General features: G+C 72.1%; 112 protein-coding genes and 1 pseudogene (2 of these 113 running past the window's edge). 20 read left to right on the top strand and 93 right to left on the bottom strand.

Annotated elements, in window-relative coordinates; all coding sequences use genetic code 11:
• The 14 genes from ACFY3L_RS08820 to rimP form a co-directional block, all read right to left on the bottom strand.
• Positions 1-254 carry the beginning of a bifunctional riboflavin kinase/FAD synthetase gene (locus ACFY3L_RS08820; RefSeq protein ID WP_389320355.1) on the bottom strand. 688 nt of this gene lie to the left of the window's left edge, so only the first 254 of its 942 coding nucleotides appear in the window; its start codon is at positions 252-254; its stop codon lies beyond the left edge, outside the window.
• Between the two features lie 134 nt (positions 255-388).
• The gene (gene truB / locus ACFY3L_RS08815; RefSeq protein ID WP_389320352.1) at positions 389-1,279 is read right to left on the bottom strand and encodes a tRNA pseudouridine(55) synthase TruB; all 891 of its coding nucleotides are present in this window, start codon (positions 1,277-1,279) and stop codon (positions 389-391) included.
• A gap of 11 nt (positions 1,280-1,290) precedes the next feature.
• Positions 1,291-2,157 carry a DUF3626 domain-containing protein gene (locus ACFY3L_RS08810; RefSeq protein WP_389320350.1) on the bottom strand — a complete coding sequence of 289 codons (867 nt, stop codon included), beginning with the start codon at positions 2,155-2,157 and terminating at the stop codon, positions 1,291-1,293.
• A gap of 49 nt (positions 2,158-2,206) precedes the next feature.
• Positions 2,207-3,493, bottom strand: a complete 1,287-nt coding sequence (locus ACFY3L_RS08805; protein ID WP_389321140.1) for an MATE family efflux transporter — start codon at positions 3,491-3,493, stop codon at positions 2,207-2,209.
• Positions 3,494-4,021: 528 nt separating this feature from the next.
• Complete coding sequence (locus tag ACFY3L_RS08800; protein WP_389320347.1) at positions 4,022-4,240, bottom strand: DUF6186 family protein; 219 nt, start codon at positions 4,238-4,240, stop codon at positions 4,022-4,024.
• A 25-nt stretch (positions 4,241-4,265) separates the two neighbouring features.
• Complete coding sequence (locus ACFY3L_RS08795; RefSeq protein WP_389320344.1) at positions 4,266-4,667, bottom strand: hypothetical protein; 402 nt, start codon at positions 4,665-4,667, stop codon at positions 4,266-4,268.
• Positions 4,668-4,720: 53 nt separating this feature from the next.
• Positions 4,721-5,755: a bifunctional oligoribonuclease/PAP phosphatase NrnA gene (locus ACFY3L_RS08790; protein ID WP_389320341.1), complete on the bottom strand. Its 1,035-nt coding sequence runs from the start codon at positions 5,753-5,755 to the stop codon at positions 4,721-4,723.
• The gene (rbfA, locus tag ACFY3L_RS08785; protein ID WP_389320338.1) at positions 5,752-6,225 is read right to left on the bottom strand and encodes a 30S ribosome-binding factor RbfA; all 474 of its coding nucleotides are present in this window, start codon (positions 6,223-6,225) and stop codon (positions 5,752-5,754) included. The genes ACFY3L_RS08790 and rbfA overlap by 4 nt, the downstream gene beginning before the upstream one ends.
• Before the next feature lie 99 nt (positions 6,226-6,324).
• Positions 6,325-6,621, bottom strand: coding sequence for a DUF503 domain-containing protein (locus ACFY3L_RS08780; RefSeq protein ID WP_389320335.1), 297 nt, complete (start codon positions 6,619-6,621; stop codon positions 6,325-6,327).
• Positions 6,622-6,641: 20 nt separating this feature from the next.
• A complete protein-coding gene (locus tag ACFY3L_RS08775; RefSeq protein WP_389320332.1) occupies positions 6,642-7,016 on the bottom strand; it encodes a hypothetical protein in 375 nt (124 codons plus the stop codon).
• An 83-nt stretch (positions 7,017-7,099) separates the two neighbouring features.
• Entirely contained in the window at positions 7,100-10,159 is a 3,060-nt protein-coding gene (infB, locus tag ACFY3L_RS08770) for a translation initiation factor IF-2 (protein ID WP_389320329.1), read from the bottom strand.
• 159 nt (positions 10,160-10,318) lie between these two features.
• The gene (locus tag ACFY3L_RS08765; RefSeq protein ID WP_389320326.1) at positions 10,319-10,615 is read right to left on the bottom strand and encodes a YlxR family protein; all 297 of its coding nucleotides are present in this window, start codon (positions 10,613-10,615) and stop codon (positions 10,319-10,321) included.
• A 5-nt stretch (positions 10,616-10,620) separates the two neighbouring features.
• The gene (gene nusA, locus ACFY3L_RS08760; protein WP_389320323.1) at positions 10,621-11,679 is read right to left on the bottom strand and encodes a transcription termination factor NusA; all 1,059 of its coding nucleotides are present in this window, start codon (positions 11,677-11,679) and stop codon (positions 10,621-10,623) included.
• The gene (rimP, locus tag ACFY3L_RS08755) at positions 11,676-12,272 is read right to left on the bottom strand and encodes a ribosome maturation factor RimP (RefSeq protein ID WP_389320320.1); all 597 of its coding nucleotides are present in this window, start codon (positions 12,270-12,272) and stop codon (positions 11,676-11,678) included. The genes nusA and rimP overlap by 4 nt, the downstream gene beginning before the upstream one ends.
• A 244-nt stretch (positions 12,273-12,516) precedes the next feature.
• On the opposite strand from rimP, the gene ACFY3L_RS08750 reads away from it, so the two are divergent.
• Together ACFY3L_RS08750 and ACFY3L_RS08745 are read left to right on the top strand one after the other, a co-directional pair.
• Positions 12,517-12,981 (top strand): hypothetical protein, encoded by a 465-nt coding sequence (locus ACFY3L_RS08750; protein ID WP_389320318.1) that lies wholly within the window; start codon positions 12,517-12,519, stop codon positions 12,979-12,981.
• Positions 12,978-13,406, top strand: a complete 429-nt coding sequence (locus ACFY3L_RS08745) for a ferritin-like domain-containing protein (RefSeq protein WP_389320315.1) — start codon at positions 12,978-12,980, stop codon at positions 13,404-13,406. The genes ACFY3L_RS08750 and ACFY3L_RS08745 overlap by 4 nt, the downstream gene beginning before the upstream one ends.
• Before the next feature lie 272 nt (positions 13,407-13,678).
• Here the strand turns inward: ACFY3L_RS08745 and ACFY3L_RS08740 are convergent, their stop codons facing one another.
• A complete protein-coding gene (locus ACFY3L_RS08740) occupies positions 13,679-14,401 on the bottom strand; it encodes a VIT1/CCC1 transporter family protein (protein WP_389320312.1) in 723 nt (240 codons plus the stop codon).
• Positions 14,398-15,255: a type I methionyl aminopeptidase gene (map, locus tag ACFY3L_RS08735; RefSeq protein ID WP_389320309.1), complete on the bottom strand. Its 858-nt coding sequence runs from the start codon at positions 15,253-15,255 to the stop codon at positions 14,398-14,400. The genes ACFY3L_RS08740 and map overlap by 4 nt, the downstream gene beginning before the upstream one ends.
• A 53-nt stretch (positions 15,256-15,308) precedes the next feature.
• Here map and ACFY3L_RS08730 point away from each other — a divergent pair, with 53 nt between their 5' ends.
• Complete coding sequence (locus ACFY3L_RS08730) at positions 15,309-15,506, top strand: hypothetical protein (protein WP_389320306.1); 198 nt, start codon at positions 15,309-15,311, stop codon at positions 15,504-15,506.
• A gap of 30 nt (positions 15,507-15,536) precedes the next feature.
• Here ACFY3L_RS08730 and ACFY3L_RS08725 read toward each other — a convergent pair whose 3' ends face one another.
• The 9 genes from ACFY3L_RS08725 to ACFY3L_RS08685 form a co-directional block, all read right to left on the bottom strand.
• On the bottom strand, positions 15,537-16,256 hold the full coding sequence (locus ACFY3L_RS08725; protein ID WP_389320303.1) for a gamma-glutamyl-gamma-aminobutyrate hydrolase family protein: 720 nt from the start codon (positions 16,254-16,256) through the stop codon (positions 15,537-15,539).
• A gap of 5 nt (positions 16,257-16,261) precedes the next feature.
• The gene (locus ACFY3L_RS08720) at positions 16,262-17,155 is read right to left on the bottom strand and encodes an LLM class flavin-dependent oxidoreductase (RefSeq protein ID WP_389320300.1); all 894 of its coding nucleotides are present in this window, start codon (positions 17,153-17,155) and stop codon (positions 16,262-16,264) included.
• A 9-nt stretch (positions 17,156-17,164) separates the two neighbouring features.
• Entirely contained in the window at positions 17,165-17,851 is a 687-nt protein-coding gene (locus tag ACFY3L_RS08715) for a gamma-glutamyl-gamma-aminobutyrate hydrolase family protein (protein ID WP_389320297.1), read from the bottom strand.
• A complete protein-coding gene (locus tag ACFY3L_RS08710; protein ID WP_389320295.1) occupies positions 17,848-18,615 on the bottom strand; it encodes a 3-oxoacyl-ACP reductase in 768 nt (255 codons plus the stop codon). Before ACFY3L_RS08710 ends, ACFY3L_RS08715 begins: the two co-directional genes overlap by 4 nt.
• Complete coding sequence (locus ACFY3L_RS08705) at positions 18,616-19,965, bottom strand: aldehyde dehydrogenase family protein (RefSeq protein WP_389320292.1); 1,350 nt, start codon at positions 19,963-19,965, stop codon at positions 18,616-18,618.
• 6 nt (positions 19,966-19,971) lie between these two features.
• Positions 19,972-21,297 carry a glutamine synthetase family protein gene (locus ACFY3L_RS08700; protein WP_389320289.1) on the bottom strand — a complete coding sequence of 442 codons (1,326 nt, stop codon included), beginning with the start codon at positions 21,295-21,297 and terminating at the stop codon, positions 19,972-19,974.
• Between the two features lie 37 nt (positions 21,298-21,334).
• Positions 21,335-22,078: a FadR/GntR family transcriptional regulator gene (locus ACFY3L_RS08695; RefSeq protein WP_389320286.1), complete on the bottom strand. Its 744-nt coding sequence runs from the start codon at positions 22,076-22,078 to the stop codon at positions 21,335-21,337.
• A 62-nt stretch (positions 22,079-22,140) separates the two neighbouring features.
• Positions 22,141-23,682: an amino acid permease gene (locus ACFY3L_RS08690; RefSeq protein WP_389320283.1), complete on the bottom strand. Its 1,542-nt coding sequence runs from the start codon at positions 23,680-23,682 to the stop codon at positions 22,141-22,143.
• 17 nt (positions 23,683-23,699) lie between these two features.
• Positions 23,700-24,623 carry a phosphotransferase gene (locus ACFY3L_RS08685; RefSeq protein WP_389320280.1) on the bottom strand — a complete coding sequence of 308 codons (924 nt, stop codon included), beginning with the start codon at positions 24,621-24,623 and terminating at the stop codon, positions 23,700-23,702.
• Positions 24,624-24,822: 199 nt separating this feature from the next.
• On the opposite strand from ACFY3L_RS08685, the gene ACFY3L_RS08680 reads away from it, so the two are divergent.
• Positions 24,823-27,246 (top strand): FAD-dependent oxidoreductase, encoded by a 2,424-nt coding sequence (locus tag ACFY3L_RS08680; protein WP_389320277.1) that lies wholly within the window; start codon positions 24,823-24,825, stop codon positions 27,244-27,246.
• On the opposite strand, the gene ACFY3L_RS08675 is transcribed toward ACFY3L_RS08680, so the two are convergent.
• Together ACFY3L_RS08675 and ACFY3L_RS08670 are read right to left on the bottom strand one after the other, a co-directional pair.
• A complete protein-coding gene (locus tag ACFY3L_RS08675) occupies positions 27,243-28,004 on the bottom strand; it encodes a hypothetical protein (protein ID WP_389320274.1) in 762 nt (253 codons plus the stop codon). The genes ACFY3L_RS08680 and ACFY3L_RS08675 overlap by 4 nt on opposite strands.
• Positions 28,005-28,039: 35 nt before the next feature.
• On the bottom strand, positions 28,040-28,387 hold the full coding sequence (locus ACFY3L_RS08670) for a YybH family protein (protein ID WP_389320271.1): 348 nt from the start codon (positions 28,385-28,387) through the stop codon (positions 28,040-28,042).
• A gap of 70 nt (positions 28,388-28,457) precedes the next feature.
• Between ACFY3L_RS08670 and ACFY3L_RS08665 the strand changes: the two genes are divergently transcribed.
• On the top strand, positions 28,458-29,357 hold the full coding sequence (locus ACFY3L_RS08665) for a LysR substrate-binding domain-containing protein (RefSeq protein ID WP_389320269.1): 900 nt from the start codon (positions 28,458-28,460) through the stop codon (positions 29,355-29,357).
• A 115-nt stretch (positions 29,358-29,472) separates the two neighbouring features.
• On the opposite strand, the gene ACFY3L_RS08660 is transcribed toward ACFY3L_RS08665, so the two are convergent.
• Positions 29,473-30,180 (bottom strand): SDR family oxidoreductase, encoded by a 708-nt coding sequence (locus ACFY3L_RS08660; protein WP_389320267.1) that lies wholly within the window; start codon positions 30,178-30,180, stop codon positions 29,473-29,475.
• A 114-nt stretch (positions 30,181-30,294) separates the two neighbouring features.
• On the opposite strand from ACFY3L_RS08660, the gene ACFY3L_RS08655 reads away from it, so the two are divergent.
• Positions 30,295-31,113 (top strand): helix-turn-helix transcriptional regulator, encoded by an 819-nt coding sequence (locus tag ACFY3L_RS08655; RefSeq protein ID WP_389320264.1) that lies wholly within the window; start codon positions 30,295-30,297, stop codon positions 31,111-31,113.
• Between the two features lie 7 nt (positions 31,114-31,120).
• On the opposite strand, the gene ACFY3L_RS08650 is transcribed toward ACFY3L_RS08655, so the two are convergent.
• The 6 genes from ACFY3L_RS08650 to aspS all read right to left on the bottom strand — a co-directional run bounded on the left by ACFY3L_RS08650 (position 31,121) and on the right by aspS (position 37,747).
• Complete coding sequence (locus ACFY3L_RS08650) at positions 31,121-31,642, bottom strand: hypothetical protein (protein WP_389320261.1); 522 nt, start codon at positions 31,640-31,642, stop codon at positions 31,121-31,123.
• Positions 31,643-31,719: 77 nt separating this feature from the next.
• Positions 31,720-32,559 (bottom strand): GNAT family N-acetyltransferase, encoded by an 840-nt coding sequence (locus ACFY3L_RS08645; protein WP_389320259.1) that lies wholly within the window; start codon positions 32,557-32,559, stop codon positions 31,720-31,722.
• Positions 32,560-32,629: 70 nt separating this feature from the next.
• Entirely contained in the window at positions 32,630-33,796 is a 1,167-nt protein-coding gene (ispG, locus tag ACFY3L_RS08640) for a flavodoxin-dependent (E)-4-hydroxy-3-methylbut-2-enyl-diphosphate synthase (protein WP_389320256.1), read from the bottom strand.
• Positions 33,797-33,830: 34 nt separating this feature from the next.
• On the bottom strand, positions 33,831-35,129 hold the full coding sequence (locus tag ACFY3L_RS08635) for a M50 family metallopeptidase (protein ID WP_389320253.1): 1,299 nt from the start codon (positions 35,127-35,129) through the stop codon (positions 33,831-33,833).
• A complete protein-coding gene (dxr, locus tag ACFY3L_RS08630) occupies positions 35,129-36,316 on the bottom strand; it encodes a 1-deoxy-D-xylulose-5-phosphate reductoisomerase (protein WP_389321137.1) in 1,188 nt (395 codons plus the stop codon). The genes ACFY3L_RS08635 and dxr overlap by 1 nt, the downstream gene beginning before the upstream one ends.
• Positions 36,317-36,505: 189 nt before the next feature.
• Complete coding sequence (gene aspS, locus ACFY3L_RS08625; RefSeq protein WP_389320251.1) at positions 36,506-37,747, bottom strand: aspartate--tRNA(Asn) ligase; 1,242 nt, start codon at positions 37,745-37,747, stop codon at positions 36,506-36,508.
• A gap of 217 nt (positions 37,748-37,964) precedes the next feature.
• Here aspS and ACFY3L_RS08620 point away from each other — a divergent pair, with 217 nt between their 5' ends.
• A complete protein-coding gene (locus tag ACFY3L_RS08620; RefSeq protein ID WP_389320248.1) occupies positions 37,965-38,996 on the top strand; it encodes a YihY/virulence factor BrkB family protein in 1,032 nt (343 codons plus the stop codon).
• Positions 38,997-40,152: 1,156 nt separating this feature from the next.
• Here ACFY3L_RS08620 and ACFY3L_RS08615 read toward each other — a convergent pair.
• Both ACFY3L_RS08615 and ACFY3L_RS08610 read right to left on the bottom strand, forming a co-directional pair.
• On the bottom strand, positions 40,153-40,860 hold the full coding sequence (locus ACFY3L_RS08615; protein WP_389320245.1) for a DUF2786 domain-containing protein: 708 nt from the start codon (positions 40,858-40,860) through the stop codon (positions 40,153-40,155).
• Between the two features lie 20 nt (positions 40,861-40,880).
• On the bottom strand, positions 40,881-42,488 hold the full coding sequence (locus ACFY3L_RS08610; RefSeq protein ID WP_389321135.1) for a Rieske 2Fe-2S domain-containing protein: 1,608 nt from the start codon (positions 42,486-42,488) through the stop codon (positions 40,881-40,883).
• A 131-nt stretch (positions 42,489-42,619) separates the two neighbouring features.
• Between ACFY3L_RS08610 and ACFY3L_RS08605 the strand changes: the two genes are divergently transcribed.
• Complete coding sequence (locus ACFY3L_RS08605) at positions 42,620-42,838, top strand: DUF2631 domain-containing protein (protein WP_389320242.1); 219 nt, start codon at positions 42,620-42,622, stop codon at positions 42,836-42,838.
• A gap of 64 nt (positions 42,839-42,902) precedes the next feature.
• Here the strand turns inward: ACFY3L_RS08605 and ACFY3L_RS08600 are convergent, their stop codons facing one another.
• The 8 genes from ACFY3L_RS08600 to ACFY3L_RS08565 form a co-directional block, all read right to left on the bottom strand.
• A complete protein-coding gene (locus ACFY3L_RS08600) occupies positions 42,903-43,931 on the bottom strand; it encodes a DivIVA domain-containing protein (protein WP_389320239.1) in 1,029 nt (342 codons plus the stop codon).
• Positions 43,928-45,118 (bottom strand): 23S rRNA (adenine(2503)-C(2))-methyltransferase RlmN, encoded by a 1,191-nt coding sequence (rlmN, locus tag ACFY3L_RS08595; protein WP_389320236.1) that lies wholly within the window; start codon positions 45,116-45,118, stop codon positions 43,928-43,930. The genes ACFY3L_RS08600 and rlmN overlap by 4 nt, the downstream gene beginning before the upstream one ends.
• A gap of 59 nt (positions 45,119-45,177) precedes the next feature.
• Positions 45,178-46,041 (bottom strand): phosphatidate cytidylyltransferase, encoded by an 864-nt coding sequence (locus ACFY3L_RS08590; RefSeq protein ID WP_389320233.1) that lies wholly within the window; start codon positions 46,039-46,041, stop codon positions 45,178-45,180.
• Between the two features lie 62 nt (positions 46,042-46,103).
• Complete coding sequence (gene frr / locus ACFY3L_RS08585; RefSeq protein WP_344507912.1) at positions 46,104-46,661, bottom strand: ribosome recycling factor; 558 nt, start codon at positions 46,659-46,661, stop codon at positions 46,104-46,106.
• Positions 46,658-47,449, bottom strand: coding sequence for a UMP kinase (gene pyrH, locus ACFY3L_RS08580; RefSeq protein ID WP_389320230.1), 792 nt, complete (start codon positions 47,447-47,449; stop codon positions 46,658-46,660). Before pyrH ends, frr begins: the two co-directional genes overlap by 4 nt.
• 100 nt (positions 47,450-47,549) lie before the next feature.
• Positions 47,550-48,377, bottom strand: coding sequence for a translation elongation factor Ts (gene tsf, locus ACFY3L_RS08575; protein ID WP_389320228.1), 828 nt, complete (start codon positions 48,375-48,377; stop codon positions 47,550-47,552).
• Between the two features lie 38 nt (positions 48,378-48,415).
• A complete protein-coding gene (gene rpsB, locus ACFY3L_RS08570) occupies positions 48,416-49,240 on the bottom strand; it encodes a 30S ribosomal protein S2 (RefSeq protein ID WP_389320226.1) in 825 nt (274 codons plus the stop codon).
• A 524-nt stretch (positions 49,241-49,764) separates the two neighbouring features.
• A complete protein-coding gene (locus tag ACFY3L_RS08565) occupies positions 49,765-50,664 on the bottom strand; it encodes a hypothetical protein (RefSeq protein ID WP_389320223.1) in 900 nt (299 codons plus the stop codon).
• A 114-nt stretch (positions 50,665-50,778) separates the two neighbouring features.
• Between ACFY3L_RS08565 and ACFY3L_RS08560 the strand changes: the two genes are divergently transcribed.
• A complete protein-coding gene (locus tag ACFY3L_RS08560) occupies positions 50,779-51,957 on the top strand; it encodes a pyridoxal phosphate-dependent aminotransferase (protein ID WP_389320220.1) in 1,179 nt (392 codons plus the stop codon).
• Positions 51,958-52,353: 396 nt separating this feature from the next.
• Here the strand turns inward: ACFY3L_RS08560 and dprA are convergent, their stop codons facing one another.
• The 4 genes and pseudogenes from dprA to ACFY3L_RS08540 form a co-directional block, all read right to left on the bottom strand.
• Positions 52,354-53,559 (bottom strand): DNA-processing protein DprA, encoded by a 1,206-nt coding sequence (dprA, locus tag ACFY3L_RS08555; RefSeq protein WP_389320217.1) that lies wholly within the window; start codon positions 53,557-53,559, stop codon positions 52,354-52,356.
• Positions 53,556-55,070, bottom strand: a pseudogene (locus ACFY3L_RS08550) (YifB family Mg chelatase-like AAA ATPase). Before ACFY3L_RS08550 ends, dprA begins: the two are co-directional and overlap by 4 nt.
• Complete coding sequence (locus tag ACFY3L_RS08545; RefSeq protein ID WP_389320214.1) at positions 55,070-55,429, bottom strand: YraN family protein; 360 nt, start codon at positions 55,427-55,429, stop codon at positions 55,070-55,072. The pseudogene ACFY3L_RS08550 and the gene ACFY3L_RS08545 overlap by 1 nt, the downstream one beginning before the upstream one ends.
• A 93-nt stretch (positions 55,430-55,522) precedes the next feature.
• Positions 55,523-56,428, bottom strand: a complete 906-nt coding sequence (locus ACFY3L_RS08540; protein WP_389320211.1) for a GNAT family N-acetyltransferase — start codon at positions 56,426-56,428, stop codon at positions 55,523-55,525.
• A gap of 86 nt (positions 56,429-56,514) precedes the next feature.
• On the opposite strand from ACFY3L_RS08540, the gene ACFY3L_RS08535 reads away from it, so the two are divergent.
• The 3 genes from ACFY3L_RS08535 (at position 56,515) to ACFY3L_RS08525 (ending at position 59,056) form a co-directional block, all read left to right on the top strand.
• On the top strand, positions 56,515-56,853 hold the full coding sequence (locus tag ACFY3L_RS08535) for a hypothetical protein (RefSeq protein WP_389320208.1): 339 nt from the start codon (positions 56,515-56,517) through the stop codon (positions 56,851-56,853).
• Between the two features lie 86 nt (positions 56,854-56,939).
• On the top strand, positions 56,940-57,827 hold the full coding sequence (locus ACFY3L_RS08530) for a tyrosine recombinase XerC (RefSeq protein WP_389320205.1): 888 nt from the start codon (positions 56,940-56,942) through the stop codon (positions 57,825-57,827).
• Between the two features lie 50 nt (positions 57,828-57,877).
• Entirely contained in the window at positions 57,878-59,056 is a 1,179-nt protein-coding gene (locus ACFY3L_RS08525) for an aminotransferase class V-fold PLP-dependent enzyme (RefSeq protein ID WP_389320202.1), read from the top strand.
• Here ACFY3L_RS08525 and ACFY3L_RS08520 read toward each other — a convergent pair.
• From ACFY3L_RS08520 to ftsY, 20 genes are all read right to left on the bottom strand, one after another.
• Positions 59,053-59,457, bottom strand: coding sequence for a murein hydrolase activator EnvC family protein (locus ACFY3L_RS08520; protein ID WP_389320199.1), 405 nt, complete (start codon positions 59,455-59,457; stop codon positions 59,053-59,055). The genes ACFY3L_RS08525 and ACFY3L_RS08520 overlap by 4 nt on opposite strands.
• A gap of 208 nt (positions 59,458-59,665) precedes the next feature.
• Complete coding sequence (locus tag ACFY3L_RS08515; RefSeq protein ID WP_033357832.1) at positions 59,666-59,986, bottom strand: DUF2469 domain-containing protein; 321 nt, start codon at positions 59,984-59,986, stop codon at positions 59,666-59,668.
• Positions 59,983-60,729, bottom strand: coding sequence for a ribonuclease HII (locus ACFY3L_RS08510; protein WP_389320196.1), 747 nt, complete (start codon positions 60,727-60,729; stop codon positions 59,983-59,985). Before ACFY3L_RS08510 ends, ACFY3L_RS08515 begins: the two co-directional genes overlap by 4 nt.
• Positions 60,729-61,187: an NUDIX hydrolase gene (locus ACFY3L_RS08505; RefSeq protein WP_389320193.1), complete on the bottom strand. Its 459-nt coding sequence runs from the start codon at positions 61,185-61,187 to the stop codon at positions 60,729-60,731. The genes ACFY3L_RS08510 and ACFY3L_RS08505 overlap by 1 nt, the downstream gene beginning before the upstream one ends.
• Before the next feature lie 19 nt (positions 61,188-61,206).
• Positions 61,207-61,848 (bottom strand): signal peptidase I, encoded by a 642-nt coding sequence (lepB, locus tag ACFY3L_RS08500; RefSeq protein WP_389320190.1) that lies wholly within the window; start codon positions 61,846-61,848, stop codon positions 61,207-61,209.
• Between the two features lie 21 nt (positions 61,849-61,869).
• Entirely contained in the window at positions 61,870-62,682 is an 813-nt protein-coding gene (gene lepB, locus ACFY3L_RS08495; protein ID WP_389321132.1) for a signal peptidase I, read from the bottom strand.
• 843 nt (positions 62,683-63,525) lie between these two features.
• Positions 63,526-63,882: a 50S ribosomal protein L19 gene (gene rplS, locus ACFY3L_RS08490; RefSeq protein ID WP_389320187.1), complete on the bottom strand. Its 357-nt coding sequence runs from the start codon at positions 63,880-63,882 to the stop codon at positions 63,526-63,528.
• 98 nt (positions 63,883-63,980) lie between these two features.
• A complete protein-coding gene (trmD, locus tag ACFY3L_RS08485) occupies positions 63,981-64,697 on the bottom strand; it encodes a tRNA (guanosine(37)-N1)-methyltransferase TrmD (RefSeq protein WP_389320184.1) in 717 nt (238 codons plus the stop codon).
• A complete protein-coding gene (gene rimM / locus ACFY3L_RS08480; RefSeq protein WP_389320181.1) occupies positions 64,694-65,245 on the bottom strand; it encodes a ribosome maturation factor RimM in 552 nt (183 codons plus the stop codon). Before rimM ends, trmD begins: the two co-directional genes overlap by 4 nt.
• Before the next feature lie 3 nt (positions 65,246-65,248).
• Positions 65,249-65,506 (bottom strand): RNA-binding protein, encoded by a 258-nt coding sequence (locus tag ACFY3L_RS08475; protein WP_033357826.1) that lies wholly within the window; start codon positions 65,504-65,506, stop codon positions 65,249-65,251.
• A complete protein-coding gene (rpsP, locus tag ACFY3L_RS08470) occupies positions 65,481-65,954 on the bottom strand; it encodes a 30S ribosomal protein S16 (protein WP_389320178.1) in 474 nt (157 codons plus the stop codon). Before rpsP ends, ACFY3L_RS08475 begins: the two co-directional genes overlap by 26 nt.
• A 154-nt stretch (positions 65,955-66,108) precedes the next feature.
• Positions 66,109-66,768, bottom strand: coding sequence for a DUF402 domain-containing protein (locus ACFY3L_RS08465; RefSeq protein ID WP_389321129.1), 660 nt, complete (start codon positions 66,766-66,768; stop codon positions 66,109-66,111).
• Between the two features lie 2 nt (positions 66,769-66,770).
• The gene (locus tag ACFY3L_RS08460; RefSeq protein ID WP_389320175.1) at positions 66,771-67,421 is read right to left on the bottom strand and encodes a DUF402 domain-containing protein; all 651 of its coding nucleotides are present in this window, start codon (positions 67,419-67,421) and stop codon (positions 66,771-66,773) included.
• A complete protein-coding gene (locus tag ACFY3L_RS08455) occupies positions 67,418-68,512 on the bottom strand; it encodes an amidohydrolase family protein (RefSeq protein WP_389320173.1) in 1,095 nt (364 codons plus the stop codon). Before ACFY3L_RS08455 ends, ACFY3L_RS08460 begins: the two co-directional genes overlap by 4 nt.
• Complete coding sequence (ffh, locus tag ACFY3L_RS08450; RefSeq protein ID WP_389320170.1) at positions 68,496-70,022, bottom strand: signal recognition particle protein; 1,527 nt, start codon at positions 70,020-70,022, stop codon at positions 68,496-68,498. Before ffh ends, ACFY3L_RS08455 begins: the two co-directional genes overlap by 17 nt.
• 47 nt (positions 70,023-70,069) lie before the next feature.
• Positions 70,070-72,310: a [protein-PII] uridylyltransferase gene (locus ACFY3L_RS08445; protein WP_389320167.1), complete on the bottom strand. Its 2,241-nt coding sequence runs from the start codon at positions 72,308-72,310 to the stop codon at positions 70,070-70,072.
• A 9-nt stretch (positions 72,311-72,319) separates the two neighbouring features.
• Positions 72,320-72,658 carry a P-II family nitrogen regulator gene (locus tag ACFY3L_RS08440; RefSeq protein ID WP_033358035.1) on the bottom strand — a complete coding sequence of 113 codons (339 nt, stop codon included), beginning with the start codon at positions 72,656-72,658 and terminating at the stop codon, positions 72,320-72,322.
• A 27-nt stretch (positions 72,659-72,685) separates the two neighbouring features.
• Positions 72,686-74,068 (bottom strand): ammonium transporter, encoded by a 1,383-nt coding sequence (locus ACFY3L_RS08435; RefSeq protein ID WP_389320163.1) that lies wholly within the window; start codon positions 74,066-74,068, stop codon positions 72,686-72,688.
• Between the two features lie 172 nt (positions 74,069-74,240).
• Positions 74,241-75,029, bottom strand: a complete 789-nt coding sequence (locus ACFY3L_RS08430) for an aminoglycoside phosphotransferase family protein (protein ID WP_360559622.1) — start codon at positions 75,027-75,029, stop codon at positions 74,241-74,243.
• A gap of 65 nt (positions 75,030-75,094) precedes the next feature.
• Positions 75,095-76,342: a signal recognition particle-docking protein FtsY gene (gene ftsY / locus ACFY3L_RS08425; RefSeq protein WP_389320160.1), complete on the bottom strand. Its 1,248-nt coding sequence runs from the start codon at positions 76,340-76,342 to the stop codon at positions 75,095-75,097.
• A 138-nt stretch (positions 76,343-76,480) separates the two neighbouring features.
• On the opposite strand from ftsY, the gene ACFY3L_RS08420 reads away from it, so the two are divergent.
• Complete coding sequence (locus ACFY3L_RS08420) at positions 76,481-78,145, top strand: alkaline phosphatase D family protein (protein WP_389320157.1); 1,665 nt, start codon at positions 76,481-76,483, stop codon at positions 78,143-78,145.
• Between the two features lie 31 nt (positions 78,146-78,176).
• Here ACFY3L_RS08420 and ACFY3L_RS08415 read toward each other — a convergent pair whose 3' ends face one another.
• The 5 genes from ACFY3L_RS08415 to ACFY3L_RS08395 are packed head-to-tail and all read right to left on the bottom strand — an operon-like array spanning position 78,177 to position 84,720.
• Positions 78,177-79,958, bottom strand: coding sequence for a discoidin domain-containing protein (locus ACFY3L_RS08415; RefSeq protein WP_389320155.1), 1,782 nt, complete (start codon positions 79,956-79,958; stop codon positions 78,177-78,179).
• 10 nt (positions 79,959-79,968) lie between these two features.
• Positions 79,969-80,877, bottom strand: coding sequence for a substrate-binding domain-containing protein (locus tag ACFY3L_RS08410; protein ID WP_389320153.1), 909 nt, complete (start codon positions 80,875-80,877; stop codon positions 79,969-79,971).
• Between the two features lie 23 nt (positions 80,878-80,900).
• On the bottom strand, positions 80,901-81,842 hold the full coding sequence (locus ACFY3L_RS08405; RefSeq protein ID WP_389320150.1) for an ABC transporter permease: 942 nt from the start codon (positions 81,840-81,842) through the stop codon (positions 80,901-80,903).
• A 32-nt stretch (positions 81,843-81,874) separates the two neighbouring features.
• On the bottom strand, positions 81,875-83,335 hold the full coding sequence (locus ACFY3L_RS08400; RefSeq protein WP_389320147.1) for a sugar ABC transporter ATP-binding protein: 1,461 nt from the start codon (positions 83,333-83,335) through the stop codon (positions 81,875-81,877).
• A complete protein-coding gene (locus ACFY3L_RS08395) occupies positions 83,332-84,720 on the bottom strand; it encodes an aldehyde dehydrogenase family protein (RefSeq protein WP_389320144.1) in 1,389 nt (462 codons plus the stop codon). Before ACFY3L_RS08395 ends, ACFY3L_RS08400 begins: the two co-directional genes overlap by 4 nt.
• A 189-nt stretch (positions 84,721-84,909) precedes the next feature.
• Here ACFY3L_RS08395 and ACFY3L_RS08390 point away from each other — a divergent pair, with 189 nt between their 5' ends.
• A complete protein-coding gene (locus tag ACFY3L_RS08390; RefSeq protein ID WP_389320141.1) occupies positions 84,910-85,392 on the top strand; it encodes a glutathione peroxidase in 483 nt (160 codons plus the stop codon).
• Positions 85,393-85,402: 10 nt separating this feature from the next.
• Here the strand turns inward: ACFY3L_RS08390 and ACFY3L_RS08385 are convergent, their stop codons facing one another.
• From ACFY3L_RS08385 to ACFY3L_RS08375, 3 genes are all read right to left on the bottom strand, one after another.
• The gene (locus tag ACFY3L_RS08385) at positions 85,403-85,999 is read right to left on the bottom strand and encodes an HAD-IA family hydrolase (RefSeq protein ID WP_389320139.1); all 597 of its coding nucleotides are present in this window, start codon (positions 85,997-85,999) and stop codon (positions 85,403-85,405) included.
• Entirely contained in the window at positions 85,996-89,568 is a 3,573-nt protein-coding gene (smc, locus tag ACFY3L_RS08380) for a chromosome segregation protein SMC (RefSeq protein WP_389320136.1), read from the bottom strand. Before smc ends, ACFY3L_RS08385 begins: the two co-directional genes overlap by 4 nt.
• 352 nt (positions 89,569-89,920) lie before the next feature.
• Positions 89,921-90,115 (bottom strand): hypothetical protein, encoded by a 195-nt coding sequence (locus ACFY3L_RS08375; RefSeq protein ID WP_033357811.1) that lies wholly within the window; start codon positions 90,113-90,115, stop codon positions 89,921-89,923.
• A 557-nt stretch (positions 90,116-90,672) separates the two neighbouring features.
• On the opposite strand from ACFY3L_RS08375, the gene ACFY3L_RS08370 reads away from it, so the two are divergent.
• A complete protein-coding gene (locus ACFY3L_RS08370; RefSeq protein ID WP_389320133.1) occupies positions 90,673-91,335 on the top strand; it encodes a CAP domain-containing protein in 663 nt (220 codons plus the stop codon).
• A gap of 26 nt (positions 91,336-91,361) precedes the next feature.
• The gene (locus ACFY3L_RS08365) at positions 91,362-92,132 is read left to right on the top strand and encodes a spherulation-specific family 4 protein (protein ID WP_389320131.1); all 771 of its coding nucleotides are present in this window, start codon (positions 91,362-91,364) and stop codon (positions 92,130-92,132) included.
• 1,144 nt (positions 92,133-93,276) lie between these two features.
• Here ACFY3L_RS08365 and mutM read toward each other — a convergent pair.
• From mutM to rsmD, 9 genes are all read right to left on the bottom strand, one after another.
• On the bottom strand, positions 93,277-94,143 hold the full coding sequence (gene mutM, locus ACFY3L_RS08360; RefSeq protein ID WP_389320128.1) for a bifunctional DNA-formamidopyrimidine glycosylase/DNA-(apurinic or apyrimidinic site) lyase: 867 nt from the start codon (positions 94,141-94,143) through the stop codon (positions 93,277-93,279).
• A gap of 69 nt (positions 94,144-94,212) precedes the next feature.
• Positions 94,213-95,415 (bottom strand): mannosyltransferase family protein, encoded by a 1,203-nt coding sequence (locus tag ACFY3L_RS08355; RefSeq protein ID WP_389320126.1) that lies wholly within the window; start codon positions 95,413-95,415, stop codon positions 94,213-94,215.
• Entirely contained in the window at positions 95,399-96,073 is a 675-nt protein-coding gene (rnc, locus tag ACFY3L_RS08350) for a ribonuclease III (RefSeq protein ID WP_389321126.1), read from the bottom strand. Before rnc ends, ACFY3L_RS08355 begins: the two co-directional genes overlap by 17 nt.
• A gap of 50 nt (positions 96,074-96,123) precedes the next feature.
• Positions 96,124-97,185: a phosphate acyltransferase PlsX gene (locus tag ACFY3L_RS08345; RefSeq protein WP_389320123.1), complete on the bottom strand. Its 1,062-nt coding sequence runs from the start codon at positions 97,183-97,185 to the stop codon at positions 96,124-96,126.
• Between the two features lie 13 nt (positions 97,186-97,198).
• A complete protein-coding gene (rpmF, locus tag ACFY3L_RS08340; RefSeq protein ID WP_033357807.1) occupies positions 97,199-97,372 on the bottom strand; it encodes a 50S ribosomal protein L32 in 174 nt (57 codons plus the stop codon).
• A gap of 5 nt (positions 97,373-97,377) precedes the next feature.
• Complete coding sequence (locus ACFY3L_RS08335; RefSeq protein ID WP_389320120.1) at positions 97,378-97,941, bottom strand: YceD family protein; 564 nt, start codon at positions 97,939-97,941, stop codon at positions 97,378-97,380.
• A gap of 80 nt (positions 97,942-98,021) precedes the next feature.
• Positions 98,022-98,522, bottom strand: a complete 501-nt coding sequence (locus ACFY3L_RS08330) for a hypothetical protein (RefSeq protein WP_344507992.1) — start codon at positions 98,520-98,522, stop codon at positions 98,022-98,024.
• Between the two features lie 88 nt (positions 98,523-98,610).
• Positions 98,611-99,096 (bottom strand): pantetheine-phosphate adenylyltransferase, encoded by a 486-nt coding sequence (coaD, locus tag ACFY3L_RS08325; RefSeq protein ID WP_389321123.1) that lies wholly within the window; start codon positions 99,094-99,096, stop codon positions 98,611-98,613.
• Positions 99,097-99,154: 58 nt separating this feature from the next.
• Complete coding sequence (gene rsmD, locus ACFY3L_RS08320) at positions 99,155-99,721, bottom strand: 16S rRNA (guanine(966)-N(2))-methyltransferase RsmD (protein ID WP_389320117.1); 567 nt, start codon at positions 99,719-99,721, stop codon at positions 99,155-99,157.
• Between the two features lie 734 nt (positions 99,722-100,455).
• On the opposite strand from rsmD, the gene ACFY3L_RS08315 reads away from it, so the two are divergent.
• Positions 100,456-101,205, top strand: coding sequence for a hypothetical protein (locus ACFY3L_RS08315; RefSeq protein ID WP_389320114.1), 750 nt, complete (start codon positions 100,456-100,458; stop codon positions 101,203-101,205).
• 184 nt (positions 101,206-101,389) lie between these two features.
• Here the strand turns inward: ACFY3L_RS08315 and recG are convergent, their stop codons facing one another.
• On the bottom strand, positions 101,390-103,588 hold the full coding sequence (gene recG / locus ACFY3L_RS08310) for an ATP-dependent DNA helicase RecG (protein WP_389320112.1): 2,199 nt from the start codon (positions 103,586-103,588) through the stop codon (positions 101,390-101,392).
• Between the two features lie 5 nt (positions 103,589-103,593).
• On the bottom strand, positions 103,594-105,498 hold the full coding sequence (locus tag ACFY3L_RS08305; RefSeq protein ID WP_389321120.1) for a DAK2 domain-containing protein: 1,905 nt from the start codon (positions 105,496-105,498) through the stop codon (positions 103,594-103,596).
• Between the two features lie 296 nt (positions 105,499-105,794).
• Here ACFY3L_RS08305 and rpmB point away from each other — a divergent pair, with 296 nt between their 5' ends.
• Positions 105,795-105,986 (top strand): 50S ribosomal protein L28, encoded by a 192-nt coding sequence (gene rpmB / locus ACFY3L_RS08300; protein ID WP_033357799.1) that lies wholly within the window; start codon positions 105,795-105,797, stop codon positions 105,984-105,986.
• Between the two features lie 61 nt (positions 105,987-106,047).
• Here the strand turns inward: rpmB and ACFY3L_RS08295 are convergent, their stop codons facing one another.
• Entirely contained in the window at positions 106,048-106,515 is a 468-nt protein-coding gene (locus ACFY3L_RS08295; protein ID WP_389320109.1) for a GNAT family N-acetyltransferase, read from the bottom strand.
• Between the two features lie 28 nt (positions 106,516-106,543).
• Positions 106,544-107,506, bottom strand: a complete 963-nt coding sequence (locus ACFY3L_RS08290) for a thiamine-phosphate kinase (protein WP_389320107.1) — start codon at positions 107,504-107,506, stop codon at positions 106,544-106,546.
• A 163-nt stretch (positions 107,507-107,669) separates the two neighbouring features.
• On the opposite strand from ACFY3L_RS08290, the gene ACFY3L_RS08285 reads away from it, so the two are divergent.
• Complete coding sequence (locus ACFY3L_RS08285; RefSeq protein ID WP_203846267.1) at positions 107,670-107,903, top strand: Lrp/AsnC ligand binding domain-containing protein; 234 nt, start codon at positions 107,670-107,672, stop codon at positions 107,901-107,903.
• Complete coding sequence (locus tag ACFY3L_RS08280) at positions 107,904-108,416, top strand: DUF3515 domain-containing protein (protein ID WP_389320103.1); 513 nt, start codon at positions 107,904-107,906, stop codon at positions 108,414-108,416.
• A gap of 22 nt (positions 108,417-108,438) precedes the next feature.
• On the opposite strand, the gene ACFY3L_RS08275 is transcribed toward ACFY3L_RS08280, so the two are convergent.
• From ACFY3L_RS08275 to ACFY3L_RS08260, 4 genes are all read right to left on the bottom strand, one after another.
• Positions 108,439-109,425: a D-alanine--D-alanine ligase gene (locus ACFY3L_RS08275; RefSeq protein WP_389320100.1), complete on the bottom strand. Its 987-nt coding sequence runs from the start codon at positions 109,423-109,425 to the stop codon at positions 108,439-108,441.
• 61 nt (positions 109,426-109,486) lie between these two features.
• On the bottom strand, positions 109,487-110,596 hold the full coding sequence (locus ACFY3L_RS08270) for a cystathionine gamma-lyase (RefSeq protein ID WP_389320097.1): 1,110 nt from the start codon (positions 110,594-110,596) through the stop codon (positions 109,487-109,489).
• Positions 110,597-110,606: 10 nt separating this feature from the next.
• Positions 110,607-111,644 (bottom strand): NAD(P)H-dependent glycerol-3-phosphate dehydrogenase, encoded by a 1,038-nt coding sequence (locus ACFY3L_RS08265; protein ID WP_389320095.1) that lies wholly within the window; start codon positions 111,642-111,644, stop codon positions 110,607-110,609.
• Between the two features lie 49 nt (positions 111,645-111,693).
• Positions 111,694-112,269 carry the 3' portion of a lysophospholipid acyltransferase family protein gene (locus ACFY3L_RS08260; protein ID WP_389320092.1) on the bottom strand. The gene runs 132 nt beyond the window's last position, so only the last 576 of its 708 coding nucleotides appear in the window; its start codon lies beyond the right edge, outside the window; its stop codon occupies positions 111,694-111,696.

Below are 112,269 nucleotides of genomic sequence, written 5' to 3'. Positions count from 1 at the left end.
CCTAGCGCCTCGATCAGCTCCGCCTTGCGCGACGGCTCGCTCAGCACCGCCGGGTGCGACCCGGGCCGGACCACCTCCGACGGGTGAGGGTCGAACGTCAGCACGACCGACTGCACGCCCAGCTCGCCCGCCCGCTTCACGACGTGCCCGATCACCTGCTGGTGCCCCCGGTGCACGCCGTCGAAGACGCCGATCGTGGTGACCGCGCGCCCCCATCCACCCGGCGCCGCCTGCGTTCCCCGCCACCGCTGCATGGTTGCGAGCCTAGCCCTTGCGGCGTTTGCGGCAGGTGTACGGGTGGCAGCCCGCCGCTCGTGCGGCGTTTGCGGCGGGTGTACCGGTGGCTGCGGCCGCTCGTGCGGCGATCGCGGCGGGTGTACGGATGGCGTCAGGGCACGAGCACGATCTCCGGCCGCGCCCGGCCGTCCTTCTCGCGGACGATGGCGAGCACACTGCCGTCGGGGGCGAAGACCGCGTACGGCTCGGCGATCCCGATCGGCGCGAGCGACCCGCCGTGCGACAGCGTCTTCGCCTCGACCTCGTCGGCGTCGCGGCGGGGGAAGGACCGCGCGGCGGCGGCCGGCAGCGGCATCGTGACCGGGTCCTCCCGCTCGGCCAGCTCGTCCAGGGTGACCGCCTCGGCGAGGGTGAACGCACCGACGGCCGTGCGGCGCAGCGCGGTCAGGTGCCCGCCGACGCCGAGCGCCGCGCCGAGGTCCCTGGCGAGCGCGCGGATGTACGTCCCCGACGAGCAGGCGACGTCGACCTCGACGTCGACCCATGCCTCCGCGCGGCTGATCCCGAGGACGTCGAGGCGGGCGACGGTGACCGGCCGGGCCTGCAGCGCGACCTCCTCGCCGGAGCGGACCCGGTGGTAGGAGCGGACCCCGTTCACCTTGATCGCCGACACGGCGCTGGGCACCTGCAGGATCTCCCCGCGCAGCGGCGCGAGCCCGGCGTGGACGTCGCCATCGGTGAGCGCGCTCGCGTCCACAGTGGACACGACCTCCCCCTCGGCGTCGTCGGTGACGGTCGCCTGCCCGAGGCGGATCGTGGCGCGGTACTCCTTGGTGCTGCCGATGACGTATGTGAGCAGCCGGGTCGCCTTCTCCACGCCGATGATGAGCACCCCGGTCGCCATCGGGTCGAGGGTGCCGCCGTGCCCGACCCGGCGGGTCTTCGCCAGCCGCCGCATCCGCGACACCACGTCGTGCGAGGTCATCCCGCCGGGCTTGTCGACGACGACGAGCCCGCCCTGCGTTGCTGCCTTCTGCGCCACGACGGGTCAGCCTAACGGCCGCGCGCGGAGAGGGTGTGCCACAGGTACTTCACCAGCTGCAGCCGCTCGGGGTCGGCGCGGGCGTCCCGGGCGGCGCGGCCGATCAGCTCGGCGTCGACGAAGGGCCGCGACCAGCGTTCGCACAGCAGCACCGCGAGCGGGCGCACCTCGGGACCCCGGAACTCGTCGTCGATCTCGTCCGGGCTGAGGCGCGGCCCCGCCCGCCATTCGAGCTCGATGCCGTGCCGGGTCGCGAGCTTCTCCGCGGCGGGCAGCCGGCCGGCGAAGCTGTCGTCGAGGACGAGCGCCGCCACGTCCCGGGCGAGGTCGACCGGGCCGTGGATCTGCGCCTCGACGTAGTCGTCGAGCGGCCCGGCTGCGGCGACGTGGTCGGCGAGGCCCGCCAGTACCGGCGCCAACGCGTCGAAAACGCCCGCTTCCCGCGGCTCGTGGAAGCTGTCCCCCAGGGTGAACGTGGCGCGCGCGTTGACCTCCGGGCGCAGGCGCAGGTGCGCGGAGCCGAAGCGGCGGGCGGCGCCGGCCGGGTGGCGGCGCAGGTCGAGGGCGCCGTACTTGGGACGGTCGGCGGGCGTGACGCCGGGCCGCTGGTAGGCGCCGCCGAACATGCGCTCCTCCCAACGGTCGCGGTCGCCGCCCGGGTACGCCGTGAGGCCGCCGTTGGAGATCCCGGTCTCGAACTGGCTGCGGAACCGCCCGTCCGCGAGCAGGCCTTCGATCACCGTGCGGCCACCGGCGTCGATGCGGTCGGGATGGAAGTTGATCGTCACGACCGCGTCCACCGGGTCGGTGCGCGGACCCGCCGCCGCTCGCACGTGCGCGAGCGCCTCCAGCTGCGCGGTCGTGAGCTGTGCGTCCACGGCGCGCAGTATGTCAGCGAACGACGGCCCGCCGCCGCCCGATTGCGGGTCAGCGGACGGCGCCGGCGACCGCCCACTTGTCGCCGGCGAGGCGCCACAGCAGGCCGCCCAGGCGCAGCGCGATGAACAGGCACAGGGCGATCCACACCCCGCGCAGGCCGGCGTCGAGCAGGTACGCGAGCCAGATGCCGGGCAGGAAGCCGCCGAGCGCCGACACGAAGGTGAGGTTGCGCAGGTACCGCACGTCGCCGGCGCCGAGGAAGACGCCGTCGAGGGCGAAGACGACACCGGCGGCCGGCATCATCGCGACGAACCACCACCAGGCGGTCTTCGCCTGGGCGTACACCTGGGCATCGGCGCCGAACCAGGGGCGGACGGTGGCGAGGGCGGCCGCGACCAGGAACGCGAACGCGACGCCGGAGACCAGTCCGGCGGCGGTGATGCGGCGGCTGAGCAGGCGCGCCTCGTCGACCCGCTCGCCGCCGAGCGCGGCGCCGACGAGGGACTGCGCGGCGATCGCGACGGCGTCGAGGGCGAGCGCGGTGAAGAAGAACAGCTGGATCGCGATGAGGTGCGCGGCGAGGCTGGCGGTGCCGAAGCGGGCCGCGACCGCCGACGCGGACAGGAAGCACGCCTGGAACGCCGCGCCCCGCAGCAGCAGGTCGCGCCCGAGCACCAGCTGGTGGCGGATCACGTCGAGGTGCGGCCGCAGCGGGACCCGTTCGGTCAGCAGCGCCCGTACGAACAGCAGGCCGGCCGCCGTCTGCGCGACGACGTTCGCGATCGCGGAGCCGGCCAGGCCGAACCCCAGCGGGTGCACGAGCAGCGGGCAGAGCACGGCCGACAGCGCGTTGGCGCCGAGCACGTAGTAGAGCGGGCGGCGGGTGTCCTGCACGCCGCGCATCCACCCGTTGCCCGCGGTGCCGAGCAGCAGGCCGGGCGCGCCGAGGGCGGCGATGCGCAGCCAGTCGGCGGCGCCGTCGGCGACCGGGCCGGGCGACCCGGCGACGGCACGGGTCAGCGGCCCGGCGAACACCTCGAGGGTCACCATGATGGCGACGCCGCCGGCGAAGGCCAGCCAGGACGCCTGGACGCCCTCGGCGACCGCGGCTCCGCGCTGGCCGGCGCCGAAGCGGCGCGCGGCGCGGCCGGTGGTGCCGTAGGCGAGCACGTTGCCCAGCCAGACGGCGAGCGCCATGATCTGCCCGCCGATGGCGAGCGAACCCAGCTCCTCGCGGCCGAGGTGCCCGACGACCGCCGTGTCGACGAGGACATACAGCGGCTCGGCGGCCAGCACCACGAGCGCGGGCAGAGCGAGGGCGGCGACACGACGCATCGAGGTCACCGCGACAGCGTAAGGAGATGCCTCCTTACGCGCTACTTACAGGGCGGTCAGCCCCGGCGGTCCATCGACATCTGCAGGGCGGCGCGGGCGCGCTCGCGCGTCTCGGTGGTGGGCTCCTGCGGCTTGGGCTGGGGCTTCGGCTGCTCAGGCATGACGGTCTCCTGACTCGGTGGCGCGGTTGGAGTATCGACGGTCCGATCGCAGGGGCGCCGGGGTCACCGGCGGCCACGCCAACACGCGACGAGGAGACCGACTGTGGGTGGTGTCGGCCTGCAACGTGGATCGGTGGGTCTGGCGCATCTGGTCCTCGCTTGGCGGCTCTGGTGTGGTCCTGGGCCGTGAGACGCCCGCCGCCGGGTTCCGCTGGAAGCGGGGGTCAGCCCCGGGACGGGCAGCGAAGAATTCGCACGATGCGCATACACCTAAGTTATCGTTCAGTTCCACGATGTGCGACGTCATCCCGCGATCTGGACGCAGTTACCGGCGGGTTCACCTGTCGGAAGTACGTCAGGGCGCTCGTCAACGTGCTAGGAAGTGCCAGCCGAGCCACCACCAGAAGCCGTACATCGCGATCCGGCCGACCGGCAGCGGGCCGACCCGGTAGCGCATGACGACGCCGCAGACCTCGCCGAGCGTCGGCACCTTCGAGCCCTCCCGCCGGGCGGCGACCTCGACCACCGCGAAGAGCCCCAGCGACACGGCGAACGCGGCCGCGATGCCCGCCTGTGCGGCCGTCATCGCCACCCTCCAGCCCGCGCGGCCGTCATCGCCGCACCATCGCCCAGAAGGCCCACAGCCAGCCGAAGTAGGCGGCGGCGCGGGCGAGGTAGTGCTCCAGCAGGGGATCGGCGAGGCGGGACAGCGTCGGATAGGCCCGCGACCCGATCAGGAACGTGACGCCCTCGACGACCGCGAAGAGCCCGACCGGCAGCAGCCACCAGGCCGCCGCCCGGGGCAGCCGCGCCGGCGCGGGGCGCTTCGGCACGGTGGCGGACATGCCGAGCCACAGCAGCGCTCCCCCGGCGCCGAGGACGAGCAGGTTGGCCCGCAGCGAGAACGACGGCAGCGCCCCGCCCACCAGGGCGATCAGGGCGAAGACCGGGGCCAGCACGACCGGGCGGGCCCAGCCCCGGTCGACCTCCACAACCAGTTCGGGTCGGTCCATCCATCGATTGTCACCGCGGCGACACCCGGTGTGCCAGCGATGTCAGCCCCCGTTTAACCCTGATCTGCCAGGACCACCGAGTCCGTGAGCGCGGCGCGGATCGCGGCGATCACCTCGTCGACCGTGCCGGTGGCGCTGAACCCGGCCGCGAAGCGGTGCCCGCCGCCGCCGAGACCGACGGCCACCCGACTGACGTCGACGCCGCCCTTGCTGCGTAACGAGACCGACCACTCGCGCGGGCCGACGGGCTTCACCACGCAGGCGACGTCGGCCTCCGCGACGCAGCGCACCGAGTCGATGAGCGCTTCGACGGCGCCCGCGGGCTGGCCGAACTCGGCGAGGTCGGCGAGCGTCACGTAGGTCCACGCGAGGCCGAGGCCGCCGGCGGGCTCGAACACGGTGCGGGCCAGGGCGACGCCGAAGAGCCGGACCGCGCCGTAGGGCCGGGTGTCGAACAGGCGGCGGGAGATGTCGCCGACGGGGATGCCGGTGGCGATGAGCCGGGCCGCGAGCTCGTGCACCGCCGGGGTGGTCGAGCCGTGCTTGAACGAGCCCGTGTCGGTGGCGAGCGCCACGTACAGGCACTCGGCGATCTCGGGATCCAGGGCCACGCCGAGCCGGCCGAGCAGCCCTTCGGCCACGACCGACGTCGCGGCGGCCGACGGGTCGACGAGGTTGACCGCCCCGAAGCCGGGGTTGGACGCGTGATGGTCGAGCACGATGCCGACCGGCGCGGCGGCCAGGACGCCGGCGAGGTCGCCGAGCCGCTCGACGCTGGCGGCGTCGAAGACCAGCATCGCGTCGGGCGTGGGCGCGGGCGGCGTGACGGAGGCCGCCGGCACCAGCATGGACACGCCCGGCAGGCGGTCGAAGGGCGCGGGCACGGTCAGCGGGCCGGGGAAGGTCGCCTCGACCACCAGCGACGGGGCGAAGCGGCGCAGCCCCAGCGCGAAGCCGAGCATGCTGCCGAGGGCGTCACCGTCGGGGTTGACGTGGCAGGCGAGCAGCACGCGAGCGCCCGGGGGCAGGCCGCGCAGCGCTGAGACCGCTGCGGCCCACTCCCCGGGCGATGGTTGCGGTGCGGTCACCGACGGTCCTGGCCGACGACTACCTCGTCGTCGGCGCCTTCGGCCCCCGCCTCGTCATCGAGCTTGTAGGGCTGGGCCTCGCCCGCGTAGTTCGCCCCGGCGGCCCGTCGCTGGACCTCCGCGTCGGCGTTGCGCGCGGTGGCCAGCAGGTCGTCGATGTGCTTCGCGTGCTCCGTCACGTCGTCGTGCACGAAGGTGAGGCTCGGCGAGTGGCGCAGCCCCAGGGCCTTGCCGACGGTCGAGCGCAGCAGCCCCTTGGCGCTCTCCAGCGCCGCCGCCGTGCCCGACTGTGCCGTCGCGTCACCGAGCACCGTGTAGAACACGGTCGCCTCACGCAGATCAGCGGTGATCCGCGCGTCGGTGATCGTGATCATCCCCAGCCGAGGGTCCTTGACCTGCGTCCGCACCACCGATGCGACAAGCTCCTTCACGCGCTCGGCGTGCCGGCGCACCTTTGCCGGATCCGTCATCTCGAACACCTCCGCAGCCAAAACGATCTGACCAACGCTCTGACACTACCCGCGCCGCGACCTGGAGGCCGCGTCCAGCACCCTGGACAAGGCGCAGGATTACCCGTCGTCGTCACCGTGCAGCCGGCGGCGCACGGAGAGCAACTCGATCTCGGGCCGGCCGGCGACCGCCCGCTCGATGGTGTCCAGGACCTCCCGCACGTGCCCCGCCTCCGCGGCGACCACCGCGACGCCGACCTCAGCGCGTCCGTGCAGGTCGAGGGCGCCGACCTCGGCGACGGACACCTCGAACTTGCGCAGGAAGGCGACCAGTGGCCGCACATAGGCGCGCTTGGCCTTCAGTGACCGGGAGTCACCGGGCAGGAGCAGGTCGAAGACCGCGGTACCGGTATACACGGCCCAAGATCCTAACGACTCTACGAGAGCCTGGCCACCAGAAATGCGGGTGGAGCGACCGGCAGCGGGGCGGCGTCCCCGATGATCGGCCGGGGCGTGCGGCGCGGCAGCCCGGCACCCGCGCTGCCGCCGCGGCCCGGGTACACGTACAGCGTGAGCGGGTCGACGGCGTCCAGCGCGGCGACCACGACCGGCAGGTGCCGGAACCTGTCCCAGTCGGCGGAGTCGGTGAAGCCGAGCTCCAGCACGACCCCGAAGGGCTCGGTGTGCCACGCCCAGTCCTGGGCGCCGTGGGTGACGGCCGCCTCGGCCAGCGCGGCGGCGTGGGCGTCGCGCCATCGGCCCGCGGGCTCCTGCCCGTCGCGGACCTCGATCGACCACCAGGTGAGGTTCATGACGCATCGACGGTACGCCGGATTCCAACATCAAAGAAAGGGCCGCCGCGGAACCCGCGGCGGCCCTCCTCAGCTGGGCGGCATCAGCTGCGCGGCTTCTCCCGCAACTCCCAGGTCTCGATGACGTCACCGAGCTGGATGTCGTTGAAGTTGCCGAGCGTGATACCGCACTCGAAGCCCTCGCGGACCTCGGTGGCGTCGTCCTTGAAGCGGCGCAGGCCCGCGATGGTGAGGTTGTCGGAGACGACAGCCCCGTCGCGGAGCAGGCGCGCCTTGCTGTTGCGCCGGATGAGCCCGGTGCGGACGATGCAGCCCGCGATGTTGCCGAAGCGCGACGAGCGGAAGACCTCGCGGATCTCCGCCGTGCCGAGCTCGACCTCCTCGTAGATGGGCTTGAGCATGCCCTTGAGCGCGGTCTCGATCTCCTCGATGGCCTGGTAGATGACCGTGTAGTACCGGATCTCCACGCCCTCGCGGTCGGCCAGCTCGCGGATGCGACCCTCGGCCCGCACGTTGAACCCGATGACGATCGCGTCGGACGCGCTCGCCAGGTTGACGTCGTCCTGGGTGACGGCGCCCACACCCCGGTGGATGATCCGGAGCTGGACCTCGTCGGCGACGACGATCTTGACCAGTGCGTCCTCGAGCGCCTCGACCGAACCCGAACCATCACCCTTGAGGATGAGGTTGAGCGTGGTCTTCTCGCCCTCCTTGAGCTGGTCGAACAGGTTCTCCAGGGTGACCCGGCCGGTGCGCGAGGCCATCTCGGCCGCGCGGCGGCGGGCCTGCCGCTGCTCGGCGATCTGGCGCGCGGTGCGGTCGTCGTCGGCGGCGAGGAACGTGTCGCCGGCGCCGGGCACCGAGGTCAGACCGAGCACGAGGACCGGACGGGCCGGCCCTGCGGACGGCACGGGCTTGCCGTTCTCGTCGAGCATCGCCCGGACGCGCCCGTAGGCCCGGCCGGCGACGATCGAGTCACCGACGTTGAGCGTGCCCTTCTCCACCAGGACGGTGGCGACGGGGCCGCGGCCGCGGTCGAGGTGCGACTCGATCGCGATGCCCTGCGCCGGACCGTCGATCGGCGCGCGCAGGTCGAGCGCGGCGTCGGCGGTGAGCAGCACGGCCTCGAGGAGACCCTCGATGTTGATGCGGCTCTTCGCGGAGATGTCGACGAACATGGTCTCGCCGCCGTACTCCTCGGCGACCAGCCCGTACTGCGTCAGCTCCTGGCGAACCTTCGCCGGGTTGGCGTTCTCCTTGTCGATCTTGTTGACCGCGACCACGATCGGCACCTCGGCCGCCTGGGCGTGGTTCAACGCCTCGATCGTCTGGGGCATGACGCCGTCGTCGGCCGCGACCACCAGGACCACGATGTCCGTGGCCTGCGCACCACGGGCACGCATGGCGGTGAACGCCTCGTGACCCGGGGTGTCGATGAAGGTGATCGCGCGGTCCTCGCCGTCCTCGCCGTGCGGCACGTGCACCTGGTAGGCACCGATGTGCTGGGTGATGCCACCGGCCTCGCCGGCCACGACGTTGGTGGAGCGGATCGCGTCGAGCAGCTTGGTCTTACCGTGGTCGACGTGACCCATGACGGTCACGACCGGCGGCCGGATGACCAGGCGCTCCTCGTCGACGTCGGCGTCGAGGTCGATGTCGAAGCGCGCGAGCAGCTCGCGGTCCTCGTCCTCGGGGCTGACGATCTCGACCTGGAAGCCCAGGTGCTCGCCGAGCAGCTCCAGGGTCTCGTTGGTGCACGACTGGGTCGCCGTCACCATCTCACCCAGGTTGAACATCTCCTGGACGAGCGAGCCCGGGTTGGCGTTGATCCGGTCCGCGAAGTCGGACAGGGAGGCACCCTGCGGGAGTCGGATCGTCTGACCCTGACCCCGGGGAGCGCCCGAACCCATCGTCGGCGCGGACAGGTTGTCGAACTCTTGTCTGCGCTGCTTCTTGGACTTGCGGCCACGGGTGGGCCGGCCACCGGGACGCCCGAAGGCACCCGCGGCACCGCCGCCACGACCACGGCCACCGGCACCGCCGCCACCGGGACGACCGGCACCGCCGACGCCCGCGCCGGGCGCGCCGCCGCCACCACCGGGGCGGTAGCCGCCACCGGCACCGCCGCCGCCACCACCGGGGCGGTAGCCGCCACCGGCACCGCCGCCGCCACCACCGCCGGGACGGAAGCCACCGCCACCGCCACCGCCGGGACCGCCGGGACGACCGCCACCGCCACCGGGGCGGAAGCCGCCACCGGCACCGCCGCCACCGCCCGGACGACCGGGACGGTCACCGGGGGCACCGCCCGGGCGACCCGGACGCTGGCTCGGCATCTGCGACGGGTTCGGCCGTGGGCCGCCCATCGAGGCGGGGTTGGGCCGCGGAGGCATCGCGGCCGGGTTCGGCCGCGGGATGTTGCCACCACCCGGTGTGGGCCGCGCCGGAGCGCCGCCGGAGACACCGAACGGGTTGTTGCCCGGGGAACGCGCCGGCGGGCGAGCGCCGCCGGGACGAGGCCCCTGGCCTGGACGTGGGGCACCCGGGGTCGGCGCGGCACCCGGCGGGGGCGCCGGCGTCGCCGGACCGGGACGCGGGCCGGGCGTGGGTGCGCCACCGCCGGGCGGCGGCGTGCTCTCACGCCTGGTGGTCTCCCGCTGGCGGGCTTCCTTCGCGGCCTTCAGGGCCGCGTCCTGGTCCGCCTTCAGCGCGGCGGCGCGCTGCTCGGCGGCCGCCACCTCGATGTCGTGCGCGCTCGTCGGCTTGACCGCGGGCGCCGCGGGGCGCGGCGGGCCGGGGATCGGGCCTCGCCCGCCACCGGGTCCACCGCCCGCGGGCGGCTGCGGCCGCTTCGGGGGCGCGAAGGGCTTGGCTGCCGGGGCTGCCGGACCCGGACCCGGACGCGGTGCCGTGGGCACGGGCGCGGCCGAGGGAGCCGACGATGCCGGCGCAGGAGGAGCCGAGGGTGCCGGTGCGGCCCCTCCGGATTCGAAGCTCGCTCGCAGCCGGCGCGCCACGGGCGCCTCAACCGTGCTGGATGCGGACTTCACGTACTCGCCAAGCTCCTGCAGCTTTGCGAGCACGGTCTTGCTCTCGACCCCGAGCTCTTTTGCCAGCTCGTGTACGCGGGCCTTGCCTGCCACTACACTCCTCACCTCGAGGCCGGGCGGCATGGGTCCGCGCCGACCTCACTCGTGCACTTGAAGCCTGGTCATCTCAGGGACTTCATCGTGTGCTCATGTCCGTCGTCCTACCTTGCGTGTCCGGGTGGGGCATCTCGCGCCCACCATCGGCGGTTCCGATCACTGCGATTGCTCCGCTGCCGCCAGGGTGACGGCTTCGGCCAGCGGGCCGGTGTCCAGGACTCCGGCGATGCGCAAGGCTCGCCCGAAGGCGCGCCGACGCTCCGCTAGCGCCAGGCAAGCCGGATCAGGATGCAGGTGCGCTCCCCGACCCGGCCGTCTGCGGGCCGGATCGGGGACAGCCATGAACTGGTCAGGGCCGGACTCGATCGCGACAAACCGCAGTAACTCGGAGGATGACGCACGCATCCGGCAACCAACACAGGTGCGGACCGGGAGCGCGCGACGAACCGTCAAGAAGTCTACCCTGCGCTTTCGGCTTGTGCCGCGCCCGGTCCCGTGACGTGATCGACGTTGCCACCCGAACCGTGGTCTGCGGCGCCGTCGGTGGCATTGTCCGGACGGATGTCGATGCGCCAGCCGGTGAGCCTCGCGGCGAGCCGCGCGTTCTGGCCCTCACGGCCGATGGCCAGGGAAAGCTGGAAGTCAGGGACGGTCACCCGGGCGGCCCGGTTGCCCGCGTCGACGACCTCCACGTTGAGCGCCTTGGCCGGCGAAAGCGCGTTGCCGACGAACTGGGCCGGGTCGTCCGACCAGTCGATGATGTCGATCTTCTCGCCGTGCAATTCGCTCATGACGGCCCGGACCCGCTGGCCCATCGGGCCGATGCAGGCGCCCTTGGCGTTGACCCCGGCGACCGTCGTGCGCACCGCGATCTTCGTACGGTGACCGGCCTCACGCGCGATCGCGGCGATCTCGACGGTGCCGTCGGCGATCTCCGGGACCTCCAGGGCGAAGAGCCGCTTCACCAGGTTGGGGTGGGACCGCGACAGCGTCACCTGCGGCCCCCGGAAGCCCTTCACCACGTGGACCACGATGCACTTGATGCGCTGGCCGTGCTCGTACCGCTCACCCGGCACCTGCTCCGCGGCGGGCAGCAGCCCCTCGATCTTGCCGAGATCGATGGAGACGATGCCCTTCTCGGCGCGCGCGTCATGCGCCTGGATCACCCCGGTGACCAGGTCGCCGTCGCGGCCGACGTACTCGCCGAAGTGCGCCTCGTCGGTCGCCTCGCGCAGCCGCTGCAGGATGACCTGCTTGGCGGTCATCGCCGCGATCCGGCCGAAGTCGTGCGGGGTGTCCTCGTACTCGCGGACGATCGTGCCGTCCTCGTCGAGGTCCTGCGCCAGCACCGACGCCGCACCGCTCCTGCGGTCGATCTCGACGCGGGCGTGCGGGTTGGCCCCCTCGGTGTGCCGGTACGCGGTCAGCAGCGCGGTCTCGATCGCCGCGAGGATGGTCTCGAACGGGATCTCCCGCTCACGCTCCAGCGCGCGGAGCGCCGCCAGGTCGATGTTCACGCCTCGTCCTCCCCTTCCTCGTCGTCGTCTTCGTCTTCCATGAAGTCTTCGTCTTCGTCGTCTGGCAGCTCGGCCAGGCGCTTCATCTCGACCTGCACCCGGCCGGGGCCGAGGTCCTCGAAGGCGACCGTCCGCGCGGCGCCCTCCACGTCCAGGGTCACCCCGGTGTCACTCACCGCAGTCACCCGGCCGGTGACGGGCGTGCCGGCCACCTCGACCTGCACCAGACGGGTCCGGTTGCGCCGCCAGTGCCGCGGCTCGGTCAGCGGCCGGTCGACCCCGCGGGAGCCGACCTCCAGCTCGTACTCCCCCGCGATCAGCTCGTCGCCGCCCGCTTCGGCCTCGTCCAGCGCCGCCGACACCGCCCGCGACACCTCGGCGACGGCGTCCAGGTCGACGCCCCGGTCGCTGTCGACCGCGACCCGCAGCAGGTGCCGCCGCCCGACCCGGCTGACCTCGAGCTCCTCCAGGTCGAATCCCGCCGCCACGACGACCGGCTCGACGACCTTCCGCAGACGCTCGCGGTGCGCACCGGCATCACGGGCCCCAGCATCCCGCGAACCGCCGCTGCGGCGATCCCGCTGCTGAGCCATGATCGACACCCTCTCTCTGCACCGCCACGGGCGCTGTCACGCCCGCCGGCAGGTCCGGCACGGCCTCACGCCGCCTGCGACGGTACTCGCGGGCGGCTCCCCGCAGAGCGTAACGCGACGTGACCCCCGGCGTTCCGGCGGCGCTCCCACCGTGTCCCCAGCCGGTCCTCACCCGGGCCGCGCCGGAGGTTACGACCGCGGGTCGCGTTCACCTAAAACACGCCGCATGGTGTTCACTGTCCGCGTGGCATCCCGCAGAGCTGTCCTCGCCGCCGCAGCCGGCGCGCTGGCGACCCTCGCCGGCTGCGACGTCCCGAAGCGGTCCGCGGCGACCTGGCACCCGGCCCCCGACGTGCTGCTGCCGCTGCTCACCCGCACGGTGGCCCTGCGGGACCGCTACGCCGAGGTGCTCACCGCGTTCCCCGCGCTGCAGGACCGGCTCGGCCCGCTCAAGGACGACCACGCCGCCCACGTCGTCGCGCTCGCCCGCGAGATCGGCCTCGACGAGCACGGCCCGATGCCGGCGGCGAGCACGTCCGCCGGGCCCGTCGTCCAGGACCAGGCGGCCGCGATCAAGGAGCTCGTCGGGCTGGAGAAGACCGGCCAGGACGACGCGACCGGCGCGTGCCTGGCCGCCCCGTCCTACCGGGCGGCCCTGCTCGGCTCCATCGCCGCCTGCCGCGCCGCACACGTGGAGATCCTGACATGACGCCTGCCGACGAGCGGCTCGTGGCGGCGCTGCAGGCGGAGCACGCCGCCATCTACGCCTACGGCATCGCCGGCCCCAAGCTCGACAGCGGGACGGTCGGGGTGGCCCGCAACGCCGAGGCGGCCCACCGCACCCGCCGCGACGACCTCGTGGTCCGGCTGTCCGGCGCCGGGATCTCGCCGCCGCCCGCGGCGCCCGCGTACGCGTTGCCGTTCCCGGTCACCGACCGCGCGTCGGCGCTGAAGCTCCTCGCCATGGTGGAGGACCGCACGGCCGCGCAGTGGCGGCTGGCGCTGCCCCCGACCTCCGGCGACGTGCGCAGGCTCGCCGTCGACGCGCTCGTCGACTGCGCCGCGCGGGGCGCCGCCCTGCGTCAGGCGGCCGGCACGACGCCGCTGACCAGCGCGTTCCCGGGCAAGGCCTGACAACCCGGCAAATCGGGGCATACCGCCCCCACGAATTCCGCGACCTCCGGTACTCCCGAAAGCGTGCCATCGCAAGGGCGCAGGACCCCATGGACGTGTCCGCTCCGCGACGATCGTTGCATCACGCCACGAGCGTCCAAACGAGAGGAGACCGACATGCGCCGCACCGCTTGGGCCGGTCCGACGATGCAGCCGCGTCGTTAAAACACACCGTCTCGTGAGCCCTGCCGTCCGGGAAGACGACCACCTGAGCCTTCCCGGACGATCAGGTCTCACACTCCGATGACCCTTCCGACCAGATACGTCGCACCGGCCGCCGCCGCACCGAGCAGCAGCTGCCGGACACCCGAGGTCCACCAGCGCCGGTGGGTGTACCGGGAGATCAACGTCCCGGCGACGAACAATCCGCCACCGCCCGCGGCCAGCGCCGGCCACAGGCTGGTGGCGCCGAGCAGGTACGGCAGCAGCGGCACCAGCGCGCCGATCGAGAAGCACACGAACGACGACCCGGCGGCGACCCACGGGCTGGGCGCCTCGTCGGGGTCGACCCCGAGCTCCTCCTGCGCGTGGACCCGGACCGCTTCGTCGATGTCCCGCCCCAGCGTCGAGGCGACCTCGAGCGCCAGCTCCGGCGGCAGCCCGCGGCGCTCCCAGATCCTGGCGAGCTCCTTGGCCTCCTCCTCGGGGAAGCGGGTCAGCTCCCGCCGCTCCTTCGCCACCTCCGCGGCGACCTGCTCGTTCTGCGCGCGGACGCTGGTGAACTCGCCCAGCCCCATCGAGATCGCCCCGGCGACCAGGCCGGCCGTGCCGGTCAGCACGATCGTGCGCGGCGAGATCCCGCCGCCGCCGACCCCGGCGATCAGCGCGATGTTGGTGACCAGCCCGTCCATGGCCCCGAACACCGCCGCCCGCAACCACCCACCGGACACGTCGGTATGGTGATGCGCGTCCAGCGCCGCCGGATGCGCCGCCGGATTCGCCGCCGGGCCGGTCACGGCAGGGTCAGGATCTCGTAGCCCTCGTCCGTCACCACGATGGTGTGCTCGAACTGGGCGGTCCACCTGTGGTCCTTGGTGACGACCGTCCAGCCGTCCTTCCAGATGTTGTAGTCGTGCGTGCCGAGCGTGATCATCGGCTCGATCGTGAACGTCATCCCGGGCTCCATCACCGTGGTGAGCCGCGGGTTGTCGTAGTGCGGCACGTAGAGGCCCGTGTGGAACACCTCGTTGATGCCGTGGCCGGTGAAGTCGCGCACCACGCCGTAGCCGAAGCGCTTCGCGTACGCCTCGATGACCCGCCCGATCGCGTTGATCGGCCGACCGGGCGCGACGGCCCGGATGCCCCGCATCATCGCCTCGCGGGTCCGCTCGACCAGCAGCCGGACCTCCTCGGTGACGTTACCGACGCAGAACGTCTGGTTGGTGTCGCCGTGCACCCCGCCGATGAACGCCGTCACGTCCACGTTGAGGATGTCGCCGTCCTCGATCACCGTCGAGTCGGGGATGCCGTGGCAGATCACCTCGTTGAGCGACGTGCAGCACGACTTCGGGAACCCTTTGTAGCCCAGCGTCGACGGATACGCCCCGTGGTCGCACAGGAACTCGTGCACCACCCGGTCGATCTCGTCGGTCGTCACCCCCGGCTTGGCGTGCTCCCCCGCCAGCACCGTCGCCTGCGCGGCGAGCCGGCTCGCCACCCGCATCCGCTCGATGATCTCCGGGGTCTGCACGTCCGACCCGCGCTGCTTGCTCGGCCCGCGCTTCCCCACGTACTCGGGGCGCGCGATCGAGGCCGGAACCTGACGCCAGGGTGTTTGCGTGCCGGGGGCGAGCGGTGCGCGGACGGTCATGCCGAAAAGCCTAACGCGCATCAACACGACGTGGTCTGGGTAACCCCCTGAGCATGATCGACGACGACCGCGTCACCCAGCGCGCCGAGGAGCTCCTGCCCGAGGAGCTCGCCGCCGGCAGCGACGACCCGAAGGCCCAGGCCGAAGCCCTCCTCACCGACTCCGAGGACCGCCAGCACTACCGCGAGACCACGCCTGACCTGCGCATCGACCACCGCACCTCAGACGAGGCCGCCGCCACCGGCGAGTAGCTCCTCCAGCGAGATCTCGCATAGGGCAGGTTATGGCCGTATGGCCACCCGAGACCGGTGGGTGCGGGCGGCTTCGATGAAGGCGGCGAAGACGCGGAAGTCGGTGGTGTCCTCGGGGTGCCACTGGACGCCGATGGCGAAGGGCTTCGACGGGTCCTCGACCACCTCGATGAGGTTGTCGTCGGGGCACCAGCCGGTCGGGGTCAGCGTGCCGGGGTCGGCGCAGCCCTGGTGGTGAAACGAGTTGACCATCACGGAGTCGCCGAGGATCTTGGCGGCGAGGGTGCCGCCGGTCAGGACGACCGGGTGCTCGCCGAACTTGGGGCCGCTGACGGGGCGGTGGTCGTTGTGGCCCAGGACGTCGGGCAGGTGCTGGTGGAGGCGGCCGCCATACGCGACGCACATCAGCTGCATGCCACGGCAGATGCCCAGCAGCGGCAGGTCGGCGGCGAGCGCGGCGCGCATGAGCAGCAGTTCGGCGGTGTCGCGCTCGGGCTTGACCTTCGTGGTGGCGTGGGGCGGCTCGCCGTAGAGGTCCGGGTTCACGTCGGAGCCGCCGGTGAACATGATCCCGTCGAGGCCGTCCAGGACGTCGATGTCGGGGTCGTCAGGGGTCACGAGGACCGCCCGGCCGCCGGAGGAGTGCACCGCGTGCACGTACGACAGCGGGAGCACGGCCGAGAAGGTGTCGTTGAGCCCGAAGCGGGTCTCCTCGGCGTAGGTGGTCAGTCCGATCACCGGTCGCGACATGCCCATCAACTTAATCCCACCGGGGCGAGGTTGTGGAGCATCTCGAGCGCCTTGTCCCGGGCGGCCTCCGGGGCGAGGGTGATGAGCGGGTCCCAGTTCAGGTCGTAGAAGACCTCGGTGACGCCCTGCGTGCCGAGCCACGCCGCGCCCTCGCGGATCTGCTCGTAGCTGCCGGACAGCGGCGGGCGGTCGGCGGCGTCCAGCTCGGACTCCGTGAGCTTGACCACACCGCGGCAGACGATCCTCGGCGAAGCGCGACCGGAGGACGCGGCGCCCTCTCGTACAAGAGCGACATCCGCCGAGATGTTGGACAGGTCGGTGGCAGAGCGGCTGACCCAGCCGTCGCCGATCTCACCCGCCCGGCGGATCGCGGCCTCGGCGGCGCCGCCGAGGAGGATCGGCACCCCGGGGCGCTGCACCGGGCGGGGCTCCATGCGGCCCTCCGGCACGGTGTAGAACTCGCCGTCGAACGAGGCGGCACCCGACCACAGCCCCCGCAGCACCGCGACATACTCGCGGGTCCGCGCCGCCCGCCGCGCCATCGAGGCGCCGGTCGCGACGAACTCGTCGGACGACCAGCCGGCGCCGAGCCCGAGGTCGACCCGGCCGCCGCTGAGCACGTCGAGGGTGGCGACCTGCTTGGCGAGCACGACCGGCGACACGAACGGCAGGTTGATCACGGCCACGCCGAGGCGGATCCGGCTGGTCCGGGCCGCAGCGAAGGTCAGCGCGACGATCGGGTCGAGGACGCTGCGGTACATGGGCCCGTCCGCCGACAGCAGCCGCTGGAAGGTCCACAGCGAGTCGTAACCGAGCCGCTCCGCTTCGGTGGCCACCTCCGCGAGGATCTCCGGCGTGGCCCACGACCCGGACACCGGCAGTCCACACCCGATCCGCATGGTCCCAACCTACCCAGGAATCGCCCGCACGAGCGCGGCAAACGGCCGGACGTCCAGGGCCTCCTCGGGGTGCCACTGCACGCCGAGGACGAAGCGGCGCTCCGGGTGCTCCACGGCCTCGATCACGTCGTCGTCGGCCCATCCGGTGACGGTGAGGCCGCCCGGGTCGTCGACGGCCTGGTGATGGTACGAGTTGACCTCCGCCGCCCCGCCGAAGATCTCGGCGGCCCGGGAGCCGGGCGCGAAGCGCGCCGGGTGCGCCCCGTAGACGCCTGGGCTCGGCTGGTGCCGCTCGTTGCCCAGGACGTCGGGCAGGTGCTGGACGAGCGTGCCGCCGCAGGCGACGGCGAGCAGCTCCATGCCCCGGCAGACCCCCAGCACCGGCAGGTCGGCGTCCAGCGCCGCGGTGAGGACGGCCAGCTCGCCGCTGTCGCGGTCCGGGCGGGTCTTCGTCGCCGGATGGGCCGGCGCACCGTAGTGCGCCGGTTCGATGTCGGCACCGCCGGCCAGGACGAGGCCGTCGAGGCGGCGGACCAGGTCGGCGGCGTCGTCCGCCGACGGGGGCAGGATGACCGGCCGGGCGCCGGCCGCCCGCACCATCCGCACGTACCCCTCGGGGACGAGCACCGCCCGCGTGTCCCACACGCCCCAGCGGGCCGGCTCGACGTATGCCGTGATGCCGACGAGCGGAGTCACAGCGGCGTCACGTACGCGCCGGTGATGCCGCCGTCGACGAGGAACGTGGAGGCGGTGATGAACGACGCGTCGTCGCTGGCGAGGAACGCGACCGCGCCGGCGATCTCCTCCGGGGCGCCGAAGCGGCCCATCGGCACGTGCACGAGGCGCCGCGCGGCCCGCTCCGGGTCCTTGGCGAAGAGCTCCATGAGCAGCGGGGTGGCGATCGGCCCGGGGCACAGCGCGTTCACCCGGATGCCTTCGCGGGCGAACTGCACGCCGAGCTCGCGGGTCATCGACAGCACCGCGCCCTTGCTGGCGGTGTAGGCGATCTGCGAGGTGGCGGCGCCGAGCAGCGCGACGAAGCTCGCGGTGTTGATGATCGAGCCCTTGCCCTGGGCGCGCATGTGCGGGATGGCGTACTTGCAGCAGAAGTAGACGCTGGTGGTGTTGACCTTCAGCACGCGCTCCCACGCCTCGAGGCCGGTGTCGAGGATCGAGTCGTCGTCCGGCGGGGAGATGCCGGCGTTGTTGAAGGCGATGTCGAGCCGCCCGTGCCGCTCGGCGACGCCGTCGAAGAGCGCCTTGACCTGCTCCTCGTCGGAGACGTCGGCGGCGACGAACTCGCCGCCCACCTCCTCGGCGGCGGCCTTGCCGGCGTCGGCGTTGAGGTCCACGACGACGACCTTGGCGCCCTCGGACGCGAACCGGCGCGCCGTGGCGAGCCCGATGCCGCTGCCGGCGCCGGTGATGACCGCGACCCGGTCCTGGAGACGAGCCTGCACTTAGACCTCCGTGCTGAAGAAGACGTTCTTGACTTCGCTGAACGCGGCGACCGCGTCCGGGCCGAGCTCACGGCCGAGGCCGGACTGCTTCACGCCGCCGAACGGCGTCCAGTACCGCACCGAGGAGTTGGAGTTGACGCTGAGGTTGCCGGCCTCGACGCCGCGGGCGACGCGGATCCCGCGGCCCAGGTCGCCGGTCCAGATGGAGCCGGACAGGCCGTATTCGGTGTCGTTGGCGAGGCGGATCGCGTCGGCCTCGTCCTCGAAGCGCAGCACCGACAGCACGGGGCCGAAGATCTCCTCGCGCCAGTGCCGGTCCTGGACCGACGACGCCTCGATCACGGTCGGCGCCATCCAGTAGCCGGGGCCGTCGGGCGCGGAACCGGTGAACGCCACGTCCTGCACGTAGGACCGCACGGACGCCAGCTGCCCGCTGCTGATCAAAGGTCCCATCTGCGCGGTCTCAAGGGCTGGGTCCTCGCAGCGGAACGCCTTGACCGACTCCTCCAGCAGGCCCATGAACTCGTCGTACACGCTGGCCTGGATGAGCAGGCGGGACCTGGCGCAGCAGTCCTGGCCCGCGTTGTCGAAGACCGCGCCCGGCGCTCCGGCGGCCGCCTTGGCGAGGTCCGCGTCGGCGAAGACGATGTTGGCGCTCTTGCCGCCGAGCTCCAGGGTCACCCGCTTCACCTGCTGCGCGCAGCCGGCCATGATGCGCTTGCCGACCTCGGTGGAGCCGGTGAAGCAGACCTTGCGCACGAGCGGGTGGGTGACGAACCGCTCGCCGACGACCGAGCCCTTGCCCGGCAGGACGGTGAGCACGCCCTCGGGCAGGCCGGCCTGGAGGGCGAGGTCGGCCAGTCGCAGCGCGGTCAGCGGGGTGAGCTCGGCGGGCTTGAGCACGACGGTGTTGCCGGCGGCGAGCGCGGGGGCGAAGCCCCAGCCCGCGATCGGCATCGGGAAGTTCCACGGCACGATGACCCCGACGACGCCCAGGGGCTCGTAGAACGTGACGTCCATGCCGCCGGCGACCGGGATCTGCCGCCCGCTCAGCCGCTCCGGCGCCCCGGCGTAGTAGTTGAGCACGTCCCGGACGTTGCCGGCCTCCCAGCGGGCGTTGCCGATGGTGTGCCCGGAGTTGCGGACCTCCAGCCGTGCGAGCTCCTCGTTGTGCTCGTCGACGAGCGTGGCGAAGCGGCGCAGCAGCCGGGCCCGGTCGCCCGGTGCCACCGTCCGCCAGGCCTGGAACGCCTGGTGGGCCTTCTCGATCGCGGCGTCGGTCTCCTCGACGCTCAAGGATGGCACCGTGGCGACCACTTCCTCGGTCACCGGCGAAATGACGTCATGCATGCGTGTTCAGAGCCTTTCGAAGCCGCGCTGGAGTTCCCAGTCGGTGACCGCCGCGTCAAACGCTGCCAGCTCGACCCGGGCGTTGTTGGCGTAATGGGCGACGACGTCCTCACCGAACGCCGCCCGGGCCAGCTCGCTGCCCTCCCACAGGGTCAGCGCCTCGCGCAGCGTCGATGGCACCCGCGGCGCGGTGTCGTCCTGGTACGCGTTGCCGGTGTAGATGCCCTCGAGCGGCAGCTCGTTGCGGATGCCGTGCAGCGCGCCGGCGGCCATCGCGGCGATCGCCAGGTAGGGGTTGACGTCGGCGCCGGGCACCCGGTTCTCGACCCGCAGCGACGGGCCGTGGCCGACGACGCGCAGCGCGCAGGTGCGGTTGTCGTTGCCCCAGCGCACCGCGGTCGGTGCGAACGAGCCGGCCTGGTAGCGCTTGTAGGAGTTGATGTTCGGCGCGTACATGAGGGTGAACTCGCGCATGGTCGCCAGCAGGCCGGCCATGGCGTGGTGGAAGGTGGGCTCGTCGACCCGCTGCCCGTCTCTTCGCAGCGAGAAGTGGATGTGGCAGGAGTTGCCCTCGCGCGCGTTGGGCTTGGCCATGAACGTGATCGACACGCCCTCCAGCGCCGCGATCTCCTTGGCGCCGTTCTTGTAGAGCACGTGCCCGTCGGCGTTGCGCAGCGCCTCGTCGTAGCGGAAGGCGATCTCGTGCTGGCCGAGGTTGCACTCGCCCTTGGCGCTCTCCGGGACCAGGCCGGCGCCCGCCATGTCGTTGCGGATGCGGCGCAGCAGCGGCTCGATCCTGGCGGTCTGCAGCAGCGAGTAGTCGGCGTTGAAGACGTTCGCCGGGGTGAGTCCGCGGTACCCCTTGGCGTAGGCCTCCTCGTAGGTGTCGCGGTACGCGACGAACTCCAGCTCGGTGCCCGTGTAGGCGGTCAGGCCGGCGTCGGCGAGCCCGGCCAGCTGCGCCTGCAGGATCTGCCGGGGCGACGCGGCGACGGGTGACTGCCCGTCGAGCCAGCGCAGGTCCGCGAGGACCAGGGCGGTGCCGGGCTGCCACGGGATGCGGCGCAGAGTGGAGAAGTCCGGGATCATCGCGAAGTCGCCGTAGCCGGAGGACCAGGACGACATCGCATAGCCCTCGACCGTGTTCATGTCGACGTCGACCGCGAGCAGGTAGTTGCAGCCCTCGGTGCCGTGGGCGACGACCTCGGCGAGGAAGTGCGGGGCGTAGAACCGCTTGCCCTGCAGGCGGCCCTGCATGTCGGTGACCGCCACGACGACGGTGTCGATCTCGCCGTCGTTCACGGCGACGCGCAGCTGCTCGATCGTCAGCATCGTCCCATCCCTAAAGGTCTAGAAATAAACCATAAACTCAACCGAGCAGGCCACGCAACAGCGCTGCGGTCGCGTCGCAGTGCTCCTCCATCTCGGTGCGCGCCACCAGCGGGTCGCCGCCGAGGATCGCCTCGACGACCCGCTCGTGCTGGGCGTCGGAGTGGTCGAGGTTGCGGCGCAGCACGGGGATCGCGGCCAGCAGCCGGTCCAGGCGCAGCTGCACGTCGGCGATGGAGGCGGCCACCGACGTGGAGCCGCTCGCCGCGGCGATCGCGAGGTGCAGGCGGGAGTCGTTGACCCGCCGGGTCCTCGGGTCGCGGGTGCGGGCGGCGGCCAGGCAGGCGACCAGGTGTGCCCGGTCCGCGGCGGACAGCGCCCGGGTGGCCGCGAGCGCGGCGGCGCCGGGCTCCAGGACCCGCCGGAAGTCCAGCGCGTCGTGCAGCGCGTCGCCCATCTCCCGGGCGAGGGCGGCGGCGTCCTGCTCAGCGGCGTCGGCGTGCGACTCGCCGGTGGAGCGCACCACGAACGTGCCGCCGGAGCGGCCGCGCCGCGACTCGAGGAAGCCGGCCTCCCGCAGGGCGGCGATCGCCTCGCGCAGCGTCACCCGGCTCACCTGGAGGCGCTCCGCCAGCTCGCGCTCCGGGGGAAGCCGCTCGCCGACCGGCACGAGGCCCAGCCGGATCGCCTGGGCCAGCCGCGCCACGGTGATCTCGAAGGCGTTGCCGCCCCGGACCGGCCGCCACATCGGCACACCCGACAAGGGCTCAGTGGCCACCGGCATCCGCCCTCCTCGCCTCGATGGGTCCGGGCGGCGTTCGCGCACCGCCCGGACCACATCATTCCCTAGTCGATGGACGCCGCGGTGTCCTCCGCGATCGCCTCGTCGATCGTGCGGATCGGGCCCTTGAACCAGTGCTTCGCCGACAGCGTCCACCACAGCGCCGCACCGCCGATGACCAGCAGGATCGCCAGCGGCGCATAGTTGACGTTGAGCCAGGAGAAGTCCGTGTTGCCGGGGATCGCGGCCGGCGACAGCGGCAGCACGAAGTAGACCGAGATGACCGCGATCTCGATGACCGCGATCCAGCCCAGCACCTTGTACTTGCTGCCGAGCGTCCACGGGCCGGGCACGAACCTGTCGCCCATCCGCAGGCGCAGGTAGATCGGGATCAGGAAGGCCAGGTACAGGCCGATGACCGCGACCGAGACCACCGCGTAGAAGGCGGTGGGCACGCCGAGCGGGCTCTTGTAGAGCGCGGGCAGGGTGAGCACGAGCCCGGCCGCGGACGCGCCCAGGATCGCGTTGACCGGGGTGCCGTTGCGGTCCACCTTGGACCACAGCCGCCAGCCCGGCACGGCCCGGTCACGACTGAACGCGTAGGTCATCCGGGACATGCTCGTCACGCAGCTCATGCCGCAGAAGAACTGCCCGATGGTGGAGATGAGGATGACCGCCTTGAAGAAGCCGGAGCTCAGCGACGTCTCGAAGATCGCGCCGGAGAAGCCGCCGGCCTTGGTGATCGCCTCGACGTCGGTCGCCGCGAACAGGAACGACAGCAGCAGGATCCAGCCGCCGATCGCCGAGTAGAAGATGGACTGCCACAGGCCCTTCGCAGCGGCCGTGGACGCGCCCTTCGTCTCCTCCGACACGTGCGCGCACGCGTCGAAGCCGGTGATCGTGTACTGCGTGAGCAGGAACCCGAACGGCAGCACCAGGAACCAGTACAGCGCGTCGGAGTAACCGGAGTTGTTGAACCGCTCCGTGAAGACGAACTCCAGGCTCTGGTGCTTCTCCGGCACGAACACCAGGATCAGCACGACCGCGGCGGCACCGAACACGTGCCACCACACCGAGACGTTCTGCAGCACGTCGATGATGTTGTGACCCCAGATGTTGATCGCCGCGTGCAGCACGAGGATCACCACGAAGAGCAGGAACGTCAGGTACAGGTTGGTGCTGTCCCAGGAGGTGTACGCGTCCAGCACCAGGCTCATGAACGTCGCACAGCCGTAGTCGACCGACGCGGTGACGGCGACCAGGCCGACGAGGTTGAGCCACCCGGTGAACCAGCCGTGGATGGGCCTGCCCATCTTCGCGGCCCACCAGTAGATGCCACCGGCCGTCGGGTACGCCGACACCAGCTCCGACATGCAGAAGCCGATGATGAGGATGAAGACAGAGATGAGCGGCCAGCCCCAGGAGATGGCGACCGGGCCGCCGTTCATCCACGCCTGACCGAACGTGGTGAAACAGCCGGCGAGGATCGAGATGATGGAGAACGAGATGGCGAAATTGGAGAAGCCGCTCCACTTGCGACGCAGCTCCTGCTTGTAGCCCAGCTCGGCGAGCCGCTGTTCGTCTGCGTCGACGGTCGGTGATGCCATGGGCACCTCCTCGGTTCTTAGGGGTGGGGGTTCCTTCCGTTGGCCGCCGCCAGGAGCCTGCCGAGGCCGGGGTCGTCGTCCAAGGCATCCTTGGCCTGGCCCCACTTCTCGGCCGCCTCCGCCGCGTAGTCGAACGCGGCGGACTTGAACAGTCCATGGTGGACGGTGAACCACAGCGTCCAGGTGACGTTGGACGCGACTTGAAACAGCCGGACCCTCGCGCGGAGGGCCTCGTCCGCGCCGGCGAAGTACTCCCCCGCCAGCAGGCCGACCAGATCCGGGTCGTAGTCGGCCTCCGCGGCGATGTCGCCGAGCTCGAATGCGGGGTCGTTGTTGCCGGACAGCTGGTAGTCGATGATCCGCACGCCGTCGCCGGTGGCGATGAAGTTCTCGGCGAGCAGGTCGTTGTGGCACGGCACGCGCGGCAGCGGTCGCGCCGCCAGCGCCGTTCTCAGCGCGTCCACTGTGGACGAACGGTCCAGGTAGCCGTCCGGCAGCGGCAGGTCGTGCCGCGCGCAGACGTCGAGCAGCTCGGCCCGCTTGGCGAAGATGTCGAAGTCGTTGCCGAACGCGGGACCGGCGTGCAGCCGGCGGCAGGCGGTCGCGATGGACGGGATGATCTCGGGGCGGCGCACCTCGGCGGCGCCGAGGGTCCGTCCCGGCAGGTACTCGATGACGACCGCCGGGACGTCCGGCAGGACCTCGTAGACCTGTGCGCCGACGGTCCGCGCCGCGAGCACGGTGTTGGCGATCTCCTGCTCCGGCGGGACGCCGAGGCCGGCGGCGGACACCGCGGGCTCCAGCACCCGCAGCACGTAGGGCACCCGGTCGACGTCGACCCGGTAGATGTGATGGGACAGACCACCCTGCAGCCGCTGCCATTCGACCGCGCGGCCCATCCACGACGGGACCCGCTCCAGCAGGTCCGTGACGGACGGCACCGCAGTCATGGCACCCGGCCCCTTCGCCGCGTGGTCCACGCCGGTTACAGACCTTTTACACCCCGCGGCCCGTAGTGATCGGCGTCATAGTGGGGCAAGTTAACGCCTGCCGCGGCGGGGTCGTCAAGAGGGAGCTTCGCGTGTACCGGTATCGCTTCAGACCTTTTACAAGCCCGGCACGCGGGATCACAATCATGCAATGTCGGACCTTCCAGCAGCCGCCCGCGCGGTGGTCGTCGGCGGCGGTGTCGCCGGTTGCAGCGTGGCCTACCACCTGGCGCGACTCGGCTGGACCGACGTCGTGCTGCTCGAACAGCACGAGCTGACCGACGGCACGACCTGGCACTCGGCCGGCTTCGTCGGGCAGCTGCGCTCCACGGTCAGCCAGACCCGGATGATCATGTATTCGTCGGGCCTGTACGCGGAGCTGCGCACCCTCACCGGCATGGACCCCGGCTGGCGGGGCGTCGGCGGGCTGCGCCTGGCCACGACCCCTTCGCGCGTCGAGGAGCTGCGGCGACAGGCCAGCGCCGCCACCACGTACGGCCTCGAACTGGACCTGCTGACCGCCGCGCAGGCGAAGGAGCGGCTGCCGCTGCTCGACGTCAGCGACGTCCTCGCCGCCGGCTGGCTGCCCGGCGACGGCTGGCTGGAGCCCGCGCAGCTGGCCGCCGCGCTCGCCGCGGGCGCCGCCGCGCTCGGCGTCCGGATCGTCACCGGGGTCCGCGTCACCGGGGTCGAGACGGTCGCCGGCCGGGTCGCCGGGGTCGTCACCTCCGCCGGCCGGATCGCCACCGAGGTCGTCGTCAACGCCGCGGGCGCCGCCGCCGGGCACGTCGGGCGGCTCGCCGGCGTCGACATCCCGATCGTGCCGATCAAGCATCAGTACGTCGTCACCGGGGCGCTCGACGGCGCCGGGTCCACGGTGGACCTCCCGACGGTCCGGGACCCCGACCGGATCGTGTACTTCCGCGGCGCCCCTGAGCCGGTCGGCGGGCTGCTGGTCGGCGGCTACGTGCGGGACCCGTCGCTGTGGGACGACCCTGACCCGCTGTCGGCGCCGCGGACCCTGTTCGAGCCCGACCTGGACAAGTTCGCCGAGTCGTGGGGCAACGCCCGGCACCGCGTCCCGGCGCTGCGCACGGCCGGCATGGACCGGGTCGTGCACGGGCCGGAGGCGTTCACCCCGGACGGGGAGTTCCTGCTCGGCGAGACCGCGGTCGCCGGCTTCTGGGTCGCCGCCGGGTTCTGCGTGCACGGGCTCGCCGCGGCCGGCGGCGTCGGCAAGGTGATCTCCGAGTGGATCGTCGACGGCACCCCGGAGTGGGACGTGTCCACGATGGACGTCCGCCGCTTCGGCGCCCACGCCGCGAGCCGCACCTGGGCGGCGGCGAAGGCGCTCGACGGCTACTCCCGCTACTACGACGTGGTGTACCCCGGGCAGGAGTGGACCGCCGGCCGCCCGCTGCGCCGCTCCCCCGTCTGGCCGCGCCTGGCCTCGCTCGACGCCGCGCTCGGGGAGAAGGCCGGGTGGGAGCGGGCGAACTGGTTCGGCGTCAACGCGCCACTCGCCGTCCCCGGTGTCACCGCGCCGCGCGGCTGGGCCGGGCGGCACTGGTCGCCGGCGATCGCCGCCGAGGTCGCCGCGACCGCCACCGCGGCCGGGCTGTTCGACCAGTCGTCGTTCGCGAAGCTCGACGTGCGCGGCCCGGGCGCGCTGCCGCTGCTGCAACGGTTGTGCGCCAACGACGTCGACCGTCCGGTGGGCGGCCTCACGTACACCTCGATGCTCAACGCGCGTGGAGGGGTCGAGGCGGACCTGACCGTGACGCGACTCGGCGAGGCCCACTTCCGGATCGTCACCAGCACCGCGAGCGGCGTGCGGGACGCGGCCTGGATCCGCCGGTTCGCGGGTCCCGGCGTCCTGGTGGACGACGTCACGTCGGCGCACGGCTGCCTGTGCCTGTGGGGGCCGGCGGCCCGCGACATCCTCCAGCCGCTCACCGACGCGCCGCTGTCCAACGCCGACTTCCCGTTCATGCGCGCCGCCCGGCTGACGGTCGGCCCGGTGCCGGTCCTCGCCCAGCGGGTCACCTTCGTCGGCGAGCTCGGCTGGGAGCTGTACGCGCCGGCCGAGTACACGCTCACGCTGTGGGACCTGCTGATGGGGGCCGGCGCCCCGCTCGGGCTGCGGCCGGGCGGCTACCGGGCGATCGACTCGATGCGCCTGGAGAAGGGCTACCGCGTCTGGGGCGCCGACCTCACCACCGACACCGACCCGATCTCCGCCGGCCTCGGCCCGTTCGTCTCGCGGTCGAAGGACTTCATCGGCCGGGACGCCCTTCCCGACGCCCCCGACCGGGTGCTGCGCTGCCTCGTGCTGGACGATCCCGCCACCGTCTGCCTCGGCGGGGAGCCGGTCCGCGTCGACGGCGTGCCGAGCGGCCGGGTCACGTCCGGCGGGTTCGGCTACCGGGTCGGGGCGTCGATCGCCTACGCGTATCTGCCGGCGACGACGCCGGTCGGCACCCCCGTCGAGGTCTCCGTCTTCGACCGCTGGTCCCCCGCCGTCGTGCGCGCCGAACCCCTCTACGACCCGAAGATGCTCCGGGTCCGCGCCTAGTTCCCGGTGGGGAGAGGAGCCGGGCCGAGCCCGCGCAGGCTGCCGCGGAGGGTGTCCTCGCCGTCCTCGCGGCCCACGAAGCACAGCAGGTGGCCCGGGTCGTGGGACTCCAGCCAGAGGACGGTGAGGTCGTCGCGGGCGCTGGTGGCCGACTCCGGCAGGCCGAGGAAGGAGGCGACCACCCCCAGGCAGCTCACCTCCGGCTGCCCGCCGTCGGCGGTGGCTCCGGTGAACTCGCCGGAGTGGCCGTCGTCGCAGCGCTTCCAGCTCAGGTGCTTGCCGTTGTTCTCCTCGCCGACGCAGGTGACCGCCGCCGGACGGCCCGGGCCGCGCATGCCGTGCCGCAGGCTGCCGGTGGTGGTCGTCGGGGTGCCCCGGCTGTCCATCGTCTCGTAGAGGGCACAGCCCAGCGACGCGACGTCCTCATCGGAGGCGTGCACGATGCCGTACCCGACCCGGGACTCCGCCAGCGGGCCGTCGAGGAACTCGGAGGCACGCTTGCGGCAGCTCGCCTCGGCATCGTCCGGGTCGAAGAACGCGATGATCTCGAAGCCGTGCGCGTTGTCGCACGGGGCGGCGCGCAGCGAGTCGCCGGGGCCGGCCGAGTCCAGCTCGACCCGCAGGCCGCTCCAGCTCTCCACGTAACAGCCGGGCTCCGCCCAGGCCGGCGCCTCGTCGCTGAACGGATTGTGCCGCCAGAACATGACCCCGCCGCACACGAGCACGAGAACGCCGATGAGGATGACCTTCTCGCGCATGCGGCGGGACGCTACCGGATCATCTTCCGTTGCCGCTACCGGGACTCCGGGCGGTCGATGACGCGCAGCCAGGAGCCGTCGGGCTGGCGGCGGACGACCTGCACGCGGCCGCCCTTGCCGTCGGCGGAGCGGGTGCCGGTCAGCGCCAGGTCGCCGTTGACGACGGTCGGGGTGAGCGGCTCCAGCTCGAAGCTCGGCACATGCTTGATCATCTCTTCGCAGACCTTCCGGATCGCGGCCCGGCCGACGGTCGTCTCGCCCGGCGGGTAGGCCAGGACGGCGTCCGGCTCGTACAGCGCGGCAAGCCCCTCGGCGTCGCCGGCGTTGGCCCGCTCGACGAACAGGCGGGTCAGGTCCTCGGGCGTCTTCGCTGTCGTTGTCATACCTCCACCCTGCGTGGTCCGCTGCCATAACTCCAAGACCGGTTTCTGCTGACTTCTAGCATCAGTGCTTATGGAGCTGCATCAGCTGGTGTACTTCGTGGCCGTCGCCGAGGAGGCGAGCTTCACCCGCGCGGCGGCCCGGCTGCGGGTCGCGCAGCCGGGCGTGAGCGCACAGGTCAGGAAGCTGGAGCGGGAGCTGCGGCAGGACCTGCTGGACCGGTCCGGCCGGGAGGTCCGGCTGACCGCGGCCGGCGCGGCGGTCCTGCCCTACGCCCGGGCGGCCCTCGCGGCCGTCGAGGGTGCCCGGCAGACCGCCGCGGAGCTCGCCGGGCTGGCCCGTGGCAGGCTCGCGATCGGCACCGTGACCTCGCACGACGTCGACCTGCCCGGGGTGCTCGCGGACTTCCACGCCGCACACCCGGGGGTCGAGATCACCCTCGCCGAGGACACCACCGACCGGCTCGTCGAAGGGCTGCTCTCCGGGCATCTGGACGCGGCGATCATCGCGTACGACGCCCCGCCGCCCGACCTCGACGTGCGCATGCTGACCGACGAGGCGATCGACGCCGCCGTCGCCACCGGTCACGCCTGGGCCCGGCGGTCGGCGGTGCGGATCGCGGACCTGCGGGACCGGCCCCTCGTCTGCCTCCCCGGCGGCACCGGCATCCGCGGCATCCTCGAGTCGGCGTGTGCGGCCGCCGGGTTCGCGCCGCGGGTGGCGTTCGAGGCGGGGACGCCGCAGGTGGTGGCGCGGCTGGCCGCGCGCGGGCTGGGCGTGGCGATCCTGCCGGCGTCGATCGCCCGCGGTTTCGACGGGCTGCACGCGCTGCGGATCACGCGCCCCGCGCTGAGCGGCCGGCTCGGCCTCGCGTGGCGGCGCGCCGGACCCCGCTCGGCGGCCGCCGCGGCGTTCCTCGCCCGCTTCCCCGCCCCGCCGCGCCAGGACACAAGACCGCCTTCGGCGAAGTAGCCGTCGTTCCCCCTGTGCCGGACGGCCCCGCCCGGCGCCTCGTCCCCCGCTTCACCAGGGCACAGAGGCGTTCTCGTGTCGCTGCACCAGGGCGCGGGGCCCTCCTCGTGTCGCTTCACCAGGGCACGGGGCCGTCCTCGTCGAAGAAGCCGCCGGTCGGGCCGTCCGCGGGCAGCGTCGCCAGCCGGACGGCGGCCGTCGCTCCCTGCGCCGGGGTCCGCGGGCCGGCGTGGCCGTTCATGTCGGTCGCGCAGTAGCCGGGGTCGGCGGCGTTGACCTTGATCGCCGTGCCGCGCAGCTCGTTGGCGTAGGAGACGGTGACCGCGTTCAGCGCGCTCTTGGACGCGTTGTACGCCAGGAGCGGGTTCTGCGCGTACACGTGCGACGGCTCCGTGGTGAAAGCGAGGGACCCCAGCCCGCTGCTGAGGTTCACGATCCGCCCCGCGCCGGAGCGCCGCAGCGCGGGCAGCGCCGCGTTGGTGACCGCGACGACGCCGAACACGTTCGTGGCGAACGTGTCCCGCAGCAGGTCGACCGGGGTCCCGCTGGGCGGCGCGCCCCGCTCCAGCAGCACGCCGGCATTGTTGACCAGCACGTCGAGCCGTTCCAGGGTCGCCAGCCGGCCGACGCTGTCCTCGTCGGTCACGTCCAGGGTGATCGCCGTCGCGAACGGGCCGAGCGCCGCGGCCGCCTCCTTGCCGCGCACCGCGTCCCGCGCGCCGATCAGGACCTTCATGCCGTGCCTGGTGCCGAGCAGCTTCGCGATCTCGAATCCGATGCCTTTGTTCGCGCCCGTGACGAGGGCGACGCGTGGTTCGTCCATGCCCGCCACGCTGCCCGCCGGCCGTCGATCGCGGCAGAGCCGTGCCGAACATCGGATCGGCGGTCCCTGGTTGGCGCCTGGTCGGCCGCCGCGCGGTCCGGCAGCATGGAGCACATGGACCGGGAACAGCTCGCCGCCTTTCTCCGCAGCCGCCGGGCGAAGGTCCTCCCGGCCGACGTCGGCATCGACGGTGGCGCCCGCCGGCGCACCCCCGGCCTGCGCCGCGAGGAGGTGGCCCGGCTCGCGGGCATCTCGGTCGACTACTACGCCCGGCTGGAGCAGGCCCGCGGGCCCCGCCCGTCGCGGCAGGTGCTCGGCGCGCTCGGCCGGGCGCTGCGCCTGCACGACGACGAGCGCACCTACCTCTTCCAGGTCGCCGGCGAGCAGCCCGACCTGCCCGCGGGGCCGTCGCCGCACGTGTCGGCGGGCATCCTGCACCTGCTGGACCGCCTCGACGACACCCCGGCGTTCGTGATCGACGCGAAGTACGACCTGCTCGCCTGGAACTCGATGGCCGTCGCGCTGATGGGCGACCCCACCGCGACCGGCTCGCGCAACATGATCTGGAACCTGTTCACCGGCCCGACCGGCCTGACGTCGCAGGAAGCGTCCCGGTTCGCCGACGAGTGCGTCGCCGACCTGCGGGCCGCCTCCGTCCGGTACCCCGGCGACCCCGGCATCCAGTCGCTGATCGCGCGGCTGCGCTCGACCAGCCCGGACTTCACCCGCCGCTGGGACGAGCACCAGGTGTGCGTCCGCCGCGTCACGACGAAGCGCTTCGAGCACCCCGCCCACGGCGAGCTCGTCTTCGACTGCGAAGTCCTCGACATCGCCGACGCCGGCCAGAAGGTGATCTTCTACACCGCCGAGCCGGGCTCCCACAGCGCGTGGGTCCTGTGCTCGCTGCGCCGGCGCCCCGCGTACGCCGGCTGAAGCGCGGTCACTGGCGGGCGGCCTGGGCGATCTGGTTGCGGAAGCCGGGGCGCAGGGTCGAGGCCTTCGCCGACTCGTGGGTGAGGCGGGCGCTGAGCAGGCCGCCCTGGCGGGCGATCCCCGCGGCGAGGGCCGGCACCAGCGGCAGCAGCCAGTCGGCCAGGAGGCCGCGGGCCGGCAGCTGCGCGACGAGCAGCACGGCGAACGCGACCGCGACCCCCTCGACCATGCCGCGCCAGGCTCCCCGCCCCGAGGCGGCGACCGCTTCGCGGCGGGTGATCGTGGCGGTGTCGAGGCCGTCGAGCGCCCTGGTGTCGCGGCGGCCGAGGTTGAAGCACGCACACCCGACGCTCGTGGAGGCGCCGAGCACCGTCGCGGCGACGACGCTCCTGGTCAGCAGGATCGTCAGCCCGAACACGGCCCCGCCGGCCCCGCAGGCGACGAGGGCGCGCAGCCACTCTTTCTTGTCCCCCGGGTACCAGTAGTAACGCGTGGTGTTGGGCGTCAGCTGCCGGATGATGTGGCCCATGCGAAGCTTCCCTTGTTCAGCCGGGTGGCCTCTTGATCATCCTGCACGCGGGGGGCAGTTTGCCGGGAAATGGCGGTTTAGAACAGTACGGTCGCGAAGGTGCCCACCTGCTGGAACCCGCACCGTTCGTACACCGCGCGGGCAGGCGTGTTGTAGTCGTTGACATACAGGCTGACCGATGGTGCCACCCGCCGCAGGGCGTCGCGCACGATCGCGGCGATCCCGCCCCGGGCGAGCCCCCGGCCGCGCCACTCCGGCGCGGTCCAGACGCCCTGGATCTGCGCGGTGTGCTTGGTGACCACCGCCAGCTCGGCCTTGAACACGACCTGTCCGTTGATCACCCGCGCGTACGCCCGGCGGGCCCGGACGAGCTCGCCGACCCGTTCCCGGTAGGAGCGCTCGCCGCCGTCCGCGGTCGGTGAGACGCCGACCTCCTCGGTGTACATCGCGACCGCTGCCGGGAAGAGCAGGTCGACCTCGTCGGGCCGTACGAGGCGCACCCCGGGGTCGGCGGGCACCGGTGCCGGCGACGAGGTCGCCATCAGCGGCTGATTCGGCCGTACGTCACGCGACGGCCCCCAGGACGGCGCCAGCCGGCTCCACAGGCCGAGGACCGCGTCGGCGGACCCGACGATCGACGAGCAGCCGCGCGGCTCGCCCGCCACCATGTCCGCGAACGCCGCGACCGCCGACGCCGAGGCGTTGACGGGGATCAGGTTGGCGCCGAGCCAGCACAGCGACTCCAGGTGACGGCGCGAACCGTAACCGAAGATCCGGGCGTCCTGCCGCCACCAGGCCAGCCCGGCCATCGAGATCCGCTCGGCGACCTGCGCGCCGCCGAACGGGTCGCCGTCGAGCAGCCGCTCGACGGCACCGCGCTCGGCGTCGCCGAGGAGCCTCGCCGCCACCGTTAGCATGCGTACAAGCCTGCCAGATCCGCCCGGGGACAGCCGCACATACCCGCCGCCGCCGTCCCCGTGTCCGGCACTAGTGGACCGTGACGGAGGGGCCGAGGCCGCGCAGCTCCTCGGGCAGATCGACGCCCATCTCCTCGGCGAGGCGCAGCGCCTCCTCGACCAGGGTCTCCACGATCTGCGACTCCGGCACCGTCTTGATGACCTTGCCCTGGACGAAGATCTGGCCCTTGCCGTTGCCGGACGCGACGCCGAGGTCCGCCTCGCGCGCCTCACCCGGGCCGTTGACGACGCAGCCCATGACCGCGACCCGCAGCGGCGCCGGGAACCCGTCGAGCGCGGCGGTGACCTGCTCGGCCAGGGTGTAGACGTCGACCTGGGCGCGGCCGCAGGACGGGCACGAGACGATCTCCAGGCCGCGCTCGCGCAGGCCGAGGGCCTCGAGGATCGCGTTGCCGACCTTGATCTCCTCGACCGGCGGGGCCGACAGGGAGACGCGGATCGTGTCGCCGATGCCCTCGGCGAGCAGCGCGCCGAACGCGACGGACGACTTGATCGTGCCCTGGAACGCCGGGCCGGCCTCGGTGACGCCCAGGTGCAGCGGGTAGTCGCACTGCTCGGCGAGCTGCCGGTACGCGCGGATCATGACGACGGGGTCGTTGTGCTTGACCGAGATCTTGATGTCGCGGAAGCCGTGCTCCTCGAACAGCGAGCACTCCCACAGCGCCGACTCGACCAGGGCCTCGGCGGTCGCCTTGCCGTACTTCTCCAGCAGGCGCTTGTCGAGGGAGCCGGCGTTGACGCCGATGCGGATCGGGATGCCCGCGTCGGAGGCGGCCTTGGCGATCTCCTTGACCTTGTCGTCGAACTGGCGGATGTTGCCCGGGTTGACCCGGACGGCCGCACAGCCGGCGTCGATCGCCGCGAACACGTACTTCGGCTGGAAGTGGATGTCGGCGATGACCGGGATCTGCGACTTCTTCGCGATCGCCGGCAGCGCCTCGACGTCGTCCTGGCTGGGCACGGCGACCCGCACGATCTGGCAGCCCGAGGCGGTGAGCTCGGCGATCTGCTGGAGCGTGCTGTTGACGTCGGCGGTGAGCGTGGTCGCCATGGACTGCACGGACACCGGCGCGCCGCCACCGACCGGCACGGAGCCGACCATGATCTGGCGTGACTTACGGCGCGGTGCGAGTGCCGGCGGAGGGACGGTCGGCAGGCCGAGGCTGACAGCGGTCATGGAGTGCGCCACCTGTTCCAGGTCTTGTGATCGTCTACTTGAGGCTGATCGGGTTCACGAAGTCGGCGGTCACCGTCAGCAGGACGAAGACGCCGAGGATGCCTATCACGCCCAGCGTGATGGGCGCCAGCTTGTAGTAGTCCACCCGACCGGGGTCGGGTTTGCCCAGCTTGGCCGCGAACCAGGACCGCACGCGCTCGAACCAGGCGATCGCGATGTGACCGCCGTCCATCGGCAGCAGCGGGAACAGGTTGAAGATGCCGAAGAACAGGTTCAGGCTGGCGAAGAGCAGCAGCAGCGAGGCCCAGTCGCCGAGCTCGAACAGCTCGCCACCGATCCGGCTGGCGCCGACGACGCTGACCGGGGTCTCCGGGTCGCGCTTCTCGCCGAAGATCGCCTTGAACAGGTTGGGCACCTTCTCCGGGATGTCCTTGAACGAGGCGAACGTGCGGTCGATCAGCGACCAGGTCAGGGTGAAGGTCTTGTCGACGCCCTCGACCGGGCCGTACGAGACGTGCGGGATCTCCGAGGTCCGCGGGGCGATGCTGATACCCAGCAGACCGCCCTGCTCCAGGTCGTCCGCGGTGATCTTGTCGGCGGTCTTGACCACGTCGGGCTTGATCCGCTGTGCCTCGGGGATGTCGGCGGTGCCGCTGAGCGTCTTGCCGTCGCGGGTCCAGGTCACCGGGACGGTCTGGTTGGTGACCTTCTTGAGCTGCTCGCGCAGCGTGCCCGAGTTGGGTGTGGCGACGCCGTCGATGGACGTGATCAGGTCACCGGACTTGAGGCCGAGCTGCGCCGCCGGGCTCTTCGGGTCCTTGGCGGGGTCGCAGGCCTTCGGCGCCTTGGTGCTCGCGTCGTACTCCCACTTGGTGGCGATGCACTGGGCGACCGGGCCGACCCGGACCGGCAGGTCGTCCTGCTTGGTCTCCGGGTCGGGGATGCCGACGAACGAGAAGAGCACCCACAGCGTGATGAGGGTGATCGCGAAGTGGGTGATGGAGCCCGCGCTCATCACGATCGTCCGCTTCCACACCGGGAAGCGCCACATCGCCCGGGGATCGTCGGCGCCGGCGACACCGGTCACCGGGTCGACCTCGTCCTCCTGGGGTGTCATCCCCACGATCTTCACGAAGCCGCCGAACGGCAGCGCCTTGACGCCGTACTCGGTCTCGCCGCGCTTGAACGACCAGATCGTCGGGCCGAACCCGGCGAAGTACTTGGTCACCCGCATGCCGAACCATTTGGCGGTCAGCATGTGCCCCGCTTCGTGCAGACACACCGCGAACAGGATCCCCACCGCGAAGAGGACGATCCCCACCGTGAACGCCATCAGGCCCCTTTCCCAGCCGCGATCCGCTCGCGCGCATAGGCCCGCGCCCAGGATTCGGCGGCGAGCACGTCATCGACGGTACCTGGTTCGGCAAAGTCCGGTGCGTCCGTAAGGGTCTGCTCCAAAGTCTCCACAATTCCCAGGAAAGGAAGGTCACCCGCTGTGAACGCGGCCACACACTCCTCGTTGGCGGCGTTGTAGATCGCCGGCCGGCACCGGCCCGCCTCCCCGGCCGCCTTGGCGAGGGCGACCGCGGGGAACGCCTCCTCGTCGAGCGGGCGCAGCTCCCACGTGTGCGCCTTGGTCCAGTCGACGCCCGGCGCGGCGTCGGCGACCCGGTCGGGCCAGCCGAGCGCGAGCGCGATCGGCAGGCGCATGTCGGGCGGGCTGCACTGGGCGAGCGTCGAGCCGTCGTGGAACTCGACCAGCGAGTGGATCACCGACTGCGGGTGGACCATGACGTGGATGTCGCGGTACGCCACCCCGAACAGCTCGTGCGTCTCGATCACCTCGAGGCCCTTGTTGACGAGCGTGGCGCTGTTGATCGTGACGACCGGGCCCATGTCCCAGGTCGGGTGGGCGAGCGCCTCCTGCGGCGTGACCCCGACGAGCTGCTCGCGGGTCCGGCCGCGGAACGCGCCGCCCGACGCGGTCAGGATCAGGCGCCGGACCTCCTTGGCCGTGCCGCCCCGCAGCCCCTGCGCGAGGGCCGAGTGCTCCGAGTCGACCGGGACGATCTGGCCCGGCCGGGCGGCGGCTCGCACGAGCGGCCCGCCGGCGACCAGGGACTCCTTGTTGGCCAGGGCCAGGATGCGGCCCGCACGCAGGGCGGCGAGCGTCGGGGCCAGGCCCAGCGAGCCGACGACCCCGTTGAGGACCATGTCGCACGGCCACTGTGCCAGCTCGGTCATCGCGTCGGGCCCGGCGAGGATCTTCGGCAGCCGGAAGTCGCCGGTGGCCCAGCCCCGGCGGGCGGCCTCGCTGTAGAACGCGAGCTGCAGGTCCTGCGCGGCGGTGGCCTTCGCCACGCCGACCGCGTCGACGCCGAGCTCCAGCGCCTGCTCGGCGAGCAGGCGGACGTTGCCACCGCCGGCGCCGATCGCGACCACACGGAACTTGTCGGGATTGCGCCGGACGATGTCGATCGCCTGGGTGCCGATCGAGCCGGTCGAGCCCAGCAGGACGATCTCGCGGGTGGTCACCCGTCCATTGTCTCAGGCGTGCACGTGCCGAGGTTGCCGACCGGGTGCCGATGTCGCGGGGGCACGCAGTGGCGCGCCCCCGCGACCGACCGTCATCGCGGTGAATCCCAGATGCCATCCCCGTTCGTACACATGTACCAATTATAGATCATCACCAACACCCGGGCAATCGAATTACGGGGCCACCCGGTGCAGGTCACGCGGGAAGAGCGTGGTCTCGCGGACGTTCGCCGCGCCCGTCACGCGGGCCATGAACCGCTCCAGCCCGATCGCGAACCCACCGTGCGGCGGCATGCCGTGCCGGAACGCCTCCAGGTAGGTCTCCAGCGCCTCCGCGTCCTGGCCGCTGTCCCGCACGGCGGCCAGGTAGTCCTCGTGCCGGTGCAGGCGCTGCCCGCCCGTGACCAGCTCGAGCCCGCGGAACAGCAGGTCGAAGGAGTTGGACCAGCGCGGCTCGTCCGGCTGCGGGTGGGTGTAGAAGGGGCGTTTGCGCATCGGGTAGCCCTCGACGTACACGAAGTCCGAACCGTGCCGCTGCGCGGCCCACTCCCCCAGCGCCCGCTCGTGCTCCGGGGCGAGGTCCGGCTCGTCCTCGGGCGCCCCCGCGATCCGCAGCGCGTCGCGGAAGTGCAGCACCGGCACCTCGTCCGGCAGCCTGATGCCACCGAAGCCGCCGGCCTCGACGGCGCCGACCATCGCCCGGATCACCTCGGTGAGCACGGCCATGACGTCGCGGTGACTCTGGATGAATCCCAGCTCGGCGTCGAGGGACGTGTACGTCGCCAGGTGGCGGGACGTGTCGTGCGGCTCCGCCCGGAAGACGGGGCCGACCTCGTACACCCGCTCGAAGACACCGACCATGGTCTGCTTGTAGAACTGCGGCGACTGCGCCAGGTACGCCTTCGCGCCGAAGTAGTCGATCTCGAACACGTTGGCGCCGCTCTCCGTGGCGCTGCCGACGATCTTCGGGGTGAACACCTCGGTGAACCCGCGCTCGTCCAGCGCCCTGCGGAACGCCCCGACCGCCCGCGCCGACGCCGCGAACACCTTCTGGCGCTGCGGGTGCCGCAGCGTCACGGCGGCATGGTCCAGCAGCACCGGCAGCGACGCGGTGAGCTCCGGCCGGAACAGCTCCACGGGCGGCGGCTCGGCCGGCCCCAGCACGGTGAACACCGGCTCGACCAGCTCCACCCCGCCGGGCGCCGCCTCGTTGGCGACGACCCGCCCCGTCACCGCGACGACCTGCTCCTCCGCCGGCACCACCGGCTCCCTGCACACGATCTGCAGCAGCCCTTCGCGGTCGCGCAGGACCACGAACGCGACCTTGGCGAGCAGCCGCCGCCGATGGACCCAGCCCGCCACGTTCACCGTTTCGCCGATGTACTGAGGAAGCTGGCTGGACAAGATGCGATGCATGACACCTCCCGAGGGACTCCGCTCCCCGGAGGTGTGGGCGATGGGGCCGGTCGCGGTGCCACCACACCTTCGCCACGGCACGCCGCCGTGACCTCGATGCAAACGGCTCCGCAGCGCATCACCATGCGTTCGTCAGGCGCGGATGCGTCCGCTTCATCGCCGTGCCCTTCGATGGTAGGCAAGTTTTCGGTTTCGCCGCGACGGGAATTCAACCCGGGTGAGCAGCACCCGGCAGGTCCCCGAAACGCGCCTGATGGCCCGCGACGACCTCTCCGCCGACGACGCCTGGCACACGCTGCGGCGCCACGGCGGCTGGTGCCTGCTGCGCGACGCCTTCCTGCGCTTCCGGTACGGCGACGGCTTCAGCCACGCGCGCGCCCTCGGGCTGCAGCTCTGCCTCGCGATCGTGCCGTTCCTGATCGCCCTCACCGGTCTGGTCAGCAAGCTCGGCGTCGCCGAGGGCGGCCAGGTCGTCGCGGACACCGTCCTCGCCCTCACCCCCGGCGCCAGCGACCAGCTCGTCCACGACCTGCTCGCCGACTCCGACCGCGCCGAGTCCATCGGCGAGTTCGCCCTCACCGCCGGTCTGATCACCGGAATCGTCGCCCTCACCACCGCGATGGCCCAGATCGAGCGCGGCGCCAACCGCATCTACGGCGTCGAACGCGACCGGCCCGCCCACATCAAGTACGGCCGCGCGGTCCTGCTCGCCGCCGGCGCCGGCATCCCCGCCCTGACCGGCTTCCTCATGCTGGTGGCCGGCGGCGACCTCGGCCGCTCCGTCCGCACCCACTACTCCTGGGGCGCCCCCGTCGACGCCGTCTGGCAGCTCCTGCGCTGGCCCTTCAGCGTCGCCCTCGTCGTCACCGCCGTCGCGGCCATCTTCCGCTTCGCCCCACGCCGCCGCCAGCCCGCCTTCTCCTGGCTCCTCTTCGGCGCCGCCCTCTCCACCGCCTTCTGGTGGCTGATCAGCGCCCTGCTGGCGTTCTACGTCAGCAGCAGCGACGCCTTCGGCGCCACGTACGGCGCCCTGACCGGCATCATGGCCCTGCTCCTGTGGGCGAACCTGACGGGGATCGCCCTGTTCCTGGGGATCGCCTTCGGCGCCCAGCTGGAGGCCCTGCGCGTCGGCGTCCCTGAGCCCGTCGTCGAGGACCAGTGGGTCCCCGTCGACGAACAGCTCGACCGCGACCCCGACACCGATCCCCAGGCCTTCGCCCACAACCAGCTCAACGCCCCCACCCGCTGACCCTCACCCCCCGCCTCCCGCCGCGATCCCGGGCGATTCCGGTGGTCCAAGCCACCGCACCATGACGCAGGCCACCTCGACGGGGGCCACGCCGCCCCTCGAGACGGCAACCTCGAACCGGCCGGCAACAGCCGGCCGCGGCGGCCGCCCGGACGCAGCAACGACTTTTTCAGAGCCGGCCCCAAGACCAGCCAGAATCAGCGCCGGCCAACCACGACCTCCCCGCCGACCCGAGCCGGATCACGGGACCGCGCCGACACCGGCGATCCGGTAGGCGGCCGAGGGCGACACCGCAGCCAGCGCCCCCGACGCAGACGAACTCTCCAGGGCGTCCACGGCGGTCGACTCCCCGGCAAGCCCAGACCGGCGCGAGACAGCCACACGGATGCCGGCGTGGTGGTGCCTTCGGCCGCTCGCAGGTTGTCGGTGGCGGCCGCCCTGTGGTCCGGCTGGTGTCTGCCGGCATAGACGACCCGGACCAGTCCGGGCTGGCGCGAGACGAAGCCCCCAGACGGTCGGGGCCAGCACGAGACAGTGCCCCCAGACGGGTCCGGGCCAGCACGAGACAGTGCCCCCAGACGGGTCCGGGCCAGCACGAGACAGTGCCCCCAGACGGGTCCGGGCCAGCACGAGACAGTCAGACGAACACCGCCAGACAGCGACCGGAACACGGGAAAGCCGGCACAGGCAACCCGAAAGCCCCGCAAGCGAGCCGAGAGCCCCCGAGCGAGCCGAGAGCCCCCAAGCGAGCCGACGGCCCCGCATGCGGCCGGGACCAGCCGCGAGCCGCTGGGCCCGGCCGGATAGCAGCCGCCAACAGCCGCGAGCCGCTGGGCCCGGCCGAGTGGCAGCCGCCAGCAGCTGAGCGCGGCCGAGTGGCAGCCGCCAACAGCCGCCGAGCGCGACCGGGTAGCAGCCGCCAACAGCCGCGAGCCGCTGGGCCCGGCCGAGTGGCAGCTGCCAGCAGCTGAGCGCGGCCGAGTGGCAGCCGCCAACAGCCGCCGAGCGCGACCGGGTAGCAGCCGCCAACAGCCGCGAGCCGCTGAGCGCGGCCGAGACCAGCCGACCGCAGCCAGCCGCCAGCAGCCGACGCGACGCCGCGCCCGACCGGCCCGGAGCAGGCGAGATTCCGGGTGAGCCGCCGGGCTCGCGCAGGTCAGCCTGGTAAGGGCTGGCGGGCGCCGGTCGGGACGCGGGGGTTGCCGAGGTCGGCGCGGTGGCCGGCGGCGTTGCCCGCGTCGAAGCCACCGCCCGTCAAGCGGCGTGGGCGGGCGGTGCGCAGGTCCGGATACTGCTCGTCGACCGCCACGTCGACAGCGCGGCCGCGGTCGGCCAGGACGAGGGCCACGCCTGGCTGGTCGGGCGTGGCGGCGCGATTGCGCTCGTCGGCCTCGGCGAAGCGGTGGGCGACCGCCGAGCTGAACCCGATGAGCCAGGAACGGCGCCAGGCGGCGACCTGCTCGCCGGGCGGGACGGGCTCGGCGAGGACGCCGCGGGCCGCCTGGACGAGCAGTGAGGCGAACAGCAGCTCGACGCCGGCGACGTCGGACTCGAAGCCGAACAGGTGCATGGAGATGCGCAGGCCGTCGCGGGTGCGGTGCTGCAGGCGGACCGAGCGGCAGCGCAGGGAGGTGGCGACCACGTGCAGGAGATGGGCCTTCTCGCGCAGATACGGCGGGTGCAGCTCGACCAGCCGGTTGCCGACGGTCTGCGGGCGCAGGCCGTCGGTGGCGGCGAGCAGGGCCTGATCGATGCCGTACTTGCCGATGAGCTCGGCGGCCTTGGCGGTCAGCGCCTCGGCCTCCTCCCGCGTGCACGCGGGATCCTCGGCCTTGGCGAGCAGCTTCCGAACCTTCTCCAACACGACCTGAGGCTACCGCCGACCTACGACAATTCCGCCGGAGCGCCGTCCACCGAAGCGCCGTCCGCCGAACCCGAAGCGCCGTCCGCCGAACCCGAAGCAGCCGCGGGGCGGGAGCGCAGCTCGTGCCCCACACTCGTCAGGCAGCGCCCGCTGGGCAGGTCGAACTTCCAGCCGTGCAGCTGGCAGGTGAGCGTGTTGCCGTCGACGATGCCGAAGCGGGTCAGGTCGGCCTTCAGGTGCGGGCACCGGCGCTGCACGATCCAGTCGCCCAGCTTGATGTCCTCGGCGTCGGGCTTCTGCTCGGCGAACCAGCCCTCCGCGTACTGCAGGCGCTCCTCCGAAAGGCACTTGAAGAACGAGTAGACGAACTCGTTGTACTGGCCGATGCGGGTGGCGGTGAAGCGGCAGGACAGGAAGAGCGAGTTGACCCAGTCGACCTCCTCGATGAAGAGGAGGTGCTCGATGAGGGCGCGCTCGGTGCGGAAGCGGTAGCGCACCTTCTCGTCGGCGTACTGGCGGACCTGCTTGCCCGGGAAGTCGACGACGATCGACTCGACGGAGGTGCCGTCATACCCGACCAGGTCGAAGCGGACCGGGCCGCCGACGCCCTTCGCCAGGTAGACGGACTCGTCCAGCAGCGGCTCGATGCGCCGCTTCATCTCCTTGAGCACGTCGACCTCGGGGTGCCGCCAGGACGCCTTCGCGGCCTCGATGATCGGGCGCTTGCGCGACCGCATCTCCTCCAGGTGCTCCCGCTTGTGCGCGAAGAACTCCTCGACGTCGGTCGGGTGCACGGTGGAGACCGAGTCGGGAGTCACCGTCATCACCGACCCGGGCAGCAGCACCGTGGAGTTGGTGCCGCCGTGCTTGGCGTACTCCTGCTGGAACACCCACTGGTCGGGGAAGATGTTGCCCTCGTCACCGAAGATGTCGTTGAACTGCCACAGCTCGTCGTCGAGGAAGCACGGCGGACCCGCGATGGGCACCACGTGCGAGGCCTTGAGGTCGTCGATGTACCTGAAGGTCCGGTCGAACTGCCGGTCGCGCTTCTGCTTGCCGAACGCGGTCTTCGCGGCCTGCGGCAGGTCGTAGACCATCGGGTACCAGATGGCGCCGGAGAACTGGAGCAGGTGCACGTGCACCTGGCCGAGCGCGGCATACGTGGTGAGGTCGGTCGGGCGGGCGTCGTTCTGGTTGAGGACGCGGATCCCGTTGTGCTCGACCCACAGCGAGGAGTCACCGATCGGCCCGTCGGTCGGCGAGGTGAGCGCCTGGATCATGATCTTCAGGCCGCCGTCGAGCTCGTGGACGTGGTCGCTCTTCGTCTCCAGGAACTTGGTGAAGCCGAGCGCCTCGAGCTCGTCGCGCATCTCCGACGTGGGGAACTCGGGCAGCAGGACCGTCGCCTTCTTCGACACGAAGCGCTTCAGGTGCTCCGCGTCGAAGTGGTCCCGGTGCAGGTGGGACACGTAGAGGTAGTCGCAGTCGCCGAGCGCCTCCCAGTCGAGCAGGGAGTTGTCGGGGAACGGGAACCACGACGCGAAATACGCCGGGTTGACCCACGGGTCGCAGAGGATGCTGCCGGCATCGGTGTCGATGCGCAGGCTGGCGTGTCCCGTCCCGGTGATCCGCACCGCGTTCCTCCCTCAACAACAACTGGCGTGCCGTCCCGACGCTACCCGACCGACCCGCAACCGTCGGTCCGGGTGCCGCATGCCAGACTTTGTCGCGAAGCACACCTGCAGCGAAAGGACGCGTCGTGGCCGAGCACGAGCCTGTGACCTCTCCCGACCAGCACAAGCCGGGACACCCGCGGGCCGCCCGCTTCGGTGCTGCCGTCACCGTGCTGCTCATCCTGGGGATGCTGGTCGGCAACCACCAGGGCAGGGTCGAGGACATCTGGTTGATCGTGATCGCCGGTGTACTGGTTCTCGCCCTCATCGGGGACTGGGTGCTGCGCCGGAACGGCCTTCGGTAACTCGCTGGTCGTACATGCGACAAAAGGCGCACCGGAGCACCGGTGCGCCTTTTGACGTCCGCGCTCAGCGGCGGCGCATCACGAGGTCACGGACCTCCTTGAGGGCGGCGTCGACCTCCGCCTCGAAGTAGCCGCCGGGCACCAGGTTGAAGTGCGACGGGTCGAGGTCACCGTCGGTCAGCGGGCCACCACGGCCGGACAGCGACGCCATCACGCCCTCGAACAGCCGGTCGACCTGCGCGCGGTCGTAGCCGCTGCCGAAGCGGCGCAGCTGGAACGTGCGGCGCAGCTGGTCGATGCGGGCCACCTCGGTCGACTGGTGCTGCACCGGCGCACCCGGGGGCGGGCCGCCGTAGGGGTCGCCGTACGGGTCACGGTCGGGGCCGCCGCCATACGGCTCGCGGTCACGGTCGGGCGCGCCGCCGTAGGTCGCCGGCTCGGGCCGGTCGCGGTCCATGCGGATCTCGGCGGTCATGTCCGCGCGCGGCTGGCGCGGCGCCTCGTAGCCACGGTCGTCGTCGAAGGCGCCACCGTACGTGGGCTCGTCGTAACGGCCGTAGTTCGGGTCGCGCGGCGGGCCGGCGGGAGCGGGGGCCGGCCGCGGCGGCAGGGCGGGTGGCGGCGCCATCGGCGGGGGGCCCATCCGCTCGGGCTGCATCCGCTCCATCGGCGGCGGACCCATCCGCTCCGGCTGCATGCGCTCCATGGGTGGAGGGCCCATGCGCTCCGGCTGCATCCGCTCCATCGGGGGCGGACCCATCCGCTCGGGCTGCATGCGGTCGGGCATCCGCTCGGGGGCCATCCGCATCTCGCCGCTGCGGGCGTCGAGGGCGCGGCCGAAGCCACCGCCGCCGCGCTCCTCCAGCTCGGCCAGCTGGCGCTCGACCCGGTCGAGGTGCAGGTCGACCTGCCACTCGTCATATCCGCCGAAGCGCACCCGGAAGACCACGTCGTGGACCTCCTGAGCGCTCACCGGCGCGCCCATCGGGTCACCGGAGAGGGTGGCCTCGACCCGGTCGAGGAACGAGTCGACCTCGTCGACCTTGTATCCCCGCCGCAGCGCACGGCGCCGGAACCGCTGACCCTGACTCACTGTGTCTCCTCGTTCGCTCGCCGTGCTAGCAAGCCTGTTTCACGCTCTCCCACCTTGCCACCGTTTGAGGCGGCAAGCTGCCCGCAGGCCCCATCGATCTCCCGGCCACGGGTGTCGCGCACCGTGGTCGCGACCCCTGCCGCCCGAAGGCGCCGGACGAACTCTCGCTCCACCGGCTTGGGACTAGCGTCCCACTTACTCCCCGGTGTCGGATTGAGCGGGATGAGATTGACATGCGCGAGACGACCGGACAAGAGCCGGCCGAGCAAATCAGCCCGCCACGGGTGGTCGTTCACATCCCGGATCATTGCGTATTCAATGGACACACGCCGACCAGTGCGAGCCGCATACTCCCACGCGGCATCAAGCACTTCGGCGACCTTCCAGCGTTGGTTGACCGGCACGAGCGTGTCGCGCAGATCATCATCGGGTGCGTGCAGCGACAGCGCAAGCGTCACCGACAGCCCCTCCTGCGTCAACCGGCGCATCGCCGGGACCAGCCCGACGGTGGACACGGTGATGTGCCGCTGGGAGAGCCCGAGCCCTTCCGGGGCGGGTTCGGTGAGCCTGCGGACCGCCGCGACGACCCGGTTGTAGTTGGCGAGAGGCTCGCCCATGCCCATGAACACGACCCGCGACAGCCGGTCCGGGCTGCCGGGCAGGACCCCGCGGGCGGCCATCCCGGCGAACCAGACGACCTGGTCGACGATCTCCGCGGTGGAGAGGTTGCGGGTGAGCCCGGCCTGGCCGGTGGCGCAGAACGGGCATGCCATCCCGCAGCCCGCCTGGCTCGACACGCACACCGTCACGCGGTCTGGATATCCCATGAGGACGCTCTCGACGAGGGAGCCGTCGTGAAGCCGCCACAAGGTCTTGCGGGTCGCCCCGTCGTCGGTGGCCTTCTCGTGTACGGGGTGCAGCAGCCGCGGCAGCAGCGCCTCCGCGATCGCGTCCCTGCTCCTGGCCGGAAGGTCGGTCATGTCGGCGGGGTCGCGGACCAGCCGGCCGAAGTAGTGCGCCGACACCTGCCCCGCGCGGAACGCCTGCTCCCCCAGCTCGGCGACGGCGGCCCGGCGCCCGGCGAGATCGAGGTCGGCCAGGTGGCGTGGTGGCATGGTCGCGCGGCGGCCGTCACTCGTCGTGCCGGTCGCGGCGGATCCGAGGTTCAGAACAGGGAGCTGTGTCATGACGTCTTCAAGTGTCCCATGCCGAGTCGCGTGATCTTCAGTACCGCTGGCCAAGGGCACTAGGACGGGGGCACCAGGAACGCCAGAACGGCGTACGCGGTCGGCAGGGCGAGCAGGATCGAGTCCAGCCGGTCCATGAGCCCGCCGTGACCGGGCAGGAGGTTGCTCATGTCCTTGACGCCCAGATCGCGCTTGATCAGCGACTCGCCGAGATCGCCGAGCACGGACGCGGCCGCGACCGCGACCCCGAAGACGACCCCGTGCCACCAGGTGGCGTCGGACAGGAGCAGCGGAATCGCCACCGCGCTGCCGGCACCGGTCCACACGACCGACCCCGCGAAGCCCTCCCACGACTTCGCCGGGCTGACGGATGGTGCCATCGGGTGCTTGCCGAGGAAGACACCGGTGACATATCCGCCCGTGTCGGACAGCACCACGGCGACGATCGTCACCAGGACCCGCACCGCGCCGTCGGAGACGCCCCGGCCGGGGTGCGCGAGCAGCGCCGCGAAGGCGCCGAGGAACGGCACGTACACCGCGATCAGGGCGCCGGCGGTGACGTCGCGCTGGTAGTCGCGGGGACCGCCGGCGAACCGCCACACGAACACCGCCAGCAGCGTCACGAGCAGGGCGACCGGCAGGACCTCGGCGCCGCCGAACCAGGCGAGCACCACCATGGCCGGCCCGCCGACGAGCAGCGGCACGAGCGGCGGCCTCGCCTTGTTGACGCTGACGGCCCGGACCATCTCCCAGATGCCGACCACGACGGCGAGCACCACCAGGCCGAGGAACGCCGGGATCCACACGAAGAGCGAGGCGAGGACCGCACCGCCCAGGCCCACGCCGACACCGATCGCGGCGGGGAGGTTGCGGCCGGCGCGGCGCTTGGGTTTCTCGCGGGCGGGCTCTTGTTCGTTTGGCATAGACGCCTCGGGCGCGGCATCAACGTGCCGCGCCCTGGTCGAAGGGTTACCGGGGGGCGTCATCAGACCTCGAGGAGCTCTGATTCCTTGTGCTTGAGCAGCTCGTCGATCTGGGCGACGAACCTGTGCGTCAGGTCGTCGAGCTCCTTCTCGCCGCGGCGCCCGTCGTCCTCGCCCGCCTCGCCGTCCTTGACGATGCGGTCGAGCTCTTCCTTCGCCTTGCGGCGCACGTTGCGCACGGCGACCCGGGCGTCCTCGGCCTTGTGCCGCGCGATCTTGATCATCTCGCGGCGCCGCTCCTCGGTCATCTGCGGGAGGTTGATCCGGATCTGCGTGCCCTCGTTGTTGGGGTTGACCCCGAGGTCCGAGTCGCGGATCGCCTTCTCCATCGCACCGATCACCGAGGCGTCGTACGGCTTGATGATCGCCATACGAGGCTCCGGGATGGCGATCGACGACATCTGCGGCAGCGGGGTGGGCGTGCCGTAGTAGTCGACCATCACCTTGCCGAACATCGCCGGGGTCGCTCGGCCGGTCCTGATGACCGCGAACTCCTCCTTGGCGTGCTCGATCGCGCGCTCCATCTTCTCTTCGGCCTCGAAGAGAGCTTCTTCGATCACGTGGTCTTTCCTCCTCGATCCGGGATGGGCTCGGCGGTGATGAGTGTGCCGATCCTCTCACCACTCAACGCGCGAGCCACGCTGTCCTCCCCCTCGGCGCCGAACACGAGCATCGGCAGCGCGTTTTCCTGGCAGAGGCTGAACGCGGTCTGGTCGACGACCCGAAGGCCCTGCACCAGGGCATCGGCGAACGTCAGGCTGTCGAGCTTGCGGGCCGTCGGGTCGGTACGGGGGTCGGCCGTGTACACACCGTCGACGCCGTTCTTGCTCATCAGGACCGTGTGCGCGTGGATCTCCAGGGCGCGCTGCACGGCGACGGTGTCGGTCGAGAAGTACGGCATGCCGGCGCCGGCGCCGAAGATCACGACCCGCCCCTTCTCCATGTGCCGGATCGCGCGGCGCGGAATGTACGGCTCCGCGACCTGCGCCATGCTGATCGCGCTCTGCACCCGCGTGTCGATGCCTTCCTTCTCCAGGAAGTCCTGCAGCGCGAGGCAGTTCATGACGGTGCCGAGCATGCCCATGTAGTCCGCGCGGGACCGGTCCATGCCGGCCCGGGACAGCTCGGCGCCCCGGAAGAAGTTGCCGCCGCCGACGACGACGGCCACCTGGACACCGCGGCGGACGACGGCCGCGATCTGGCGGGCCATGTGCCGCACCACGTTCGGGTCGACACCGACGGCGCCACCGCCGAACACCTCGCCGGAGAGCTTCAGCACGACGCGTCGGACCCCGATCGGGGCCGGCGTCAATGCCTGCCTTGCCGCTTCCACAGCGGTCTGCGTCATCTGGGCAACCTCTCCGTGTCCGTTCTGCCGCTGAAAGGGGATATGACGAGGGGGTCCCGGCATCCAGTGTGGATTCCGTGACCCCCTCCGCGCCCTGCTATCAGGCCTGGCCGACCTCGAAGTGGACGAACCGTGTCACCTCGATGCCGGCTTCAGCCAGCACCTGCTTGACGGTCTTCTTGTTGTCGCTGACCGACGCCTGCTCGATGAGGACGAAGTCCTTGAAGAAGCCGTTGACCCGGCCCTCGATGATCTTCGGCAGGGCGCCTTCCGGCTTGCCCTCCTCGCGAGCGGTCTGCTCGGCGATGCGACGCTCCGACTCGACCGTGTCGGCCGGGACGTCCTCGCGGGTCAGGTACTTCGGCCGCATGGCCGCGATCTGCATCGCGATGCCACGCGCGTCGGCGAGGGCGGCCTCGTCGTCCTTGCCGCTGAACTCGACCGCGACGCCGACCTGCGGGGGCAGGTCCGGGCTCTTGCGGTGCATGTAGATCGCCACCGGCGAGCCCAGGACCGCGAGGCGGTTGATGACGAGCTTCTCGCCGATGCGCGCCGACTCGGTCTGGATCAGCTCGGCCACCGTGCTGTCGCCGAGCTTCGAGGCCAGCAGGGCCTCGACGTCGGCCGGCTTGGTCTCGTCGATGTGCTTGGCCAGCTTCTGGCCGAGCTCGACGAACGCCTCGTTCTTGGCGACGAAGTCCGTCTCACAGTTGATCTCGACCAGACCCGTGCCGACGTGGGCGACCAGGCCGTTGGCCGTGGTGCGGCCGGCACGCTTGCCGACGTCCTTCGCACCCTTGATGCGCAGCAGCTCGACGGCCTTGTCGAAGTCGCCCTCGGCCTCCTCGAGCGCCTTCTTGCAGTCCATCATGCCGGAGCCGGTCAGATCGCGGAGTCGCTTGACATCCGCGGCGGTGAAGTTGGACATGACTCTCTCTCGCTTGAGTTCGCCTTGACGGCTCGCTGTCAGGCCTGGGTGGTTTCGGCGGCGGGAGCGGCGTCGTCGGGCTTGGCACCCTCGAGCAGCTCACGCTCCCACTCAGCGAGCGGCTCGTCACCGGCCACGACGCCCGGCTCGGGCTTCTGGTCGGCACGGGTGGCGCGGCCCGACCGGGCGATGAGGCCGTCCGCGACCGCGTCCGCGACCACGCGGGTCAGCAGGGCGGCGGAGCGGATGGCGTCGTCGTTGCCCGGGATCGGGAAGTCGACCTCGTCGGGGTCGCAGTTGGTGTCGAGCACGGCGATGACCGGGATGCCCAGCTTGCGGGCCTCGTCAACCGCGATGTGCTCCTTCTTGGTGTCGATGACCCAGATCGCCGACGGGAGCTTCTGCATGTCGCGCAGACCACCGAGCGTGCGGCTCAGCTTGGTCTGCTCGCGCGACAGCTGCAGGGTCTCCTTCTTCGTGTAGCCCTGCGCGGTGCCGGTGAGGTCGAGGGACTCGAGCTCCTTCATCCGCTGCAGCCGCTTGTAGACGGTCTGGAAGTTGGTCAGCATGCCACCCAGCCAGCGGTGGTTGACGTACGGCTGACCGACACGCGTCGCCTGCTCGGCGATCGCCTCCTGCGCCTGCTTCTTCGTGCCCACGAACAGCACCGAGCCGCCCTCGGCGACGGTGTTGCGGATGTAGTCGTAGGCCTTGTCGATGTAGTCCAGCGTCTGGCGCAGGTCGATGATGTAGATACCGTTGCGCTCCGTGAAGATGAAGCGCTTCATCTTCGGGTTCCAACGGCGGGTCTGGTGCCCGAAGTGCACGCCGCTTTCCAGCAGCTGGCGCATGGTCACAGCCATGTTTGCGGGATCCTTTCGATCCTGGTTTCCACGACGGTCCGGTCGGTCCGCCGTCCTGGCGCCCGGTCGTCGGCCGTCTCACCCGACTCAGCGCGTGGCTGCGGATCGGGACCAGGGCGGCCGCCGCCCTGATTTCTGGCCCGGCGCGAGAAAGCGGCGGGCTGCGGGAGGGCGCGCGAGGTCGACCGTGCGTGCACGGTCGCCGTCCGGAAGTGTACGCGCAGTCGACGGCGACCCACGAATCCGCCCCCGGCCGCCGCGCCGGACGGGCCCCAGCCGAGCTTGGGGAGCTCACCGCGGCAGGCGGGCCGTCCGCTGGTCAGGCGGGCTTCTCGCCGGCGCCGCTCCCGCCGGTCAGCCGGTCAGAGGACGGGGCCGGCTCGTCGGGTGGACGGGCCGCGGCACGTCACTTGGACAGGCCGCGGCTCATCGCGTGGACAAGGTCGCGGCACGTCACGTGGACAGGCCGCGGCTCATCGGGTGGACAAGGTCGCGGCTCGTCGCTTGGACCGGGCCGCGGCCGGTCAGGTGGACAGGGCCGCCGCGATGAACAGCAGCACCGCGATCGGCAGGTACGCCAGCGGCGTCCGCAGCCAGGCCCGCGCCCCCTGGGCGGCCGCCGCGGCCCCACCGATCAGGCCGTACAGACCGAGGGCGAACATCGGCAGCCCGAGAATCATGAAGATGCTCGCGAGCGTGCCGGCGGCCTCGATCTTGTCCGCGGTCATCGCGGTCAGGAACAGCCGCAGCACCGGCACCTCGAAGACGACCGTGAGGACCACCAGCGCGACGGCCAGCCCCGGACGCTTCGACCGGTACACCGCACCGCCGGGCTCGGCCGCCGCTGCCGCCGCTGACGGTGCGGCCGCCGGCGGCGGGATCGCCGCGGTCAGGGTCGTCGGCGCCGCGAACGCGTCCTGCTGGCTCTGCTGAGCCTGCTGGCCGTACCCGCCCTGCGGCGGCGCCGGAGCCGCCGGCACCGTGGGCACCGTCACCACGGGCGACGACAGGGCGGTCAAGGGCGCGCTCGGGGCGCCACCGGACACCGGCCGCTGCAGCGCGCCGCGGTCGATCGCCTCGGACCGCCGCGACCGGGAGACCGACTCGACGGCGTCGGGGTGCTCGGGAGCCGGCGGGAGCGGGGCGCTGAACTGCCCGCTCGGGCTGTCACCGTACGTCAGGGGGTCGCCGCTGCCGTAACCACGGGACGCGCTGCGTGGCTCCGGGACCCGGTAGCCGTCGTCGTAGTCACGGTCGTCCGCGTACCGCGTCGGCGTGTAGCCACGGTCGTCCCCATACCCTCGGTCGTCGCGCGACCGGTCGTCGCGGCGATCACCGCGGCCAGGCTCGTCGTATCCACGGTCGTCCGGGTACCAGCGGGGCTCCGCATCCGGGTCCGGGGAGTAGTTCCGGCGTCCATCCACGGTCCGTCACGGTAGGCGGTCCGGATGATCCCCGCCACTCCGGCGGAGTGCCGGATATCCGCCGGTGGCGCTCCTGGGCGACCCCGGCGGTGACCGGGGTCGCATACTCGGTGGGTGACTGACGCCTCGCGTGATCAACTCGTCGCCCGCATGCGCCCCTTCGGCACGACCATCTTCGCCGAGATGTCGGCACTCGCGGTCCGCACCGGCGCGGTCAACCTCGGCCAGGGCTTTCCCGACACCGACGGCCCCGCCGCCATGCTCGACGCCGCCGCCGCTGCCCTCCACTCCGGCCGCAACCAGTACCCGCCGGGCCCCGGCGTCCCCGAGCTCCGCGCGGCGATCTCGGCCCACCAGAAGGCGTTCTGGGGCCTGGACTACGACCCCGACGGGGAGATCATCGTCACGGCCGGCGCGACCGAGGCGATCGCCGCCAGCATCCTCGCCCTGTGCGAGCCCGGCGACGAGGTCGTCTGCTTCGAGCCCTACTACGACTCCTACGCCGCCTCCATCGCCCTCGCCGGCGCGGTCCGCCGCCCGGTGACCCTGCGCGCCCACGACGGCGGCTACGCCTTCGACCCGGCGGAGCTGCGCGCCGCCTTCGGCCCCCGCACCCGGCTCGTCCTGCTCAATTCCCCCCACAACCCGACCGGCAAGGTCTTCACCCCCGACGAACTGGCACAGATCGCCGCCCTCTGCGAGGAGTTCGACGCGGTCGCCGTCACCGACGAGGTCTACGAGCACCTGGTCTTCACCGACGCCGACGCCCCCCACGTGCCGATCGCGTCCCTGCCCGGCATGCGCTCCCGCACGCTGCAGATCTCCTCCGCCGGCAAGACCTTCTCCTGCACCGGCTGGAAGATCGGCTGGATCTGCGGCCCCCGCGACCTGGTCTCCGCCGCCCTTCGCGTCAAGCAGTTCCTCACCTTCGTCAACGCCGGCCCCCTCCAGCCCGCGATCGCCGTGGCCCTGAACTCCCCGCCGTCCTACTACGAGCAGTTCCGCGACGACCTGCAGCGCAAGCGCGACCGCCTCCGCGAGGGCCTGACCGCCGCCGGCTTCGCCGTCCTCCGCTCGGAAGGCACCTACTTCGTCACCGCCGACATCACCCCTCTCGGCGGCACCGACGGCGTCGACTTCTGCCTCGCCCTGCCCGAGCGCTGCGGCGTCGTCGCCGTGCCCACCCAGGTCTTCTACGACGACGCCTCGGCCGGCCGCCACATCATCCGGTTCGCCTTCTGCAAGCGCGACGAGGTCATCGAGGAAGCCATCACCCGCCTCCGCCGCCTCTGACCCCGCCGTCACATGGTTGTGGACCGTGGCCACGACCATGTGACCTGCCGACCGACGAACGGAACAGCACCACACCCAGAACGCTGATCTCCCCGAACCCGACCGACCAGCGAACAGATCTGGCCGCGGACACTGCACCCGTCGTCCGCTCACGACGCCGCCAGACACGACACCACCCCGGACACGGCACCGCCCCGGACACGGCACCGCCCCGGACACGACACCGCCCCGGACACGACACCGCTTCAGACAGAACGCCGCCCCGGGCGGCCCGGCGCTCCTTCCGCGGCGGTGGCCTGGCTACTGATCGGGGCCGCTGCCGGGCCGGTGCGGACGCGGGCGGCGTGCGTGGTGGACAGGGCGGGCGGCCGAGAAGGTGCCGGGTCGGGGCGGCTGTCACGAGCGGGGCCTCGGGGCGAGGCGGTAGCCGGCTTCGGTGCTGATGACGAAGCCGTGCTGCTCCAGGACGGGAAGGGTCCGGCGGGCGTCGCGGGTGGCGACGCCGGCGATGGCGGCGATCTCCTCCGCCGATCGGGCGGCGCGGGGGGCCACGGCGTCGAGGACCCGGGCCTGGGTGGCGTCGAGGGCGTCCTCGGGGCGTTCGTCGCCGTGGATGGGGTCGGCGAGCTCGCCGAAGCGGCCGACCTCCTCGACGATCTCGTCGACGCGCGTGACGAGGACGGTGCCGGGGGTGCGGAGCTCGACGTGGCAGCCGACGGACATCGCCGAGGTGATCGAGCCGGGGACGACCATCGCGGAGCGCTCCAGGCGGCGGGCATAGGAGAGCGTGTTGCGGGCGCCGCTGCGGGAGCCGGCCTCGACCATCACGGTGCCGCGGGTGGCGGCGGCGATGACCCGGTTGCGGGTCAGGAACCTGGTCTTGTGCGGCCGGGTGCCCGGCGGCCACTCGGTCAGCAGGAGCCCTTCCTCGGTGATGCGCTCGAACACGGCCGCGTTGGAGACCGGGTAGACCTGGTCGATGCCGCAGGCGAGCACCGCGCAGGTCAGCCCGCCGGCGGCGAGCGCTCCCCGGTGGGCGGTGACGTCGACGCCGAGCGCGCCGCCGGAGACCACCGTCCAGCCGCGCTCCGCCAGGCCGAAGGCGAACTCCGACGCGACGAACTCGCCATAGTTGGTGATGGCCCGCGCGCCGACCACGGACACCGACCGCTCCAGGGTCTCCTCCAGCCGGACGGGGCCGCGCAGCCACAGGCACAGCGGCGGGTCGGTGTCGCGGCGGAGCGCGTCGGTGCCGTCGCGGCTGACCCGGGTGAGGTCGTCGAGCGCGGCGGGCCACTCGTCGTCGGCGGCGGTGACCATGCGCGCGCCGAGCCGGTCCGCCCGCTCGGTCATCTCGTCGGCCAGGGTGTGCGCGACCCGCTCGGCCCACGCGTCGGCGGAGCCGGTGCGCGTGTCGAGCAGGGCGGCGTCGAGGCGGGCGTGGACCGCGCCGGTGAGCGCCTCGGTGACACCGTGCCCGTGCAGCACCATGACCAGCGCCTCCGGCGCCCCGACAGCCCGCACCAGCAGCCCGAGCTCCCGGCTGCCGGGCTCGACCAGATGGGCCAGCGCCAGCCGCGCCGCCCGGTCGGTGGCGCTCATCGGCCTCTCCTTGACCGCATCTCGAGTGCTTCGTAGACGTCGCCGATGGTCGGGCGGTCGCGGCCGTCGAGGTCGGCGACGGTCCAGGCGACACGGGTCGCGCGGTCCATGCCCCGGGCGGACAGCTGGCCGCGGTCCATCGCGGTGGCCAGCGGGTGCAGCACGGTGCGCGGCAGCCGGAAGCGCCGGTCCCGCAGGACGGTGGCGGGGACCTCCCCGTTGGACCGGGCGTGCGGCGCCCATCGGCTCGCCGCCGCCTGCCGTGCCCGCACGACCCGCGCCGCGACGGTCGCGGACGACTCGGCCGGCTCGGTGCCGAAGAGCGCCGCCGCGCGCACCGCGACGACGTCGACCTGCAGGTCGACCCGGTCCAGCAGCGGGCCGGAGAGCCTGGACCGGTACCGGACGCGCACCCCCGGCGGGCACTGGCACATGGCGTCGCCGCCGGGCCTGGCGCACGGGCACGGGTTGGCGGCGAGGACCAGCTGGGCCCTGGCGGGATAGACCGTCTCGCCGTGGACCCGGCGCAGCCGGACCTCGCCGTGCTCCAGCGGCTCGCGCAGGGCGTTGAGAGCGCTGGCCTGAAACTCGGCGCACTCGTCGAGGAACAGCACCCCGTGATGGGCGAGGCTGATCGCGCCGGGCTTGGCGATGCCGGAGCCGCCGCCGACGAGCGCCGCGATCGAGGACGTGTGGTGCGGCGCCTGCAGCGGCGCCCGGCGGATCAGGCCGTCGCCGGCCGGCAGCTCGCCGGCGACCGAGTGCAGCGCCGTGACCTCGATGGACTCCTGCTAGGTGAGCTCGGGCAGGATGCCGGGCAGCCGCTGCGCGAGCAGTGTCTTGCCGGCGCCGGGCGGCCCGAACATCGCCAGGTGGTGCCGGCCGGCGGCGGCCAGCTCGATGGCGCGGCGGCCGCGCTCCTGGCCGAGGACGTCGGCGAGGTCGGCCGGCGGGCGCTGCGCCGGTGGCGGCTGCATGGGCGGGTCGAGCAGCGTCTCGGTGCCGTGGACGAAGCCGATGATGCGGCCGAGGCAGTCGGCGGCGAGGACACGCACGTCGGGCACGAGCCGCGCCTCGTCGACGTTGCCGGGCGGGACGACGACGAGGCCGGCGCCGGCACGGCTGGCGGCGAGCACGGCGGGCAGCACCCCGCGGACGGGCCGGAGGGTGCCGTCGAGGCCGAGCTCGCCGAGGATGACCGCGTCGACCAGCAGGCCCGTCGGCAGGTCGGCGCCGGCGGCGAGCACCGCGAGCGCCATGGCGGTGTCGAACCCGGAGCCGTGCTTGCGCACATGGGCCGGCAGCAGGTTGACCGTGATGCGCTGCTGCGGCCAGCTGGCCCCGGAGTTGTGCACGGCAGCCCGGATGCGGTCGCGGGCCTCGGTGAGCGCGGCGTCGGGCAGGCCCGACACGACGAGGCTCGGCAGCCCGGGCGCGACGTCGGCCTCGACCACGATCACCTGCCCGACCACCCCCTGCAGGGCGACGGAGCGGATCTTCGCGTAGCCCATCAGAAGACCCCGCGGAGGTGCCGCACGCCGACGGTGTCGGCGCCGAGCAGGATGGCCACCACGTCGAAGCGGACCTGCCGCCGGTCGCCGGCGCCGTGCGTGACCAGCCAGCGGGCGGCGAGCCGACGCACGCGGCGGGCCTTGTCGGCGCTGACCGCCTCCGCCGGCGCCCCGAACTTGGCGCCCCGGCGGGTCTTCACCTCGATGAACACCAGCACCGGGCCGTCGCGGGCGACCACGTCGATCTCACCGGACGGGCAGCGCCAGTTGCGGTCGAGGGGGACGAGGCCGCGGGCGATGAGGTGCCGCACGGCCAGGCGCTCGCCGAAGCGGCCCACGATCTGGTTGGTGTTGGTCATGGATGGAGCCTGCCGCGTTTCGCGAAACGGGGCGCGACGCGAGCGGGCAACCTGTGGACAACGGACCGCTTGTGGACAACGGGAAGGGGACCGTCACAGCGACAGACGCCACTGCTCCTCGACGACGTTCACGCCGTACACGAACGCAGGGGTGGCGCTCTCGAGCACGAACCCGGCCCGCTGATAGATGCGCCGGGCGGCGAGCAGCACGTCCTGCGTGTACAGGACCATCTCCCGGTACCCGGCCCGCCGCGCGAACCGCACGCACTCGTCCACCAGCGCGCCGCCGACGCCCATCCCCCGCGCCGACGGCTCCACGAACAGGAGCCGGAGCTTCGCCACGCCCTCGTCCGCCCGCACGCAGAAGATCGATCCGACGGGGGCGCCGTCGACCTCGGCGATCCACCCCGCCTCGGTCCGCGGGTCGTGCGAGGTCGCGTAGTCGGCGGCGATGCGGGCCACCAGCGCCTCGAAGGTGACGTCCAGCCCGTACTCCGCGGCGTAGAGCGCACCGTGACGCTGCACGACCCAGCCCAGGTCGCCGGGCAGCGGCGGCCGCAGGACCACGGCACGCGGCGGCAGGACGCCCTCGAACACCGACCGGATCGTGGCCATCGCGCCGACCAGCCGCCGCCGGTCGACCTCGCCGACGGAGGCGAGCAGCCCGGCGATCTGCTCGTCGGAGCGCGCGTCCAGCGCCGCGAACGCCTCCCGCCCGGCCGGCGTCAGCTCGATGTGCCGGCGGCGCGCGTCCGATGCGGACCGGGACCGCGCGACGAGCCCGTCGGCCTCCAGCCTGCCGAGGATCCGGCTCAGGTAGCCGGCGTCGATGTCCAGCAGCCGCCGCAGCTCGGCCGTGTCGTGTGCGCTGTCCACGGCCAGCTCGTACAGCACCCGCACCTCGGCCAGCGAGTAGGCGGAGTCGTGCAGACCGGCCCGGAGCACACCGATCAGGTTCGTGTAGTAGCGGTTGAACTCCCGTACCGCCGCGACCGTCATAGTTGACATAGTCAACGATTCGTCGGACGAAGTCAAAGAGTTCAAGGCGATATCGCAAAGCGATAGCGGGCACTATCGTGGATGGCATGACCGCCCCTGCCGACAAGCTCGTGGAGCTGCTCGAGACGCTCCCCGCCCCCACCCGCCAGGAGATCACCGCCTGGCTCCTCGACCGCGGCACGCCGGCCCCGGTCGGCGGCGGCAACCTGCTCGCCGCCGCCGTCGACGTGCGCGCGGGCGTGCTGAACAACGCCCTCGGCGGCGCCCTGCCGGCGGGCGAGGAGAGCCAGCTCGTCACGTTCCGCCTGCCGACCGAGCGGCACGCCGAGCTGCGCGCCTGGTGTGCCGAGCACGGCTTCACGATGGCGGCGGTGGTCCGCGGCCTGATCGAGCGGTTCCTCGAGGACCAGCTCCGCCGCAAATGAGGCCGCAACCAAGGCAGCTGAGGCCGCCGGCACGAAGTCCGCGAAAGACCAGCGTCGCGGCCCAGCACGAAGCGCTGCAGGACGACATGCGCACGGCGGTCGACGACTTCGCCCGCCACCTCGCCGCTGAGCGCAACCGCTCCGAGCACACCGTCCGCGCGTACGTCGGCGACGTCGTCTCCCTGCTCGACCACGCCGCCCGGGCCGGCGCGACCGCCCCGGGCGACCTGACGCTGGCGGTGCTGCGCGGCTGGCTCGCCAACCGGCGGCAGGCCGGCGCCGCCCGCACCAGCCTGGCCAGGCACGCCGCCGCGGCGCGGACGTTCACCGCCTGGGCCCACCGCGAGGGCCTGCTCGCCACCGATCCCGGCCAGCGCCTCGCCAGCCCGAAGGCGCACCGCGACCTGCCGACGGTGCTGCGCGCCGACCAGGCCGAGACGCTCGTGACCGCGCCGGCCGGCAGGGGCGACGCCGTGGGGCTGCGCGACCGGCTGGTGCTGGAGCTGCTGTACGCCACGGGCATCCGGGTCAGCGAGCTGTGCGGCCTGGACGTCGGCGACGTCGACCGGATGCGCCGCGTCGTGCGGGTCATCGGCAAGGGTGACAAGGAGCGCGCCGTGCCCTACGGGCTGCCCGCCGAGCAGGCGCTGACCGAGTGGCTGCGCAGCGGCCGCCCGGCCCTCGCCGGCCCCGCGAGCGGCGCCGCGCTGATCCTCGGCGCGCGGGGCGGCCGTCTGCAGCCCGCGGCCGCCCGGCGCGTCGTCGACGGGCACGCCAGGGCGACCGGCCTGCCGCACACCTCCCCGCACGACCTGCGCCACTCCGCCGCGACCCACCTGCTCGAGGGCGGCGCCGACCTGCGCTCGGTGCAGGAGCTGCTTGGGCACGCATCGCTGGCCAGCACCCAGATCTACACCCACGTGTCGATCGAACGGCTCCGGTCCGCGTACGAGCAGGCCCACCCCCGCGCCTGACTCCGGCAACGCGACCCGAAAGGGCGTCACAGGACCTTAAGATCGTGGATATGTCCGCTCCGGAGCCGATTCCCGGCGCGCGCCTGCTGTTCTCCAACGACGCGGCGGTCGCGCAGCTCAACCACGGCTCCTTCGGCATGGTGCCGATCGCGGTGCAGCGGGCCCAGCAGCGGCTGCGCGACGAGGTGGAGGCCAACCCGCCACGGTTCTTCAGCGTCGGCCTGGAGGAGCGCGTCGCGCACGTGCGCCGGCACCTCGCCGCGTTCGTCGGCGCCGACCCCGATCTGACGGCCCTGGTCGAGAACGCCACGACCGGCACGTCCACGGTCCTCGCCGCGCTCGGCGGCGGCGGCGACGGGAGTCTCGGCAGCGGCGACGAGATCGTCACCACCGACCACGGCTACGGCGCGGTCGACCTGGCCGTGGACGCCTTCTGCCGCCGGACCGGCACGAGCCGGAGGGTGGCCCGCCTGCCGCTCGCCCCCGACGACGACGCCGCGGTCGAGGCGGTCCTCGACGCGGTCACCGGCAGGACGCGGCTGGTGATCATCGACCACATCACCGCGCCGACCGCGCGGATCCTGCCGGTCCGCAGGATCGTCGAGGCGGTCCGCGGCCGCGCCGGCGACCGGGCCGCGATTCTGGTCGACGCGGCCCACGCACCCGGCATCCTGCCCGACCCGGTCGCCGGCATCGGGGCCGACTTCTGGGTCGGCAACCTGCACAAGTGGGCCTACGCACCCCGCGGCACCGCACTGCTGTCGGTGGCGCCGCGCTGGCGGGAGCGGCTGCAGTCGCTGGTCGTGTCGTGGAACCAGGACGCCGGCTTTCCCGACAGCCTGGAGTGGCTGGGCGCGCGCGACTACACGCCGTGGCTCGCCGCGCCGACGGGCCTCTTCGTGCTGCGCTCCCTCGGTCTCGACGCGGTGCGCCGGCACAACACCGCGCTCGCCGAGCACGGCCAGGCCCTGCTCGCCGAGGCCCTCGGCGTGGCCGTGCCGCCGAGGACCGGGCTGCCGATGACCGTCGTGCCGCTGCCGCAGGGCGCGGCGACGGAGCCGGCGGCGGCGACCGCCCTGCGCCGCAGGATCTCCGACGAGCTCGCCACCGAGGTCGGGCTCGCCGCCTGGCGCGGCCGCGGCTACCTGCGGCTGTCGGCGCAGGTCTACAACCGCGAGGACGACTTCCAGCGCCTCGTGGAGGGCCTGCCCAAGCTCCTGCCGCGCTAGCGCGGCAGGAGCCGGACGCGGCCGCGGCGCAGCAGCGTCAGCGGGTCGAGATACACCTCCCCTGAGCGCAGCCCCCAGTGCAGGCAGGCGGCCACCTGGCAGCCGGCGTGGCCGGGCCGCAGCGTGCCGAGCTGGGTGCCGGCGGAGACGACGGTGCCGGCCTTCACGGATGGGTCCACGGGCTCGTACGTCGTGCGGAGCCCACCCGGGTGCGACACGCTCACCACGGGCCGCCCGGCGACCATCCCGGCGAACGCGACCACCCCGGGACCCGCGCTGCGCACCACGCCATCCGGGGAGCCGCGCAGATCCACGCCGCGATGTCCGGCACTGTACGGCCCGGGTGGCGGCTCGAACCGGCGGACCACCGCCACCGGCGGCCCCAGCGGCCAGCGAAACACCCCTGGGGCTCCGTCGGGCACCGCCGGTGCGGCACGAGCGGAAGCGCCAGGGGCGACAGCGGGGACAGCGAACGACAGCGCTACCAGTACGAGCGCCAAGAACCGGATCGGCATGTGCCGAAGCTATGCCGAGCCCGCCCGCCCCCGCGCCCGCCGACCCACCAACCTGTGGACAACAGCGGCCTTGTGGACAAGCGGGCGGGGAGGGTCAGCCTCCGAAGCCGTTGTCGGGCAGCGAGATGTCGGGCTTCTCCAGCTCCTCGACGTTGACGTCCTTGAAGGTCATCACCCGGACGTTCTTCACGAACCGGGCGGGACGGTACATGTCCCAGACCCAGGCGTCGTGCATCTCGACCTCGAAGTAGACCTCGCCGTCGGAGTTGCGCACGTGCAGATCGACCTGGTTGGCCAGGTAGAACCGGCGCTCGGTCTCCACCACGTAGGAGAACTGGCGGACGATGTCGCGGTACTCCCGGTAGAGCTGGAGCTCCATCTCGGTTTCGTACTTCTCGAGATCTTCGGCGCTCATCGCGGTCCGCCTTCCATAGCCACATTGTCGCCCACTTGCGCCGGCACCCTCGCGGCCTCGCCGGGCGCCACGCCGACGTTACCGCGCCTTTGCCTCCGCTGCCCCACCGCCGCCACGTTCGCGTAGGAGAAACGATGCTCGGCGCACGGCCCGTGCGCCACGAGCGCGGCCTGGTGCACCGGCGTGCAATACCCTTTGTGCTCGTCGAACCCGTATTCGGGGTGCGTGGCGTGCAGTCCCTTCATGATCCGGTCCCGGGTGACCTTCGCCACCACGCTCGCCGCCGCGACGCACGCGGCGACCTGGTCGCCCTTCCAGACGGCGAGGCCAGGCGTGCCGAGCCCGTCGACCCGGAAGCCGTCGGTGAGGGCGTAGTCGGGGCGCTCGGCCAGACCCGCCAGGGCGCGGCGCATGCCGGCGAGGTTGCACACGTGCAGCCCCCTGCGGTCGATCTCACCCGGCGGGATGATCACCACCGACCAGGCGAGGGCCCGGGCGACGACCTCGTCATAGATCCGCTCCCGCGCGGCGGCGGTGAGCAGCTTCGAGTCGTTGAGCTCGTCGATCTCGCCGCGGCGGCCCTGCGGGAGGATGACCGCGGCCACCACGAGCGGCCCGGCGCAGGCGCCCCGGCCGGCCTCGTCGGCGCCGGCGACCCGCTCGAAGCCGCGCCGCTGCAGCGCCCGCTCCAGGGCCCACAGCCCGGCGGCACGATGCACGACGGTGCGGGGAGGCGCCAGCATCACGCCACCTCCCGCAGCAGGGCGAGCAGGTCCGGCGGGTAGAAGTGCTCGTCCGAGCTGGCGAGCGCGTCGGGCGACCACCAGCGGGCCTCGTCGATGCAACCCTGCTCCACCTCGTTGAGCCGGGACAGGTCGACCGCCGTCTCGATGGTCCTCGCCACGAAGAACGACTGCTCCTGCGAGAACCACGCGCCGTCGAACGGGAATGACACCATGTCGATGCGCACCGGGCCGACCAGGTCGGCCGGGGAGAACCGCAGCCCGGTCTCCTCGAACGCCTCCCGCACGGCGGCGTCGAGCGGGGTCTCCCCCGGCTCCAGCCCGCCGCCCACGGTGAACCAGTATGTGTGTGACGGGCGCGCGGGGTCCCACCCGTGCAGCATGAGCACGCGTCCGTCCGGGTCGAGCAGGATCACCCGCGCGGCCCGGCGGTCGATGTGTGCCCCGTCGTGCGTCATACGACGAGACTACGACGTCTCACCTCGAAGTCGGCGCAGGCACCTTGTCGAAGGTCTCCGGCACACTGAGCCATTTCGCTCTGGAGAAGGGCCAGAACACCACGAACGCCCTGCCCACGACGTTGTCCTCAGGGATCGTCGCCTGAACGGGGTCCTTGTACCGGACGAAGTTGTACCGCGAGTCGCCCGATCTCGACCGATGGTCGCCCATCACCCACAGCCGCCCGGCCGGCACCGTGACGTCGAACTGCTCCTCGCTGGGGAGATCCTGCAGCCCGTTTTCGTCGGCGTAGATGTAGGTCTCGTCGAGGGGCTTGCCGTTGACGGTGATGCGCTGCTTGTCGTCGCAGCACACGATGTGGTCGCCGCCGGTCGCGATGACCCGCTTGATGAAGTCCTCCTCGGACGGGTCGTTGCGCCACGACGCGGGTGCCTCGAAGACGATGACCTCACCCCGGTGCGGAGAGCGGAAGTCGTAGACGAGCTTGTTGACGAGCACGCGGTCGCGGATGAGGAGGGTGTTCTCCATCGACTCGGACGGGATGTAGAACGTCTGCAGGACGAACGCCCGCACCACCACGGCGACGATGATCGCCACGCCCAGCAGCACTGGCAACTCGCGCCAAAACGTGTTGGGGCGCTTGGTCTGCTCGTCAATCACGCCCTGAAGGGTACGTGCTCGTCACCATCGGCGACGTCTCAACCGCTCCTGACGCGCCGAACGGGTCGAAACCGTGAGAGAAACCGCGAGTGGTGCAAGCACCATATCGGGCACCAAAGGTAACTCTGGCGTTTTGGTGACTCGCGGCCCCACCGGGGCGGATGCGCTCTTCGGCACGTTCTTGAATGTGTCCGGTACGGGCAGCCAGGCCCATCGCCCGCTCGGCCACAGGATGACGAAGGCCCGGCCGATGACGTTCTCGATCGGCACCTGCCCCTGGCAGCGGGAGTCCTGCGAGACGCCGCGATGGTCGCCCATCACGAACATCTGCCCCGGCTCGACCTTGATCGGGCCGAAGCGACGCGCCGTGCACTGCTTCGGGTTGGGAGTGGCGTCCAGGGGCGAGTCCTCGTAGACATACGCCGACTCGTCCAGTGGAAAGCCGTTGACGAAGACGCGGCCCTGCACGTCGCAGCAGGAGACGGTGTCGCCGGGCAGACCGATGACCCGCTTGATGAAGTCCTTCTCGCCGGGTTGGCTGAAGCCGACCAGGTCGCCGACCGTGCGGCCGAGCTCGGCGAAGAAGCCGGCGTCCTTGTCGACCTGGTTCTCCGGCGCCCAGTTGGCGGGGCCCTCGAACACGACGACCTCGCCCCGCTGAGGCTCGCGGACGTCGTAGAGCACCTTGTTGACCAGCACCCGGTCGCCGACGAGGAGGGTGTTCTCCATCGAGCCGGACGGGATGAAGAACGCCTGCACGAGGAACGTGCGGATGAGCACCGCCAGGCAGAACGCGACGATCAGCAGCAGCGGCAGCTCCTGCCACAGCGGCATGTTCTTGCGCTTCTTGCGGACCTTGCCGCGCCACGAGGTGGCGGAGCTGTCGTCGTCGTAGGCGCCGCGGCGGCCGGCGGAAGCGCCCCGGCCCCGGTACGAGCCCTGCTCCCCGGAGCGGCGGTCGTCGTAGCCGTCGCGATCCCCATAGCCCTGAGCGTCGTAACCGCGGTCGTCGTAACCACGGTCGTCGTAGCCCCTGTTGCCATAGCCGCGGTCGTCATAACCGCGCTCGTCGTAGCCGCGGCGGTTGTGGCCACGCGTGTCAGAACCCCGCGCGTCGTAGCCGCGGTCGTCGTACCCCCGCTGGTCGTACCCCCGCTGGTCGTAGCCGCGGTCGTCGTAGCCCCGGTCGTCGAACGACCGCTCGCGCCCGGCCGGCGGCTCGTCGCGGTCCCATCGCCCCCGGCCGGGCTCGCGCCCGCGGTCGCCGTGCGGGTCGTCCCAGGAACGGGCGGGCCGGTTCCAGTCACCGCTGCGCTGATCGTCCCGGTCCGGGTCGCTTCCACGGTGACGCCCCCAGGCGTCGAACGCCGGCTCGGGCCGCGTCGCCGGCGCCTGGCCCCAGTAGTCGTGGTCCGGATACGTGTTGCCGCCGAAACCAGGACGCCCACGCTCCCCGCTCTCCTGATCGAGGGGGCGGCGGCGTGGGTGTATGTCATCGCCGCGATCGTCGTAACCATCGCGGCCGTAGTCGCTTGCCATCGGCGTCAGCCTAGAGGCACAAGACCAAAATGGGGAGCCCGGCGCCGGTTGACCGGAACGCGAGCTTTCAGGTGAACGACGACGAGGAGGGCCCGTGGACGGGTCCTCCTCGTCGTCTGAAGTCGATCAGGGTGCGGCTCAGCCGACCTTGGTCTCGCGCTTCTCCTTGATCTTGGCCTTCTTGCCGCGGAGGTCGCGCAGGTAGTAGAGCTTGGCCCGGCGCACGTCACCGCGGGTGACGACCTCGATGCGGTCGACGGCGGGGCTGTTGATCGGGTAGGTGCGCTCGACGCCGACGCCGAAGCTCACCTTCCGGACCGAGAAGGTCTCGCGCAGGCCGTCGCCCTGGCGACGGATCACGACGCCCTGGAAGACCTGGACCCGGGACCGGTTGCCCTCGACGACCCGCGCGTGCACCTTGATGGTGTCGCCGGCACGGAAGCTCGGGATATCGGTCCGCTGCGACATTGCGTCGAGCGCGTCCAGCGTGTTCATCGCGGCAGTTCCTCGTCACTCAAGGCACGCCCGAATCCATGGCGCGCGAACGTAAAGATGATCAGGAGGTGCGCAGGCGTCGGCCCGCAGCAACCCCACTACTTTGCCACATCGACACCCGGAACCTGAAATCCGGTCCCCTCGAGCAGGTCGGGGCGCCGCAGCGCGGTGCGCCGCAGGCCTTCCTCGCGCCGCCAGCGGGCGATCTTGCCGTGGTCGCCGGAGCGCAGCACCTCGGGCACGTCCAGCCCGCGCCAGGTCGGCGGCTTCGTGTACATGGGCGCTTCCAGTACACCGGCCGCATGCGACTCCTCCACGAGGGAGTCCGCGTTGCCCAGCACGCCGGGCAGCAGCCGGGTGACCGCCTCCATGATGACCAGCACGGCGACCTCGCCGCCGAACAGGACATAGTCGCCGAGCGAGACCTCGCTCACCCGCATCCGGGTCGCCGCGTGGTCGATCACCCGCTGGTCGATGCCCTCATACCGCCCGCAGGCGAACATGAGGTGTGGATCGCCCGCAAGTGAGCGGGCCATGGCCTGCGTGAACGGCGTACCGGCAGGCGAAGGGATGATCAGGTGGGTTTCAGCGGACGCCAGAGCATCGAAAGCAAGACCCCACGGCTCCGGCCGCATCACCATGCCGGGACCGCCGCCATACGGCGTGTCGTCCACGGTGCGGTGCACGTCGTGCGTCCAGGTCCGCAGGTCGTGCACGGCGAGCTCGAGCGTCCCGGTGCGGCGGGCCTTGCCGATGAGCGACAGGTCGAGCGGCGCGAGGTACTCCGGGAAGATCGTGACGACGTCGACCCTCATAGGTCGAAGAGGCCTTCCGGCGGGGTGATGACGATCCGCCCACCCGGCACGTCGACCTCGGGGACGATCTCGCGGACGAACGGCACGAGGCCGGTGCGCCCGTCGAGCAGCCGCACGACGAGCAGGTCGTGCGCCGGGGCGTGGTCGATGCGCAGCAGCTCGCCGACCTTCTCCCCCGCCGCGTCGACGATCGAGAGACCGACGAGGTCGTGGTCGTTGAACTCGTCGGGGTCCGTCGGGGCGGGGATGTCGGCGCTGTCGACGCAGAGCAGCACGCCGCGCATGTCCTCGGCGAGGTTGCGGTCGTAGATGCCCTCGAACACCACGAGCAGCCGGCCCTGGTGAGGGCGGACCGACTCGACGGTGACGGTCGGCGGCGGGCGCCAGGCACCGGCCGGGACCTTCTGCAGATGCCGGACCGCCGTCGAGTCGGTCACCAGGACCGACCCGACGGCGAAACGATCTGCCGGATCATCCGTGCGGATGTCCACGACGACCTCGCCGCGGATGCCGTGCGCACGGAAGATCTGACCGACGACGAGGAGCATGGATCAGTACGCGTCGACGATCTCGACGCGGACGCCACGGCCACCGATCGACGTGATCACCTGGCGCAGCGCCTTCGCGGTGCGGCCACCGCGACCGATCACCGTGCCGAGGTCCTCCGGGTTGACCCGGACCTCGAGGCGCTGACCGCGACGGGAGTCGACCATGCGGACGCGGACATCGTCAGGGTTGTCGACGATGCCCTTGACCAGGTGCTCCAGCGCGGGGCGCAACACGTCAGGCCTCCGCGCCGGCGCCGGCACCGGTCTGCTCCTCAGCCTGCGCGGCCGGGGCCTCGGCCGGAGCCTCGGCCTCGGTCTTCTTCTTGGGCTCGGCGGCCTTCTTCGCCTTCGGCGCCTCGGCGAGACCGGCGGCGGCCTGCGCCTCGGCCTCGTAGGTGGCGCGACGGTCGGCGGCCACGGCCTTGACCTTCAGCGGCTCGGCCGGCGCGGGCAGACCCTTGAACTGCTGCCAGTCACCGGTCTTGGAGAGGATCGCCTGCACGGCCTCGCTCGGCTGCGCGCCGACCGACAGCCAGTGCTGGACACGCTCGGAGTTGACCTCGATGCGCGAGGGCTCCTCCTTCGGGTGGTAGAGCCCGACGAACTCGATCGCCCGACCGTCACGCTTGGTGCGCGAGTCGGCGACGACGATGCGGTACTGCGGGTTGCGGATCTTGCCCATCCGCAGGAGCCGGATCTTGACGGCCACTTGGTTGCTCGCTCCTGGATCTGTGTGGAAGCCGAGCGAACGTCCGGACACCGTGGGGATTGGCGCCTTCGGCTGCTCTGATGGAAAGGACCCGACGCCGGGTTAGAGGGCTCGACGCGAAACCTGATACCAGCCGTCCATTGTGCCAGACCCGCTACCCACCGCAAAAAACGGGTGGCCGGTCCCAGCCCGGTGCCAGCGCGGGAAGCGTCCAGGACGGGGGTGGGGTGAAGTCGGTCCAGGTGCCGTCGAACGGGAAGTCCCCGGCCTCGATCTCCTTCACGACCCGCTCGCCCTCGGCCCGCACGAAGGCCTCGTCCGGCACCCAGTAGTGCTCCGGCAGGGCGAGGCGCTCCAGGAACTCCTCCTCGTCCTTCCAGTGCCACGACCGGTCCGGGGCGGCCACGATGTCGAGGTCCCAGTCGGTGACGTCGACGCCGGACGCGCCACCCTCGTCGCTCCAGCGGACCGCCGGGCGCTCCAGGTTGACGTACCAGTTGGCGAACCGCCCGTCGTCGTCGTGGAACCACCAGACCGAGTGCGCCGGGTCGCCGGGCCGGTGCAGCTTGAGCACGCCGGGTCCGTTCCAGGTGCCGTGCTTCAGCGCCGTGCCCCGGGTCACGAACTCACTGAAGGGCATCGTGCGCATGCCGAACCCGTCGCCGGAGACCTCGTTGACCACCGGCGTGCCGCGGGCGATCCACAGCAGGAGCCCGCGATCGTCGTCGGAGACGACCCGGGCCGGGCGGATCCAGCCGAACCGGCCCCGCCGCACGTTGCGGTGCATGATGACCTGCCCGGGCGTGAACCTCACGCTCAACGACGCTCCCTCGGTCGGTCCCAGCCGTCGGTGACGGGCGGGGGGATGCTCCAGCCGGCCGGCGGCCGGAAGTCGGTCCAGGTGCCGTCGAAGGGCCACGCGCCGGCCTCGATCGCCGGCACGACCCGCCGCCCCTGCTCCCAGACGGCCTCGGCATCGCCCACCCAGTAGTGCTCGGGGAAGGCGAGGCGCTCGTTGAGCTCGTCCTCGTCCTTCCAGCCCCAGCGCCGGTCGGGCCAGACCCAGATGTCCAGGTCCTGGTCGGTCAGGTCGACGCCGGCCACGGCACCGTCGTCCCAGGTGACAGACGGCTCCTCCAGGTTGACGTACCACGCCCGGAAGCGACCGGCGGGGTCGAACAGCCACCACACCGAGTACGCGGCACCGCGCGGGTTGAACTTGAGGGTGCTCGGCCCCCGGTACACATCCTGGATGATCTTCTTCGGCTCGAGCACCCACTCGGCGAACGGCATGTCCCGGGGCCCCCGGCCGTCGGTGGTGACCTCGCGAATGAGCGGGCTGCCGGTCGCCATCCAGAGGCGCAGCCCGAGCTCGTCGTCGGCGACGACCCTGACCAGCGGCGCCCAGACGAGCGTGTCGCGGGCGAAATGCCGGTGCAGCACGGCCCGTCCGGGGCTCAGCGTCACCTGACGACCCGTCCCTTGAGGACGATGCGCCGGGGCCGGAGCAGCTCCGTGAGGTCCGCGCGGGGGTCGCCGTCGTAGACCACCAGGTCGGCGAGGCCGCCCTCGACCAGCCCGGGGAAGCCGAGCCACTCCCTGGCCCCCCAGGAGCCGGCCCGCAGCACGTCCAGCGCCGGCATCCCGGCCTCCCGGTGCAGCAGCAGCATCTCCTGGGCGGCGAGCCCGTGCGCGATGCCGCCGCCGGCGTCACTCCCGACGTAGATCGGCACTCCCGCCTCGTGCGCGGCCCGCACCACCGATGGGAACCGGTCCCGCAGCAGCAGCATGTGCTGGGCGTACGCCGGGAACTTGGCCGAAGCGGTCGCGGCGATCCCGCCGAAGGTCGCGATGTTGATCATCGTCGGGACCAGGGCGGTGCGCCTGCGGGCCATCTCGTCGATGTCGTCGAGCGACAGGCCGGTGCCGTGCTCGACGGAGTCGACGCCCGCGCGGACCAGCGCCGCGACCGACTCCTCGGCGAACGTGTGCACCGCGATGCGGGCCCCGGCGGCGTGCGCGGCGGCGACCGCGCCGGCCATCGCGTCCAGGTCCCAGGCGGGTGCGAGGTCGCCGACGCCCCGGTCGATCCAGTCGCCGACGAGCTTCACCCAGCCGTTGCCGCGCCCGGCCTGCCGGGTGACCTCCTCGGCGAGCGACGCGGCGCCGACCTCGACACCGATGTCGCGCAGGTAGCGCTTCGGCGGCGCGACGTGCCGGCCCGCCCTGGCCAGCCGCGGCACCTCCGGGTCGTCGTCGAGGCTGCTGTACGCGATGGGCGAGCCGGCGTCACGGATCGCGAGGACGCCCGCGTCCCGGTCGATCACGGCCAGGTCCCTCGCGGCGTCGACGCCCGCGGACGGGTGCCCGCCCGGCGCGATGCCCAGGTGGCAGTGCGCGTCGACGAGCCCGGGCAGGACGAAGCCACCGTCGGCGACGGTCACGGCGCCCGGCACGGGCGTCAGCGTGACCCGGTCGCCGACCAGCCAGATGTCGGTCTGCGTGTCGTCCGGAAGGAGAACGCCCCGGACGTGCAGCGCCTCAGGACTGGCCGTCACGCTTCTGCAGCTTCGAGAAGTCGAGCTTCGGCAGCTTGAAGCCGGCCGGCAGGCCGGCCGCGTTCGGGTCCATGGCCGCCGGGTCGAAGCCGGGCGGCAGCTGCGGCATGCCGCCGAGCCGGGGCTGGCGGGCGCCGCCGCCCTTGCCGCCCTTGCGCTTGTTCTTCGGCGACTTGGTGGCCTTGCGGCGCATGCCGGGCATGCCCATCATGCCGCTCATCTGCTTCATCATCTTCTGCGCGTCGGCGAAGCGGTTGAGCAGCTGGTTGACGTCGGTGACGGTGACGCCGGAGCCGTTGGCGATGCGCACCCGGCGCGACGCGTTGAGGATCTTGGGGTTGGTGCGCTCGCCGGGGGTCATCGAGCGGATGATCGCCGTGACCTTGTCGAAGTGCTTGTCGTCGATCTCGGCGATCTGGTCCTTCATCTGCCCCATGCCGGGCATCATGGCCAGCACGTTGGCGATCGGGCCCATCCGCCGCACGGCCTGCAGCTGCTCGAGGAAGTCCTCCAGGGTGAACGTCTCGCCGCCCATGAGCTTGGCGGCCATCCGCTCCTTCTGGTCGTCCTCGAAGGCGGCCTCGGCCTGCTCGATGAGCGTGAGCACGTCGCCCATGCCGAGGATGCGCGAGGCCATCCGGTCGGGGTGGAAGACGTCGAAGTCCTCGAGCTTCTCACCGGTCGACGCGAACATGATCGGCTGGCCGGTGACGTGCCGGACGGAGAGCGCGGCACCACCGCGGGCGTCGCCGTCGAGCTTGGACAGCACGACGCCGGTGATGCCGACGCCGTCGCGGAAGGCCTGGGCGGTGGTGACGGCGTCCTGACCGATCATCGCGTCGATGACGAAGATGACCTCGTCGGGGTCGACGGCGTCGCGGATGTCGGCGGCCTGCTGCATCATCTCGGCGTCGATGCCGAGCCGGCCGGCGGTGTCGACGATGACGATGTCGCGCATCTGGCGGCGGGCGTGCTCGATCGACTCGCGGGCGACGCTGACCGGATCGCCGACGCCGTTGCCCGGCTGCGGCGCGTAGACCTCGACGCCGGCCCGGCCGCCGAGGACCTGCAGCTGGTTGACGGCATTGGGGCGCTGGAGGTCACAGGCGACGAGCAGCGGCTGGTGGCCCTGTGCCTTGAGCCAGCGGGCGAGCTTGCCCGCCAGGGTGGTCTTGCCGGAGCCCTGGAGGCCGGCGAGCATGATCACGGTCGGCGCGGTCTTGGCGAACTGCAGCCGGCGCGCCTCGCCGCCGAGCGTCGCGACCAGCTCCTCGTGGACGATCTTGATGACCTGCTGGGCCGGGTTGAGGGCCTTGGACACCTCGGCGCCGCGGGCGCGCTCCTTGAGCCGGGCGATGAAGTCCTTCACCACCGGCAGGGCGACGTCGGCCTCGAGCAGCGCGAGGCGGATCTCCCGCGCGGTGGCGTCGACATCCGCCTCGGTGAGGCGGCCCTTGCCCTTCAGCTTCGTGAAGATGCCGGAGAGCCGATCACTCAGGGTGTCAAACACGACGAATCCGTCCTCAAGATAGGCGCTGCAGCAAAGGGTAACCGACGCTACCGGGGCGTCGCCGCCTGCAGCACCGCGTCCGCCACCCGGGCGCGGTCGTCCGCGGACAGCTCCCCGGCCAGGTAGAAGGCGTCGACGACCTCGCCGCCGAGGGTCGAGATGCGGGTCGAGCGCACGTCGGCGCCGACGTCCTCCAGGGCGTGCGCGACCCGGAAGAGCAGCCCTGGGGTGTCGGAGGCGCGCAGCTCCAGGACGGTGGCGCCGGTGGCGGCGCTGGCCGGCTGCCACACCACGCGCGGCGGGACCGTGTTGCGCTGCCTGGCGGAGCGCTCCCGGGCCGCGAGCCGCTCGGCGACGGGCAGCTCCCCGAGCACGGCGCGGCGCAGGTCGCTGACGACCGCCTCCCGGTCGATCTGCCCGCCGTACCGCGGCTGGACGGCGCAGACCATCCTGGCCAGGTCGCCGGTGCTGATCGTGTCGGCGGCGACCACGTCGAGGCGGTGCAGCGACAGGCAGCCGGCCACCGCGGCGAGCAGCCCGCGCCGGTCCTGCGCGGTCACCGAGACGGCGTCGGTGCCGACGTGCACGGCGGGCAGCTTCTCGGCGACGGGCAGCGCGGCGGCCGGTGACGGCGGCGGCGCGACCACCCCGGTGTCCAGTGCCCGCTCGACGTGCCGGACCAGGTCGGCGATGAGCCGGCCCTTCCAGTCCGACCAGGCGCCGGGCCCGGTCGCGGCGGCGTCGGCACGGGCGAGCGCGTGCAGCACGGCCAGGGTCGAGGCGTCACCGACCGCTCCGGCGACCCCGGCGATGGTCTGCGGGTCGCTGAGGTCGCGGCGGGTCGCCGTGTCGGGCAGCAGCAGGTGCAGCCGGACGACCTTCTCGACCAGGTCGACGTCGGCGGACGGCAGGCCGAGGCGGGCGGCGATGTCGGCGGCGATCGGCGCGCCGACGGTGCTGTGGTCGCCGGGCAGGCCCTTGCCGACGTCGTGCAGCAGGCCGCAGAGCACCAGCAGGTCGGGGCGGTCGACGTCACGGGACAGCCGGGCGGCGTGCCGGGCGGTCTCGACCAGGTGCCGGTCGACGGTGAACAGGTGCACCGGGCTGTGCTGGGGCAGGCTGCGGACCCGGGCCCACTCGGGCAGCCAGTTCACGACCAGCCCGTACCGGTCGCACGCCTCCCAGATCGAAATCATCGACGGGCCGCTGCCCAGGAGCGTGAGGAGGGCGTCGCGCGCCGGCGCCGGCCACGGCTGCGGCATCGGCGCGGCGAACTGGCCGAGCCACTCCAGCGTCGCGTGCGCGATCGGCAACTCGGCGCGGGCCGCCGCGGCGGCGACACGCAGCGGCAGCGACGGGTCGGGCCGCGGCGTCACGGCGGCCCGCGCGAGGACGACCTCGCCGTGCTGCTCGACGACGTCACGGGCGAGGGGCCGGCGACCGGTGTGGCCGCGGGTGGCCGGTGACGACCAGCGCTCGACCGCGCGCCAGGCATCGTCGCTGGCGTACGCGATGGTGCGGGCCGCCTCCGCGATGCGCCGCAGCACCTCGTCCCGGTCGCCGAGGTCGAGCAGCTCGGCGACCTCGTCGCGGTCCTGGGCGAGCAGCCGGTCCACGCGGCGGCCCCGCACGGCGTGCAGCGCGTCCCGGACGTCGAGGAGGGTGCGGTGCGCCCCGCGGACCGCCGGCCGGGGACCGTCGGCGACGCCGGCGAAGCCGATGCCGCGCAGCACGCTCACGTCGCGCAGGCCGCCCCGGGACTCCTTGACGTCACCTTCGAGCAGGAAGGCCAGCTCGCCATGGGCGTCCCAGCGGGCCTGGGTGAGCGCGCGCAGCGAGGGCAGCAGGTGCGGGGCCTCGCGCCGCCACTGCGCGACGGCGTCGGCGTGCAGGCGGTCCAGCAGGCGGCCGTCGCCGGCGACGAGCCGGGCGTCCAGCAGGCCGAGCGCCACCTTCAGGTCCTCCCGGGCCAGCTGCAGGGCCTGCTCGGGGGTGCGGGTGGAGTGGTCGAGCGCGAACTTGGCGTCCCAGATCTGGTACCACATCCGGGTGCCGAGTTCGTCGGCATCGGTGCCGCTGTGCAGCAGCACCAGGTCGAGGTCGCTGCGCGGGGCGCACTCGCCGCGGCCCAGCCCGCCGACGGCGACGAGCGCGACGCCGGCCCCGGGACCACCCGCCGCCGCGTAGACGGACGCCAGCCAGGAGTCGAGGGCCGCGCAGCGCTCGGCCCGCGCGGCGGCGCCCGCCCCGGTCGAAAGAACCGGGGCGGGCGCCGGAAGTTGCGTCACGTGTGCCGGCTACAGCGCGTCGAGGCCGCGCTCGCCGGTGCGGACCCGGATGACCTCGTCGACCGAGGTGACCCAGACCTTGCCGTCACCGATCTTGCCGGTGCGGGCGGCGGTGACGATGGCGTCCACGACCTTCTCGAAGTCCAGCTCGTCGGTGACGATCTCGACGCGGATCTTCGGGACGAACTCCACCGTGTACTCCGCACCGCGGTAGACCTCGGTGTGGCCCTTCTGACGCCCGTACCCCTGGACCTCGCTCACGGTCAGGCCGGCCACGCCAAGCGCGTGCAGGGCCTCTTTCACCGCGTCGAGCTGGTACGGCTTGATGACCGCGGTCACCAGCTTCATGCCCATTCCCTCCGTCATCCCTCGACGCTAACCGGCAACTTTTTCCGACGCCGGGGCTTGCGCCGCCGGTGCTGATGCGCTTGCGCTTCCACCGATCCCCGCCAGGGCGAAGGCACCGGCCGAGCCGCCACCACCGCCCGGGTTGGACAGATCGTAACCACTCTCGGCGTGCTCCGAGATGTCGATGCCCTCGACCTCGGCCTCGCTGCTGACCCGGAACCCGATCGTCTTCTCGATGATGAAGGCGAGGGCGTAGGCGATCGCGAAGGACCAGACCGTGACGATCGCCGCCGCGGCGGCCTGGCTGCCGAGCTGACCGGCGCCACCGCCGAAGAACAGGCCGTCCTTGGCGCCGAGCGCCGACTCGATCGCGCTGTTGGCCTTGACGTTGGCGAAGAAGCCGAGCCACAGGGTGCCGATCCAGCCGCCGACGAAGTGCACGCCGACGACGTCGAGCGAGTCGTCGAAGCCGAACCGGTACTTCAGGCTCACCGAGAGGGCGCAGACGACGCCGGCGACGATGCCGAGCAGGACCGCGGCCCACGGGTCGATGAAGCCACAGGCCGGAGTGATCGCGACCAGGCCGGCGATGGCGCCGGACGAGGCACCGACCAGGGTCGGCTTCCGGTCACGGATCCACTCGACGAGCACCCAGCCGAGCACCGCGGCGGCGGTCGCGACCTGGGTGTTGATGAACGCCAGGCCGGCGACGCTGTCGACGGTCAGCTCGGAGCCCGCGTTGAAGCCGAACCAGCCGAACCACAGCAGACCGGCGCCCAGGGCGACGAACGGCACGTTGTGCGGCTTCATGCTCTCCCGCGGCCAGCCGATGCGCTTGCCGAGGACCAGCGCGACACCGAGCGCGGCGGCACCGGCGTTGATGTGCACCGCGGTGCCACCGGCGAAGTCGAGCGGGTGCAGCTTCTGGGCGATCCAGCCGCCGCCCCACACGTTGTGGGCGACCGGGAAGTAGACCAGGGTGGCCCAGCCGAAGGCGAACAGCAGCCAGCCGGCGAACTTGGCCCGGTCGGAGATGGCGCCGCTGATCAGCGCGACGGTAATGACGGCGAAGGTCATCTGGAAGGCCATGAAGACGTAGACCGGGATGCCCGTGGTGCCCCAGAGGTCGGTCTCGGCCAGGAACGTCTTGGTCCCGGGGTAGCTGCTCAGCTTACCGATGAGCCCGCCGGCGGTGTCCGTGCCGAACGACAGGCTGAAGCCGTAGAACAGCCACATCACGCTGACGAGCCCGATGGCGGAGAAGCTCATCATCATCATGTTGAGGACGCCCTTGGCGCGGTTCAGGCCACCGTAGAACAGTGCCAGACCCGGCGTCATGAGCAGCACGAGAGCCGTGGAGATCAGCAACCATGCGGTATTACTGCCGTTAAAAGGCGTCGGTTCCGGCACGCCGGCCTCCTATAAGTCGGATCCTCCCTCCGGCCTCCGAGGCAGCGTCGCCCATCAGCCGGTTGCGCGAGAGCTTCCAGGGCTCACGTTTCGCGCACCGGCGCTGAGCGATTTCTCAGGCGTCACGTCATGTTTCCAGCGTGTGAAGAAAAGCTCACACAAGCGAATGGCCCTATCGAAGGGCGTATTCGAGCGTGTGCCGCTCATAGTCGATGAGCCGCAGGTCACGGACCGGGCGACGGAGATGCCCCTTGTGCACGATCCGCACGAAAGCGGGGTCTCCCGCGGCCGCCATGCGTCGAATTCCCTCAATATGGTCGACGATCCGTTTCCGGATGACGCGCACGAGACGGTGCCGGTCACGCGGGGTCAGCCCATACGCGTCGGCGAACATGCGCAGCCGGCGCGGCCGGTTCGGCCGCTTCCAGCCGAGCGTGTAGGAGTCGCGGTCGGAGAAGAGCGGCACCCAGGTCCACGCGGCGTAGGCGACGTCGTAGATCCTGGCGCCCGGCGAGGCGAGGTCGAAGTCGATCAGCGACAGCGTCCCGTCGGGCCGCCAGATCACGTTGTGTGGCGCCGCGTCGTGGTGGCAGATGACCTCGGTGTCCGGCGGCGGGGGGCCGAAGGAGCGCCACACCGCGTTGGGCGGCGGACGGAACCCGGCCTGCGCGTCGTGGAACATCCGGAGCATGGTCGCCACGGTGACCATCGCCTCGTCGGTCACCCAGTGCGGGGCGAGCGGGTAGCTGCCCGGCTCGCCCTCCAGGTAGGACAGGACCTCGCGGCCTCGCTCGTCGATGCCGAACGCCCGAGGCGCGCCGGTGAACCCGACATACTCCAGGTGCCGCAGCAGCGCATGCACCGCCGGCGTCCAGGGGCCGGCGTTGCGGCGCACGGTGTCTCCCGAGCGCACCACGACGGAGGTGTTTCCGCCGTGGAGGGGGATCTCCTGCTGCGTCACGTGTCGTCCTTCGCGTCCCGATCGAGCTTCGCGTGCCGTGCTTTCCGACTGTGCTTCCGTCGAGGTTACGCGTCCGTGCCAACGAGTGCGTCGACGAACTGCCGGGCATCGAAGGGCGCCAGATCGTCGGGGCCCTCGCCGAGGCCGACCAGCTTCACCGGGATGCCCAGTTTGCGCTGGACGGCGATGACGATCCCGCCCTTGGCGGTGCCGTCGAGCTTGGTGAGCACCACGCCCGTGACGTCGACCACCTCGGTGAACACCCGGGCCTGCTCCAGGCCGTTCTGCCCGGTGGTGGCGTCGAGGATCAGCAGGGTCTCGTCGACCGGTCCGTGCTTCTCCACCACGCGCTTGACCTTGCCCAGCTCGTCCATCAGGCCGACCTTGTTCTGCAGCCGGCCGGCGGTGTCGATCAGCACGGTGTCCACACCCGCATCGATACCCCGTTTGACCGCGTCGAACGCCACCGACGCCGGATCCGCGCCCTCCGGGCCGCGGACCACCTCCGCGCCCACCCGGCTGCCCCAGGTCGCGAGCTGCTCGGCGGCGGCGGCGCGGAACGTGTCGGCCGCGCCCATCAGCACCGTGTGACCGTCGGCGACCAGTACCCGAGCGATCTTGCCGCAGGTGGTGGTCTTGCCGGCGCCGTTGACGCCGACGATGAGCAGCACCCCCGGGCGCCCGTTCCGGGCGACGGCGGCCAGGCTGCGGTCCAGCTCCGGCTGCAGCGCCGTGACCAGCTCGTCGGCGAGCATCCCGCGCAGCTCCGAGGCGGTGGCGGTGCCGTGCACCCGGGCCCGCTCGCGCAGCTTCCCGACGATCTCCGTGGTCGCGGCGACGCCGACGTCGGCGCCGATCAGGGTCTCCTCGACCTCGTCCCAGGTGTCGTCGTCGAGCCTGTCCCGCGACAGCAGCGCGAGCAGCCCCTTGCCGAACACGTTCTGCGAGCGCGACAGCCGGGCCCGCAGCCGCACCAGCCGCCCGGCGGTCGGCTCGGGCACCTCGACCAGCGGGGCCTCGACGGGAGGCGGGGCCTCGACCACCGGCGGAGGCGCTTCCACGGTCGGCGGCGGGGCCGGCACGACCGGCGGCGGGGCCTTCACCGGTGGCGGCGCCTTCACCGGCGGCGGCACGGTCTTCACCGGCGGCGCCGGCTTCGTCGGAGCGGGCGGCACCTGCTTGGTCGGAGGGACGGTCGGCTTCTGCGCCGGTGGAAGGGTGGGTGGCTTACGGAAACGGGGCGCTACCAGCGCGAGTGTCGCCCCGATCACCACGATGAGCAGCACCAGGCCGAAGACGATGTACGACTCCATGGCAGGAATCCTCCCAGACGGCTCGCTCCGGGGCCTGCAGTGGCGCCAGGTCGGCCCACGCAGGATCATCTTCAGTGCACCTCGAAAGGTCTGTCCCTGCCCTGAAGCGCCCCAGAGGCGTCCTGGAGGTCCATAGACATGCCGGACGACGACTCCGCCCACTCCCTCGACCAGGTTCACGGCCCGCTCCTGCTGGGGCCCGTGCTCCGCCGGGTCGAGGGCGACCGCGCCACGATCTGGGTGGAGACGTCGCACCCGGCGACCGTCGAGGTCGACGCCGCGCCCGCCGGCGGCTCCGCCCGCACCTTCACCGTCCACGGGCACCACTACGCCCTGGTCGTGGTGTCCGGGCTGCCGGAGGACGCGGTCACGCCGTACAGGGTGAGCATCGACGGCGACGTGGTCTGGCCGCCGCCGGACAGCGACGCACCGCCCTCGGCGATCCGCACGCGGCCCGCGGGTGCGCCGGTCCGGCTGATCTTCGGCTCCTGCCGCGAGTCGAGCCCACTGAGCGTGACCCGGTTCCCACCCGACGCGCTGGACTCCTACGCGGGCCGGCTCATCGAGTCGATCAACGCCGACGCGCCCACCGAGTGGCCCGACATGCTCGTGCTGCTCGGCGACCAGGTGTACGCGGACGAGACCCCCGAGAAGATCCAGAAGTGGCTCCGCCGCCGCAGGCGCCGCGCCGACGCGCCGAAGAAGCAGGTGGTGGACTACCACGAGTACACGAAGCTCTACCTCGACTCGTGGGGCGACCCGGAGATCCGCTGGCTGCTGTCCACCGTCCCGAGCGTGATGATCTTCGACGACCACGAGATCATCGACGACTGGAACACCTCCGACCGGTGGCGCGCCAAGATGGCCGGCCTGCCCTGGTGGGAGGAGCGCATCCAGGCCGGCCTCTCCTCCTACTGGGTCTACCAGCACCTCGGCAACATCGCGCCGAGCGACCTGGCCGACGACAAGATCTACGCGGCGGTCGTGCAGGCCGACGGCGACGCCACCGAGGTCCTGGACGCGTTCGGCACCCGGGCGGACCACGAGCCCACCGAATACCGGTGGAGCTACGCCATCGACATCGACCGGACCCGGCTGATCGTGGTCGACAACCGCGCCGCCCGCGTCCTGGAGCGCGGCCACCGGGCGATGCTGCGGGAGTCGGAGTGGCAGTGGCTCACCGAGCAGATCCCCGGCGACTACGACCACCTGCTGATCGGCTCCTCGCTGCCGTGGCTGCTGCCGCCGGCGATCCACCACCTGGAGGCCGCCACCGAGCGGATCGCCGAGTCGCCGCGCGACTGGGTGTCGAAGTTCGGCGAGAAGCTCCGCCAGGCGGTCGACCTGGAGCACTGGGCGGCGTTCACCCGCTCGTTCGACGCCCTCACCGCCCTGCTGAGCAAGGTCGGCGCGGGCGAGGGCGGGGTCTCACCGGCCCCGGCGACGATCAGCGTGCTGTCCGGTGACGTTCACCACTCCTACGCGGCCCGCGCGGACCTCGACCCGTCCGTCGTCAGCCCCGTGTACCAGCTGACCTGCTCACCGGTGCACAACGACATGCCGAAGTACATCCGCCCCGCGATGAAGTTCGGCTGGAACCCGCCCGCCGCGAAGCTGATGCGGGCCCTCGCCCGCTCCGTGGGTCTGCCGCCCCCGCCGGTCCACTGGGACAAGACCGCCGACCCCTACTTCGGCAACGCCGTCGGCGTGCTCCTGCTCGACGGCCGCTCCGCCCACGTCCGGATCGAGGGCACCCGCCCCGACAAGACCCTGGGCAAGGTCGCGTCGCTGCAGCTGAGCTGACGACTGAGCTGACCTCGCCCAGGGCCGGCCGCTAGGCCGCGTACGCCTCCAGCTCGAAGATCCGGGCGGCGGTGTCGCTGTCGCTCGTCGGGGTGATCACGTTCAGGCGGAGATGTCGCGCCGTCCGCGGGGTGAACGTGTGCGTGGTGGTGTTCGCGGTGTTCCCCCTCACCTGGGCGACGGTCGTCCAGGTGAGGCCGTCCAGGCTGGTCTGCAGGTCGAAGTCCTTCGTGTTCCAGCTGGTCTTCTCGCCGCCGGCACCCGAGTGCCGCAGGACGATCTTGCCCACCTGCTGGTTGGAGCCCAGGTCGACACGCAGCCACTTGTTCGCGCCCAGCGCGCACCACTTGTCCGACAGGCCGCCGGTCCAGCTGCCGTTGACCGCCTTCGCCGGCGCCTCGGACGCCGCGCACTGCGACGACGCCGTGGCCGGCTTGTTCAGGGCCAGGTTGGGCGCGGGCGCGGTGTCGGGCACGAAGAGCTTGATGTCGGTGAGGCTGGCGGAGCCCTCGTACACGTTGGTGTAGAGGTCACCGATCACGAACGAGTCGGGGTAGGCGGAGCCGGACGGCCACTGGTTGGGCCACGTGGTGCTGCCGAAGTCGTCGTTCTGCACCAGGTTGCCGTTGAACTGGCCGTTGTACCCGGCGGCCGTGGTGTTGTAGTGCCAGATCGGCACGTTGTCGACGACGAAGTCGCGGTGGAAGCGCAGCGTCCGCTGCCCGGAGCGGGCGAAGTTGCCGCTCGCCTCGAGCGTGTAGCCGGTCGCGTCGCGCTCGATCGCGAACGTGTAGTACTCGTTGGGCATGAGCTCCGGCTGCAGCTCCGCGGCGCTGGACAGCTGGTTCTCCGCGGCGCCGCCGGAGCAGCTGGTCATGAACCACTGGGAGTTGCCGGGCAGCCCGCCCGGGCCGGGGCTCCAGTTGGGCATCCCGGAGATCCACATGTTGACGGTGTTGAAGTTGCCGTCGCGGTAGTTGTAGTAGGAGTTGGTCGCGGCGTTGCAGACCCGCCCGCCGGTGCCGGAGCCGACCCGGTCGGGGTGCTGGGAGAAGGAGTCCATCAGCACCTTGCGGTGGTAGTGCCAGAAGTGGTTGTTGCGGGGCGCCGGGTTCGCGAAGTCGACGATGGTCATGAAGTGGAAGCCGTTGTACCCGTACGGTCCGGCCCGCACGTCCTGCCACTCGCAGTAGGGCACCGACGCGTCGCCGCTCCAGCCGGGGCTGTTGGAGCCCTCGCCCCACGGGTGCTGGGTCTTGCAGCCGGCGGTGGAGTATCCGTTGACCCGCCCGCCGTAGTTGATGGTGCCGTTGCGCTTGCCGCCGAAGTCGATCGTCTTGAGCTTGTACTCGACGCGGTACTGGTCGGGCAGTGGCGAGGTCGGGCGGAAGATGGCGCCGCCGGTGCTCTCGGGCACGTTGATGACCGCGGCGCCGGCCCCGCCGACCGTGGCGGTGGTGATCGACGGCGGCGCCTCCAGCACGCCGTCCTTGTTGAAGTCCCGGGCGGACAGCGAGGCGGTGAGCCAGCCGTTCTGCCCGACGGTGAACTCCTTGCGGTACGTGTCGAACGAGTTGAACTGCGTCGTCCAGGCCGGCCCGTAGTCGTTGCGGTACCACTGCCCGGCGTCGTCGGTGATGGTGTCGAACGGGTCGGCGTAGGTCTCGCGGACCCACGGCGCGTTGCCGGTGTTGATCGGCTGGGCGAAGTTCTCCGAGTAGAGCAGGCGCCAGGTCGGTGCCGCCGCGGCGGGGGCGACCGGGATCGCGACCAGCGAACCGGCGACCAGGGCACCTGCGAGCAGTCGTCTCATGCGGACGCTCCTAGAGGTATTGGGACGCGTTGTCCTTGGTGATCTGCGGCGAGGGCACGACGGTGTCCTTCTCGACCTTGGCGCCGCCGAGCACGTCGACGGTGCGGTCGAGAGCGAGCTTGCCGATCACGTTCGGGCTGTTCAGGCCGGTGACGACGTAGTTGGTGCCGTCGAGGATCGCCTTGAGCGCCTCGGCCTGCCCGTCGACGCCGGCGAGCACGATCTGCCCGGCCTTGCCGGCGGCGGCGATCGCCCGCTGCGCGCCGAGGCACATCGCGTCGTTCTCGCAGAAGACGGCGACGAGGTCGGGATGCTTGGCGAGCAGCCCCTCCATGACGGTGAGCCCGCCGTCGGAGCCCCAGTTGCCGAAGTCGGGGGCCTCGATCAGGGTGATGTCCGCCTTGGTACCGAGCACCGACTTCAACCCGTTGGTGCGGGCCAGACCGATCGAGTTGTCCGCCGGCCCGCCCTTGATGATCGCGACCTTGCCCTTGACGCGGCCCGCCAGGAACTCGCCGTCCTGTTTGCCGATGGCCTCGTTGTCGGGGCCGATCCAGCTGGTGTACTCGCCGGTGGCGAACTTCCGGTCGACGAGCACGACGGGCTTCTTCGCCGCCTTGATCGCGTTCAGGGCGGCCGGTGCCGACTCGAGCGGCCCGCCCGAGATGATGATCGCGTCGACGTTCTTGCTGAGCAGGTCCTCGACGTTGGCGGCGAGCTTGGCGGCGTCGCCCCCGGCGTCGGTGCTGACGATCTTCACGTTGCCCTTGGCCTTGGCCTGCGCGGCGATCGCGGCGTCCATGCCGCTGAAGTACGGCCCGCTGAGCAGGAAGTTCGCGACGCCGACGGTGTACCCGTCCGTCCCTGCCGGCTCGCCGGAGCAGGCGGTGAGGCCGAGCGCCGCCACCGTCACTGCCATCGAGAGCAGGGGTAAGGCTCTTCTCATGCGCGTCCCTTCGCGACGGAGCGCGGCCGCCTCGAGCGCTGCACGAGGATGACCGCGATGATGATCAGTCCCTTGAGCACCTGCTGCCAGAACGACTGCACGCCGTACAGGTTCAGCAGGTTGTTGATCAGGACCAGGACGAGCACCCCGCCGAAGGCACCCTTCGCCGAACCCCGGCCGCCGGACAGGCTCGCGCCGCCGATGACGCAGGCCGCGATCGCGTCGAGCTCGAAGGCGACCCCGACGCTGGGTTGTGCGATGCCGACCCGGCTGGTCAGGATGACCCCGGCGAGTCCGGCACAGAAGCCGCTGACGCAGTAGGCGAGCACGATGTGCCGTCGCACGTCGATGCCCGCCAGGCGGACCGTCTCCGCGTTGCCGCCGATGGCGATGATCGAGCGCCCGGGTGGCGTCCGGGCCAGGAACACGCCGCCGGTCGCGAAGACGGCCAGCATGATCAGCGTGATCAGGGGGACGGGGCCGACCATGGCCGAGCCCAGCGTGAGGAACGCCGGGTCGGCCGGTGCGATCGGCACCTCCGAGTAGACGAACGCGAGCCCGCGGACCGTGGTGAGCGCCGCCAGGGTGACCACGAACGGCGCCAGCTCGAACCGGGCCACCAGGATGCCGTTGACCGCACCGAACGCGAGCCCGCTCAGTACACCGGCCGCCATCGCCACCGGAATCGGCAGGTCCGCGGCAGGGTTTGCGGCGAGGCCCGCGGTCACGATCCCGGCGAACGCGACGACCGACCCGACGGACAGGTCGATCCCGCCGGTGAGGATCACGACGAGCATGCCGAAGGCGAGCAGCCCCGTGGTGACCATCTGCTTGAGGAGGTTGGTGATGTTGGTGCCGCTGAGAAAGCTGTCCGACGTGGTGGCCGCGACGGCGATCAGCGCCGCGATCAGCAGCGTGAAGGCCACCTCGACGGTCACGTCCCTGTTCCTGATCCGAACCGCCGGCGTTGTCACGCGATCGCCCTTTCCAGGACCTGCTCCTCGGTGGTGCCTTCGGACGGCAGCTCACCGGCGAGCCGGCCCTGCCGCATGACGAGGACCCGGTCGGTGGCGCCGAGCACCTCGGTCAGGTCGGAGGAGATGAGCAGCACGCTCAGCCCTTCGCGGGCGAGCCGGTCCACGGTGCGGTAGATCTCGACCCTGGTGGCCATGTCGACGCCGCGGGTGGGCTCGTCGAGGATCAGCACCCGCGGGCCGGTGAGCAGCCATTTCGCGAGCACCACCTTCTGCTGGTTGCCGCCGCTCAGGTGTACGACCGGCATCCCCGCGCACCGCTCGGGCCGGATGCCGAGCCGGTCGATCATCGCCGCGACGGATGCGCGCTGCCGCCGCCGGTCGATGAACGGCCCCCACGCGGTGGAGCGCCACGTGGTGAGCCCGATGTTGTCCCGGACCGTCATGCCGAGCACCAGGCCACTGCCGGCCCGGTCCTCGGTCACCATCGCCACCCCGGCCCGGATCGCCTGCTTCGGGCTCCGGAACGCCGTGCCCGTGGTGGGCCGGGCCGCCCCGAACACGCATGCGGCGAGTTCGCTGCGGCCCGACCCGACGAGGCCGAAGAGCCCCACGATCTCGCCGGCCCGCAGCGTGAACGACACGCCGTCGAACTCCCCCGTCCTGCCGAGCCCGTCGACGGTCAGCAGCGGCTCCCCCTCCCCTGGCGCGGGCCGGCGCTCCGGGTAGATCCGGTCCAGGGTCCGGCCCGCCATGAGCCGGATGAGGGTGGCCTCGTCGGTGGCGTCCGGGGTGGTGGTCGCCACGACCCGGCCGTCCTTGACCACGACGATCCGGGTGGCCAGCTCCAGGACCTCGGCGAGGCGGTGCGACACGTACACCACCAGCACCCCGCGCTCCCGCAGCCGCCGGATCACCGCGAACAACGCGTCGAGGTCCGCGCCGGCGAGGACCGCTGACGGCTCGTCGAGGACGAGGACGCGGGGTTCGCTGACGAGGGCCTTGGCGATCTCGACCATCTGCTGCCGGGCCACGGACAGCGTGGCCGCCTTCAGCCGCGGATCGATGCCGCCGAAGCCGATCTCCTCCAGCAGCAGCCGGGCCCGGCGGTGCGCGGCCGGCCAGTCGATCAGGCCGAACCGGCGCGGGAAGTCGCCCATCAGCAGGTTCTCCGTGACCGACAGCTCGGGCACCAGGGAGAGCTCCTGGTGCACGGTGCGGATGCCGGCCGCGTGGGCGTCGTGCGGGGTGCGCAGGGCGAGCTCCGTGTCGCCCCACGAGAGGGTGCCGGAGCTCATCGGTACAACTCCGGCGAGCACCTTGATCAGGGTGGACTTGCCGGCGCCGTTGGCGCCCACGATCGCGAGGACCTCGCCGGGCTCGCCGTGCAGGGTCACCCCGTGCAGGACCTCGACGCCGGCGTAGGACTTGTGGACGTCGCGCAGCCGCAGCGTCATCGGAAGGCGTCCATGACGACGACCGTCTTCTGCCGGGTCAGGTCGAGGACCGTGTCGTGGATGCCCTCCCGATGGCCGCCGGTGTCCTTGGTCCCGCCGAACGGCAGGTTCTCCGCCCGCAGCGCGGTCGAGCCGTTGACGACGACGCCGCCGACGTCCAGCTGTTTGGCGATGCTGAGCGCGCGGGAGATGTCGCGGGTGAAGACGGCGGCGTGCAGGCCGTACGGGGAGTCGTTGGCGAGCCGGACCGCCTCCTCCGGGTCGTCGAAGCGGGCCACGGGCGCCACCGGCCCGAAGATCTCCTCGGCGAACGCCGGGCTGGCGGCGGGCACGTCGACCAGCACGGTCGGGTCCATGAAGGCCCGCGTGCGGACCCCGCCGGCGACGAGCCGGGCGCCGTCGGCGACGAGCGTCCGGACGGCGTCGAGCACCCGCCCGGCGGCCTCCTCGGCGATGAGCGGGCCGATGTCGGTGGACTCCAGGAGCTGGTCGCCGACCGTCAGCTTCGCGGTCTGCGCGACCAGGGCGTCGACGAACGCGTCGTGGACCGCGGCCTGGGCGTACACCCGCTTGACCGCGCAGCAGATCTGCCCGTTGCCCCGGGCGAGCCGGCCCAGCACGACGGCGCGGGCGGCCTCCTCCACGTCGGCGTCGGCGCAGACGATCAGCGCGTCGTTGCCGCCGAGCTCCAGGTGGACGCGCTTGAGCGTGCCCGCGGCCAGGCGGGCGATCTCGCGGCCGGCGGCGGTGCTGCCGGTCAGGGTGACGGCGGCGATCCCCTTGATCTCCGCCAGCTGCCGGCTGACCTCTGCGCCGCCGATCACCACCTGGTGGGCGTCGCGGGGTGCGTACTTGTGCACGATTTCGGCGACCCGCAGCACGGTCAGGGGGCAGCGGGCGGGCGGCTGCACGACGACCGCGTTGCCGGCGGCGAGGGCGGCGGCGGCCTTGTGCGCGTACAGCTCGACGGGGTAGTTGAACGGCACGAGCGCGGCGACGACGCCGAGCGGCTCGCGGATGGTGACCGCGAGGTGCCGCTCCAGGCCCGGCACGGCGTCCAGGGGGATCTGCCGGCCGAACAGCCGGGTCGCCTCCCCCGCGGTCGCGCGGAAGATGCGGATCGCCGCCTCGACCTCGCCGCGGGTCTGCTGGATCGGCTTGCCGTTCTCGGCGGCGAGGAGCCTGGCCAGGCCCTCCAGCTCCGCCTCGATGCCGCCGGCGACGCGGCGCAGCAGCTCGGCGCGCTCGTGCGCGGGGGTGGCGGCCATCGCCCACTGTCCTTGGGCGGCACGCTCGACGATCGCGGCGACCTGCGCCGGGTCGCTGGCGGGCACCTCCCCGAGCACTTCGCCGGTGCCGGGGTTGCGCACGGTGACAACGGCCATGATGGCTGGGCCCTCCTCGGGGGTACGGCGGTCGCGGGCGTGCCCTGTTCGCTGCAGGGCAGGTCCGCCGGCGCCGTCCGGCGAGGATCACGGGCGAGACCGCGGTGAGTGAGGGTGGGCTCACCGGGATCGGTCTTTGTTAATGTACCGAACGAACCCCCGAAGTCAAGGTCGGCATACGATCACCCCATGAGCATTTACGACGTGGAGATCGCCGGGCTGCAGGGCGATCCGCTTGACCTCGGCCAGTTCCGCGGGCACCCCGTGCTGGTCGTCAACGTCGCCTCGCGGTGCGGGCTGACCCCGCAGTACGCCGAGCTCGAGGCGCTGCAGAAGGAGTACGCGGACCGCGGGTTCACCGTGCTCGGCGTGCCGTGCAACCAGTTCGGCGGGCAGGAGCCGGGCACCACGGAGGAGATCGCCGAGTTCTGCAGCACGACCTACGGCGTGACCTTCCCGATGACGGAGAAGGTCGAGGTGAACGGCGAGGGCCGGCACCCTCTCTACCAGCACCTGGTCGACGTCCCGGACACCGAGGGCTACACCGGGGACATCCGGTGGAACTTCGAGAAGTTCCTGATCGCCCCCGACGGCACGGTCGCCGCCCGCTTCTCGCCGCGGGACACGCCCAAGTCGGATCCCGTCGTGAAGGCGATCGAGTCTTCGCTCTAGATGCTTCGCTCTAGATTCCTAGGGCCTTTCTGGCGTAGCTGAGGTCGTCGCCGGGCGTGTAGCGGTAGGCCGAGAGGCCTGCCGCTCGCGCGGCGCGGATGTTGCGGTCCGCGTCGTCGATGAAGAGGCACTGCTTCGGGTGCGCGCCGACCAGCGCGCACGCGGCGCGGAAGAAGCCGGGCGCCGGCTTGTGCACGCCGATCTCCGAGGAGTTGGCGACCGCGTCGAACTGCGTGGTGAGCCCGTGCAGCGCGAGCACGTCGCCGAGGTCGTCCATGGCGTTGGTGGCCAGGCCGACCTTCATGCCCGCGGACCTGACGTCCTTCACGAAGCGCAGCACCTCGGGCACGATCTCGCCCTTGTACGCGTCCCACTCCCGCACGACCGCCTCGTCGACGCCCAGGGCCTCGGCGATGTTCTCAAGCCACTCGTCGCGCTTGATCTGCCCGGTGATCGCGGGCAGCTGCCGGTCCCATTCGAGGCCGGCCGCCAGGATCGCACCCGGCTCCAGGCCGTGCCGCAGCTCGATCAGCTCGGCGGTCGCCGGGTCGTGGCTGCGCAGTACACCGTCGAAATCGATCAACAGAGCGGTGGGGCGAATCGTCATGCCGCTTCTTCCGTGCGGAGGCGTTGGGAGATGACCTCGGTCACGCCCTGGCGCATGGTGACGCCGTACAGCGCGTCGGCGACCTCCATCGTGCGCTTCTGGTGCGTGATGATGATCAGCTGGCTCTTCTCGCGAAGCTGCTCGAAGAGCGTGATCAGGCGGCCGAGGTTCACGTCGTCGAGCGCCGCCTCGACCTCGTCCATGATGTAGAACGGCGAGGGGCGGGCCCGGAAGATCGCGCACAGCAGCGCGACCGCGGTCAGCGACCGCTCGCCACCCGACAGCAGCGACAGCCGCTTGATCTTCTTGCCCGGCGGGCGGGCCTCGACCTCGATGCCGGTGGTGAGCATGTCGTCGGGGTCGGTGAGCACCAGGCGGCCCTCGCCGCCGGGGAACAGCACCGAGAAGACCTGCTCGAACTCGCGCGCCGTGTCGTGGTACGCGCTGGTGAAGACCTCGAGGATGCGGTCGTCGACGTCCTTCACGACGGTGAGCAGGTCGCGGCGGGTCGCCTTGAGGTCCTCGAGCTGGTCGGAGAGGAACTTGTAACGCTCCTCCATCGCCGCGAACTCCTCCAGGGCGAGGGGGTTGACCTTGCCCAGCAGGTTGAGCTCGCGTTCGGCCTTCGCGGCGCGCTTCTCCTGCGTGGCCCGGTCGAAGGGCACCGGCGCGGGCGCGGGCCTGCCCTCGGCCTCCGCGGCGGCGACCTCGGGCGCGGTGGGCGGCACCTCCAGGTGCGGGCCGTACTCGGCGACGAGCGTGTCGGCGTCGAGGCCGAACTCCTCGGCGGAGCGCGCCTCCAGCTGCTCGATGCGCATCCGCTGCTCGGCCCGGGCGACCTCGTCGCGGTGCACGGCGTTGGTGAGCCGGTCCAGCTCGGCGGTGAACTGCTTCGCGCGGCCCCGGACCTCGGTCAGCGTCGACTCGCGCTCGGCGCGGGTCTCGGCGAGCGCGTCGCGGGTCTCCTGCGCCTCGGCGATCGACTCGGCGAGATTGTCCAGCGCCAGCTGGGCGGCACCGACCACGGCCTCGGCGACCCTGGCGCCGCGGGCGCGGGTGGCCTTGCGGGCCGCGGCCCGCTCGCGGGCGGCCCGCTCCTGGGCGGCCTGGCGCAGCAGCGCGTCGGCCCGGCCGGCGAGGGCGCCGACCCGCTCCTCGGCGGTGCGGACGGCGAGCCGGACCTCCATCTCCTGCTGGCGGGCGACGGGCACCTCGCCGGCGAGGTCGTCGCGCTCCATCGTCGAGGGGTCCTCGTCGATCGGCGTCTCCTCGGCGAGGGCAAGGCGCTCCTCCAGCTCGGCGAGGCTGGTCACGCCGGACTCGCGGGCCGCCTCCGCCTTCGCCCGGGCGGCGGCGTGCCGCTCGACCTCGGCCTTCGCGGACTTGGCGGCGGCACCGAACTCGGCGAGGCGGCGGGCGGCGGCATTGCGCGCGCTGTCGGCCTCCTTCTTCGCCGCGGCGGCCTCGGCGACCTGCTGCTTGGCGCCGGTCGCGGCGTGCCGGGCCAGGGCGAGCAGCTCGCGGGCCTCGGCGACGCGCCGCTCGGCGTCGACCTTCTGCTGGCGGGCCTCCTCGACGGCGGCCTGGACCTCGATGTAGCTGTGCTGCTTGCCCGACCCGCCGGCGGCCGCGTACGCGCCGAGGACGTCACCCTCGGGCGTGACGGCGCGCAGGTTGGGCGCGTACGACACGATCCGCTTCGCGACCGTGAGGTCGGGCGCGAAGACCACGTCGCCGATCGCTTTTTCCAGCGCCGGGCGCAGCTCGTCGGGGGCGCGGACGAGGTCCAGGGCCCAGGCGGCGCCGGGCGGCAGCGGGACCCGCTCGACCGGCGGCGCGCTGTGCGTCGGCGCGGACGCGATCAGCAGCGCGGCCCGGCCGGCGTCGTCCTGCTTGAGCATCTCCACGGACGCGGTGGCGCCGTCGATGTTGGCGACCGCGACGGCGTCGGCGAGCGCACCGAGCGCGGCGGCGAGGGCCGCCTCATGCCCGGCCTGCACCGACAGCAGCGCGGCGACGCTACCGAGCATGCCCGGGATCCGGTCGGCGCGGGCGAGCAGCGTGCCGGCGCCGTCCTTGCGGCGCAGGCCGGTCGCGAGCGCCTCCTCGCGGGCCTTCCACTGCGCGGCGTCCTTCTCGGCCGCCCGCTCCGCGTCGCTGTGCTGCTTGACCTCGTTGTTGATCGCCTCGAGCTCACGGGTCGCCTCCTGGTGACGGATCTCCAGGTCGGCGTTGGCGTGGTCGGCGACGCTCGCGCCGGCGCTCGCCTCCTCGTACAGCGCGTGGGCGTGCTCGGAGCGCGTCTCGGCCTCGGCGAGCTGCACCGACAGCCGCTCGATCTCGTCGGCGGCGGCGGTCGCACGGCTGCGGGCGGACTCGACCTGGCCGGCGAGCTTCGCCAGGCCCTCGCGGCGGTCGGCGATGGCCTTGTGCGCGGCGACGATCGCCTTCTCCGCGAACGCGAGCCGCCGCTCCAGGTCCTGCCGCCGGTCGACCGCCTCGGCGAGCCGCTCCTGGCTGGCCTCCAGGGCCGCCCGGAGCTCGTCCTCCTGCTCCCGTACCTTCTCCGCCTCGGCCGTCAGCTGGTCGGGGTCGCGGCCGGGCCGCTCGTCGACGGGGGCGGCGGACAGGTTGCGGTGCCGCTCCGAGGCCAGCTGGTGCAGCGAGCGGTAGCGCTCCTGCAACGTCGACAGCTGGAACCAGGTCTCCTGCGCCTCGGCGAGCACCGGCGCGTCGGCGGCGTGCTCGGCCTCCAGCGTCGCCAGCCGCTCGTTGATCGACTCGACCTCGGCCTCGACCTCCTCGCGGCGGGCCCGCAGCGCGGTCTCGTCCGCGATCTCCTTGTCGAGGGTGGTGCGCAGCGTGGCGAGGTCATCCGCGAGCAGGCGCAGCCGGGCGTCGCGCAGATCCGCCTGGATGCCGGCGGCGCGGCGGGCGACCTCGGCCTGCCGGCCGAGCGGCTTGAGCTGGCGGCGCAGCTCGGTGGTGAGGTCACCGAGGCGGTTGAGGTTGGCCGCCATCGCGTCGAGCTTGCGGATCGCCTTCTCTTTGCGCTTGCGGTGCTTCAGGACGCCGGCGGCCTCCTCGATGAACGAGCGGCGGTCCTCCGGCCGGGCGTGCAGCACGCCGTCGAGCCGGCCCTGGCCGACGATCACGTGCATCTCGCGGCCGATGCCGGAGTCCGACAGCAGCTCCTGGATGTCGAGCAGCCGGCACTGGTTGCCGTTGATCTCGTACTCGCTCTCACCGGAGCGGAACATCCGGCGGGTGATCGAGACCTCGGTGTAGTCGATCGGCAGCGCACCGTCGGTGTTGTCGATCGTGAGCGTGACCTCGGCGCGGCCCAGCGGCGCACGGCCGGCGGTCCCGGCGAAGATCACGTCCTCCATCTTGCCGCCGCGCAGTGCCTTGGCGCCCTGCTCGCCGAGAACCCAGGAGATCGCGTCCACCACGTTGGACTTGCCCGACCCGTTGGGGCCGACGACGCAGGTGATGCCCGGCTCGAGACGCAGCGTGGTCGCGGACGCGAAGGACTTGAAGCCCTTGACCGTCAGGCTCTTGAGATGCACGGATCTCCACGGGTTTGGTCGGGCACCGCTCGGGTTTGTCCTGGGCAGACTATCGCCCGGCAGGATACCCAATCCGGCAGTGCCGCACACCATAATGCGCCGACGCGTACCCGCGGAAATGTCACCCAGAAGTCATTCGCAACCATTGTCGACGCTGCGTCGTTACACGGCTGCACGCTGCTTTTCTTGATGTTGCGACTTTCTTGGCACTACTTCGCGGTGCGTGATGACATGACTGCGCGCCGATACCCAGAGGATGATCGGCGCGCGGGTTTGCTGTTCAATTCTGCGTAGGTTCCAGTGCAGAGCGCCGGATTCCCGGCGTTCCTTACTTGGTCGCGAAGGCCTAGGATCAGGCCATCGCCGGCTCGACGAGCCGGACCAGGTGGTCCGTCTCGGCGGCCGCCGCTGCGAGCCGGTCATTCTCGGCGCGCAGCCGGACGACCTCGAACTCGAGCGCCCGAACCTTGGCACGCAGCTGGGTGACCTCGTCTACGAGGCGCCGATCGGGCGCGCCGCCTACGTGGCCGAAGAGGGCCTTAGCCATATCGTCTCCTTGATTAGCGCAGCCGGTCGGATTCCGGCAAACGCGCGCCCAGCACCCGCGACCGAAGCACTAGGGCATGATTGGGCGCGACTGGCGACCCCTCTATGTTCGCCCCCGGTCGGCGACTTCGTCAAGCCAACTGGCACGCCAAACGTCCTGGCCAGGGTGTTCTCACTCACCCGGGTGCGTGATCACACCCCTGTAGCCGATCGTGGCAGTGTGCCACCGGTTGCCCGAAAGCGCCACTGCAAAGTAGCGTCGTGTCGAAGAAAATTCGACCTCACCCGTTCCGGAGCATCTGTTCCGCCTCACCCGCATCCGGTCGGCTCCTACCTGTGGGTTCGGCGCCAAGCACCTGCTCGGCACGTACCTGCTCTGCTCTCACCCGCGCGGGCTCGCTCGTTCGGCTTTGTTCGGCTTGGCTCTGCTTGCCCGGCTCGCTCGGCTCGGTGGGCTTGTTCGGCTTGTTCGGCTTGCTCGGCTTGCTCGGCTTGCTCGGCTTTGTTTGGTGCACGTGCTCGACCCACCTGTTCGGCCCCACCTGGAGGAGATCCGCGATGACCGCGCCGCAGCCTGGCTTGCTGGCCCGGCTCGGACCCACCGGCATCGCGGCGGCCGTCACAGCCGTCCTGATCCTCTTCGGCATCGGCGCGATGATCGTGCCCGCGCTGACCGACGGCGGGAGCGAGCCCCCTGCCGCCGCCGCGGCTCCCGAGCCCGCGGCCTCCGCTCCCTCCGACCCCACCTCCTCTTCCTCGCCGGACACTGTTGCCAGCGCCGCCCCGACCTCCGCCGCACCCACCACGGCGAAGGCCGCCACACCCACCCTCAGCGCCAGCTTCAACAGCGGCCACGAGGACCGGGTCGTACAACTCGTCAACAACGAGCGCCGCAAGGCCAGGTGCGAAGCGCTGCGGATGCACCCGCAGCTGCGGGCCGCGGCCAGGTCACACAGCGCCGACATGGTCACCCACGATTTCAACCGCTCCGAGGGCAGCGACGGCAGCTCCCCGGAGGACCGGGTCCGCCAGGCCGGCTATACCGCCTTCGCTGACGAGCTGGTCACCAAGGGCGGCGACCCCAGCGGCGTCGTCAAGAGCTGGCTGCGTAACAGCGACAACCGCAAGATCCTGCTGGACTGTGCCACGAAGTCGATCGGCGTCGGCGCCGCCATGCGCGGCAGGACGCCCTACTGGACCGTGGACACCGGCCGTGCTTGAGGGGGCCCAGCATCGTTAGTCCGGTCGTGGACCGGGTTCCGACGCTCCTGCCACTGCGGGCGCATCCCCTCGCCCGGCCACACGCATGGGAGATCGTCGCGAGCTACGGCTCCGCGTTCACCGTCGTCGTCGACGTGGCGGGCGGCCCCGGCAGCGGGCGCGACCCCGCGTACACGGCCGCCATGAGCAGGCTCGCCGAGGCCGGCGTCCGGATGCTCGGCTACGTCGACCTCGACCTGTCCACCAGGCCGATCGAACGGATCCGAGCCGACGTGTACCGCTGGGCCGGCTACCCGGTCCGCGGCATCTTCCTCGACAAGGTGCCGGTCAGCCCGCACTCGATCGGCCCCGTCGCCATCGCCGCCCGGTTCGCCCAGCGCGCCGACCTGCCCGACGTGGTCCTCAACCCGGGCGGCCCGCCCGACCAGACCTACCGCGACCTCGGCCTGCCCATCTGCGTCTTCGACGGCAGCTGGCGCGACTACCGCCGCTGGAACGGCGCCGGCGCCCTCCCCGGCGACGGCCACCTCGTCCACGCGGTGCCACCGTGGGAGCTCGACGAGGCCGCCCGCCTGCAGGTCGCCCGCGGCGCCGGCTTCGGTATGGTGACCGACCTGGGCGCCCCGGACCCGTACTCCGACCTGCCCGCCTGGTGCGGCCAGCTCGCCGGCCTCGCCGACCTCAACCCGCCGACCCCCCTGCCCCGCCGACCCCGCCCCCACCGCCTCATCAACACCGCCACCACCTCCAGCACCGCTGCCGCCGCAGCCGCCACCAGAACAGGCCGCACGGGCTAGACTACGCAGAGCGAGATGCCCGAGATCAATTAGATCGCTGGGTGTAAGGTGCAGTGAGAACTGCCAGGCACGGCACAGTCCTCCCCCGGCTGTCCTTAGCCCGCTCTTGCTCAGCGTCGAACGCCGACCCCGGTCGGCTCGTCGGGCGAGCGCACCTCCTCGGGCCTGCGCGGGCAAACCGGGCGGACGTCCAAGGCCCGCAGAACTGTCACCCTTGGTCGTGGCTGTCACCCTTGGTCGTGGAGCATGGTGCAGGCGCTGATCGCGCGGCAGGACTCCACACAGGGCCGTCGCGCACAGTCGGGGCCGCGACATGCGACGCGATCACGTGACTGAAATCACAGCGGATCGCGTCACACGATCGTGGTCTGATCGCGTGGCCTCGAGCGGTGATCACGTGGCTTAGCACGGTGACCGCTTGCCGAAGTCCAGCCTGCTGACGGCGCCGCCGACAGGGCTCGTAGGAGCGGGGCAGACGTTGCGCGGCGCAGATGCTGCGCCTGTATGGAGCGGCCGGCCCTGGACAGCGGAGCGACCCCGCACAGCGCGGCGCGGCGCGGTCCGACCCCGCACAGCGCGGCGCGGCCCGGCCCGGCGCGGCGCGGCGCGGCGCGGCCCGGCGCGGCCCGGCGCGGCCCGGCGCGGCCCGGCCCGGCGCGGCGCGGCCCGGCGCGGCCCGGCGCGGCGCGGCCCGGCGCGGCCCGGCAAGCCCCTGCTGGTCCGGCAGGCACCGGCAGGCCACCATAGGTCCGGCAGGCAGGGCAGGGCTCAGGCCAGCCAAGATCCAAGATCGATGGGCCCGGCCCGACCCGAATCGGCAGGTGGGTCGCCATCACCGCCAGGTTGCTGCAGCGATCTTCGTGCGGTGCAGCAGCGGTCGAGGGACATCATCTGGTGCTGAGCCGCCTTGCCGGAACGCGGGAACCGGAGCTGCGGCTCGGTCACACCCACACGGTCCGAGATCCGGCCCGGAGATCCGACCAGGCCACCGAAGCGGCCGCGCCGCCTGGCCAGGTCAGCGCTATGGCTGTGCTGCCGAGGCCCAGTCAGGAACGCCGCGGCGATGAGATCTGGCCAGGGCAATCGCGGCAGATCGTGCTGGCGGGATCTGGCGAAGGCAGAGGGGTGATCAGGTCGGGTTGGGTCAGCGGGGTGATCGGGTCGCGGAGGTTCGGGGGCGGGGCTGGCAGCGGGGGCAGGAGAAGGACGAGCGGTTCATGAACGACTCGCGGCGGATCGGGGTGGCGCAGCGGGAGCAGGGCAGGCCCTCGCGGCCGTAGGCGTTCAGGGAGCGGTCGAAGTAGCCGCTTTCGCCGTTGACGTTGACGTACAGCGCGTCGAAGCTGGTGCCGCCCTGGCCGATCGCCTCGTTCAGGACGTCGCGGACGTGGCCGAGCAGGCGGCGTACGACAGGGCGGGAGAGCTGGTCGGTCTGGCGGGCGCCGTGCAGCTTGGCGCGCCAGAGTGCCTCGTCGGCGTAGATGTTGCCGACGCCGGAGATCAGGGTCTGGTCGAGCAGGGCGCGCTTGACGTCGGTACGGCGGCGGCGCAGGTTCTCCACGAACGCCTCGTCGGAGAAGGACGGGTCGACCGGGTCGAGCGCGATGTGCGCGAGCTCCAGGGGCAGCACCGCGCCGCCGGCGGAGACCGCGAGGCCGCCGAAGGTGCGCTGGTCGACGAAGCGCAGCTCGGGGCCGTCGTCGTCGAACGTGAACCGGACCCGCAGGTGCACTTCGGCGGGCGCCTCGACCGGCTGCATGAGCAGCTGGCCCGACATGCCCAGGTGGCCGACGAGCGCGTCCTCGTCGTCGAGCGGCAGCCAGAGGTACTTGCCGCGGCGCTGGACCGGGCCGACGCGGCGGCCGGCGAGGACGTCGGCGAAGTGGACGGCGCCGGGCAGGTGGCGGCGGATCGCGCGCGGGTGCAGCACCTCGACGGTGGCGATGCGCCGGCCGGAGACCCACTTGTCGAGGCCCCGGCGGACGGTCTCGACCTCGGGCAGCTCAGGCATCAGGCTCCAATGCGAAGGAAGGCCCCGAACAGGAAGCCCCAAGAAGAAGCCCCCAAGGGGTACCAGGAATCAGATGGCGTAGTGCCAGACGGTGATCAGGTAGGACCCGTACCACAGCCCGAACGCCGCGCAGCCCGACAACACTAGCGCCGCCGTTCGCGGCTTCGCCCGTCCGAGTGCGACCGCCGGCGGGACCAGGATCACCAGCACGGGGACCAGCAGCCGCGGCTTGGAGTGGTAGTAGCCGCCCTGGCCGAGGACCAGGACGAGCGCGATCAGCCCGTACACGAGCAGCGGCGGCCACACCTTCTGCACCACGGCGATCGCGGCCAGCGCGACGACCCCGATGACCATCCAGGCAATGCTCACCTGGATCCAGCCATCGCCGGTGCGCAGCGCGTCGCGCACGAAGTTGAACGTGGACGTGCCGTAGTCGAACGTGGTGCCCCAGCCGGCGGTCTGGATGTTGAACCACGCGCCGAGGTCGCCGACCCGCAAGCCGACCCACAACAGGTAGCCGGGCACGCCGGCGAGCGCGACGGCGGCCGCGAGGATCGGGTGCCAGATCGGCGGGCCATCCGGGCCATCCGGCTCGCCGGCCCGGTCAACGCCAGCCCGGTCAGCGCCGGCCCGGTCCACACGGGCCCGGTACACGGCCATCCCGGCGGCGACCGCCAAGGCCAGCGCCGCCGCGGCGCCGGTCGGCCGGGACAGAGCCGCGCCGAGGCCGAACAGGCCGGCGAAGAGCCAGTCGCCGCGGTGCGCGAACAGGAACATGCCGGCGACCATCGCGACGAACAGCGCCTCCGAGTACGCCATGGACAGCGCCATCGACATGGGCTGGGTGCAGAACAGGGCGGTCAGGGCCACGCCGACCCGTTCGTCGTAGAGGCGGGTGCCCAGCGCGCACACGAGGACCGCGGCGAACGCGCCGGCGATCCATGCGACCGTGATCGCGGCGGTGCCGACCTCGAGGCCGGTCGCCAGGTGCACGAGGCGGACGAGCATCGGGTAGCCGGGGAAGAACGCCAGGCCGTTGCCCGTGAGCTGCCCCTCGGTGGTGTAGCTGTACCCGGTCGGGTACCCCTCCTCGGCGAGGCGGACGAAGTGGCCGCCGTCCCACGCGAGCAACCGGCTGCGGATCTCGCCGTTGTCGGCCATCCACCAGACCAGCAGGAGCTGCAGGAGACGGCTCAGCGCGTACACCGCCAGCGGCAGAGCCCACAGGATCTGCGTCCTCGGTCGCCGCGCCAGCTCAGTCACCGCGGTCATCGTCACCCTTCGACGGTTCCGGCGGCCGCGCCGACAGCTCCCGCCAGGCTGCCTCTGCGGCCCGCTGCTCAGCTTCCTTCTTGCTGCCGCCCTGGGCGCCGCCGTAGCGGCGCTTGGCGACGATCACCCAGGCGGTGAACCGCTTGGCGTGGTCGGGGCCCTCCTCGTCGATGCGGTACTCGGGGACGCCGAGGCCGCGGCCGGCGGTGAGCTCCTGGAGGCTGGTCTTCCAGTCGAGACCGGCGCCGCGCAGCGCTGCCTCGGCCATGAGCTCGTCGAACAGCTTGTGGATCACCGTGGCGGCGGTGTCCAGGCCGTACTGGAGGTAGATCGCGCCGATGAGCGCCTCGAGCGTGTCGGCGAGGATGCTGGCCTTGTTGCGCCCGCCGGTCGCCTCCTCGCCCTTGCCGAGCAGCAGGAACGGCCCGATGCCCTCGGGGCCGAGCCGGCGGGCGACGTCGGCGAGGGCGCGCATGTTGACCACGCTCGCGCGCAGCTTCGCCAGCTGCCCCTCGGCGAGGTCGGGGTGGTTCTTGAACAGCGCGGTGGTGATCACGACGCCGAGCACGGCGTCGCCGAGGAACTCGAGCCGCTCGTTGGTGGGCAGGCCGCCGTTCTCGTAGGCGTACGAGCGGTGGGTCAGTGCCCGACGCAGCATGTCGGGGTCGAACTCCACCTCGAAGGCGGACTCGAGTGGGGTCGGGTTTCTCACGAGCGCTCTCCCAATGCGTCACGGATGGTGAGGCCGCCGGCCGAGGAGAGTTCGGTCAGCAGTTCGTCGGCGAGCCCGGCGACCGCGGGGATGATCCGCTCGCGGTGCAGGTGTGCGGCGAGGGCGATGCCGGAGGCGATGTCGGGACCGTCGGCGGAGCCGTGGCAGACCACGACGGCGCCGGCGACGCCGAGCAGTGCGGCGCCTTTGCTGACGGCGGCCGCATGTGGCGCTTCGACCGCTTTAGTGCGGTTTGCGGCGATTGTACTGGCAGCCGTCGCGCCCTCGATGCCCTTGAGCAGGATGTTGCCGGTGAAACCGTCGGTGACGATCACGTCGGCCGGGCCTCCGAGGGGCACGTCGTGGCCCTCGACGAGGCCGATGTAGCGCCCGCCGGCGGGCAGGACGGTGTCGGACAGCGCGACGGCGACGGCCCGGCGGAGCCGGTCGCCCTTGCCGGGCTCGCTGCCGATGGACAGCAGCCCGACGCGCGGGTCGGTCACGCCGAGGGCCACCTTGGCGTAGGCGGTGCCGAGGACCGCGTGCTGGACGAGCTCCAGCATGGTGCCGTCGATCGTCACGCCCACGTCGAGCAGCAGCACCGGGCCGTGCGGGGTGGGCACGTGCGCGGCGAGGCCGGGGCGTCGCACGCCGCGGAGCCGCCCCAGCACGTGCGCCGACGCGGCGACGGCGGCACCGCTGGATCCGGCGGAGACCATCGCGTCGGCGCGACCGGCGTAGACCGCCTCGGCGGCGGCGCGCACGGTGGACTCCCGCCTGACGTGGCGCATGGGCGCGTCACCCATGCCGACGGTGCGGTCGACCACGCTCACGCTGACGCGCTCGCGGTCGTTGACCGCGAGCGCGCCGATGACCTCGTCGGCCGACTCGCGCGGCCCTACGAGGAGCAGATGCAGGTCTGGATCGGCGCTGCACGCGCGCAGAGCGCCGTCAACCACGACGGCGGGAGCACTGTCCCCGCCGAGGAGGTCGACGGCGATCCGCGCGGTGCCGGACGGGGGCTGCCCGCCGTGCGGCGACCTGTCGGATCGCGTCACCCGGATCCGGAAATCAGACCTCGATGACCTGACGGCCGTTGTACGTGCCGCAGACCGAGCACGCAGCGTGGGGCAGCTTCGGAGAGCGGCACTGCGGGCACGGCTGCGTCTGCACCGCGACGGCTTTCCACTGGCTCCGGCGCGACCGGGTGTTGCTGCGCGACATCTTCCGCTTGGGAACGGCCACGGGTCTTACTCCTCTGAGTGCTGGATCTGGGTCAGGGCGGCCCAGCGCGGGTCGAGCTGCTCGTGGCCGTGGCCGGCGGGCAACTCATCCAGCGGCACCCCGCAGTCGGGGCACAGCCCTGGGCAGTCTTCACGGCACACGGGATTGGCGGCCAGGGAGAGCACCACCGCGTCCCGCAATGCCGGCTCCAGGTCGATCAGGTCGCCCTGCAGCCTTCCGACCTCGTCCTCGTCGGTCGTCTCGTCCGTGGTGCTGTGCTCATAGGCATAGAACTCTTGGATCGGGACTTCCAACGTGTCGCTGATCGGGCGCAGGCAGCGTCCGCACTCGCCCGCCAGCGGGCCGGTGACGGTGCCGGAGACGAGAACGCCTTCTGACACCGACTCCATCCGCAGCTGGAGGTCGAGCTCGGCGCCCGCAGGCACACCGATCAGCTCCAGACCGAGGTCCTCGGGTGCCGGCACTTGGCGCGACACCGCATGCAGAGCGCCCGGTCGTCGCGGCAGGTCTCTCGTCTCGAGGACCAGCGGCTTCCGGGGATCCAGGTGCGGGTGCGGTTGATGTGGCATCTTCAGACTCCGGCCAGGCAGGGCCGACGGACAAGGCTACCCGAGCGGCAGATCTCCCGTCGAATCGCCCCTGCGTTCAGTCAGAACGGCAGCGGCCGGTCGTCGTCGCCGGACGGTGTGAATGAGCCTATCTCGCGCAGCGCGTGCATCTTGTCGCGGCCACGCTCGATCGAGGCGAGGGAGCGGGTGAGGAACTGCTCGAAGTTGGCGAGGGCCGTGTCGACGTAGTCGTCGACCTCGTCGCGGAGCCGCTGGGTCTCGGCCCGCGCCTCGTTGATCATGCGCGACGCCTCGTGCTCGGCGGAGACGACGATCTCGTTGATCGACACGAGCCGGTTGTGCTCCTGCTCCGCCTCGGTGATGATCCGCTCGGCCTCGCGGCGCCCCGCATCGACGATCTTGTCCCGCTCGTCGAGCAGCGCGGTGGCACGCCGAAGTTCACCCGGCAGGTCGGCACGCAACTGGTCGAGCAGGTTGATCATCTCGGCGCGGTCGGCCACGAAGTTGCTCCGCGACATCGGCGCCGACCGTGCACCCTCGACCAGCGCGATGATCTGGTCGATGCTCTCGAGCGGATCCACTTGCGGTCACTCCCTGTCCCCACGGCAAACAACGACACCATCATGCGGCCCAAACCATGATGCCGCTCCATCGCCACACGGAAAGCTTTCAGTTTCCGGGTTTCACGAGCCGTTCGCGCAGCAGGTTTGCCACAAGGTCGGGCACATGCGGCGAAACGTCGCCGCCCCATTTCGCGACCTCTTTGATGAGGCTCGACGAGACGAATGAGTACTTCGGGTTGGTCGGCATGAAGAGCGTCTCGATGGCGCCGAGCCCGTAGTTCATCTGCGCCATCTGCAGCTCGTAGTCGAAGTCGCCGGCGACCCGGACGCCCTTGACGATCGCGCTGACGTCGTTGGCCCGGCAGAAGTCGACCAGCAGCCCCTGGAAGACGTCGACCCGCACATTGGCGTACGGCGCCGTCACCTCCGCGAGCATCTCCTGCCGCTCTTCGACCGTGAACAGCCCCGCCTTGCTCGTGTTGATCAGCACGGCGACGACGACCTCATCGAACATCTTCGAAGCGCGTCCCACGATGTCCAGGTGTCCGTTGGTCACCGGATCGAACGAACCCGGACACACCGCGCGCCTCATTGCACCAGCCCAAGCCTCATGAGCGGGGACCGTACCAAAACCGCTCCGGCCGACCGCGTCACATGCCCGGGTCTCGTTCGGCATACCACAGCGTCGTCTCCCCGTAACGCCGCTCGGCGCGCTGCCGCAGGCCCTCGGGCCAGCGCATCGGGGCGCCGCGGCTGCTGCGCTCGACCACCACGACGGCGCCGGCGGCGAGCCAGCGCGCGACCAGCGCGTCCAGGACCGCAGCCACCTTCTCGTCGGTCACGGCATACGGCGGGTCGACGAACACCACGTCGTAGAGCCCGTCGGGCTCCTGCTGGAGCAGCCGCTCGACCTTGTCCGCGACCAGCTTCACCGTGCCGCCGACACCCAGGGTGGCGATGTTGGCCCGCACGATCCTGGCGGCCTTGGCGTCGCTCTCGGCGAGCAGCACGTGGGCGGCGCCGCGCGAGCACGCCTCGAACCCGACGGCGCCGGATCCCGCGTACAGGTCGGCGAACCTCGACCCGTCGAGGTCGACCATGGCCTCCAGGCTGCTGAAGAGGGCCTCCCGGACCCGGTCCGAGGTCGGCCGGGTCCCCTGTCCCGCGGGGACCGTCAGGCGCCGGCCGCCGAGCGTGCCGGCCACGATGCGTGTCACGCCGTCCAGCCTAGGCCCGGCCGTGACGTGACCCGCGTCACTCATGATTCGGACTTTTCCGATTTTTCATCGTGTACTGCGATTCAATCCGGCATCACCGCTCCGCGCAGCCGATTACGGAGCGTGACGTGCCGCCGAGCAGGGTGAGACCGCCCCGGACTGCGATGCCGGGGGCACGTCTTGCGTAAGACCCTGCTCGTCCTCGGTGGCACGCCTGCTGTTCGGCGGCGCCTTCGCCGGCACCGCGTTCGCCTCGTCGGCCAGCGCCGGCTCGTCCTGCACCCCGGCGTCCTCGGCCACCTACCGGCACACGTTCGACGGACCGGCCGGCACCGTGACGATCACCTCGGCCGCGCCCCTGTGCTCCGGCGACCGGCAGGCCTTCACGCTCGTCTCCTACACCGCCCCGTCGAAGTCCTTCGGCAACCCGCAGTTCGCCACCGCCACCGCCACCGCCGCCACGCCGTCGATCACCCTCCGCGTCGACGTCCCCGGCTGCTACACCCAGGTCGACACCGTCTTCGGCGCCGATGTGATCAACCCCATGTCGACGGCGGCCCCCGCTACGGCCCCACCAAGCTCGGCGACGCCGCCGCTCCCGGCAGCCGCTCGGCGGGCGTGCGCGCCTGGTACAACGGCGGCACCGCGACCTGCGCCCCCGGCCCGCCGCGACCTTCACCAGCGACTGCGACGGCACCCTGACGGCCCACCTCGCCAACGCCCCCACCGCCAACGTGGACGCCGTCTTCGACCTCCCCGGCGGCCTCGCCCGGGTCTCCCCGGGCACGACCCGCGACGTGCCGGTCGCCGCCCTGCAGGTGACGGTCCGCGACAACACGTTCAAGACGGTGACCGCCACCTGGGCCGCCCCGTCCTCCTGCGACACCCCGGCGCCCGCCACCTCCCCGTCCGCGTCCACCTCCCCGTCCGCCTCTTCGCCGACCTCGCCGTCCGCTTCCGCCCCGGAATCCGCGTCGCCGTCGGTGTCCGCTTCGGTCTCCGCCGCACCTTCCGCGTCCGCCTCGGAATCCGCTTCGCCGTCGGCGTCCGCCTCGCCGTCGGTGTCCGCCGCTACGTCGGTGACCGTCTCGGATCCGGCCACCGCCACACCGCCCGCGTCGACCCCGATCTCCGCCTCGCCGTCGGAGTCCCAGACCGCCGCCGCCCCCTCCCCCACCACGTCGACCTCCACCTCGCCGACCACGCCCGCGTCCCCGTCAGCCTCGGCCCCGCAGACGAACAACCCGGTCCAGACCGTCACCGAGATCACCCCCACCAACGGCAACGGCAACGGCAACGGCAACGGCAACGGCAACGGCGCGACCCCGACCACGGCCGGCACCACCCCCGCCGCATCGAGCAACCTCCCGGTCACCGGCACCAACGCCACGGTCCTCGGCGCCGCCGCCATCTTCATGATCGGGTTCGGCGGCGGCCTGATCCTCCTCAGCCGCAGCCCCCGCCGCGGCCGCCACGCCGCCTGACCCTGCCCCATAGACGTTGCGCGATCCACTCCCGCTTCAGTGATCCTTTCGGGGGTGGATCGCGCAACGTCCATTCCCAAAGCCACACATCTGGGCATTGACCGACGCCTACGGCCGCAGCCGCAACCGGCCCGCATGTGCAGCTCCGCCGTCCGGTCACCTGCTGCGGCAGGGCGGGCGCGGGTCAGCCCTTCTCGAGGTACTCGGCGCGCTCCTCGTCGACGAGCTGGGTGACGGTCGCGGCCAGGCCGGGGTGGCGGGTCAGCTCGCGGTCGTCCTCCAGGAGTTCGATCGCCTCGGCGCGGGCGTCGCCGATCAGCTCGGCGTCGCGGAGCAAGGACAGGAGCTTCAGGTGGGAGCGGCGGCCGGACTGGGTGGCGCCCAGGACGTCGCCCTCGCGGCGTTGCTCCAGGTCGAGCTCGGCGAGCTTGAAGCCGTCGGTCGTGGAGGCCACCGCGTCCAGGCGGGTGCGGGCGGGGGTGCCCTCGACGGACTCGGTGACGAGGAGGCACAGGCCGGCGGCGCTGCCCCGGCCGACCCGGCCGCGGAGCTGGTGCAGCTGGGAGACGCCGAAACGGTCCGCGTCGAGGATCATCATCACCGTCGAGTTGGGGACGTCGACGCCGACCTCGATGACCGTGGTGGCGACCAGCACGTCCAGGTCACCGGCGGCGAACGAGCGCATCACCGCGTCCTTCTCGTCGGCGGGCAGGCGGCCGTGGAGGATGCCGATCCGCAGGCCGTGCAGCGGGCCGTCCGCCAGCTGCGGCGCGACGTCGAGCACGGCCAGCGGTGCCCGGCGGTCGTCGTCGCCGGGTGCGAGGGCCAGGTCCTCGCCGTCGGACTTGGCGTCGCCGATGCGGGGGCAGACGATGTACGCCTGGTGGCCGGCCGCGACCTCCTCCCGGATGCGGCGCCACGCCCGGTCCAGGAACGCGGGCTTGTCCGTGGCCGGCACGACGTGCGACGCGATCGGGGAGCGGCCGTTGGGCAGCTGGCTGAGCACCGAGGTCTCCAGGTCGCCGAAGACCGTCATCGCCACGGTGCGCGGGATCGGCGTCGCCGTCATGACCAGCACGTGCGGCGGCTGGTCGGCCTTGGCGCGCAACGCGTCGCGCTGCTCGACGCCGAAGCGGTGCTGCTCGTCGACGACGATGAGGCCCAGGTCCTTGAACGTGACCCCCTCGTACAGCAGTGCGTGCGTGCCGACGATGATGCCCGCGGCGCCGGAGCCGATCTCCTCCAGGACCTTGCGCTTGGCGGCGGCGCCGAGCGAGCCGGTCAGCAGCGCGACCCGGGTCGCGTCGGGGGCGGCGTCGAGCTCACCGGCCCGGGCCATGCCGCCGAGCAGGTCGATCACGTTGCGGTGGTGCTGGGCGGCGAGGACCTCGGTCGGGGCGAGCATCGCGGCCTGCCCGCCGGCGTCGACGACCTGCAGCATGGCCCGCAGGGCACAGACGGTCTTGCCGGAGCCGACCTCACCCTGCAGGAGCCGGTGCATCGGGTGGGGGCGGGCCAGGTCGGCCGCGATCTCGTCGCCGACGTCCCGCTGGCCGCGGGTCAGCTCATACGGCAGCTGCCCGTCGAACGTCGCCAGCAGCCCGTCGTCGCGCAGCGGCCGGGCCCGGGCCGGCCAGTCGGCGGCGCGGTGCTTGCGCTGCACCAGGGTCAGCTGGAGCGCGAACGCCTCGTCCCACTTCAGCCGGCGCCTGGCGAAGTGCAGCGACTCGCGGGACTCGGGCCGGTGGATCTCGCGGAGGGCCTTGTCGAGGGAGGAGAGCTTCCGCTTGGCGCGAACCGTCGCCGGCACGGGGTCCGGCGTGGGCGGCAGCACGTCCAGCACGGTGCGCACGGCGGCGGCGATCCGCCACGTCGGCACCTTCGCCGTCGCCGGATAGACCGGGATGATCGCGCCCGCGAACTCCTCGACGGTCTCCTCCCCCTCGGCGCCGTCGAGCAGGATGTAGTCGGGCTGGTTGAGCTGCAGCTTGCTCTGGAACCGGCCGACCTTGCCGGAGAACAGTCCCCACCGCCCGGGCCGCAGCTGCGACTCCCGCCACGGCTGGTTGAAGAACGTGACGCTCAGCTCGCCGCCGCTGTCGTCGCCGACGACCACCTCCAGCAGCGATCCGCGCTTGCCCGCGGTCTTGCCCCGCTGCTGCATGAACGTCCGCGACGACACCCGCTTCACCTGCCCGAACACCGTGACCTCGGTGTCCATCTCCAGGGACCGGATGTCGGTGTGCTCGCCGCGTTCCTCGTAGCGCCGCGGGAAGTGATACACGAGGTCACCCACGGTGTGCAGGTTGAGGCTGTCGGCGAGCAGCTTCGCGCCGTTGCCGATCACCTTCTGCAACGGCGTGGTCAGGTCGATCTCGGTCACCGGCTTCACTCCACCCCGACCAGCAGCGGATAGTGCGGCTGGTCTCCCTCATAGCACTGCACCTCGACGAACGGCCACGCCCCCGCGACGTGCCGCCGCACGGTCTCCCCCAGTCCCGGCGGCGCCCCCTGCCCCGCGATGAGGGTGACCAGCTCCCCGCCGGCCAGCAGCATCCGGTCGAGCAGCAGGCACGCGGTCCGCTCCAGATCCTGCCCGATGAGGTTGACCTCACCGTCGACAATGGCGAGCACGTCACCGAGCTGGCACCGCCCGGCGACGGTGAGCGCCTCCCGGGCCGCGACCGTCAGCTCCGCCGACCTGCACCGCGCCGCGGCCTCCGCCATCGCGATCACGTCGTCCTCGAACCTGCGGCCCGTGTCCCGCACCGCCATCGCCGCCAGCGCCTGCACCGGCGACCGGGTCGGCACGACACCCGCCCTGATCCCGGCCGTCCTGGCCTCGGCCGCCGCCGCGGTGGCGACGGCGAGGACGTTGGGGTCGTTGGGCAGGACGACCACCCTGCCCGCCTCCGTCGCCCGGATCGCCGCGAGCACTTCCGCCGTCGACGGCGTCCCGGTCACGACCGTGGCTCCCTCGGCCGCGAGCAGCTCGGCGAGCCCCCGCCCGGTGCACACGACGACGATCCCCGAGCCTGACCTCTCGGTTTCCGCTGCTGCCGAGGTACGAACGGTGCTCTCCGACCCGGTCGCACCGACCGGACCGGACGGCGCTGACACGTCGGCCGCCCGCCGCTCGGCCATCTGCTCGGCGAACCGCGTCACGGTGATCCTGCTGGGCCGCCCCGCCGCGATCCCGGCCTCGACCGCGGCCCCGACGTCGTTGACGTGGACGTGCACGTGCCAGGTCGGCTCGTCTCCGACGACGACCAGCGAGTCACCGAGAGCGCCCAGCGCCTCCCGCAGCGGCTCGATCGCGGCCGCCGGGGCGTCCAGCAGGAACTGCACCTCATAGCTGAACTCGACCGACCCCGCCTCACGCTCCATCACCCCACCCGGATCGCCGACCCGGACCGGCACATCGACCGGCACCGGCGGCACCTCCCCCGTCAGCGAGGTCACGAACGCCTCCAGCAGCACCACCAACCCGCGCCCCCCGGCGTCGACCACACCGGCCCTCGCCAGCGCCGGCAGCTGCTCAGGCGTCCGCGCGAGGGCGACCCGGGCCCCTTCCGCCGCCGCCCGCGCCACCTCCACCACCCCGCTCAACCCCGCCCCGCCCCGAAGCTCCCGCAACGACCCGCCGGCACCCGCCGCCCCCGCACCGGAATCCCGCGACGACCCGCCGGAACCCTGCGACCCATCCCCGACCGCCGGCAACGACCCACCGAAGCCCGCCAACTCACCACCGGAACCCCGCGACCCACCGTCGATTCCCGGCAACGACCCACCGGAACCCCGCGCCCCGCCCCCGACCCCCAGCGACGACGCGCCGGAACCCCGCGATCCACCGCCGGCCCCCGGCGCCGACTCACCGGAGCCCCAGGAGTCGTCGGCAGAAACCCGCGACGACGCGCCGGCAGCCGCCCGGGCCGCGGCCGACGCCACCGACAGCACCGTGCCCTCCACGGGCGCCGCCACCGCCGCATACGCCGACGCCGCGGCCCGCTCCAGGGCCGCCGCCAGCTCGGCCGGGCCGATCGCGCGCGCCGAGGCCAGGGACGTCGCCAGGCCCTTGAGCAGCTGGGCCAGGATGATGCCCGAATTGCCCCGGGCGCCCAGCAGCGCCCCCCTCGCCGCGACCGCGAGCAGCTCCCCGGCGCCGGCGGAGCCAGGGGCGGCCTCCACGGCGGCCGTGGCGGCGGACATGGTCAGCGCCAGGTTGGTCCCCGTGTCGCCGTCAGGCACGGGATAGACGTTGAGGGCGTCGATCTCGGACCGGTGCCGGCGCAGTGCGTCGAGACCGGCGGCACACCACCGGCGAACAGCAGCAGCATCGACATTCACTGGCACGCGCCAGAGCCTATCGGCGACCACTGACAATTTCCTCGCTCGCCACCCACTCCCCGGCGGCCCCGAAAGGCCGCCGTCCGGGAGCCCGACAAGGGCCGATTGGGAGTCAGCGGGGCTCATCAGGTAACCTTGCGGGGTTGCCCGCCGGTCAGCCGGTCGGTGACACCTGGAGCCCGCCCCCGGCCCGGCCGGTGGAGGGGTCCAGCCCGAGACGCAATCAATCCCAGGAGATCCCCGTGGCTAGCGTGTGCGACGTCTGCGGCAAGGGACCGGGCTTCGGCCACAACGTGTCCCACTCGCACCGGCGGACCAACCGCCGTTGGAACCCCAACATTCAGACGGTGCGCACCCCTGCCGGTGGCGGCACCACGCGGAAGGTGCAGGCATGCACCTCCTGCCTCAAGGCCGGCAAGGTCGTTCGCGGCTGATCGCCTGCACGAGCAGCAAGAAAAGGCCCCGCCGACGGCGGGGCCTTTTCTTGCTGTAGCGCTACAGCGACCGGCCGAACGACCGCACGCTCGGATACCCCTTGTAGTGCCCGAAGTCGGGGATCAGCGTGTAGCCGGCCGACTCGTACAGGGCGATCGCCTCCGGCTGCGCCGTGCCGGTCTCCAGCCAGATCCGCTGCCGGCCGGCCGCGCGGGCGGAGTCCTCGACCGCCGCGATCAGCCGCCGGGCCAGGCCGAGCCCGCGGAACGCCGGGTCCACGTAGAGCCGCTTGAGCTCCGCGGTGCTCTCGTCCTCGGCGAAGGTCCGCCAGCCGCAGCACCCCGCGGGCGCATGGTCGACGTACGCGACGAAGAAGCCGCCCAGCGGCGGGTCGAACTCACCGGGTTCGATGGGGGTGGTGTCCCCGTCGCCGCCGTAGCGCTGGCTCAGATCGGCGAGCGTGGCGCTGATGAGTTCGGTGGCGACCCGCGAGCCGTAGCGGGTCAGTCGGATGTCGAGCTCAGTCACCCGTAAAGGGTATAGATACGATCACTCGTTACCGGAAGTGGTCCCAGCCTGGGGCTCCACCGGTATACCGCCTACCGTCCACGGTCACGCCGTCACCCGCGGTGAAGAGGCTGGGCGCCAGGACCTCGCCCACGACGCGCCAGTCGTCGGGCAGCTCCACGGACGGCGGGAAGGTGGCCGCGATCGCGTGGTCGTCCCCGCCGGCGAGGATCCAGCCATACGGGTCGACGCCGAGCGCGGTCGCCGCGTCGCGCATCTGCTCGGGCACGACGAACGCGGACCGGCGCAGGTCGATCCCGACGCCGCTGGCGGTCGCGATGTGACCCAGGTCGGCGAGCAGGCCGTCGGAGATGTCGATCATGGAGGTGGCGCCGAGGTGGGCGCCGGACGGCCCGGCGGCGTAGGGCACCTGCGGCCGGCGGTGCGCCTCCACCAGCAGCTTCGGGGAGCGGAAGCCGCGGGAGAGGATGGTGTACCCGGCCGCCGCGTAGCCGATCCGGCCGCACACGGCGACCACGTCGCCGGGGCGGGCGCCGGTGCGCACCACGGGCTCGCGGCCCTCCAGGTGGCCAAGTGCCGTCACCGCGATGGTCAGGGTCGGGCTCGCGGACATGTCGCCGCCGACGACGACCGCGCCGACCTTGCCCGCCTCGGCGGAGAGACCGTCCGCGAGCTCCTCCGCCCAGGCGATCTCGAGGTTCGCGGGGGTACAGAGCGCGACGAGCAGCGCCGTCGGCCGGGCCCCCATGGCGGCGATGTCGGCGAGGTTGGCGGCGGCGGCGCGGTGGCCGATGTCGCGGGCGCTGGACCAGTCGCGGCGGAAGTGCCGGCCGTCCACGAGGACGTCGGTGCTGGCCAGGACCCGGCCGTCAGGCGTCGCGACCAGGGCCGCGTCGTCGCCGGGCCCCAGCAGGACCAGGGGCGACGCCGCCCCGAGCCGGGCCGTCACCCGTGAGATGAGCCCGAACTCCCCGGCGGTTGCAACGGTCACCCGTCCTCCAAATCGAACAGAAAACTGAACATTGAATGCGCGATGTTGCGGTTGACGCAGCGTGTTGTGGCACGATCACGCACGGCTGCTGGTCCGCTGTCTCCCATGGTGAGGTAGGTTCAGCGCTGATCAGCGCTCGCGCGGCGCAGGAAGGAGTCGTGTCGTGGTACAGGCATACATCCTGATCCAAACAGAGGTGGGCAAGGCACGCGATGTGGCGACCGCCATCCAGGAGCTGACCGGGGTCGTCCGGGTGGACGCGGTCACCGGGCCGTATGACGTGGTGGTGCTCACAGAGGCGCGCAGCGTCGACGAGCTGGGCAAACTGATCGTCAGCAACGTGCAGCTGGTGCCCGGCATCACCCGCACGCTGACGTGCTCGGTGGTGCACTTATAGATGACGGCGAAGAGCCCCGCCAGGATCGCCACCGTCACCGCGATCCCCGTCGCGCTGCTGGTCGGCGTCCTGGCGTTCTGGCTGCTCGGCGGCTTCCCCAAGGCGGAGGCCACCGGCACCGTCCACACCACCGCCGCGACCATGGACGAGCCCACGGCGGCGGTCTGCCGTGCGCTGGTGGCGCGCATGCCGGAGACCCTCGGCGGGCTGCACCGGCGTCCGGTCAGCGCCGGCACCGAGCAGAACGCGGCCTTCGGCGACCCGGCGATCGTGCTGTCCTGCGGCGCGACCGGTAAGCCGGCGGTCCCGCGCGACGCGCAGCTGCTCGGCGTCTCCGGCGTCTGCTGGTATCCGGAGGAGCACAAGCGGGAGACCGTCTGGACGACGATCGACCGCCGGGTCCCGCTGCGGGTCGTGGTCCCGAAGAAGGCCGACGGCTCGTGGCTGTCGCACCTGTCGGCACCGATCACCGACACGGTGCCCTACGAGGACCCGGGCTCGACGCACTGCTGAGCCGAGCCCGGCATGACGCCGGTCAATGCAGGCCGGTCCCCCGCCGCACCGCCGCCTTGACCAGCTGCGCGATCAGGGTGGTGTACGCGACGCCGCTGGCCTGCCACACCACGGGGAACGCCGCTCCGGGGGCGAAGCCGGGCATGGTGTCGATCCTGTCGAACAGGACGTCGCCGCCGGCGGTGACCGTGCACTCGACCATGGCCAGGCCGGCGCAGTCGAGGGTGACGAACGCCTCCACCGCGAGGTCACGGGCGCGGCGCTCGACGGCACGGTCGAGGTCGGCCGGCGCGGTCACCCGGCCGTCGACGATCTCGCCGGGCACGCTGGACTCGGGCTGCCCCGAGGTGTCGAGGACGCCGACCGTGATCCTGCGGCCGGCGGGGGCGGCGGCGACCACCACCTTCGCGTCGGCGGCGCGGGCCGCGGCGACCGCGGCGGGCAGGTCGGCCCAGTCGGTGATCTCAGTCACGCCACCGGCGCCGCGGGCGGGCCGGACGACGACGGGCAGCCCGAGCCGCTCCCGGTCTGCCTGGGCGACGTCCGAGGAGTCCCTGAGCACCACGTAGGGCGCGACGGGCAGCCCCGACGCCACGGCCAGCTTGCGCAGGAAGTCGTGGTCCATCGCCACCGACGCGGCGAGCACGCCGGAGCCGACGTAGGGCAGGTCCGCCATCTCGAGGAGGCCCTGGATCGTGCCCTCCTCGCCGAAGACGCCCTGCAGGACGGGGAACACCACGTCGATGCCGCCGAGCCGGGCCACCCCGTCGCGGGCGTCGACCACGGTGACGGCGCCGCCGCCCGGCACCAGATCCGTGGACGCCGGCGAGGAGCCCGCCCCCGCGCCGAGCACCCAGCGACCCTCCTGGGTCACCCCGATCGGCACGATCTCGAACTCGTCGGTGTCGAGGGCGTCCAGGAGGTCGGCGGCGCCGACGCTGGACATGGCGTGCTCGGTGCTGCCGCCGCCGAACACGACGGCGACCCGGGTCTTCTCTGGCGTTTCCACGCGCCGACCCTAACCGCAAGGTCAAGCTCGCGCTGTCGGCTGGTCAGCATCCCACGCTGCGTCAGGCGACGGTCGCGTCGAGTGCCTTCCGTACATCGGCGGCCAGGTCATCGGTGTCCTCGACGCCGCACGACAGGCGGATCAGGCCCTCGGGGGTGTCGTCGCCCCACTGCGCCCGCCGGTCGGCGGAGGTGTGCAGCCCGCCGAAGGAGGTGGCGGCGAACACCAGGTCCGCGGCCGTCAGGAACCGGTCGGCGGCGGCCTTGTCGGCGAGCGTGAACGTGACCACGCCCGGGACGCGGCGCATCTGCCGGGACGCGACCTCGTGGGCGGGGTCCTCGGGCCGGCCGGGCCAGCGCACCGAGACGACCGCGGGGTGCGCGGCGAGCACCTCGGCGACGGCGGCCGCGTTGGCGCTCTGGCGGGCCAGGCGCAGGTCGAGGGTGCCGATCGAGCGGTGCGCGAGCCACGCCTCGAACGGGCCGGGCACCGCGCCCGTGGCGCCGCGCCAGCCGGTGAGCGCAGCGGCGAGCTGCGGGTCGCGGGTGCACGCGTAGCCGAGCAGGATGTCGGAGTGGCCGGTCAGAGCCTTCGTGCCGGACGCGACGGAAACGTCGGCGCCCAGGTCGAGGGGGCGCTGCCCGAGCGGGGTGGCCGCGGTGTTGTCGACGGCGACCAGCCCGCCGCCGGCGTGCACGCGCGCGGCCAGCTCGGCGATGTCGCACACGTCGAGCCCGGGGTTGGCCGGGGTCTCGACGAGCAGCAGCCGGACGGCCTCCAGGGCCGGGTAAGGGCCCACGGTCGGCGCCTCGACGACGGTGACGCCGCGTTCGCCGAGGTACGACGCCGCGAACGCCCTGGTCTTGTAGTAGCCGTCCGCGGGCACGACGACGGTGTCGCCGGGGCGCAGCACGCTCAGCAGCACGGCGCTGATGGCGGCCATGCCCGAGGCGAACGTCACACACTCGCCGCCCTCGAGCTCGCCGATCGTCCCTTCCAGGGCGCGCCAGGTCGGGTTGTCGGTGCGCCCGTAGCCGTCGACGCCGGGCTGCGGCCCGAGGACCGGGTCCAGGTGGTACGGCGCGCCGAAGGCCGGTCCGGGCAGGAACGGCCGGCCGGGCACGGCCTCGGGCAGGCCGGCATGCACGACCCGAGTGCCATCACCAGTCATGCGGGAGACCCTACTGATGCTCCGCCGTCGACGGGACGCCGGGCCGCTCCGGCTTGGTCTCGCGGGACATGAGCGCGGCGAGCGCCCTGAGCGGATCGACGCCCTCGTGGCAGACCAGCTCGACCTGCTCGGTGATCGGCATCTCCACGCCGACGCTGTGCGCCAGGTCGCGGATCGACAGGCAGCTCTTGACGCCTTCGGCGGTCTGTCTGGTGGCGGCCTGCGCCTGCTCCAGGGTCTCGCCGCGGCCGAGGTGCTCGCCGAACGTACGGTTGCGCGACAGCGGCGAGGAGCACGTCGCGACGAGGTCGCCGAGGCCGGCGAGCCCGGCGAACGTCATCAGGTTGGCGCCGAGCGCCCCGCCGAGGCGGGTGGTCTCGGCGAGGCCGCGGGTGATCAGCGTGGCCCGGGTGTTGTCGCCGAAGCCGAGCGCGGAGGCCATGCCGTAGGCGAGCGCGATCGCGTTCTTGACGGCGCCGCCGAGCTCGCACCCGATGACGTCGTCGTTGGTGTACGGGCGGAGGTAGCGCGTGCTGATCGCGCGCTGGACGAGCTCGGCACGCCGGATGTCGGTGCAGGCCACCACGGTGGCCGCGGGCTGCTCGGCGGCGATCTCGGGGGCGAGGTTGGGCCCGGTGACGACGGCGATGCGGTCGGGCTCGACGCCGGCGGAGTCGACGATCACCTCGCTCATCCGCTTGAGCGTGCCCAGCTCGATGCCCTTCATCAGGCTGACGAGCGTGGCGTCGGAGCGGATCGTGCCCGCCCAGGCGCCCAGGTTGTCGCGCAGCGTCTGCGACGGCACGGCGAGCACGACCAGGTCGGCGCCGTCGACGGCCTCGGCGGCGTCGTCGGTCGCGGTGATCGCGGCGGGCAGCCACGTGCCGGGCAGGTAGTCCGGGTTCACGTGCCGCTCGCGGATCGCCTCGGCCACGGCCGACCGGCGGGCCCAGACGGTGACGTCCGGGGTGCCGGCGTCGGCGAGCAGCTTGGCGAACACCGTGCCCCACGACCCGGCCCCGAGCACCGCGGCGCGTCGAATGCTCATATGCCCTCCGTCATGCTCGTACGCGATCCTGCGTTGCGCGCGAGATCGCTCATGCGAGCGTCTTGCGCGGCGTCCACAGCGGCGGCGGGGTGCCGCCCCGAATCTCCACGAGCATGTCGCGGAGGTGCAGCATGATGTGGTCGGTGATCTCGTTGAGCGTCTGGGTCGTCGGCTGCGCCTTGTCCCAGGCGGACAGGTCGATCGGGGCGCCGGCGACGATCGTCACGTCGGCGCGGGGCAGCAGCTTCAGCTTGCTGGTGCGCGGGTCGTAGATCCGCTCGGGGCCCCACATGACGATCGGAATCATGGGCGCGCGGGTGTCCAGCCAGAGGCGGGCGGCGCCGGTCTTGCCCCGCATCGGCCACAGCTCGGGCTCGCGGGTCGTGGTGCCCTCGGGGTAGATGACCACGGCCTCGCCGCCACGGACACCTGCCCGGGCGGCCTCCAGGGCCTTCACGGCGTCGGTGGTGCCGCGGTGGACCGGGATCTGGTGGGTGGCCCGCAGCAGGTAGCCCAGCACCGGCACCTTGAACAGGCTCGCCTTGGCCAGGAACGACGGCCAGCGCCCGGCGTCGTAGATGTAGTGCGCGACGGCGAGTGGATCAGCGTGGGAGATGTGGTTGAC

Source organism: Dactylosporangium sp. NPDC000521, from assembly GCF_042898305.1.
In the GTDB taxonomy this organism is placed as follows: Bacteria; Actinomycetota; Actinomycetes; order Mycobacteriales; family Micromonosporaceae; genus Dactylosporangium.
This window is presented reverse-complemented; position numbering and strand designations above follow the sequence as displayed.

Excerpts from the sequence above, each read along its gene's own strand:
- ACFY3L_RS08535 (WP_389320208.1), top strand. The coding sequence starts at position 56,515 with ATGACCGCCCCTGCCGACAAGCTCGTGGAGCTGCTCGAGACGCTCCCC.
- rnc (WP_389321126.1), bottom strand. The coding sequence starts at position 96,073 with ATGCTGCGTCGGGCACTGACCCACCGCTCGTACGCCTACGAGAACGGC.
- ACFY3L_RS08440 (WP_033358035.1), bottom strand. The coding sequence starts at position 72,658 with ATGAAGCTGGTGACCGCGGTCATCAAGCCGTACCAGCTCGACGCGGTG.
- ACFY3L_RS08665 (WP_389320269.1), top strand. The coding sequence starts at position 28,458 with ATGGAGCTGCATCAGCTGGTGTACTTCGTGGCCGTCGCCGAGGAGGCG.
- ACFY3L_RS08705 (WP_389320292.1), bottom strand. The coding sequence starts at position 19,965 with ATGCATGACGTCATTTCGCCGGTGACCGAGGAAGTGGTCGCCACGGTG.
- tsf (WP_389320228.1), bottom strand. The coding sequence starts at position 48,377 with ATGTCCAACTTCACCGCCGCGGATGTCAAGCGACTCCGCGATCTGACC.
- ACFY3L_RS08385 (WP_389320139.1), bottom strand. The coding sequence starts at position 85,999 with ATGACGATTCGCCCCACCGCTCTGTTGATCGATTTCGACGGTGTACTG.
- ACFY3L_RS08510 (WP_389320196.1), bottom strand. The coding sequence starts at position 60,729 with ATGCTGGCGCCTCCCCGCACCGTCGTGCATCGTGCCGCCGGGCTGTGG.
- ACFY3L_RS08645 (WP_389320259.1), bottom strand. The coding sequence starts at position 32,559 with ATGCTAACGGTGGCGGCGAGGCTCCTCGGCGACGCCGAGCGCGGTGCC.
- rimP (WP_389320320.1), bottom strand. The coding sequence starts at position 12,272 with ATGGCTCAGCAGCGGGATCGCCGCAGCGGCGGTTCGCGGGATGCTGGG.
- ACFY3L_RS08655 (WP_389320264.1), top strand. The coding sequence starts at position 30,295 with ATGGACCGGGAACAGCTCGCCGCCTTTCTCCGCAGCCGCCGGGCGAAG.
- ACFY3L_RS08335 (WP_389320120.1), bottom strand. The coding sequence starts at position 97,941 with ATGCCACATCAACCGCACCCGCACCTGGATCCCCGGAAGCCGCTGGTC.
- rlmN (WP_389320236.1), bottom strand. The coding sequence starts at position 45,118 with ATGACACAGCTCCCTGTTCTGAACCTCGGATCCGCCGCGACCGGCACG.
- ACFY3L_RS08515 (WP_033357832.1), bottom strand. The coding sequence starts at position 59,986 with ATGAGCGCCGAAGATCTCGAGAAGTACGAAACCGAGATGGAGCTCCAG.
- ACFY3L_RS08265 (WP_389320095.1), bottom strand. The coding sequence starts at position 111,644 with ATGAGCATTCGACGCGCCGCGGTGCTCGGGGCCGGGTCGTGGGGCACG.
- ACFY3L_RS08635 (WP_389320253.1), bottom strand. The coding sequence starts at position 35,129 with ATGGCGTTCACGGTGGGGATCGTCCTCTTCGCGGTGGGGATCCTGTTC.
- ACFY3L_RS08675 (WP_389320274.1), bottom strand. The coding sequence starts at position 28,004 with ATGCGCGAGAAGGTCATCCTCATCGGCGTTCTCGTGCTCGTGTGCGGC.
- ACFY3L_RS08800 (WP_389320347.1), bottom strand. The coding sequence starts at position 4,240 with ATGACGGCCGCACAGGCGGGCATCGCGGCCGCGTTCGCCGTGTCGCTG.
- aspS (WP_389320251.1), bottom strand. The coding sequence starts at position 37,747 with ATGCATCGCATCTTGTCCAGCCAGCTTCCTCAGTACATCGGCGAAACG.
- ACFY3L_RS08505 (WP_389320193.1), bottom strand. The coding sequence starts at position 61,187 with ATGACGCACGACGGGGCACACATCGACCGCCGGGCCGCGCGGGTGATC.
- ispG (WP_389320256.1), bottom strand. The coding sequence starts at position 33,796 with ATGACCGCTGTCAGCCTCGGCCTGCCGACCGTCCCTCCGCCGGCACTC.
- ACFY3L_RS08745 (WP_389320315.1), top strand. The coding sequence starts at position 12,978 with ATGACGCCTGCCGACGAGCGGCTCGTGGCGGCGCTGCAGGCGGAGCAC.
- ACFY3L_RS08270 (WP_389320097.1), bottom strand. The coding sequence starts at position 110,596 with ATGACTGGTGATGGCACTCGGGTCGTGCATGCCGGCCTGCCCGAGGCC.
- ACFY3L_RS08795 (WP_389320344.1), bottom strand. The coding sequence starts at position 4,667 with ATGGACCGACCCGAACTGGTTGTGGAGGTCGACCGGGGCTGGGCCCGC.
- ACFY3L_RS08545 (WP_389320214.1), bottom strand. The coding sequence starts at position 55,429 with ATGACCAACACCAACCAGATCGTGGGCCGCTTCGGCGAGCGCCTGGCC.
- ACFY3L_RS08395 (WP_389320144.1), bottom strand. The coding sequence starts at position 84,720 with ATGGCCGTTGTCACCGTGCGCAACCCCGGCACCGGCGAAGTGCTCGGG.
- trmD (WP_389320184.1), bottom strand. The coding sequence starts at position 64,697 with ATGAGGGTCGACGTCGTCACGATCTTCCCGGAGTACCTCGCGCCGCTC.
- ACFY3L_RS08410 (WP_389320153.1), bottom strand. The coding sequence starts at position 80,877 with ATGGCAGTGACGGTGGCGGCGCTCGGCCTCACCGCCTGCTCCGGCGAG.
- ACFY3L_RS08400 (WP_389320147.1), bottom strand. The coding sequence starts at position 83,335 with ATGACGCTGCGGCTGCGCGACGTCCACAAGTCCTACGCCGGCGTCGAG.
- ACFY3L_RS08670 (WP_389320271.1), bottom strand. The coding sequence starts at position 28,387 with ATGACAACGACAGCGAAGACGCCCGAGGACCTGACCCGCCTGTTCGTC.
- ACFY3L_RS08690 (WP_389320283.1), bottom strand. The coding sequence starts at position 23,682 with ATGGCATCACCGACCGTCGACGCAGACGAACAGCGGCTCGCCGAGCTG.
- ACFY3L_RS08420 (WP_389320157.1), top strand. The coding sequence starts at position 76,481 with ATGCCGGACGACGACTCCGCCCACTCCCTCGACCAGGTTCACGGCCCG.
- map (WP_389320309.1), bottom strand. The coding sequence starts at position 15,255 with ATGACCGTCCGCGCACCGCTCGCCCCCGGCACGCAAACACCCTGGCGT.
- mutM (WP_389320128.1), bottom strand. The coding sequence starts at position 94,143 with ATGCCTGAGCTGCCCGAGGTCGAGACCGTCCGCCGGGGCCTCGACAAG.
- dprA (WP_389320217.1), bottom strand. The coding sequence starts at position 53,559 with ATGAGCGCCACCGACCGGGCGGCGCGGCTGGCGCTGGCCCATCTGGTC.
- pyrH (WP_389320230.1), bottom strand. The coding sequence starts at position 47,449 with ATGACGCAGACCGCTGTGGAAGCGGCAAGGCAGGCATTGACGCCGGCC.
- ACFY3L_RS08660 (WP_389320267.1), bottom strand. The coding sequence starts at position 30,180 with ATGGACGAACCACGCGTCGCCCTCGTCACGGGCGCGAACAAAGGCATC.
- ACFY3L_RS08805 (WP_389321140.1), bottom strand. The coding sequence starts at position 3,493 with ATGCGTCGTGTCGCCGCCCTCGCTCTGCCCGCGCTCGTGGTGCTGGCC.
- rplS (WP_389320187.1), bottom strand. The coding sequence starts at position 63,882 with ATGAACACGCTGGACGCGCTCGACGCAATGTCGCAGCGGACCGATATC.
- ACFY3L_RS08730 (WP_389320306.1), top strand. The coding sequence starts at position 15,309 with ATGATCGACGACGACCGCGTCACCCAGCGCGCCGAGGAGCTCCTGCCC.
- ACFY3L_RS08525 (WP_389320202.1), top strand. The coding sequence starts at position 57,878 with ATGTCCGCTCCGGAGCCGATTCCCGGCGCGCGCCTGCTGTTCTCCAAC.
- ACFY3L_RS08775 (WP_389320332.1), bottom strand. The coding sequence starts at position 7,016 with ATGAACCTCACCTGGTGGTCGATCGAGGTCCGCGACGGGCAGGAGCCC.
- ACFY3L_RS08415 (WP_389320155.1), bottom strand. The coding sequence starts at position 79,958 with ATGAGACGACTGCTCGCAGGTGCCCTGGTCGCCGGTTCGCTGGTCGCG.
- ACFY3L_RS08540 (WP_389320211.1), bottom strand. The coding sequence starts at position 56,428 with ATGACGGTCGCGGCGGTACGGGAGTTCAACCGCTACTACACGAACCTG.
- ACFY3L_RS08390 (WP_389320141.1), top strand. The coding sequence starts at position 84,910 with ATGAGCATTTACGACGTGGAGATCGCCGGGCTGCAGGGCGATCCGCTT.
- ACFY3L_RS08680 (WP_389320277.1), top strand. The coding sequence starts at position 24,823 with ATGTCGGACCTTCCAGCAGCCGCCCGCGCGGTGGTCGTCGGCGGCGGT.
- ACFY3L_RS08590 (WP_389320233.1), bottom strand. The coding sequence starts at position 46,041 with ATGCCAAACGAACAAGAGCCCGCCCGCGAGAAACCCAAGCGCCGCGCC.
- ACFY3L_RS08280 (WP_389320103.1), top strand. The coding sequence starts at position 107,904 with ATGACGGCGAAGAGCCCCGCCAGGATCGCCACCGTCACCGCGATCCCC.
- ACFY3L_RS08725 (WP_389320303.1), bottom strand. The coding sequence starts at position 16,256 with ATGTCGCGACCGGTGATCGGACTGACCACCTACGCCGAGGAGACCCGC.
- lepB (WP_389321132.1), bottom strand. The coding sequence starts at position 62,682 with ATGCCGCTGTGGCAGGAGCTGCCGCTGCTGCTGATCGTCGCGTTCTGC.
- ACFY3L_RS08695 (WP_389320286.1), bottom strand. The coding sequence starts at position 22,078 with ATGCCGGTGGCCACTGAGCCCTTGTCGGGTGTGCCGATGTGGCGGCCG.
- ftsY (WP_389320160.1), bottom strand. The coding sequence starts at position 76,342 with ATGGAGTCGTACATCGTCTTCGGCCTGGTGCTGCTCATCGTGGTGATC.
- ACFY3L_RS08375 (WP_033357811.1), bottom strand. The coding sequence starts at position 90,115 with ATGGCTAAGGCCCTCTTCGGCCACGTAGGCGGCGCGCCCGATCGGCGC.
- ACFY3L_RS08370 (WP_389320133.1), top strand. The coding sequence starts at position 90,673 with ATGACCGCGCCGCAGCCTGGCTTGCTGGCCCGGCTCGGACCCACCGGC.
- ACFY3L_RS08355 (WP_389320126.1), bottom strand. The coding sequence starts at position 95,415 with ATGACCGCGGTGACTGAGCTGGCGCGGCGACCGAGGACGCAGATCCTG.
- coaD (WP_389321123.1), bottom strand. The coding sequence starts at position 99,096 with ATGAGGCGCGCGGTGTGTCCGGGTTCGTTCGATCCGGTGACCAACGGA.
- rbfA (WP_389320338.1), bottom strand. The coding sequence starts at position 6,225 with ATGACGGATCCGGCAAAGGTGCGCCGGCACGCCGAGCGCGTGAAGGAG.
- rpsB (WP_389320226.1), bottom strand. The coding sequence starts at position 49,240 with ATGGCTGTGACCATGCGCCAGCTGCTGGAAAGCGGCGTGCACTTCGGG.
- ACFY3L_RS08530 (WP_389320205.1), top strand. The coding sequence starts at position 56,940 with ATGCGCACGGCGGTCGACGACTTCGCCCGCCACCTCGCCGCTGAGCGC.
- ACFY3L_RS08720 (WP_389320300.1), bottom strand. The coding sequence starts at position 17,155 with ATGCGGATCGGGTGTGGACTGCCGGTGTCCGGGTCGTGGGCCACGCCG.
- ACFY3L_RS08650 (WP_389320261.1), bottom strand. The coding sequence starts at position 31,642 with ATGGGCCACATCATCCGGCAGCTGACGCCCAACACCACGCGTTACTAC.
- ACFY3L_RS08700 (WP_389320289.1), bottom strand. The coding sequence starts at position 21,297 with ATGCTGACGATCGAGCAGCTGCGCGTCGCCGTGAACGACGGCGAGATC.
- rimM (WP_389320181.1), bottom strand. The coding sequence starts at position 65,245 with ATGCTCCTCGTCGTCGGTCAGATCTTCCGTGCGCACGGCATCCGCGGC.